Origin of the sequence: Flavobacterium geliluteum (genome assembly GCF_017948595.1) — a bacterium.
GTDB classification, from domain to species: Bacteria; Bacteroidota; Bacteroidia; order Flavobacteriales; family Flavobacteriaceae; genus Flavobacterium; species Flavobacterium flavipigmentatum.
Genome location: NZ_JAGFBV010000004.1, coordinates 115,344 through 208,425, shown reverse-complemented (window position 1 = coordinate 208,425; position 93,082 = coordinate 115,344). Strand labels below are relative to the sequence as shown.

74 protein-coding genes, 1 tRNA gene and 4 pseudogenes (1 of these 79 running past the window's edge) are annotated in these 93,082 nt (G+C 34.3%); 53 read left to right on the top strand and 26 right to left on the bottom strand.

Annotated features, from left to right (window positions below):
* The 8 genes and pseudogenes from J3495_RS04085 to J3495_RS04055 form a co-directional block, all read left to right on the top strand.
* A pseudogene (locus J3495_RS04085) lies at nucleotides 1–238 on the top strand (tyrosine-type recombinase/integrase); the annotation flags it as partial.
* A gap of 72 nt (nucleotides 239–310) precedes the next feature.
* A complete protein-coding gene (locus tag J3495_RS04080; RefSeq protein WP_210665296.1) occupies nucleotides 311–1,165 on the top strand; it encodes a hypothetical protein in 855 nt (284 codons plus the stop codon).
* Between the two features lie 17 nt (nucleotides 1,166–1,182).
* Nucleotides 1,183–2,874, top strand: coding sequence for a hypothetical protein (locus tag J3495_RS04075; protein WP_210665295.1), 1,692 nt, complete (start codon nucleotides 1,183–1,185; stop codon nucleotides 2,872–2,874).
* Between the two features lie 78 nt (nucleotides 2,875–2,952).
* Nucleotides 2,953–3,606 (top strand): zeta toxin family protein, encoded by a 654-nt coding sequence (locus J3495_RS04070; RefSeq protein ID WP_210665294.1) that lies wholly within the window; start codon nucleotides 2,953–2,955, stop codon nucleotides 3,604–3,606.
* A gap of 305 nt (nucleotides 3,607–3,911) precedes the next feature.
* Nucleotides 3,912–4,106: pseudogene (locus J3495_RS19420) on the top strand (RHS repeat domain-containing protein); the annotation flags it as partial.
* Nucleotides 4,104–4,739 (top strand): polymorphic toxin type 8 domain-containing protein, encoded by a 636-nt coding sequence (locus J3495_RS19170; protein ID WP_236025390.1) that lies wholly within the window; start codon nucleotides 4,104–4,106, stop codon nucleotides 4,737–4,739. The pseudogene J3495_RS19420 and the gene J3495_RS19170, both read left to right, overlap by 3 nt.
* 93 nt (nucleotides 4,740–4,832) lie before the next feature.
* Nucleotides 4,833–5,222: a DUF2750 domain-containing protein gene (locus J3495_RS04060; protein WP_210665293.1), complete on the top strand. Its 390-nt coding sequence runs from the start codon at nucleotides 4,833–4,835 to the stop codon at nucleotides 5,220–5,222.
* A 171-nt stretch (nucleotides 5,223–5,393) separates the two neighbouring features.
* Nucleotides 5,394–6,062: pseudogene (locus J3495_RS04055) on the top strand (IS1 family transposase); the annotation flags it as partial.
* Nucleotides 6,063–6,165: 103 nt separating this feature from the next.
* Here the strand turns inward: J3495_RS04055 and J3495_RS19415 are convergent.
* Entirely contained in the window at nucleotides 6,166–6,300 is a 135-nt protein-coding gene (locus J3495_RS19415; protein ID WP_210665302.1) for a T9SS type B sorting domain-containing protein, read from the bottom strand.
* Nucleotides 6,301–6,645: 345 nt separating this feature from the next.
* Here J3495_RS19415 and J3495_RS04045 point away from each other — a divergent pair, with 345 nt between their 5' ends.
* Entirely contained in the window at nucleotides 6,646–8,166 is a 1,521-nt protein-coding gene (locus tag J3495_RS04045) for a MauE/DoxX family redox-associated membrane protein (protein WP_210665291.1), read from the top strand.
* Between the two features lie 94 nt (nucleotides 8,167–8,260).
* Entirely contained in the window at nucleotides 8,261–8,536 is a 276-nt protein-coding gene (locus J3495_RS04040; protein WP_262898251.1) for a DUF6520 family protein, read from the top strand.
* Nucleotides 8,537–8,611: 75 nt separating this feature from the next.
* On the opposite strand, the gene J3495_RS04035 is transcribed toward J3495_RS04040, so the two are convergent.
* The 3 genes from J3495_RS04035 to J3495_RS04025 are packed head-to-tail and all read right to left on the bottom strand — an operon-like array spanning nucleotide 8,612 to nucleotide 15,722.
* Nucleotides 8,612–11,290, bottom strand: coding sequence for an alpha/beta hydrolase family protein (locus J3495_RS04035; RefSeq protein WP_210665289.1), 2,679 nt, complete (start codon nucleotides 11,288–11,290; stop codon nucleotides 8,612–8,614).
* An 11-nt stretch (nucleotides 11,291–11,301) separates the two neighbouring features.
* Nucleotides 11,302–12,690 (bottom strand): RagB/SusD family nutrient uptake outer membrane protein, encoded by a 1,389-nt coding sequence (locus J3495_RS04030; RefSeq protein ID WP_210665288.1) that lies wholly within the window; start codon nucleotides 12,688–12,690, stop codon nucleotides 11,302–11,304.
* 11 nt (nucleotides 12,691–12,701) lie between these two features.
* The gene (locus J3495_RS04025; protein ID WP_210665287.1) at nucleotides 12,702–15,722 is read right to left on the bottom strand and encodes a SusC/RagA family TonB-linked outer membrane protein; all 3,021 of its coding nucleotides are present in this window, start codon (nucleotides 15,720–15,722) and stop codon (nucleotides 12,702–12,704) included.
* Nucleotides 15,723–16,281: 559 nt separating this feature from the next.
* Here J3495_RS04025 and J3495_RS04020 point away from each other — a divergent pair.
* A complete protein-coding gene (locus J3495_RS04020; protein WP_210665286.1) occupies nucleotides 16,282–16,512 on the top strand; it encodes a helix-turn-helix transcriptional regulator in 231 nt (76 codons plus the stop codon).
* Between the two features lie 176 nt (nucleotides 16,513–16,688).
* On the opposite strand, the gene J3495_RS04015 is transcribed toward J3495_RS04020, so the two are convergent.
* Nucleotides 16,689–16,865, bottom strand: a complete 177-nt coding sequence (locus J3495_RS04015; RefSeq protein WP_210665285.1) for a histone H1 — start codon at nucleotides 16,863–16,865, stop codon at nucleotides 16,689–16,691.
* A gap of 69 nt (nucleotides 16,866–16,934) precedes the next feature.
* A complete protein-coding gene (locus tag J3495_RS04010; RefSeq protein ID WP_210665284.1) occupies nucleotides 16,935–18,605 on the bottom strand; it encodes an AraC family transcriptional regulator in 1,671 nt (556 codons plus the stop codon).
* A gap of 345 nt (nucleotides 18,606–18,950) precedes the next feature.
* Here J3495_RS04010 and J3495_RS04005 point away from each other — a divergent pair, with 345 nt between their 5' ends.
* The 7 genes from J3495_RS04005 (at nucleotide 18,951) to J3495_RS03975 (ending at nucleotide 26,919) form a co-directional block, all read left to right on the top strand.
* Nucleotides 18,951–19,685, top strand: coding sequence for a hypothetical protein (locus J3495_RS04005; protein ID WP_210665283.1), 735 nt, complete (start codon nucleotides 18,951–18,953; stop codon nucleotides 19,683–19,685).
* Between the two features lie 326 nt (nucleotides 19,686–20,011).
* The gene (locus J3495_RS04000; protein WP_210665282.1) at nucleotides 20,012–20,875 is read left to right on the top strand and encodes a helix-turn-helix domain-containing protein; all 864 of its coding nucleotides are present in this window, start codon (nucleotides 20,012–20,014) and stop codon (nucleotides 20,873–20,875) included.
* Nucleotides 20,876–21,000: 125 nt separating this feature from the next.
* The gene (locus J3495_RS03995) at nucleotides 21,001–21,849 is read left to right on the top strand and encodes an RteC domain-containing protein (protein WP_210665281.1); all 849 of its coding nucleotides are present in this window, start codon (nucleotides 21,001–21,003) and stop codon (nucleotides 21,847–21,849) included.
* Between the two features lie 244 nt (nucleotides 21,850–22,093).
* Nucleotides 22,094–22,417, top strand: coding sequence for a helix-turn-helix domain-containing protein (locus J3495_RS03990; RefSeq protein ID WP_210665280.1), 324 nt, complete (start codon nucleotides 22,094–22,096; stop codon nucleotides 22,415–22,417).
* 66 nt (nucleotides 22,418–22,483) lie between these two features.
* Nucleotides 22,484–23,947, top strand: a complete 1,464-nt coding sequence (locus J3495_RS03985) for a DUF3945 domain-containing protein (RefSeq protein ID WP_210665279.1) — start codon at nucleotides 22,484–22,486, stop codon at nucleotides 23,945–23,947.
* Nucleotides 23,948–23,953: 6 nt separating this feature from the next.
* Nucleotides 23,954–26,038 carry a type IA DNA topoisomerase gene (locus tag J3495_RS03980; protein ID WP_210665278.1) on the top strand — a complete coding sequence of 695 codons (2,085 nt, stop codon included), beginning with the start codon at nucleotides 23,954–23,956 and terminating at the stop codon, nucleotides 26,036–26,038.
* A complete protein-coding gene (locus J3495_RS03975; RefSeq protein ID WP_210665277.1) occupies nucleotides 26,038–26,919 on the top strand; it encodes an ORF6N domain-containing protein in 882 nt (293 codons plus the stop codon). The genes J3495_RS03980 and J3495_RS03975 overlap by 1 nt, the downstream gene beginning before the upstream one ends.
* A 67-nt stretch (nucleotides 26,920–26,986) precedes the next feature.
* On the opposite strand, the gene J3495_RS03970 is transcribed toward J3495_RS03975, so the two are convergent.
* Together J3495_RS03970 and J3495_RS03965 are read right to left on the bottom strand one after the other, a co-directional pair.
* Entirely contained in the window at nucleotides 26,987–27,901 is a 915-nt protein-coding gene (locus J3495_RS03970) for a helix-turn-helix domain-containing protein (protein ID WP_210665276.1), read from the bottom strand.
* A 55-nt stretch (nucleotides 27,902–27,956) separates the two neighbouring features.
* Nucleotides 27,957–28,922, bottom strand: a pseudogene (locus J3495_RS03965) (aldo/keto reductase).
* A gap of 2,072 nt (nucleotides 28,923–30,994) precedes the next feature.
* Here J3495_RS03965 and J3495_RS03960 point away from each other — a divergent pair.
* The 3 genes from J3495_RS03960 to J3495_RS03950 all read left to right on the top strand — a co-directional run bounded on the left by J3495_RS03960 (nucleotide 30,995) and on the right by J3495_RS03950 (nucleotide 35,127).
* Complete coding sequence (locus tag J3495_RS03960; RefSeq protein ID WP_210665275.1) at nucleotides 30,995–33,481, top strand: T9SS type A sorting domain-containing protein; 2,487 nt, start codon at nucleotides 30,995–30,997, stop codon at nucleotides 33,479–33,481.
* Nucleotides 33,482–33,848: 367 nt separating this feature from the next.
* Complete coding sequence (locus tag J3495_RS03955) at nucleotides 33,849–34,505, top strand: hypothetical protein (protein WP_210665274.1); 657 nt, start codon at nucleotides 33,849–33,851, stop codon at nucleotides 34,503–34,505.
* A complete protein-coding gene (locus tag J3495_RS03950) occupies nucleotides 34,477–35,127 on the top strand; it encodes a hypothetical protein (RefSeq protein ID WP_210665273.1) in 651 nt (216 codons plus the stop codon). Before J3495_RS03955 ends, J3495_RS03950 begins: the two co-directional genes overlap by 29 nt.
* A gap of 243 nt (nucleotides 35,128–35,370) precedes the next feature.
* Here the strand turns inward: J3495_RS03950 and J3495_RS03945 are convergent, their stop codons facing one another.
* On the bottom strand, nucleotides 35,371–36,777 hold the full coding sequence (locus tag J3495_RS03945) for a cyclodeaminase/cyclohydrolase family protein (RefSeq protein ID WP_210665272.1): 1,407 nt from the start codon (nucleotides 36,775–36,777) through the stop codon (nucleotides 35,371–35,373).
* 359 nt (nucleotides 36,778–37,136) lie between these two features.
* On the opposite strand from J3495_RS03945, the gene J3495_RS03940 reads away from it, so the two are divergent.
* Nucleotides 37,137–37,307, top strand: a complete 171-nt coding sequence (locus J3495_RS03940) for a hypothetical protein (RefSeq protein ID WP_210665271.1) — start codon at nucleotides 37,137–37,139, stop codon at nucleotides 37,305–37,307.
* The gene (locus J3495_RS03935) at nucleotides 37,304–38,854 is read left to right on the top strand and encodes a recombinase family protein (protein ID WP_210665270.1); all 1,551 of its coding nucleotides are present in this window, start codon (nucleotides 37,304–37,306) and stop codon (nucleotides 38,852–38,854) included. The genes J3495_RS03940 and J3495_RS03935 overlap by 4 nt, the downstream gene beginning before the upstream one ends.
* Here J3495_RS03935 and J3495_RS03930 read toward each other — a convergent pair.
* Nucleotides 38,820–38,893, bottom strand: a tRNA-Arg gene (locus tag J3495_RS03930). The genes J3495_RS03935 and J3495_RS03930 overlap by 35 nt on opposite strands.
* 112 nt (nucleotides 38,894–39,005) lie before the next feature.
* Between J3495_RS03930 and J3495_RS03925 the strand changes: the two genes are divergently transcribed.
* Nucleotides 39,006–39,518 (top strand): adenine phosphoribosyltransferase, encoded by a 513-nt coding sequence (locus tag J3495_RS03925; RefSeq protein ID WP_210665269.1) that lies wholly within the window; start codon nucleotides 39,006–39,008, stop codon nucleotides 39,516–39,518.
* A gap of 89 nt (nucleotides 39,519–39,607) precedes the next feature.
* Here the strand turns inward: J3495_RS03925 and pheT are convergent, their stop codons facing one another.
* The 6 genes from pheT to recG form a co-directional block, all read right to left on the bottom strand.
* Nucleotides 39,608–42,028 (bottom strand): phenylalanine--tRNA ligase subunit beta, encoded by a 2,421-nt coding sequence (pheT, locus tag J3495_RS03920; RefSeq protein WP_210665268.1) that lies wholly within the window; start codon nucleotides 42,026–42,028, stop codon nucleotides 39,608–39,610.
* A gap of 187 nt (nucleotides 42,029–42,215) precedes the next feature.
* Entirely contained in the window at nucleotides 42,216–43,079 is an 864-nt protein-coding gene (locus tag J3495_RS03915) for a bestrophin family protein (RefSeq protein ID WP_210665267.1), read from the bottom strand.
* 27 nt (nucleotides 43,080–43,106) lie between these two features.
* A complete protein-coding gene (locus J3495_RS03910; RefSeq protein WP_210665266.1) occupies nucleotides 43,107–44,417 on the bottom strand; it encodes a TolC family protein in 1,311 nt (436 codons plus the stop codon).
* Nucleotides 44,418–44,500: 83 nt separating this feature from the next.
* A complete protein-coding gene (locus tag J3495_RS03905) occupies nucleotides 44,501–47,599 on the bottom strand; it encodes an efflux RND transporter permease subunit (protein WP_210665265.1) in 3,099 nt (1,032 codons plus the stop codon).
* 84 nt (nucleotides 47,600–47,683) lie between these two features.
* Entirely contained in the window at nucleotides 47,684–48,742 is a 1,059-nt protein-coding gene (locus J3495_RS03900; protein ID WP_210665264.1) for an efflux RND transporter periplasmic adaptor subunit, read from the bottom strand.
* A gap of 285 nt (nucleotides 48,743–49,027) precedes the next feature.
* Entirely contained in the window at nucleotides 49,028–51,136 is a 2,109-nt protein-coding gene (gene recG / locus J3495_RS03895) for an ATP-dependent DNA helicase RecG (protein WP_210665263.1), read from the bottom strand.
* A gap of 332 nt (nucleotides 51,137–51,468) precedes the next feature.
* On the opposite strand from recG, the gene J3495_RS03890 reads away from it, so the two are divergent.
* The 5 genes from J3495_RS03890 (at nucleotide 51,469) to J3495_RS03870 (ending at nucleotide 54,499) form a co-directional block, all read left to right on the top strand.
* Entirely contained in the window at nucleotides 51,469–51,906 is a 438-nt protein-coding gene (locus J3495_RS03890) for a hypothetical protein (protein WP_210665262.1), read from the top strand.
* Nucleotides 51,907–52,163: 257 nt separating this feature from the next.
* On the top strand, nucleotides 52,164–52,763 hold the full coding sequence (locus tag J3495_RS03885; protein ID WP_210665261.1) for a hypothetical protein: 600 nt from the start codon (nucleotides 52,164–52,166) through the stop codon (nucleotides 52,761–52,763).
* A gap of 19 nt (nucleotides 52,764–52,782) precedes the next feature.
* On the top strand, nucleotides 52,783–53,415 hold the full coding sequence (locus J3495_RS03880) for a hypothetical protein (RefSeq protein ID WP_210665260.1): 633 nt from the start codon (nucleotides 52,783–52,785) through the stop codon (nucleotides 53,413–53,415).
* 140 nt (nucleotides 53,416–53,555) lie between these two features.
* Nucleotides 53,556–54,098 carry a DUF1697 domain-containing protein gene (locus J3495_RS03875; RefSeq protein WP_210665259.1) on the top strand — a complete coding sequence of 181 codons (543 nt, stop codon included), beginning with the start codon at nucleotides 53,556–53,558 and terminating at the stop codon, nucleotides 54,096–54,098.
* Nucleotides 54,098–54,499 (top strand): DUF4348 domain-containing protein, encoded by a 402-nt coding sequence (locus J3495_RS03870; protein ID WP_210665258.1) that lies wholly within the window; start codon nucleotides 54,098–54,100, stop codon nucleotides 54,497–54,499. Before J3495_RS03875 ends, J3495_RS03870 begins: the two co-directional genes overlap by 1 nt.
* Nucleotides 54,500–54,507: 8 nt before the next feature.
* Here the strand turns inward: J3495_RS03870 and J3495_RS03865 are convergent, their stop codons facing one another.
* Genes J3495_RS03865 through J3495_RS03855 form a run of 3 tightly spaced genes read right to left on the bottom strand, consistent with a single transcriptional unit; the run spans nucleotide 54,508 to nucleotide 56,228 of the window.
* On the bottom strand, nucleotides 54,508–55,014 hold the full coding sequence (locus J3495_RS03865) for a hypothetical protein (RefSeq protein WP_210665257.1): 507 nt from the start codon (nucleotides 55,012–55,014) through the stop codon (nucleotides 54,508–54,510).
* Nucleotides 55,015–55,056: 42 nt separating this feature from the next.
* Nucleotides 55,057–55,458 carry a hypothetical protein gene (locus J3495_RS03860; RefSeq protein WP_236025389.1) on the bottom strand — a complete coding sequence of 134 codons (402 nt, stop codon included), beginning with the start codon at nucleotides 55,456–55,458 and terminating at the stop codon, nucleotides 55,057–55,059.
* Complete coding sequence (locus tag J3495_RS03855) at nucleotides 55,455–56,228, bottom strand: Dph6-related ATP pyrophosphatase (protein WP_210665256.1); 774 nt, start codon at nucleotides 56,226–56,228, stop codon at nucleotides 55,455–55,457. Before J3495_RS03855 ends, J3495_RS03860 begins: the two co-directional genes overlap by 4 nt.
* A gap of 67 nt (nucleotides 56,229–56,295) precedes the next feature.
* Here J3495_RS03855 and J3495_RS03850 point away from each other — a divergent pair, with 67 nt between their 5' ends.
* Together J3495_RS03850 and J3495_RS03845 are read left to right on the top strand one after the other, a co-directional pair.
* Entirely contained in the window at nucleotides 56,296–58,356 is a 2,061-nt protein-coding gene (locus J3495_RS03850; RefSeq protein WP_210665255.1) for a M1 family aminopeptidase, read from the top strand.
* Nucleotides 58,357–58,409: 53 nt separating this feature from the next.
* On the top strand, nucleotides 58,410–59,312 hold the full coding sequence (locus J3495_RS03845; RefSeq protein WP_210665254.1) for a patatin-like phospholipase family protein: 903 nt from the start codon (nucleotides 58,410–58,412) through the stop codon (nucleotides 59,310–59,312).
* Nucleotides 59,313–59,386: 74 nt separating this feature from the next.
* On the opposite strand, the gene J3495_RS03840 is transcribed toward J3495_RS03845, so the two are convergent.
* Nucleotides 59,387–59,908, bottom strand: coding sequence for a DUF7935 family protein (locus J3495_RS03840; RefSeq protein ID WP_210665253.1), 522 nt, complete (start codon nucleotides 59,906–59,908; stop codon nucleotides 59,387–59,389).
* 124 nt (nucleotides 59,909–60,032) lie between these two features.
* Between J3495_RS03840 and J3495_RS03835 the strand changes: the two genes are divergently transcribed.
* The 3 genes from J3495_RS03835 to J3495_RS03825 all read left to right on the top strand — a co-directional run bounded on the left by J3495_RS03835 (nucleotide 60,033) and on the right by J3495_RS03825 (nucleotide 64,262).
* Nucleotides 60,033–60,800 (top strand): sulfite exporter TauE/SafE family protein, encoded by a 768-nt coding sequence (locus J3495_RS03835; protein WP_210665252.1) that lies wholly within the window; start codon nucleotides 60,033–60,035, stop codon nucleotides 60,798–60,800.
* A gap of 417 nt (nucleotides 60,801–61,217) precedes the next feature.
* A complete protein-coding gene (locus tag J3495_RS03830) occupies nucleotides 61,218–63,557 on the top strand; it encodes an ATP-dependent helicase (protein ID WP_210665300.1) in 2,340 nt (779 codons plus the stop codon).
* 84 nt (nucleotides 63,558–63,641) lie between these two features.
* Nucleotides 63,642–64,262: an L-threonylcarbamoyladenylate synthase gene (locus tag J3495_RS03825; RefSeq protein WP_210665251.1), complete on the top strand. Its 621-nt coding sequence runs from the start codon at nucleotides 63,642–63,644 to the stop codon at nucleotides 64,260–64,262.
* Nucleotides 64,263–64,454: 192 nt separating this feature from the next.
* On the opposite strand, the gene J3495_RS03820 is transcribed toward J3495_RS03825, so the two are convergent.
* From J3495_RS03820 to J3495_RS03810, 3 genes are read right to left on the bottom strand one after another with little or no spacing between them, the layout of a single operon-like run.
* On the bottom strand, nucleotides 64,455–65,288 hold the full coding sequence (locus tag J3495_RS03820; protein WP_210665250.1) for an OmpA/MotB family protein: 834 nt from the start codon (nucleotides 65,286–65,288) through the stop codon (nucleotides 64,455–64,457).
* A 32-nt stretch (nucleotides 65,289–65,320) separates the two neighbouring features.
* Nucleotides 65,321–66,340, bottom strand: coding sequence for a glycosyltransferase family 2 protein (locus J3495_RS03815; RefSeq protein WP_210665249.1), 1,020 nt, complete (start codon nucleotides 66,338–66,340; stop codon nucleotides 65,321–65,323).
* An 18-nt stretch (nucleotides 66,341–66,358) separates the two neighbouring features.
* Entirely contained in the window at nucleotides 66,359–66,811 is a 453-nt protein-coding gene (locus J3495_RS03810) for a type I restriction enzyme HsdR N-terminal domain-containing protein (RefSeq protein ID WP_210665248.1), read from the bottom strand.
* A gap of 72 nt (nucleotides 66,812–66,883) precedes the next feature.
* Between J3495_RS03810 and holA the strand changes: the two genes are divergently transcribed.
* From holA to ettA, 3 genes are all read left to right on the top strand, one after another.
* Nucleotides 66,884–67,888, top strand: a complete 1,005-nt coding sequence (holA, locus tag J3495_RS03805) for a DNA polymerase III subunit delta (protein ID WP_210665299.1) — start codon at nucleotides 66,884–66,886, stop codon at nucleotides 67,886–67,888.
* Between the two features lie 68 nt (nucleotides 67,889–67,956).
* Nucleotides 67,957–68,139, top strand: a complete 183-nt coding sequence (locus J3495_RS03800; protein WP_210665247.1) for a CAL67264 family membrane protein — start codon at nucleotides 67,957–67,959, stop codon at nucleotides 68,137–68,139.
* A 75-nt stretch (nucleotides 68,140–68,214) separates the two neighbouring features.
* Entirely contained in the window at nucleotides 68,215–69,909 is a 1,695-nt protein-coding gene (gene ettA, locus J3495_RS03795) for an energy-dependent translational throttle protein EttA (RefSeq protein WP_210665246.1), read from the top strand.
* A gap of 168 nt (nucleotides 69,910–70,077) precedes the next feature.
* On the opposite strand, the gene J3495_RS03790 is transcribed toward ettA, so the two are convergent.
* Nucleotides 70,078–72,168: an LTA synthase family protein gene (locus J3495_RS03790; protein WP_210665245.1), complete on the bottom strand. Its 2,091-nt coding sequence runs from the start codon at nucleotides 72,166–72,168 to the stop codon at nucleotides 70,078–70,080.
* Nucleotides 72,169–72,368: 200 nt separating this feature from the next.
* Here J3495_RS03790 and J3495_RS03785 point away from each other — a divergent pair, with 200 nt between their 5' ends.
* Nucleotides 72,369–73,031, top strand: coding sequence for a response regulator transcription factor (locus J3495_RS03785; RefSeq protein ID WP_210665244.1), 663 nt, complete (start codon nucleotides 72,369–72,371; stop codon nucleotides 73,029–73,031).
* Between the two features lie 4 nt (nucleotides 73,032–73,035).
* Entirely contained in the window at nucleotides 73,036–74,454 is a 1,419-nt protein-coding gene (locus J3495_RS03780) for a sensor histidine kinase (protein WP_210665243.1), read from the top strand.
* A gap of 41 nt (nucleotides 74,455–74,495) precedes the next feature.
* Here the strand turns inward: J3495_RS03780 and J3495_RS03775 are convergent, their stop codons facing one another.
* Nucleotides 74,496–74,654 (bottom strand): hypothetical protein, encoded by a 159-nt coding sequence (locus tag J3495_RS03775; RefSeq protein ID WP_210665242.1) that lies wholly within the window; start codon nucleotides 74,652–74,654, stop codon nucleotides 74,496–74,498.
* Nucleotides 74,655–74,742: 88 nt separating this feature from the next.
* On the opposite strand from J3495_RS03775, the gene hisG reads away from it, so the two are divergent.
* The 9 genes from hisG to J3495_RS03730 all read left to right on the top strand — a co-directional run bounded on the left by hisG (nucleotide 74,743) and on the right by J3495_RS03730 (nucleotide 84,759).
* The gene (gene hisG / locus J3495_RS03770; RefSeq protein WP_210665241.1) at nucleotides 74,743–75,600 is read left to right on the top strand and encodes an ATP phosphoribosyltransferase; all 858 of its coding nucleotides are present in this window, start codon (nucleotides 74,743–74,745) and stop codon (nucleotides 75,598–75,600) included.
* A 104-nt stretch (nucleotides 75,601–75,704) separates the two neighbouring features.
* The gene (hisD, locus tag J3495_RS03765) at nucleotides 75,705–76,997 is read left to right on the top strand and encodes a histidinol dehydrogenase (protein WP_210665240.1); all 1,293 of its coding nucleotides are present in this window, start codon (nucleotides 75,705–75,707) and stop codon (nucleotides 76,995–76,997) included.
* An 83-nt stretch (nucleotides 76,998–77,080) separates the two neighbouring features.
* Nucleotides 77,081–78,127, top strand: a complete 1,047-nt coding sequence (hisC, locus tag J3495_RS03760; protein ID WP_210665239.1) for a histidinol-phosphate transaminase — start codon at nucleotides 77,081–77,083, stop codon at nucleotides 78,125–78,127.
* Nucleotides 78,128–78,411: 284 nt separating this feature from the next.
* Entirely contained in the window at nucleotides 78,412–79,548 is a 1,137-nt protein-coding gene (gene hisB / locus J3495_RS03755) for a bifunctional histidinol-phosphatase/imidazoleglycerol-phosphate dehydratase HisB (protein ID WP_210665238.1), read from the top strand.
* Between the two features lie 69 nt (nucleotides 79,549–79,617).
* Nucleotides 79,618–80,199 (top strand): imidazole glycerol phosphate synthase subunit HisH, encoded by a 582-nt coding sequence (hisH, locus tag J3495_RS03750; protein ID WP_210665237.1) that lies wholly within the window; start codon nucleotides 79,618–79,620, stop codon nucleotides 80,197–80,199.
* A 124-nt stretch (nucleotides 80,200–80,323) separates the two neighbouring features.
* Nucleotides 80,324–81,049: a 1-(5-phosphoribosyl)-5-[(5-phosphoribosylamino)methylideneamino]imidazole-4-carboxamide isomerase gene (hisA, locus tag J3495_RS03745; RefSeq protein ID WP_210665236.1), complete on the top strand. Its 726-nt coding sequence runs from the start codon at nucleotides 80,324–80,326 to the stop codon at nucleotides 81,047–81,049.
* A 67-nt stretch (nucleotides 81,050–81,116) separates the two neighbouring features.
* Nucleotides 81,117–81,872 carry an imidazole glycerol phosphate synthase subunit HisF gene (gene hisF, locus J3495_RS03740; protein ID WP_210665235.1) on the top strand — a complete coding sequence of 252 codons (756 nt, stop codon included), beginning with the start codon at nucleotides 81,117–81,119 and terminating at the stop codon, nucleotides 81,870–81,872.
* Nucleotides 81,873–81,916: 44 nt separating this feature from the next.
* Entirely contained in the window at nucleotides 81,917–82,516 is a 600-nt protein-coding gene (gene hisIE, locus J3495_RS03735; protein ID WP_210665234.1) for a bifunctional phosphoribosyl-AMP cyclohydrolase/phosphoribosyl-ATP diphosphatase HisIE, read from the top strand.
* A gap of 587 nt (nucleotides 82,517–83,103) precedes the next feature.
* Nucleotides 83,104–84,759: a M1 family metallopeptidase gene (locus J3495_RS03730; protein WP_210665233.1), complete on the top strand. Its 1,656-nt coding sequence runs from the start codon at nucleotides 83,104–83,106 to the stop codon at nucleotides 84,757–84,759.
* Between the two features lie 243 nt (nucleotides 84,760–85,002).
* Here J3495_RS03730 and J3495_RS03725 read toward each other — a convergent pair whose 3' ends face one another.
* Nucleotides 85,003–86,547, bottom strand: a complete 1,545-nt coding sequence (locus J3495_RS03725; protein ID WP_210665232.1) for a hypothetical protein — start codon at nucleotides 86,545–86,547, stop codon at nucleotides 85,003–85,005.
* A 155-nt stretch (nucleotides 86,548–86,702) separates the two neighbouring features.
* Between J3495_RS03725 and J3495_RS03720 the strand changes: the two genes are divergently transcribed.
* The 5 genes from J3495_RS03720 to ilvN form a co-directional block, all read left to right on the top strand.
* The gene (locus tag J3495_RS03720) at nucleotides 86,703–87,878 is read left to right on the top strand and encodes a 2-isopropylmalate synthase (RefSeq protein WP_210665231.1); all 1,176 of its coding nucleotides are present in this window, start codon (nucleotides 86,703–86,705) and stop codon (nucleotides 87,876–87,878) included.
* A gap of 76 nt (nucleotides 87,879–87,954) precedes the next feature.
* Nucleotides 87,955–89,073, top strand: coding sequence for a 3-isopropylmalate dehydrogenase (gene leuB / locus J3495_RS03715; protein WP_210665230.1), 1,119 nt, complete (start codon nucleotides 87,955–87,957; stop codon nucleotides 89,071–89,073).
* A 268-nt stretch (nucleotides 89,074–89,341) separates the two neighbouring features.
* Nucleotides 89,342–91,015 (top strand): dihydroxy-acid dehydratase, encoded by a 1,674-nt coding sequence (gene ilvD, locus J3495_RS03710; RefSeq protein WP_210665229.1) that lies wholly within the window; start codon nucleotides 89,342–89,344, stop codon nucleotides 91,013–91,015.
* Between the two features lie 58 nt (nucleotides 91,016–91,073).
* Nucleotides 91,074–92,771, top strand: a complete 1,698-nt coding sequence (gene ilvB, locus J3495_RS03705; RefSeq protein ID WP_210665228.1) for a biosynthetic-type acetolactate synthase large subunit — start codon at nucleotides 91,074–91,076, stop codon at nucleotides 92,769–92,771.
* Nucleotides 92,772–92,855: 84 nt separating this feature from the next.
* Nucleotides 92,856–93,082: the 5' portion of an acetolactate synthase small subunit gene (gene ilvN / locus J3495_RS03700; protein WP_210665227.1), read on the top strand. 295 nt of this gene lie beyond the right edge of the window; only the first 227 of its 522 coding nucleotides appear in the window; it begins with the start codon at nucleotides 92,856–92,858; the stop codon falls past the right edge of the window.

Below are 93,082 nucleotides of genomic sequence, written 5' to 3'. Positions count from 1 at the left end.
AGTCGATAGCATTCATGCAATGATTGCGCCTTTAAGGGGATTGTTTCCAGATCGGAAACTCAATCCGCAGACCATCAGAATGAGCGTTATCTGCAACTGGCTCAATGAGAAAAATATTTCTTTGGAACGTGCTCAGGAACTGGCTGGGCATAAATGGCCGGGAACTACGGAAAAATATATTAAAGTTAACAGCTCGCATCAGAGAGAAATGATTAACCGTTACTTTCCTACAATTTGAGAAATTGTTTTAATGTAAATATTCTTGCTAAACTGACAATTATTCTTTACGTTTGATAAAAAGGATATCACAGTGACCGAACAACAAAATGGAAGAATTGTAAGTATTGAAAGACAGATTTCTAAAATTGATATTTTAATAACCAATTATAGAACTTTAGCTATATCTATTATTGTTATAGGATTTTTATTGATTTTTGTTTTTTATGGTATTTTATTAGGAGGTAATACAAATCAAAATGAAATAATTGATAAGCTTGGATCAATATCCGGAGGCGTCGTTTCATCATCATTTTCTCTCGCAGGATTATTTTTAGTATATGTTGCCTTTCTAGGTCAAAAACAGCAAATTTTATATCAGCAAATAGAGTTAATCCATAATAGATATGAACTTGAACTTACTAGAACTGAAATGTCCAATCAACAGCTTGAAATGAAAAAACAGAATGAAACTCTGGAAATTCAGAAGTTTGAAAATTTGTTTTTTCAACTGTTGAAGAATCATAATGATATAAAGAAAGCGTTTTACTATATAATGGATTTGAATCTTTTCGCTAAGTTTATCTTAGCTTTTTCAAATCATTTACCAAGTAGTGATGGCAGAGATTATGAAGAAGAAACTTTGCATCGCTCTTACAGGGAAACTTTGGATTCAGTTTCGACATTTGACTATGCATTTTTGTATCAAATTAATTCATTACTCAAATTTGTGAAATTAGACGGAAACCAAAATATCAATAAAGAACAGTATATTCAGTTTGTGATTCAATCATTATCATTGTCTGAAAGAAGATGTATGTTCCTAATTTGTAATTATTGCACTTCTATTAACTTTGAGGATAAAAAATATATTTTAGAATGTAATGTTTTAAATGATATTAATATTTCAAACTTTGAAGATTTTAGTGGAGGAGTTTTTTTTATGTAAATATGACGAACGAATATATGGAAGATACAATTTTTAGCAGTTCTTCGGATGAAGATTTTAAGTTCGAAAATCAGACTTTTGATAATATGCTGATTGAAAGGAAGCTTGATACTGAACGAGATATTTTATTTATAAATTGTACATTCAAGGAATTAGTAGCATTTGAAAATTTTACAGCGCGAGCTTTCGATTTTATGGATTGTCATTTTGATAAAGGACTGTCTATTGATAAATCAACGTTAAATTCATTATCTTTTTTCAATTGCGATGGGTGGGATATTGAAATTAGTGCTAATTCATCACATTCTCTATCATTGAGAAGCGTAAAAGCTAATATAATTGAAATAAATGGTGACTATACGGAACTTCAGATTGTTTCATCAACCATTAAAGAAATTAAGTTAAATAATGTAAACAGTACTTATTCGCATAGAGAGTCTAAAATAAATTTTTTAGAGGATAATAAAATTCAAAAAGTAAATTTAGAATGTTCGACTAATTTTTCAATAATATCTTTTAAAGCTGGGATTTATGATTCGGTTTTTTTTGATGGAGATTTTAAAAAAAGAATCTTGTTTAGTGGAAATTTTGAGATAAAAAATTTATATCTGGACGGTTCTGTATTTCAGAACAGAATAGATTTTGAATGTGGAATATTTGAACATGTAAGTTTTTATAGAAGTTTATTTAAAGGTTTAATTTTAATAAGTGATGTAAATTATTTTGAAAACAAACCGAGAGAATTAATAATAAAGTCTCTTACGTTCCATTCATGTAATTTTGAAAAAGACGTTACTGTACATATTAGAAAAATTCAAAGATTTGATACTTCAAATTGTAATTATCTTGAAATACTGAATGTGAATAATTTTGCCGTTGAAAAGAGTGATTTAGTAATGATTAGTTTAGCAGGAGTAAATAAGGGAACAATAATAATTGAAAAAACATATGCTGATATTTCATTATTAGGTATAAACCTTGGAAATATATTCTTTAAAGATTTAGATGTTTCTACTTTTTATCTCTCTGAGTTTCAAAATACAGGTTCAGTTTCATTTTTAAATGTAAAGTCAGGACTTTTCTTTGTCATTCAAGACAGTATATCAGGTAACCTAAATTTTTTAAATTCAGATATTAATGTTTTTAATGAAATAATTATAACTAACAGTAATATAGATGGAGCAAATTTTAATAGGTATCCTTTGAAAATTTTATCCTTTAGTAAATTTCCTAATGCCGGTTACGGTATAGAAAAGAAATCTCTGCGTAATCATAATTTAAAAAATGTTTACAATCAGCTTAAGAAAACGGCAAGACTGAAAGGTGATGTTGATAGCGCTAATAGATTTGAATCACTTGAACACAGGCAACTACTTTTAAGCAAAAAAATAAGTTTTGATAGTATACTTTTATTTTTAAATTTATTATCAAATAATAATGGAAGAAGTTGGTTTCAAGGAATTATTTTTACTTTACTAGTTGGATTACTCTTCTTTACTTTTTATCTAAAAACGATAGGAATCAATTTTGGAATGGATGATTGCTACCAAGATTATATTTTATTTATGACTTCTTTTCCAAAATTATCCCTTGCTAGTTACTATAACGATAGCTGGGAGACTCAATTTATTATTTGGTTATCTAGAATTTTCATAAGCTATGGTATTTATCAAACAATTGCGGCATTTAGAAAATATGGCAAAGGTTAAAAAGCATTAATTTTTTAATCATATAATTAAGAATGTAAATTAAATAACACTGAGTGTATAATTATTATCTTTGTATTGATGACTAAAAATCTATATATAATAGCAGGCTGTAACGGAGCTGGTAAGACTACAGCTTCATTTACAATTCTTCCTGAAATTTTACAGTGTAAAGAATTTGTGAATGCTGATGAAATAGCCAAAGGACTTTCGCCGTTTCAACCGGAAAAGGTAGCTTTTGAAGCGGGAAGAATAATGCTTCACAGAATAAATGAGCTATTAACGAATAACGAAGTGTTTGCCTTTGAAACTACTTTAGCCACAAAAAGCTATAAACAGAAAGTGATCACAGCTCAGGAAAAAGGTTATAAAGTTGTACTTTTGTTTTTCTGGCTGAATAATGTTGATCTGGCTATTGAGAGGGTTAAGCTCCGGGTTCAGGATGGCGGGCATAATATTGAAACCGATGTTGTAAGGCGACGGTATAAAAATGGAATTACAAATTTATTTGATATATATTTGCCGATAGTTAATGAAGCATTGATTTTCGATAATACATCTGTAGAAGCTGAATTAATAGCGCAAAAAACATTAGGTAACGATATTGAAGTTATAGATAAAATCAAGTTCGATAAACTCAAAAATCACGAATCATGGGAGAACACAAAACAACAACAACAACAACAACAACAACAACAACAACAACAACAACACCGACTCAAAAGAAGATTATAGAGGCAATGGCTAAAGTTGCTGAAAAGTTAATTGAATCTAAAAAGAAAAATGATAGCGATCTGGCTGTAATGCAGGATGGTAAAATCGTAAGAATTAAAGCCAGTTCTTTATAAAATATTATTTCAATGACAATCGAAAGCCCTCAGAAATGAGGGCTTTTTTTGTGAGATAAATTGGCTATGTTTTTATTAGGAAAATAACCGAACTAAATCTAATTTCGTATTATAGGAAAATGTAAATGGACGTTCTTTATATGGAGATTTTTTGCAAGGGGTTGTTTTATATAAAAAAGGTTTACAGAACCCTATAAGTATAAGTATAACAATAAAGAGCTTCAAGACGAGCTATCACTGAACTTGTACGATTATGGTGCACGTAATTATGACCCTGCACTTGGTCGATGGATGAATGTTGACCCGCTTGCAGAAAAAATGCGTAGACACAGTCCTTACAATTATGCGTTTGATAATCCAATTTATTTTGTTGATCCCGATGGAATGGCACCTGAAGGCCCCGGAGATCCTGTAAAAAAGATAATAAAGAATGTAGCTAAAAGTATTGGAAGAACTGGAAAACAATTAAGGTTAAAGAAATTAGTTAATGATAAAAACATTAGTAGTGCGGATAAAGGTTGGATAAAGTCTGAAATAAACCAAATAGCAAAAGGTAAAAGAAAAACTATAAGAAATCCACCTGGAAAAGATTTAGCTCATGAAAGAGGTCGTGAGGCGGCTAAAGGATATGATTATGAACACTCTAATTTGCAAGATAGAGATTTACATCGATTACAGCATAAATATGATAATTTTGGGAAAGCTAATAAAGAAAGAGTAGTTGAATCTGCTGCAGCGGTAACGGCGACAAAAGGATCTGTAGGTTCAACTGAAGACTCTATGAGTTCATCAGAAAATCAACAAAAACTAGAAAAAACTGCAGGAGATATCGTTGGTTTTGGTACTATTTTAACTGATAATGTTGAAAACATCGGAAATAAAGTTTTTGGAAATAATGATTTAGGTACATTTGTAGATGAAATGAACCCTATTAATTTGGGCATTTCGGATTTATTTAAATCTATGAATGAAGTTTTAAATGAAAATAAAACTACTAAGAATAAATCAAAAAAAAATTGAGCTATTAAAAAATATAACTTCTTTATCAGATTAGGGTTAGAACTTATATATAGCTAATGATATAAAATATTTTGTAAAAAAAAGAATAATAAAATGAATTTAAATGCAATTGAAATTGAGAATATTTCAAAATTAGAACCTTTTAAGAGATATAAATATTTTATAAAAAAAATTGCTGATTTTGAAGAATTATGGACGCTTATGGATAAAAATGGTCATATAGCATTGTCTGAAGTTGACAATAATATTTTAGTATCTTTTTGGACTGCTGAAGCATTTATTACAAGCAGTTTAGATGAAAATTGGAAAGAGTGTGTTCCGTTAAAAATAAGTTTAGATGATTTTGAAGAAATTTTTATACCTATAATTATTGAGAATGAGTATTTAATAAATGTTTTTCCTGTTCAGGGTAAATCAGGTTTTGTAGTTAATATAAGTGAGTTCATAAGAGATTTAAATGAAGAACTAGAAAATTATGAATAAAAGATACCCTGCTCTTCGAAGTCGGTAATGTATCAGATGTGTTGGTGGTTAATTATTACATAAAATATTTATAGATTATCAATGATTTATATTAATATCGCATAAAAATTAAAACAGTCTTCGGGCTGTTTTTTTATTTTATAATGTCTTAAATCGAAAAAAATGGAGTAAAACCAGACTAGGTGTTACAGATGTGTTGGTGAAATTACAAACATGATAAAATATGGAAAAACAAAATCTGGCGTTCAGAGATATATTTGCAGAGTATGCGGGAAAACCAGAGTTGAAAATTATGTATATCTTGCTTATAAAGGAGATATAAACCAGAATATTATTCAATTAACTAAAGAAGGTTTGGGAATAAGAAGCACTGCGAGAATATTAAAAATTTCAACCACAACCTTGTTAAAAAGAATTGTATCAATTGCCAAAACTATTAATCAGCCGATTATCAGTAAAGGCAAAACTTATGAAGTTGATGAGCTGTGCACTTATATCAGACACAAGAAAAATTATATCTGGCTGGTTTATGCATTGGAAAAGAATTCTAAAACAGTTGTGAGTTTTAATGTTGGGAAACGAACCAATAAAACGCTGAATCGTGTTCTGGAAACTCTAAAATTGTCAGAAGCAAAAAAGATATTTACAGACAGACTTAAAAACTACAGGTATCTGATTGACGAGAAACAGCATTCAGTTAAACGCTTTGGGACAAACCATATTGAACGGAAAAATTTGACATTCAGAACTCATCTCAAAAGACTAAATCGACGGACAATCTGCTTCAGTAAAAGTTTAGTGATTTTTATAGCCGTTTTAAAGATTTACTTTTGGTTTTGAGTTAGGTCTTTAATGGTCTATTTCAGGAGCTAAACGAGACAATTTTCGAACGATTTTATTGATGATTTGAATAAGTTGCTAAAAAGTAAGATTAAATCGAAAATTATCTTTTTAAGCTAAAATAGCTTTTGAATACTGCTTCATTCAAACGATTAACCACAAACCAATAATCTGATGAAGGCTTTTTTTGATTAAAATAAGTTTCATCCCAATTAGTATTACTAGTTAATTCCTTGATTAATTAGCTATAACGATCAAAAATTCTAATAGAAGAGTTTGAGACTAAATATTTCGGCTTCTTAATTATTTTTTTATAAAAAAAGTCTAATTTTTATTATGCTATCTAAAATGGCAGGATTTTATAAACTTTTAGCGGGATTTTCGCAATAGTTTACAAAACAGGGTATTGTAGTTTTGTTTTAACTTCAATCCAAGACAATTAAAACATTTTTTTTTTAAGTGGAGCAGGATTTGAATTATGATTCTGAAATTTAGTTACCTGATTAACAGCAAGATTTAAATCAGGAACAAAAATTTCTAAACGAATGAGATTTCACAATTGTATTAATTTAAATATCAAAAAATGAGATTAAGTATAACTGTTAAAAAACGAATTCTCTATGCTATATCCCTTCTGTACATACTTCTTTTTGTGTATGCCGCAGTTAGTAAGCTACTTGACTATGACAACTTCCGTATACAACTTGGTCAGTCGCCTCTTTTAAGTGCTTTTGCTTCATGGATTTTCTGGATTGTCCCCTTGGCTGAACTCTTCATTGTAGTATTGCTGGCAACTCCAAGATTCAGAAACTGGGGACTATTTGCCTCAGTGTGTATGATGACTATGTTTACAGCTTATATTTTTATTGTACTCCATTACAGTTCTTTTGTTCCTTGTTCTTGCGGTGGTCTATTGGAAAAAATGAGCTGGGATATACATTTCATTTTTAATATTGTTTTTGTTTTGTTAGGATTATTGGGACTTATCTTAGAGCATAACATCAGTAGGAAAAGTAAATCGTTTAGAAAACCTGCTATTGGGATAAAAATAACCATAGTTTCAGTTGCTGTGAGCATACTAGCAGTTGTTGTTTTATTTTTAGCATCAGAACAGATTATGCACCATGAAAATCCTTTTATCAGAAGGTATCCTCAGCATCCTATTATGCTGCAAAAAACAGTAAATCTAAAATTCAATTCGTACTATTTTGCAGGAAGTAGTGAGAACCGAATATACCTTGGGAATTACACAGATCCTTTGCATATTATTGCTTTTGATTCTGCTTTAAAGATTAAACAGACATTTAAAATCTCTTTTAACCCAAAAGAGATACCATTTAAAAGGATAAAAGTTTTAGTAAAAGGAGCTTATTTTTATTTGATGGATGGAACTGTTCCTTGCATTTTTTGGGGAAGGACAAATAATTGGAAAGTTACTAGGGAAATAAAAGGGCTTCATTATTTTACAATCGCTGAGCCTTTAGACAGTACCTCGGTACTATTCAGGTCTAATAACGGCAAGAATGCAGCACATATTTTTAGCACTTTTAAGGCAGAAAGGTCCCCAAAGATTATCTATAACGACTCACTTTTACAGCAACAGATAGATGGAGTTTTTGATACGGACGGCATGCTGGTTTACGATGAAAAAATTAGACGGATGATCTATGTCTATTATTACAGAAATGAATTTATGGTTGCAGATGATAATGTAAAACTCTCCTACAGAGGTCATACAATTGATACAATTTCTCGTGCTCAAATTAAGGTAGCTTACCTCAAAGATAATACTGAGAGAAGAATGGCAACACCACCGATGACTGTTAATGCAAATGTTGCTGTTCATGCCAATCTTCTTTTTGTAAATTCCAAAATTCAGGGGCGTTTTGAAGACATGAAACTATGGAAGCAGGCTTCGATAATTGATGTATATGACCTGAAGAAAAAAGCTTATTTAATGAGTTTTGCCATCTATCATATTGAGGATAAAAAACTCCAATCTTTTAGAGTGACAGACACCCATTTGTATGCTTTGATAGGTGATGAATTGGCTGTTTATGAGCTTAGAGATATACTAAAAAAAGAAATAAAAATGCTCGAATAAAGTATAGCATTAAAATACATTGGCCGATGTCAGGAAGCCAGATCGAAAACCTGTAGAAAAGAGTAGATCCTATATTTAATTTAATAGTATTATTATGAAAACGTTATTTTTAAAAAATGTAATGCCAGTGGTAGTTATTACGCTGGGAATTACGGGAGCATTTGCCACCATGTCCATGCAAAGTACTGAAAAAAGCTCTGCGCCAAAAATTGGATATGCTCTCAATGCCCAAGGGGCTTGTAACATTCCGGTAAACTGTGACACAAGTGGATCACAAACGTGTCGTCTTAACGGCGTATCTGGGCCACAGGCATTTGGTAAAAATGCTCAAGGCAACTGTAATGAAGTATTGTATCGACCAGCAAACTAAATGTTTGAGGTTTTTGTAAATTGTAATGCAGTTCCACTCTGGAACTGCATTGCTTTTTTTAACTTATTTTAAAATTTATTTCACACCTTGAGTTATCCATTCTGCCGATAAATCATCTTTTAAATAGTAGGCAAACCATTGCTGAATCCTGTGAGTCATATCTTTTTGATTAATTGGTTTTGAGATACCATGCCCTTCATCGGGATAAAGCAGCATAATGCATTTTTTACGCAGACTTCTAAGGGCAAAATAAAATTCCATAGTCTGATGAGGATCAATATTATAATCTTCTTTTCCCGTCCATAACAAGAGTGGCGTATTTACTTTATTGGCATACGTTATGGGAGAATTTCGCCAATAGATTTCAGGATCTTCAAATGGGGTCTGGGTTATTTTCCATTGTCCATTTGCAAAGCGATACATGTTAGGGTAAGAAAAGTTTTTGGCCAGAGTAAAATAAAAACTTGTTAGATCGGTACTTGATGCGCTTGCTATGGCGGCGGCAAAAAGGTTTGTTTGCGTAATTATAAAAGAAGTCTCATAGCCTCCGAAGGAATGTCCCATCAGTCCAATTTTCTCTGGATTTATAATTTCTTTAGCAAGCACTTCTTTGACAGCTGCCAAAACACAATCTAAGGCTGAATAGCCTAGTGTATCATACTCTACAATGATATCGGGAAGAAGAACAAAATATCCTTGTGTGGACCATAGAGTATCATTATCTTCATCCTCCATGTATAATGTAGGATTTACATATTTATGATGCTGATCGTACTGCCTTTGGTAGACATGTACAATCATGGGGTACTTTTTTTTGGCGTCATAATTTGCTGGGTAACGAAGAACACCTTTCATTTTTATCCCTGTAGCGTTCTGGTAATCGATAAGTTCAGATCTTCCCCAATGGTATTTTTTTTGCTGTGGATTACTTTGGAAAATGCAAATAGGATTGGAATCTTTTTTAAGTACCATCAGCTGGGGTGATAGGTCAAATTTTTGTTCCCTGTAAAATAAATTTTGTTTCTCAGACGTATAAGTAAGCTGGTCTATGTAACTCTCGTTAAAACTAATTGTTTTTTCTCCCGAATCCTTATTCCATTTAAAATAACCCGTTTTTCCATCATCGCCTTGCCCATGCAAAATCAATTCTTTCTCCAGATCAAAACTGTCCAATTTTAGCGCATCGTAAATAAAAATATAAGGCTGTCTGCCGGGTATATTTGCCAGCCTGTATTTTATTTTTAATTCACGTCCATGGGTGAGTCTCCTAAAAGAAGTTCCATCGGGCTTAATCGCCCACAAATCGAACTCGTCATACAGTAGCATTTCTTTATCTCCCAAACTCCAGCCTGCATTTGAGTTTTTTGCTGCGATGGAATAAGATAAATCTTCCGGCGTAAATTTAACGTTCATTCCAGCTGTAATGTTACGATGTGTATTATCTGCAATAGTATACACCCACCAATGGCCATCTTTAAAATAAGAAATATAGTTTCCTGTCGGGGAGGGTATTAGTTCTAAAAAATGAGCGGAATGCTTTTTTAAAAACAGTTGTTTTTCGAATGTTTTTAGGTTGACAATATAAATATCACTTGGCCCCGGTTTTATTACAAATTGAGGTTCATAATCCTTTGGATTAAATAAAAGAGCATACTGCTGATTACCAGAAAGCATTAACTTGGGGAGTTCGCTCGTGGTTAGTTCAGTGGCCATATCGGAAAAAGGTAGCCAAATCCCAACTGAGGGAACGGTTGATGACGGACCGTCTTTTTCTCTTTCGACAAAAAGAGATTTATCATTGGAGTTCCAAATTTCAACATTGGAAGTATTTCTATTTTCAGTTAATGGATTATTATTTTTTGTTGTAAAAAACACCTTTTGCATATCATCAGAAATGGAAATTTTAAAGGTAAAGTCTGCCGGTATAAAGGTATTCTTGGAGAAATTTGACAATATTGCCAGATCTAGATGGTATAACTTATCGTTTTCAAGTGTGTAATAAAACAATGCAGTTTTGGTTATCTCAGTAGACCGTGTTACAAAAGCAACCGTTTTTCCATCTTTATGCCAAGTAAAGCCAAAACTTACATCCTCCACATTTGATGGAATTAGCTTTTGCTTTGCGGTATCTTTTAGATTCAGAAGGATAACTGTATGTCTACCTTTTATAATAGTTCCATAAATCAGGTGTTGCTGGTTGGGACTTAAAGAAAAATCAGTAACATCGGCTATTTTCTTCACAACCTTGCCATTTGGAGTTTGTAGGATGAGTCTTTTTTTATCTCTTGGCAGATTGATTGTCAGGAGCAAAAGATCGGCCGGTGCTGAATAGTCGAATTGATTAATTGATGGCATATACTGCTGTTTCCCTGTATTGAGATCTGTAATTTGCAATCCCTCATTATTTTGACAAACAAAAACGTTTTTTTTAGTGAATAAAGAATGCTCAATTGCCACAAAGGAGAAGGTTTTGAGACTTACAGCATTGCGAACAAATAAGGTATCAACATTATTCTGGTACGTCATTGTATAGCTGATCCAATTCTGGTCAGGAGATATTTTCTCCAGACTCAGAGTACCCCACAAGGGATAGTCTGCAGCGGTGAGATCTTTTTTTTGCACAGCCTGTCCCCATAAGGAACAGGCTACTAATGGCAAAATTAAAAATAAAATTAAAAAAAAGTGTAAACGCGCATTTAGCAATAAAGAAGAGCTTAGAGGGCTGAAATGCTTTCTGGTGCCGAAGTGTATCATCTTAAACGACTTTAATATCCTGGGTTTTGAGCACCAAGATTAGGATTCGAACTCAATTCACTCTGAGGCATGGGAAATAAATGATCCGTAGTATTCCATCCCGGTTTACTATTTGAGAGCACCTTATTTATTTGATTGAATCGTTTTAGATCAAAAAAACGGTGTCCCAATTCGGTAAAGAATTCCCATCGTCTCTCATTTAGTATGGCATCCAAAATTTCTTCTTTAGTGATTGCTTTAGTATCATCAAGACCTGCACGATTTCGGATTTGGTTTAAATCTTCTTTAGCACCGATTAAATCGCCCTGATGTGCTCTTGCTTCGGCTCTAATTAGGTATTGTTCTGCGAGTCTGAAAACAATGGAATATTCTTTGGATATTGAAGTAAAGTTTTTCTCTTTATACTTATATGCGTGGTGCCACGTTGCTGTACCATCACCGACTGCTTTAATCCAGTTCGAGCCTCGCAGGTCAGTTACTGAAAAGGAACCTACAAGATCATTATTCAAAGCCACCAGAGCTGGCGGACCCAAAAGAAAAATAAAAGTGGATGCTTCCTGCGTATTTTGACCGGCTTCTGCCGACTGTAGCTGCCAAATGGTTTCTTTGGAATTCACTAAAAAAACCTGATTTATATTTTCTAGAGTAAACAGATTGGTTTGGTTAAGAATTGCAGAAGCTTCGTTGGCCGCCTCAGGATAAGATTCATTGTAGAGATAAACCCGTGCTAAAAGCGCACGGGCAACATATTTGTCTGCACGGATTCGTTCCAAGGCACTATAATCCTTTTGTAATAGAGTAATAGCGCTTTGCAGATCACCTATAATATTCTGATATACCTCACTGCTAGGCATTCTGCTGACTTTACTGTTTTTTTTATAATCGGTAATGGTGATATAGGGAACGTCTCCAAAGATATTCACCAGATAAAAATGTACAAGGGCACGAATAAAAAGAGCCTCTCCTTTAAGCTGTTTTTTATTTTGATCTGAAAGCTTAGTACTGGCTTCTATACCTTCTATTAAAGAATTAGCAGCATAAATCTGATTATACGAGTCATTCCAGTACTGAGCAACATCAGGATTTTCAGCTAAAAGACTATTATTATAGAAGGTCAAACTAGGATTTGAAGGTGTACCATAAGGAATTATCTCATCTGTGTAATTACCGAGTTGATTCGATAGTCCTATATTGTTACCAGTGAGTAGGCCCTTGTCCCTGATTTTTGCATATATGCTTGTAAGGGCTGCATTTGCAGTAGCATAATCCTCAAATACCGTTACGGTGGTAAGCTGTGATTTGGGAAGGTCTACCTCGAGAAAAGAATCACAGCTATTGATAAAAAAAGACAGTATTGCTAACCACAACATTTGCTTTGCTATATCATAAAATGTTTTCATACTATATTGTTTTAAAATGTTAATTGGGCTCCTAGAGTGATGATTTTAAGAGGTGGCAAGAATCCTGAGGAAGTAAACTCAGGATCCCCGTCTTTGTATTTGGTAAAAGTCAAAAGATTTTGGCTCTGCAACATAATTTTACATTGCATCGCCTTTGTAGGCATGGGCAATTGATAAGACAGTGAGATATTTTTAAGTCTTACAAAAGAAGCATCTGTTATGGAGGCGTCGCTTCTGTCGTATAAATAATCGGCTGTTACAGCCTTACTATTATAACCGGTTGTATACAATTGATAAGCAGTAATGTCTCCGGCCTTTTGCCAGCGATCTGTTTTGGATACCGGTTGATTAGACATCTGTCCTGCAAAACCCATTGGATTTATTTTGTTTTTTTGTTTGACAAATTGAAATAAAAAGTCAAGATTCCACTTTTTGAAACGCAATTGATTTTGCAGACCGCCATAATATTTTGGATTAAGATCAATAGTTTTTTGTTTGTCCTCGGGAAAAGTAATCTTGCCGTCTTTGTTGATGTCTTCAAATTCATAAATACCAGTTTGTGGATTAACTCCTTTATATTGGTAAACAAGCTCAATGTTTAAAGGCTCATTAAGTCGGTATTTCTGGCTGTAGGGAGAATTTTCTAATCCGGGAAAACTAAGGAGTTTGTTCTTGGCAAAGGTAAGGTTCACGCTGGTTGTCCAGCTAAAATTTTCACGGTCTAGGTTATTGGTTCTGATGGTCATCTCAAGTCCTCTGTTCTGAACCACAGCATTCAAATTGGATTGAAGATTGGTAAAGCCAGTAGTCCCCGGAAGTGGCACTCCCACCAGTTGATTGGATGATTTGTTCTGATACCAGGAAACTGTTGTAAATATTTTGTCTTGAAAAAAACCTAATTCAAGTGCGGCTTCAAGTTTTTTGTTGGTTTCCCAACCAAAATCAGCATTGTAAAGTCTGGTTGGCTCAAGTCCAACGGTGCCATCATAATTTATTCCTGTGGTTGAGTAGGTATTTAAGAACTGATAGTCCCCAATTTGGTCACTGCCGGTAGTACCATAACTGGATCTTAGTTTTCCATAACTGATCCATGAGCTGTTTTTTAGAAAATTTTCATTTGAGAACAGCCATGCCACACCTACGGCTCCGAAAGTGGCAAATTGATTGCCAGGTCCAAAACGACTTGAACCATCGCGCCTGCCTGTAAGGTTAATGATGTAGCGCTTATCGAAATTATAGTTAACACGTCCGAAAAATGCCAGATACTTATATATAGTTTCATCATTAAGCAGTACATTAACGTACTTCGCAGAGGCCAGATTATATATGAGGCTGTTAGAACTATATCCGGTCCCTGACTGAAATAACCTTGTGGTAGTCTGACTTTGAAAAGTAGCCCCTGCAAGCAAATCCAGTTTTCCAAGTCCTAATTGCTTTACCCAGCTCACCTGTGGTTCTATAATCCATGAAAATCGATCCGTATTATTTACGTACAATGATGAATTGGCACTACTAACATTATAAGCTGGATTGTATATTGAGGAAGGAGAGATGCGGGTTTCGAGAGTATTTAAATCGGTATATCCTATATTACTTTTGATTATTAGTCCTGAAAACAGTTCATATGACAGTACGCAATTGGCAATAAAGTTATTTGTTTTGGATTCAAATTTAGCATTAAGATTACGCAAGGGATTATCCCAAGTACCATTTTCCCAGTTAAGGTTACCATTTGAATCATAAAGTTTAGGTGCATTAGGAGTTAGTGAACGGGCATCATAGGTAAAGTCAAAGGCGGGCTGATTATTATTTTGACTATTATATCCTGTTGAGAACGTTAGCCTGAATTTATTGTCTTGGGATCGGTGGTTGAGATTGAATTGGGAACCGCCTTTTCTATAGATAAAATCACCCGGAAATACGCTGGATTCCGAATGATAAGAACCGCTAATCAGGAATTGTGTCTTTTCTGATCCTCCTGAAATGGTTGTTTGAAGATCCATTATGCTATCAGTTCCACCGATCAGTTCCTTCTGCCAATCGGTATATCTGTTTTGATCCCATGTTCCATTTACATCATAATCTGACGAGCTGTATGGAATGTTATCATTTTTAAAAGCCTCTTTTCGCATAGCAAGATATTGCTCGGTATTCATAAGTTTCATGAATTTGGTAACAGTTCCAGATCCCATTGAGGGGGTAACAGTAAAAGTTGTTTTTCCCGCTTTTCCTTTTTTAGTGGTGATAAGTACCACACCGTTGGCTCCTCTGGAACCATAGATAGCCGTGGCATCTGCATCTTTTAGTATTTCAATACTTTCTATGGTATCCGGATTTATACTGTTTAAAGGACTTGTAGTGGATGGATAGATAGTGGAAGTCTGATTATATCCTATAGTTTCGGAAGCATAGGGTACGCCATCTATTATATAAAGAGGCGCATTACCTTCTGAGCGAATGCTATTTTGTCCTCTAATTTTAATATCAAAATTACCTCCTGGAACTCCTGTGGTCTGTATGATATTTACACCTGCCATACGACCTTGCATCGTAGCAAGTACATTAGTTACGGGTTGTATTTCGATATCTTTGGACGTAATGCGGGCGATACTTCCAGTACGTTCGCTTTCTTTTACCGAATAGTATCCTGCATTGATTTTTATTTCTTGAAGAGTTGTTGTATCAAACAATAACTCAACGTTAACTACAGACCGACCATTTATAGGAATCAAGGCCCTTTTAAAACCAACAAAGGAAACTATCAAAGTATCCTGAGTAGAAGCAGAAATAGTATATTGTCCACTGTAATCTGAAATAGTTGTAGAATTAGATTTACTTTTAACACTAATAGTTACACCAGCTAAAGGATTAATGCCATCGGTGATAGTACCCTGAATTTGATACTCTGGTAAAAAAAAGGTATCATAACAATCATAAGATTTAGCAAAAAGTGATGAGAAAGACAAGCAAAGCCAAATAAAAAAAAGACAATAAAGAGCTTTCCCATCCTTGTAAAATGAAAAAATATTCATAATATTGAATTGGTTAGTTAAACGATGATTTGATTAGCTACGGTCCTCTATACTAGTTTGGTCGCTGCGTAGAGGGCCATTTTTTATGCATTAAGTAAACGGCTTAATGATCATAAAGGATTGATTTCTTTTCTACATGAATAGTATCAGTTTTAAAATTAAACTTGTCATACTGCGAATTCATGTAAGTAATAAAGTATCGCTAAGAATTTAGAAGAGATTAGGAACCTAATAAAAAGGCGCGGAACTCAGCTTATCGTTTTCAAGGCACTGGCGGCGCCCTACCACAAATAAGTGAGCCCACGCCATAAGACGTGAGCATCTTACTTATCTTCTCGTGGTATATAAAACGCCAGTTTTTGAAAACGAGATTCTAAGCGAATGCTTCAATTATTTTTTATGAAGAATCGCAAAATTATTTAATTATATGCATAAAGCAAATAATATTAAATGTTAATTCAAATAATATCCAAATATAACAAAAAATATTTATTTGTTATAAGTTCTTATAACATTTTTATAAAGAATTATCACGCCTTTTGTTTAAAAGCTAATAAATATGGAGAAACATAAGGAAGAAAAATTAAAAAAATTTGGCTTACATATCAAAAAACTTAGAACTGAACTTGATTTAAGCCAAGATAATGTAGCATTAAATAGTGATAAACTTATCAAGGCTACCATAAGTGATATAGAAAATGGAAAAAGAAATTTATCATTTACCACTCTTTTAGATCTTGCTAAGGGATTGGGTAAACATCCTAAAGAATTGTTAGATTTAGATCTTTGAAGTAAAATGAATATAATATTAATTAAATTTTCCTATATCTAAATTAAGGAATGATATAAAATTATTATTTGTAATAATGGTCTTTATATGCAGGAAAAGTCAAAATTTAAATATAAATTTTGTTAAAAAAAGGCTGTCTTTTGATGACAGCCTTTAATAAGTAAAATAAGAAAAAATTATTTCTTCGATTCCTCAATAGAAACTTTTCTAAACTCTTTTAAGAGTTTTTCTAATTCTAACGTTGATTTACGAGCTCTGGCTCCAGCTGCTTTTACTCCTTTGTCGATTAGAGATTCTGATTCTGTTTTAAATGTTTCGATTTCGGCGTTTATTTTTGCTACTAAATCTTTCATGATATATTTTTTTATTAGGGCGTAAAAATAGAAGTTTACTTTTTAGGTATAAAGAAAAAATTGTTAAAACTACTCTTTTCGAAGTTCTTTAATAAAAAAAGAAACAGGCATTCCTGTTCGGGAAAAGAAAGCTTTGGCAAAACGTTCTGTGGTACTAAAACCGGCCTCCTTAGCAAGAGCTATGTTGTTATAAAGCTGAAATTTTTTATCCTCTTTTAATAGAGAAATTAAATAGTCCACTTTTAGATCATTGATATACTTTACAAATTTCTTTCCTCTGTGATGTGCTATTACTTTTGAAACATATTTTATATTTGAATCAAATGATATGGCTAGTTTTGTTTCCGTTAAGTTATCTCTAAGGAACATTTTATCCTTTTCAAACTTCTCTAATTGTTTAAGTATAGAAGCTACAGTGTCTGGATTTATGTTTTTAATTCCATAATTGATACTTTTAGATTCGATTTTAGATTCAGTATGATTTTTTTTCATAAGATCTTCAAATCTTTGTCTATAGATTTTTCTGTTTCTGTTGTGTTTGTAAATAAGGAAGGCTACCGATAAAGTTAAAAAGATTATGATGGTTTTATGAATAAAATCATCACGTTCTTTTCTATGGAGTAACTTCTCAATTTTGTTTTTTTGTAAGAGCAATTGTTTTGTGTCATACTCCTTATGAATTTTTTCCGATAAGTATTTATACTTTATCGTTAAGGTACTATCCACTTTGAGCAGCTTTTGAATATAGTGAAGCTGTAGCTCAGGATTTTTATTGAATTTATAGTACTTGATCAATAATTCATAATTATTACGAAGATCATGACGAATATAACCTTTAGCATTAAAAATGGCGTCTACTTTTTTGAAATACGGTATTGCCTTTTGATAATTTTTAAGGTTCCAATAACTTTTTCCTATATAAAAATACCCAACCGTCTCATTTGCGAAATCCTTGTTTTTTTGAAAAAAAGGAAGCGCATAATTTATTTTATTTATAGCTAGAGTATAATTGCTCAGAAAATATTGATTGACCCCCTCCGAGATGATGAAGTATTCCCGCATTTCGGTATCAGCCAGTCTCTTGCCTTCAAGCAATCCTATGCGGTTTATTTGTGTGCATAAGCCATAATTGCCAATACGATTATAACACAGTCCAAGAGAATGAAGTGAGTTTAGATATCCTCCATTGTTATTGTTTTCCTTGAAATAAGCGATACATTCTTTAAGTAAGGAAATCGTCTCATCATAAAAGCCAAGATAGTATTTTATCAGGGCAATATTATATTTGGTTTTGTAGGTTAAATACTGGTCATCAGTTTTGGAAATATAACTATTGGCAATGAGATAATTATCCAAGGCATAATCATGACTTTTTAAGGAATAGTAGACAATTCCTTTTGAAAGATAGGCAGATCCAATCAAAGCATTATCCTTGGACTTTTTGGCTGTATAAATCATACTGTCCGTATAAATGAGTTTCATTTTTTCCGGAGAGTGGTGAACATAATTTTTATAGCTGTTTACTTCCTCTTTCCAATTTTTTTCTAATTTAGATTTTGCCAGATAGAATTTCAGATATAGCGACTGTTTAATCCTGTCATTTTCGGATTCTTCAATCCGATTAAAAAGATACTCATAACTCTTATTTCGAAGTGTGTCAGGAATTTTAAAATGTATTTCCTGCCCATAGATTTGATCTCCCAAACAAATAGAGAGCAAAAAAAGATACTTTCTAATCATAATTTAAATTAAAGTGAGACATTATTTTCTTTGGAAAACCATTTTAAGATTAAGGAAATCGGCTTATAAGTTGACTCAGGAATATTAAAAAAAATGTTTAAAATATAACGTAAACTATTGTTAATTAGTGTTTTTATAAAGAAAAAAAAGTGTTAGGGTTTCTCGAAAATCCATACTGCTTTTCTCGGAAACCCGTATACAATGTTTTGCAGGATTGGAAAAAGCCTCCTAGATTTGTCTCGAATTCAAAAGCAAAAATATTTGGCATCGTGCTGAATTAAAGTTCTGCTTACCCGGGTGAAATGAACTGACTAGAAGTAGTCGGTCACATTTAACACTTTAATCATGAAAAACATTTCATTTCCATTAGTGATTTTATCATTACTACTCTTTTGCTGCACCACAGAGACTATCGATCCCCTCAAGAGTGTTGGGAGTAAAGTCAGCAATCAAAAATTAACACTATCGGAACGCTTAGTGCCGGAAGGAAGTCCTGAAAACCTGGCAAATATTTATGACTTTGCCGGTAAAATCCATAATGATATTCTGGATATTTATTTATCAAGTAATGATCAGGATACAACAATTGCACAAATATCCCAGCAAATCGAAAAGATTGCGGTTCAGAACAACGAGTTTATGCTTTTAAACTCAGGAACCAATATTTCAGTTAATTTTATTGTGATACAAGAGATTATAAACAGTCCCCAGACGCTAAAAGACCAGACTATTGCGAATTCTACCATGACAAGCGGGGCAAAAAAAAGCCTTTCCGATTTTATGAATGTTATTGCTTTATGGCATGATGATTCCTTCGCGGAAATCTATGAATTCATTATTTCCTATGAGACAGCAGTCATGACCAATGAAGTGTTTAATAGCGAGGATAAAAGAATTATCCTCACCACATGTTCTATCATCAGGTATTCGGTCTATTATGATAAAGAAAATAAAGACAAAGATTGGAATACATCCAGAGGTCACGGTGTGGGAGCGCTTAGCGGTGCTATGGAACATACAGGTGTTGCAATAAAACGATCACTTGTAACAGGAATTAGATTAAATAATCTGAAGAGATAATGCATAATTTTCTCTATCGTTATGAAAAAGAAATTGTCTGCACCTTTACTGTGTTTATGATTCTTTTCAACCTCGTCAGTCTTTATTTTATAGAAGATCTTTTCTGTTATGATCAAATAACTCACTACTTGATAAAAGACAAGATAAAAAATGATAACTCGTATAGCTTGTTTTACCTGCTTTTTTTAAATGGGATGTCCAATTTGTTTTTTGTTACGGTTCTTATAGTGGACAAACTGGTTTCTAAGTATGGATGATTGACTCGTGAAATAAGTGAGACATAAAGATATCTAATGATTCTACAGCTAAAATAATAAACATAAGCTTTGTTAAATAAAAAAATAATTAGCCCGCAATTAGGTTTAAAAATCCATTTGCTTGAAAATTTTGCATCAAAAGCTTCTGCTAATGGATTGTTTAAAGAGAGTTATTTTTCCATAATAATGGTAAACTCCGGTTCGGTTTGTATACAGGTAAATGATAATAAAGAAACTTGCTTGTCTGTAAATGATCTTATAGTAGTCCCAATAAAAGCATATTGCTGCATTACAGGAATGAATGATCCGTTGCAGCTTTCTGTAGTTTCTTTCACTTCAGAGTTTGCCTATAAAAACAGTTTAAGAAGGCCACATATTGGATACTTTGAGCTCTACATTGAAAAATATCACGCTAAAGTGTCCCTTAAAAAGAAAGACGTTAGGTATTTAATGTATTTACTTCAATTGTTGTATAATAAAGCACAATGTACTGACAAGGCGATTTTTAAAAAAGAAAGACTGTTACTCAGTTTTAATCTGATGCTCTATGAATTGGCAACAAGATATAACAAATATCATAAAAAGTTTTATATCGAACATACAGTAAAAGAAAAGATGGTTATTGAGTTTTTCAGAATCTTAGAAGCAAATTATAAAAATCAGCATAGTGTAAAATACTATGCTGATGTATTATGCATGACATCCGATCATCTTACAAAAATTGTTAAGGAAGGAACCCAAAAAAGTGCCAAGCAATTTATTGTGGAAGCAATTATCATGGAATCAAAACAATTATTGCAAAACGAGGATATAAATATTAGCACTATAGCGGAAGAACTGCAGTTTGGAAGTTCTTCCCTGTTCAGCAATTTTTTCAAAAAGCATACCGCTTTATCTCCTAGTGCATACCGAACCAGTCTAAATTTAGAATGATATTATAAAATTGGGATGTAGACCAAATAAAAGCAATCTCAATTAAGTATTACATTATCCTACTGAATAAATGAAAAATAGATAATCCGATTATTGTGTACAGTATATCTTTAAAAGTTATTAGTATGATGCATTCCAATTATAAAGAAGCTCTTTACAGTATCCTGAAAAAAGAACAAGAAATTAGTTTAGAATCGGCTCAGGCAATTGATGAATCCTACCGTATGATTATTTTTCTTCAGGAATTATTAGCAAATATGAAAAGACAGATCATCGATCACCAGTTTACCAATGAAAGTGAGGAAATTGAATTCTTCAAGATAATTAAACCTCAGATAATGGGAAAGCTGATTTATTATAATAAAGTTTATAGAATAGAGACTTCCTGTCCTGTCAATGGAGGGAAAATATATTATAAATATTTTTCCGCTGAGTTGCAGCACTTAAAATGTGAATATAAAGAACATATTTGTAATTCTGATTTTTACCGTTATTACCGATCAGGAAGGACTGACAAAGATCATGATTTTTTCAAATTAGGAAAAATAAATCTTAACACAGGACTTAACAGTTTTATTTTTGAGGCTGATACACAATTTTCTACTTATTATGATTATAAAATCTCCCGTATTATAGCCAATGAACTGCTGTATAATTATTTAATTTTTAAAATAAATCATTTCGACAAACCAGAAATGGCTTCAGGAAATGGCGAATCAGCCGAAAAAATATTCTGGACAGAATCCCAAAATGCATTAATAGAACTGATTTATGCACTACATATTTCAGGTGCCATTTCTCATGGTAAAATCGGGATTCGTAAGATCAGTATGGCTTTTCAAATGCTTTTCAGAACCCAGTTAGGTGATATACATCATGCTTTTCATCGCATGAAAGACCGAGCAGGTAATCGGACTCGGTTTTTAGATCAGCTCAAATCATCAGTAGAGCAGTATATGGATAAGGATTTGTGAAATTTCATTTCGTATTTATTTACCTATAAAGCAGTGCAGATAGGATTGCTTTTTTTGTCCCTATATGGCAATGGGTAAAAATTGAATTTCTATACAAGTCTTATACTTATTCTATTGTGAACCTAGTAATGTACTAGTCTATTGGTATTTCCGTAAAAAAATATTGTTTGCCAATGGGCAGAACTTGGCAGAAAATTCTTTTTTCATGTGTCAATTTTGTGGTGTTGAACCTAAAAGTTGGATTATGAATATCGACAGAATGGAATTTATGGCTTGGATGGAACGGATCATGGAGCGATTCGACATTCTAATGGAAGTGGCAGGCAGTGCTAAAAATCAACACACCAATATTGATGGAGAAGAACTGCTGGACAATCAGGATATTTTGCAGATGCTAAAGATAAGTACGCGATCCTTACAGCGTTACCGTTCCTCCGGGAAGCTGCCGTATTATACCATAAGCGGGAAAATTTATTATAAGAAGTCAGACGTACACCAATTCGTCAGAGAAAGCTTTACCTCTGCTACTATCCAAAAAAGACAACGAGGGACAAATAGTGACAACTGATGCCGTTTTGTGCGAGACAGCGAAAGCTTCTTTTACTTTCGGGGCTGAACTTAAAAATTTAAAACTATGAACGGACAAACTTTAAATAAACCAAAATCTCCCGAACAATTATCCGAGATTCTATTAGTACTGGATAAAGAGAAAAAGAAAATCCAAGCCGTAAAGAGCATTGATGAAAACGGAAAACTGGAAACCGTTGATCCTACTAAGAAAAACCAGAACCAGTTTATGCGTGTGGACAAGCACGGTGATTTACTTTCCAACTTTTTCTCCAATTTTTTCAGCCAGCTAAAGAACCCTACCAATTTTTCATTGTTCAAAGTTCCTGCACTCCTGGCAGTAGATATGGCAAAAGAGATGCAAAAGCAGGTAGACAATCCAACTCCGGAGGGCGAAAAATTGATGAAGAAGCACGAAGTAAAGCCGGAACCTAATCAGAATAATAAACTAGAAAATCAAAAGAATATGGAAACAACACAGACAACAGCGGAAACAAACGAATACCGCTACAAACCGGAACAGATCGATTGGGAAACCATGAACAATCTCGGCTTGAGTAAAGAGAAATTAGAAAAAATGAACCTTCTGGAGCCTTTATTGAAGGGTTACAAGACCAATGAGCTCGTACCAGTAAGCCTTAATCTTGGAACTGCTGTTACAAGAATGGATGCCCGCTTATCCTTACAGTCCAATGATGAAGGACAGGTGGTGGTTGCCATCCACGGAATTCGCAAAGAGCCCAACTTAAATTTTGAGTTTTTTGGACACAAGTTTACCGATGATGACAAAAAGAACTTACTCGCTTCAGGAAATATGGGCCGTGTGATTGACCTAAAAAATCACAAGACAGGCGAAATCATTCCTTCAATTATTAGTGTGGACAGGCTTACCAATGAGCTGGTTGCACTAAAAACAGAATTCATAAAAATACCTGATGAAATAAAAGGTATAAAACTAAACGATGAGCAAAAGCAGACTTTAACCGAGGGTAAACCGCTTCATTTGGATGGGATGATTTCTAAAAAAGGAACTGAATTTGAAGCAACGGTTCAGTTCAATGCGGATAAACGCTATGTAGAATTCCTGTTTGACAGGGGCAATTCCAATCAGCAAATACAAAGAAACGGGCAGAATAATCAACCAAGCCAGTCGCAGGAAGTGTCAAAAACCTTTAGGGGAAAGGAATTGGATGATGAGCAATACAATAAACTCAAAGCGGGTCAGACCATTTATGTTGATGGATTGGTGGACAAGAAAGGTCAAAACTATCAAGGATATATTACGCTCAACAAAGAAACCAATAAAACCGATTTTTCTTTTCAAAATCCTGATAAGCTTGAAGAGCAGGCGAAACCTGCTGAAGCACACAAAACACAAACTGCAGTCAATTCGGAGGGAAAAACCAATGAAGCGACAAAGAATATCAAAGAGCCTCTAAAATCGCAACAGCAAACGCCAAAAGATGAAAAGCAACAAGAACAACAGGAAAACGCTCAGGCACCTGCTAAATCCAAAGGCAGAAAAATGTAATATAGTATGAAAACAATACTAGCAGAGAAACCAAGCGTGGCAAGAGAAATAGCCCGTCTGTTGGGTGCTTCCGAAAAAAAGAACGGTTACCTGACGGGCAACGGCTATTTTGTCACGTGGGCATTGGGTCATTTGATAGGATTGGGAATGCCTGAAGATTATGGGATTTCGGGATTTGACAAAGCATCATTGCCGATACTTCCCAATCCTTTTATACTGACCGTCCGAAAAGTTAAAAAAGACAAAGGCTATACCGCTGATACAGGAGTCTTAAAGCAACTGAAAATAATAAAAGATCTATTTGATAAAAGCGATAGCATTATCGTAGCAACCGATGCAGGTCGTGAGGGCGAACTCATTTTCAGGTACATTTATGAATACCTCAAATGCAACAAGCCCTTTGAACGGCTTTGGATCAGTTCGCTTACCGAAAAAGCCATCAAGCAGGGGTTTGACAGCCTGAAAAACGGGGCAGTATTTGACGGATTGTATCAGGCAGCACAAGGGAGAAGCCATGCCGATTGGCTGGTGGGTATCAATGCCACACAGGCACTTTCTATTGCCGCAGGCGATGGGGTCTACTCACTCGGAAGGGTGCAGACGCCAACACTCGCTTTGATATGCAAACGTTATCTGGAAAACAAAAATTTCCTGGTAAAGCACTATTGGCAGATACAGTTATCGCACAGCAGAGAGTTTATCGATTTTAAAAGCATTTCCAAAACCAGATGGGAAGATAAAAAGCTTGCCGATGATACGCTGAAAGCCATTCAGCGAAGCGAAACGGTAACCGTTACATTGGTAGAAATCAAAAATGTTACAGAGCAACCCCCTTTGCTTTTTGACCTTACGGGTCTACAAAAAGAAGCCAACAAAAAGCTCAACCTTTCTGCCGAAGAGACCCTGAACATAGCTCAAAGCCTTTACGAAAAGAAGTTTATCACCTATCCACGTACCGGAAGCAAATATATTCCTGAAGATATGTGGGCAGAAATCCCAAACCTTGTAAGGGCTTTGCAGGACAGGGAAACCTGCAAACAAGCCGTGTCAAAAATGAAGTGGGGACGGTTCAATAAACGCATCGTGAACGATTTGTGTGTTACCGACCATCACGGCTTGTTAGTTACAGATAAAATACCATCTGCCCTGAAAGCGAAGGAAAACGCCATCTATGACATGATTGCCTTTCGCCTGCTCGAAGCGATTTCACAAGCCTGTGTCAAAGAGCTGACCGATGTGGTTTTACAGGCATTGCATTACGATTTTACCGCAAAAGGCTGTAAGATTATGGAAGATGGCTGGCGTTCCATAAGGGGCAGTTTCTCCGATGATGATATGGAACCCGTACAGGATTTGCCCGAAATGAAAAAGGGCGATGAAATCAAAATCAAAGGTGCCACAGTTTTGGAAAAGCAAGCCAAACCTCCTGTGCTCTACACCGAAGCAGGGCTTTTATCGGCGATGGAAACAGCCGGAAAGGAAATTGAAAATGAAGAAGAACGAAAAGCCCTGAGAAATATCGGTATTGGTACACCTGCAACGAGAGCGTCAATTATTGAAACGCTGTTCACCCGCAATTATATTGGTCGGGAAAAGAAATCCCTAATCCCGACTGAAAAAGGACTTCAGGTTTATGAATTGGTAAAAGACCAAAAAATTGCAGATGTGGCAATGACTGCCGAATGGGAACTGGCTTTGGAGAAGATAGAAAACAATGAAGCGGATGCCGGAGCATTCCAAAAGAAAATGGAAAAGTACGCTTCAACTATTATCAATGAACTGCTGCAAACCTCCATTGCCAACGAAAACCTACCTAAATTGGTTTGCCCGAAATGTAAAAGCCACGGGCTCATTATCCGTGATAAGATTGTCAAATGTCCTGATGAAGTTTGTAGCTGGGTACAGTTCCGCAACGTGTGTGGCGTACAAATCAGTATAGCTGATATTGAAAGCCTTGTAAATAAAAAGAAAACTTCACTGATCAAGGGAATGAAAAGCAAGGCAGGAAAGCAGTTCGATGCCTATATCGTGCTCAATGAAGATCACAAAACCTTTTTTGAATTTGATACAACCAAAAACTACAAAAAGTGATGGATAATAAACCTTTTATTTCTTCCGAAGAACTCAAGAATCTGATCTATACCATACGTGGCAAGCAAGTAATGCTGGATAGCGACCTCGCTTCCTTATACCAGGTGGAAACGAAGAACCTCAACAAAGCCGTAAAAAGAAATATGGAGAGGTTTCCCAAATCGTTCTGTTTTCAACTGACAGAAGAGGAAACCCATAACTTGAGGTTCCAATTTGGAACCTCAAGTTTAAATTACGGCGGAAGACGTTATTTACCCCATGTTTTTACCGAACAAGGGGTCGCAATGGCTTCTGCAATACTCCGCTCGGATATTGCCGTTAAAGTCAGTGTTGAAATTATGGAAGCTTTTGTAGAAATGCGACGTATCCTTATTAGCAATGCTTCTTTGTTTCATCGGCTGGACAAAATTGAAATTAAACAGTTAGAAGCGGAACAAAAATTTGAGGAGATTTTTAAGGCATTGGAAAGCGATAAGCTCCACTCTGAAAAAGGCATCTTCTATAATGGACAAATTTTCGATTCCTACACTTTTGTTTCGGACATTATCCGAAGCGCCAAAAGTTCCATTATCCTGCTAGATAATTATGTGGATGATACGGTGCTGACCGTGTTAGGAAAACGGAATAATAACGTAAGTGCCACTATTTATACCAAAAAAATCAGCAATCAATTACGTTTGGATTTGCTAAGATACAACAGCCAATATCCTTCAATTGAAATTGAGATTTTCACCGATGCTCACGACCGATTTTTGATTATTGACAAGACTGAACTTTACCACATTGGTGCATCATTAAAAGATTTGGGTAAAAAATGGTTTGCTTTCTCGAGAATGGATATTGAGCTTGGCAGGATGCTTCAAATTTTGAACGGAAAATGATCTTTCCTAATCCGCATTCAATACATGTTAGTCTATTGAAAAACAATAATATTGCCTTTAAGTTTTATCAATTGAAGGCATGTCTAAACTCCAATGGAGTCTGGTTCGTTTTGTTTTTAAATACCTTACTGAATGATTGCGGATATTCAAAACCCAATCGATATGCGATTTCACTTACGGATAATTTTGTTGTTGATAAAAGTTCTTTGGCTTTTTCCAAAAGCTGGTTTTGAATATGTTGTTGTGTGGTCTGTCCTGTCAAATTTTTTAGCATATCATTTAAATAGTGAGGGGATACAAATAACTTTTCAGCGAAATATTGAACGGTGGGCAATCCTGAAACATTTAAATCATCATTTTGATAATACGAATTTAGTAAGTCTTCAAACTTTAAAAATAAATCGTTGGATGCTTTTTTTCGTGTGATGAATTGACGATTGTAAAAGCGGTTGCAATAATTGAGCAATAAATCAATATGAGAAACAACTACATCTTGGGTATAATTATCTATCATTGTTTCGATTTCTTGTTGCAGATTTTGCATTAATCCTGCAATAATGTTTTCTTCTTTGTCTGAAAGATGTAATGCTTCGTTGTTGGCATAAGAAAAAAATCCGTATTCTTTAATCCGCTTTGCTAAAGAATAACTTTGAATGAAATCTGGATGAAAAACAAGCATCCAACCTTCAACTTTTACAGAGCTGTTTGCTTCCATCGAAAACATTTGTTTGGGTGCAAAAAAAGTCATTATTCCATCGTCATAATCGTAATACTGTTGTCCATATTTTATTTTTCCATCAAAATTCTTTTTTAAATAAATGGTGTAGAAATTATAGACAATTGTATTCATTTCTTCACAAACATTGACAGCAATATCATTGAGATTTACAACACTTACCAAAGGATGTGCTGATTTTTTGATATTCAGAAAATGATGAAATTCTGAAACCGATTTAAAAAAATAAGTCTTGTTATTTTTCATTTGATAAAATTAAAAAAACAAGAGATAATATTTAATTTATCCCTCGTTTTCAATGTTACAAATTTACACCTTTCATTGATGCTTCGTCATATCTTGCTCCTGTAATTGTTCCCAAAGGAATAATGTTTTCCAATCGGTTTAGGTCTTCTTGCGTTAGCGAAATGCTTGCTGATGCGATATTCTCTTCCAAATATTTCACACGTTTTGTACCTGGAATTGGCGTGTACCCTTTTGCAATAACCCAAGCAATTGCTAATTGTGCAGAACTGATATTTTTTTCAACTGCAACTTTTTTTATTTCATTTACCAATTCTACATTTTTGTAAAATTGTTTGCCTTGATATTTGGGCAGAAATTTTCTCCAATCATTCTCGCCAAAATCTTCTGGCTTTTGAATGGTGCCGTTTAAAAATCCTCTTCCAACCGGTTAATAAGCAATCAGACCGATGCCTAATTCTTGTAGCGTATCCAAAATGCCCAGTTCTTCAATTTGTCTTTCAAACAAGGAGTATTCGGACTGTACTGCCGTAAGGGGATGAATTTTGTGTGCTTTTCTGATGGTTTCAGAACCTACTTCCGAAAGACCAATATATTTTACTTTTCCTTCTTTAACTAATTCGCCCATAGCCTCGACGGTCTCTTCAATGGGTGTATTGGTATCCAATCGATGCAGGTAATACAAGTCAATATAATCTGTACCAAGGTTTTTTAACGAACGCTCCACGGCTTTTTTTACATAATTTTTACTACCATTGAATGCTCCTGTAGCTTGTCCGTTATCGCCAATTTCAAAGCCTAATTTTGTGGCTATAATGTATTTTTCTCTATTCCCCTGAATGGCTTTTGCAATTAATTGTTCGTTTAAAAAAGGGCCATATATATCTGCTGTATCCAAAAAACTACCGCCTAACTCTAATGAACGTTGTATCGTTGCAAGTGCTTCTTTTTCATCGGCTTTTCCATAAATATTTCCACCGAACCCAGTTGTCATACCCATACAACCAAGACCTAAACTAGGAATTACTAACCCTTGACTTCATAATTTCACTTCTTTGATATTAGTCATAATCTTTATATTTAATTATTTATTGCAAAGTTCAACTTATAGTTTCTTAAAAAAGTATCTAAATAGGATCAGGTTGTATCCAAATGAGAGGTAACTTATTCTTGGTTTGGTTGGTCATTACCACAAGCTCCAAAATAAAAGCAATGTGTACTTTGTATCTTACCACCATTCGCATTTAAAATGTTCTTTGTTTGTGTGAGCCTGCTTTCTCATCTCTTATTATACTTATTAATTTTTAACAAATGTAATATGGGAACTCATTTAGAGAGGAGAAAAAACTGTTTTTTTAAGGCTTCCTTTTAAGTTTTCAAATCAGAATTTCCAGTCTTGATATACAACAAGAAAGTGTTCAATTATTTATGCCAAAAATTAAAACTAAGTTGTATTTTTTATGTTACAAAAGAATTATAACATTTTTTAAAACACAAGAAGTTTCATGCATGAGCTTTTTTTAAGATATTGTAAAGAAATGATAATTGTGGCAGATTCATTGCGCAGCTATTTTCTAAAAATAAAAAGGCATTATTAATGCGGTTTAAGCAGAAAAAGTTCTGAACCCTCATAGTTCACTTTTAATTTAGAAATTTATCATTAAATGTTCTAAACCCTTATAAAACCTGTAAAATTAACGTTTGTAGTTTTTTTATTACTGCTTTAAACCACTAAAATTTTCAGAAATGCACAAAACTTTAGTGCAAATTCGGGGCAATTTAACCGGTGAAAAAAAACTGCCACGAAAAGCAGCTTAATTTGTTTATGGTCAAAATGTAAAGCTGGTTTATGTCTTGATTTACTGATGTTATAATTCGATCTTTATTAACTTTAAAATTATTGAATTATTTTAGAAAGGAGTATCGGAATTATCTTCTTTTTGAAAAGTTCTACAAGTGGCAGTAGTGAAAGATTTATTTATCTAAGAATCAGCGTAAATGGCATTCTTAAAGAAACCTCTACTAAACGAAAGTGGACCGTAAACCGATGGGAGAAAAAAACTGGAAGAGCAATTGGAAATAAATAAGATGCCAAATCGTTAAATTTCTTTTTGTACTCACTTGAAATGAAAATTAGAAAATTTGCTGACCAGCTTGCAGAGAAGCGAGAATCTGTTAAGAGCGTAAAGCTTATTAATTTTATTTTAGGGTAAAACCAAAGCGAGAACTACTGTTCTTCAGGAATTTCAATTACATAATGATCAGATGCTAGCTTTGGTGGATAAAAAAGAATTTGCAACAGGAAAACATGTTCGTTACAAAATTTTAAAAAGTCATGTTCAAGAATTTAACCGCTTTAATTTACCAGACATTAGTTGAAATGGTTCAAATCCTATTAAAATTACTCGAACCTAATTCGATCGTACGTGTTAATGTTTTTTTCTTAGTTTACAACAGAACCCTTCAACAATAGAAGCAGTCATCACAATCATTTCATAATCCATATTGAAAATAAAAAGCTTCATGAGCAGATTGTAACTTATATTCAGCAGTACTTCAACTACTACAGAACCGATGTAAGTATATATGACCATACAAAGCTTGATTGTTCTACATAATCAAATAAAAGCTAAACTGAGAAGACTGGGATTTATTAGTAACATCACCAGTACCAAAGAAGATGAGAGTCAAGATTAATTTTTCCCAGTTCAAACGGATTTTGGTGCCGGAACCACTCAAACTACCTTTCAGTTTGGTAGTGTTTAAGTAGTGATACTATAAATTGTACAGAATGTAAATAGAAAAAAGGGTATTAAAAAAGGAGAACATTAAAATAATAAAGCAGGATGTCTGATTGTTGTTTTTTTTGTAATTTTTTTTTTTTTTTAAACAGGCTTGGATGTGGGGCTTGAAATTTTAACTGTACTGAATTTGTGGATATCCAATTGTTTATAGCTCTTTAACCTGTAGGTATTTTAAAATAAGAAAACGATCTACTATATTGATTTAATAAAGGGATGAGTTTCTTTTTTTTAATAGTAAAGATTGTATATTTGAATCTTAATTAAAATTTCCAAACCAAAAAATAATAAGCCTATGAAAAAAATACTACTATTATTAATACTTAGTGTAACTATATCGGGATTTGCGCAGGATGGATCTTTAGACACCAGCTTCAACCAGCCGACAGGAGCCCGCAACGGGGATGTGACTGCAGCAGTCCTGCAATCAGACGGGAAAATAATCGTTGGCGGCACCTTCACAATTTTAAATAATTTAGTGGCCAATAAATTAGCACGACTCAATACAGACGGAACCATTGATATAACATTCAATTCAGGTTCAGGATTTAATAATACTGTTAACGACATAACTGTACAACCCGATGGAAAAATAATAGTTGTTGGTAATTTTACAACCTATAATGGAATTTCAAAAAACAGAATTGTCAGGTTAAATACGGACGGAACTGTTGATTCGACATTTAATGCTGGGACGGGAGCAAGTGGTATCGTTTATACTGTCGCTGTACAGACAGACGGGAAAATAATCGTTGCAGGTCAATTTTTTTCATTTAATGGAATTTCAAAAAATAAAATTGTTAGGTTAAATGCAGATGGAACATTCGATTCAACATTTAACGTGACAACCGGAGCAAATAATGTCATTAATTCCTGTGTTATACAACCTGATGGCAAAATTGTAATATCGGGCGATTTTTCATCATTTAACAGTTTGGCAAGATACAGAATTGCAAGGTTAAATACAGACGGAACAACGGACACTACGTTTGCCCCTACCATTGGGGCTAACAACACTATAAAAACAGTTTGTTTACAAACAGACGGAAAAATAATAATCGGTGGTACTTTTACCTCCTATAATGGTACATTGGTTAATTGTATAGCAAGATTAAATGCCGATAGTACCCTGGATAACACATTTAATACTGGTACAGGTTTTAACTCTTCTGTAAATTCCGTAATTATTCAGGATGATGGGAAAGTAGTGGTCGGTGGAATTTTTTTTACATACAACAGCACGTATTGTGAGCGAATAGCGAGATTAAATGATGACGGTTCAATAGATGCCGCTTTTAGCTCGAGTCCCAATTCAGGAACTGACGGCGATGTTAATACTCTTGTCATTCAGTCTAATGGTAAAATAATGCTGGGCGGGGCTTTTTCATCTTGCAATTATATCTCACGAAACAAAATAGCAAGTATTAATACGAACGGAAGTATCGATACCGATTTTTATCCATTCTTAGAAAATGGTCTTTCCGCAAATGGAGACATAAGGGCAGTTGCCTTACAAGCGGATGGAAAAATACTGATCGGAGGTGGGTTTACTACCTATAGTGGTATACCCTCTAAAAGGATTGCAAGATTAAACGCTGACGGAACACTCGATGCAACTTTTAATGTGGGAACAGGAACAGATGCTGTGGTAAAAAACATAGCAGTTACCTCCAATCATAAAGTTATTATTACAGGAGATTTTAAAACATACAATGGTGCAACGGCTAACGGTATTGTGCAGTTAAATGCTGATGGGACTTTAGATACTGCCTTTAATTCGGGTGGCTCAGGTACTAACGCTATGGTGAATTCCCTTGCGTTGCAAAGCGATGGGAAAATCATTATCGGAGGGGTTTTTAGTACAGTTAACGGATCTCCAAGAAACCTTTTGGCTCGATTAAATTTCAATGGTACAGTAGATACTTCTTTTCTCCCTAAATTAAATGCGGGAAATATCTGGACCATTTCCATACAACCGGACGGTAAAATAATCATAGCGGGACTTTTGCTAGAATATAATTATGCAAATAATGGACAAGTTCTCAGATTAAATGCCAATGGAAGTTTAGATACAACCTTTAGCCCTGGTGGTGAAGGGCCAAATTACTTTGTTTATTCCAGTGCTGTACAAAAGGATGGTAAAATTGTTCTCGCCGGTGCGTTTAATACTTTTAATAAAATTCCTTCAAAAGGAGTTGTTCGTATGAATGCGGACGGAAGCCTAGACACCTCGTTTAAAATCCCTGTATTATATGGAAATGTATCTCTTGCCAGCAGTGTAATCCAGAAGGATGGTAAAATTATTGTAGGAGGATTTTTTCCTGCAGCTAATAATGGAGGCAGTAATATAATGCGATTGAATACGGATGGTACATTAGATACGGATTTCCTGGCCGGAACAGGATTTAATGGGTCGGTTGGGGCCTTAATTTTTCAAAATGACGGAAAGCTTCTTGCTGGAGGGAATTTTGGTTCCTATAATGAAACACATATAAAAACTATAGCCCGTATGAATATGTCCAATACTTTAAGTACAGACCAATTTAAACAGGATAGTATAATTTACGTATATCCAAATCCAGCAATCGATGATCTAAAAATAAGCCTTCCAGAGGGTATCGGTATATCAGGTTATGAAGTCTTTGATATAACCGGAAGAAAAGTAGATTCAAATACTTTAAATTCAAATTTTATAAAGGTTACCCAATACATGCAAGGTATTTACTTCTTGCGATTAAAGACAGATAAAGGCGTTATGAATGCTAAGTTTATTAAAAATTAATCAGATTGAATCATGATATGTAGGGTCTCTGATCATTTCAGGTAATGTATCAGATGTGTTGGTAGTTAATTATTGCATCTAAATATTTGCAGAAAATCAGATATTTATAGTAATATCGCATAAAAATTAAGACAGCCTTCGGGCTGTTTTTTTATTTTATAATGCTTTAAATCAAAAAAAATGAGCTTAAACCTGACTAGGTGTCACAGATGTGTTGATGATATTCGAAAGATGATAAAGTATGGAAGACAAAGTCTGCCAGTCAAAGATATATTTGCAGAGTATGCATGAAAACTAGAGTTGAAAATTATATTTATCAAGCTTATAAGTCAGATATGGATAAAAAAATGATCCATTTTACTAAAGTATGGAAGTAAATTTAGAAACAGTCCAAGCTTTAATCGATTATTTATTATTACGCAATAAGGACAAATTACTTCTTGGCTTTTATGGAGATTCTCATCAAAAAATTTATGATATTGGAATTGGAAGTCTACAAGATTATGTAAAAGAAGAAAAAAATGTGCTAACATTAATCAAAAAAGAAGAAAATTATAGATCATCAAAAGCTATTGTTAATCTACTAAATAACTTTAGAACAAATATTCAACAGGAGCCAAAAAAAGATATTCTTGGATCTACAAGATTTATTTACTGGGCAAATCACCCAAATATAGCTCCAAAGCAAAAAGTTAGAGATTTTGAAGATTCATTAAAAGCAAATAAAAATGAATTTTACAATCAGCTTCTTGAAAAACTAGTTAAATCTGATTGGAATTTTACGAGTGATAGTGAAGATAAAATTCTAGTTTTAGCAAATAGTAGAATAGCCGAAAGGGCTGGGTTTCTAAATTTATATAAAATCTATTCTCAAAGATATGGACAATCAACCAAAGAAAGACTTTTAGATAGAAATCATTTTCTTATAAAGATTTTTAGCGGATATATTGATAAAAAAAAACACTCAAGAAAGAGCAATTGGTTTAGAACATCTTATGGCATACTGGTCAGAAAACAATCATAATAAAACAATTAGATTCTTAAGGAAAAACGGAAATATTATACATGAGTTCAAGCATTCAAAGAAAAAAGAAGTATCTGACATATTGGATGATTTATATAAAACCAGAAGTAAACGAACAGTAAAGGAAGTATTGGAAATTATTCTGCAAAAAGAAATTATTGTTTCTAAAAATCTGGAAGATTTTATTATTAGAATTAATCAAGATCCAACAGAACTAGATCCAGAAGTCCAAGAAAGAATTGTAAAAGATAAATCTTTTTACGAATCATTCATAAGTCTTTCATATAATGAAATTCTAAATTTTTGGAAACATATTCAAAATGAAACTGTTTTTTCTACTAAACATGGAACAAAGGGGGATGAATACAGGAATGTTTTGACTGTAATTGATGATACTGAGTGGAAGCAGGAGTATAATTTTAATAATTTTTTTAGTAATTCCGATGAAAAACCTGAAAGAGCACTAAGAACTCGTAATCTTTTTTATGTTGAATGTTCAAGAGCGAAAGAAAATTTAGTAGTTTTTATGTTATCAAAAATTGATGATAAAGCTTTGGTCAATATTAAGAAATGGTTTGGAGAGGATCATGTTATTGATATTGAAAGTTTTTTACTTATTTAAACAATATTTTTGCACGAAAAATTAATTACATCTAATCAAATATTTAAATTTTTAATTGACATTTTTATTTTAATAAATGTGACAAATTAATTTTTAAGAAAAATTGGATGATAGATAATGGTTTTACAAAAGAGAATTGACTAAAGTAAAAAGTGAATTCACTTCAGGGTAGTGAAAAAGCAATAATATGTGTTTTAAGTCCCTATGTGGCAAATCCGAATAATGAGCTTAATTTTATATTTATTAGTAGTCCACTAATCCTAATTCTTCTATTCGAATTGCCATTGCGGTTGCCGATACACCGAAAGTTTTGGATAGTGAAATAAAAAACTTCCCATTGTATAGTTCTAAAGCGGCCAGTTTTTTAGCCAGCTCCCTTTTATTTCTGCATTCGTCGTATAAATTTCGGGCTGTTTTACCTCCAAATTTAAAAGCAGTATTGTCATCTATCTTGAAAGATAAAGTGTCAAATATTCTAAAAAAAGCTTCTTCCACTATTTTTTTTGGCATCAGAAAATAAGCTGCAAATTTGTCTGCTTCGTATTCCGTTGGATCCCCATCTGCTTTTTGTCTTGGACGGTCAAAGGGGTTGTCCCTGTGTAATATAGGATGCTGGTGAAGTATCGCATGAGCGAGTTCGTGCGCCGCAGTAAAATTCTGGACTTCTTTCGGGTAAACAGTCGAAATTGCTACAAGTTTGTTGGGCTGATCAATTACCCCCGCCACTTCAATTATACCGTCGTCCCCTGTAGGGACACCGTATTGTTCTGAAAAGAAGCAGTCATAACCCAGGACCTGCTTTAAGATTGCTTCAGGTTTTAAAATTTCCAGTGCATTCTGCGGAGTATTTTTCTTCCAGATTAAACTACGGTTGTTCCAGATTAAATTCTGCAGATCACGTGTGCATTGTTCTATATTACAGTTTTTAATTCCTCTGTATTTAGCAAGAAGCACCGTGACTCCTTCGAATAATGGTATTTTAGCCTGGAATTCATCGTGTAGAATTTTTATTTTTAAATCTGCAACGGTACTTAATTCCTGATATAGTTTTTCGACGTTATTAACCTCGTCCACGACGGCTTTTGTGTAATTATACTCGTCGCTATTAAAGGATAGTACATTTAACCTTATTATTGAAATACAACCTGCCAAGGCGGATAATGCACCGCTTAAAGCAACTTGTGAGTCGCCGCGGGCTTTTTTAACGCAGTTATCAAATACAAAACATGCGATTTCCGCTAGCTCTGCAGATAATTCTGCAATATCAAAAGGAATAATTATACAGACTTTCAGCTCTTCTAAAGCCCTTCTTCTAAGATAATTGACATCTGCGTCTTCAGTCGCCTCATCTCGTTCTTTTCTGGTAGCTATTGTGATTTCGAACTGATCTGAATCCTTTTGGAATAATTCAGCCAGAGCCGGATAAATCTTATTTTCTATATGTTCCTGATAATCCAGAATTTCTTTAATGCAGTGTGCGTAAAGATGAGGACTTTTTGAGTTGGCAGTTAAGCTAAGCACAGTAGAGATCATTTTTGCAGATACCATTCCTTGAAATGCTGCGGCACTTCCAGAACCAGGATGTGCATTTCCTGCGCCAAGCCTATTCATTAAATCATTAACTGATCTTTCTAAAAAATCAATTTCCATAATTACTTTTTTTTGTAAATATAATAAATTAACAAATAAATTATGTAATTGAGGTTATATTGTTAAATATTAATGAGTTTGTTATAATTTGTCGTTGGTTAGAAGTATAGCTACGAAAATCCACTTGAGTTGTTCGAGATTTTAAACGAGACAAATTTGAAGGTTAAAAACTAGCCGGATTTTCGATATCTTCTAGAAGAATATTAGTGTACAATATTAAAAAGTCTTGAGTTCTTCTAAATGATTTAAAATATCAAGCCGGAAAAAGGCTTCCTTGTAAGGACAAGTAATGTTGAAAAATAAATTTGAAGCATTTTTACATTTAAATTACAGTTTTATGAATTTTAAAAAGTGTGATTATGGAAAAAGATATTGACTACAGTAATTCAAAATTGACCATGGAAAAAGCTTTACAAATGCTTAGGTCTGAGGGATTAGATGTTACCATCGAACAAGCAGAGGAAATCTTGTATTTCTTAAGAATAATTGCTAATATCGCTGTGTTGAAACATATAAATAAAACAAAATGAGCAAGATAGCAGATTTGTATATTCGAGTAAGTACTGACGAGCAGGCAGAGAAAGGGTTCTCCCAGCGTAATCAGGAAGAAATGCTTAGGAAATATTGCAGCATAAACCAAATACAGATACGTAACGTAATCTATGAAGATCATTCAGCAAAGACTTTCAACAGGCCTCAATGGAAAAAATTCCTAGCTGATGTGAAGAAATATAAAAATAAAATTAATCTGGTACTTTTTATGAAGTGGGACAGGTTCAGCCGGAATGCGGGTGATGCTTACCAAATGATCAATGTTTTAAGAAAACTGGGTGTAGAGCCGCAGGCTATAGAACAGCCGCTTGATTTGAGTGTTCCTGAAAACAAGATGATGCTCGCATTTTATCTTGCGGCACCTGAAGTTGAGAATGATCGCAGAGCGCTAAATACATTTCAAGGACTTAGACGTGGCAAAAAAGAGGGGAGGCATATGGGTATGGCTCCTTATGGATACGCCAATAAAATAACTGAGGATGGGAAGAAGTATATTGCTATTGTACCGGATAAAGCTGTAAAGGTTATTTGGATCTTTGAACAGATTGCTAAAAATATTTTCAGTACTGAATCTATTTATCAAATGGCAAAAGAGAAAGGCTTTGCTATCTCTAAGAATAACTTATGGCTTATCATAAGAAATCCTCTTTATTGCGGAAAGATAGTTGTTCCTAAGTATAGAGATGAAGAGGAGAGATGGGTCAATGGACAGCATGAGCCAATTATAAGTGAGGGATTATTTTATCGGGTTCAAGACGTTCTTGATAGTAAGGCAAGAACCTACCGGCCAAAAATTAAAACTATTGAGAATTTTCCTTTGCGAGGTTTTTTTCTCTGCCCCAAGTGCGGTCAGAAATTAACAGGAAGTAAATGTAAAGGAAGGAATAAATATTACTACTATTATCACTGTGATAAAGTATGTAAATGGAGAGTGAATTCTGAAATAGCTAACAAGATTTTTAAAGAACATTTAAATAAATTTAAACCTTTGGAGGAAGTTAAAAAGCTATATACCGCGGTTCTGCTTGAAGGTTATAGAGAGCATACTGGAGTAATAGCCGGTGAAAAAAAGAAATCTCTTGAGCAGATTGCAGTTTATGAAAAGAAATTATCTGTGGCCAGAAATTTATTAGTTACCGAGAAAATCGATGCTGAAGATTACAATCTTATGAAAATGGAGTACAATGCAATTATCAGTAAGTTGGAAAAAGGCATTGGAAGTGTAGAGGACGACAAGGCCAGTATAGAGCATTTAACGACGACTGGATTGGAAAACCTTTTAAAGCTAGGTGAAGCCTTTGATGGCGGGACTTTAGCTGATTCAAGAGAATTAATTGGTTTAATTTTTCCCGAAAATTTCACATTTCAAGAACAGAAAATCCGCACCGCCCGAGTCAATGAAATGGTTAATTGTATCTATCTGGTAAACAATAGATTACGGGCAAAAAAAAACGGAACAAAAGATGATATTTTTCTTTTGTCCCGAGTAGTGACCTCGACTGGATTCAAACCAGTAACCTTCTGAGCCGTAATCAGATGCGCTATTCAGTTGCGCCACGAGGCCTATTTTTTTACTAAACTAATTTTTTGTAGTTTTGGTAAAAGCTGTTAGCGGGTGCAAAGATAGGCATAAAAGTGACATATACAAGCGAAAATTTACATAAAAATAAAAAAAAATGCAGTTAGAAAATTATATACGTGATATTCAGGGTTTTCCTAAAGAAGGAATTTTGTTCAAAGATATAACACCTTTGCTTATTGACCCACTTGCCAGAAAAAAATGCCTCAATATTTTATTAGATTCATTAAAAGGACAACAAATTGATAAAGTAGTAGGAGCGGAGAGCAGAGGTTTTTTCTTCGGAATACTTTTGGCTCAAGAGCTCGATGCAGGGTTTATTCCGGTTCGTAAGCCTAAAAAACTACCTTTTAAGACGTTATCTGCTTCCTATGACCTTGAATATGGTTCTGCCAGTCTTGAAATACATACTGATGCCATTCAAAGAGGAGATCGAATTTTAATTCACGATGATGTTTTGGCAACTGGCGGGACCGCGAAAGCAGTTTGCGATTTGGTCGAGAAACTTGGGGGAGAGATTGTACAATGCAACTTTTTGATGGAACTGACTTTCTTAAATGGAAGAGAAAAAATAAAAAACAATCCCATTTTTGCAGCTCTTACGTATTAATTTAAAAAAATGAATAGCATCTAACCAAAAAATAGAACCCGACAAAATTTAAAAAAATTGTCGGGTTTACTTTTGCTATAAGAACTGTTCTATCTTAAACTAGCTCCAAGTTCTGTCTCAAACGTTTGTTGTAATTTCGACATGATTTTATCAATCTGAACATCGGTTAACGTCTTTGTATTGTCTTGAATAGTAAAACTTAATGCGTAAGATTTCTTTCCTTCCGGCAAGTTATTCCCTTCGTAAACGTCAAATAAATTAACGTCTTTTAAAAGTCCTTTTTCGGTTTGTTTTGCTAGGTTATAAATACTTTCATAAGTCGTCTTCTGGTCTATCAACAAAGCTAAATCTCTTCGAACTTCCGGATATTTTGGAATCTCACTGTATTTAATTTTTCCTGTGATGATTTTTAGAATTAAATCCCAATTAAAATCAGCAAAATAGACTTCTTGTTTGATTCCGAAATGTTTTAAAATGGATTTTTTTACCACACCCATTTCCACTAATGTATCATTGTTGTAGCAAATCGAAGTTCCTTCAGAAAAAACATCAGATGCAACAGGAGCATTTGTGATCTTTTCTATCCCTAAACGCGTTAAAATGGCCGTTACATAACCTTTCAATAAAAAGAAATCGGTAGATTTTTGAACTGCAATCCAACTTTCTTTGTTTCTGTTTCCAGAGATTGACAAGGTAAGGTGTTTGTGCTCCTCGTATCCGTTGAGATATTTATGATATGTTTTTCCAAATTCAAATAATTTCAAATCAGAATTTCTTCTATTGATGTTATAAGAAATGGCTTCTAAAGCCGAAAATAACAGCGATTGACGCATAGTAGCCAAATCATTACTCAAAGGATTCAGCATTGTTACGTTATGTTCTTCTTTTAAAGTTGTTGATAATTTAGTGTAAGCAGCTGTTGTCAAAGAGTTGGCCATCATCTCGTGAAAACCTTGCGAGTTTAGCTGAGAAGCTATTACATTTTGAACTTTATAATCTTCTGTTCTTGGCGAATTTGAAACGGTCGCATTGAATTTTTTCGAAAAATCGATATTATTATACCCGTAAACTCTTAAAATTTCTTCAATAACATCGATCTCACGTTGCACATCTACGCGGTATGCAGGAATCGTCAGGCCTAAACCAGAATCAGAAACACTATTTACTTTGATGTCCAGCGAAACCAATATTTTTTTTATAGTGTCTTTTGGAATCTCCTGACCAATAATTTTATAAACATTGTTAAAATTTAGTAAAACCGAAAAATCTTCAATTTTTTTAGGATATACTTCTACCACATCACATGTAATTTTTCCTCCCGCAACCTCCTGAATCAAAAGTGCTGCACGTTTTAGGGCATATTCTGTAATAGTGGGATCAATACCTCTCTCGAATCTAAAAGAAGCATCTGTGTTTAACTGATGTCTTTTGGCAGTTTTACGAATACTAACAGGATCAAAATAAGCGCTTTCTAAGAAAATAGCTGTAGTTCCTTCTGTAACACCCGATTTTTTTCCGCCAAAAATACCTGCGATACAAAGAGGGCCTTTTTCGTCGCAAATCATCAAATCTTCTTTATGTAATGTTCTTTCAACATCATCCAAAGTGACAAATTTTGTACCTTCCGGAAGTGTTTTTACAATAACTTTTCCGTTTATTTTACTGGCATCAAAAGCGTGTAAAGGCTGTCCCAGTTCGTGTAAAACATAATTGGTGACATCGACAATGTTATTTTTCGGAGTTAATCCGATAGCTTTTAATCGGTCTTGTAACCAGGCTGGAGACGGCTCAACAGAAATCCCGGAAATGGTTAAGCCACAGTATCTAGGGGCTAGAAGAGGTTCTTCTACGCTTACATCAATTTTTAAAGTACGCATTTCTACTCTAAAATTACTCACAGAAGGGGTGATCAATTCTACGTTTACGCCTCTTTGCAACATTCCAGCTCTCAGGTCACGTGCTGTACCGTAATGACTCATGGCATCGGCACGATTTGGCGTTAAGCCAATTTCAAAAACTTCATCGTCTGCAAGTTTAAAAACACTCGCAGCAGGAGTACCAGGCTCTAATGTTTCATCCAAAATCATGATACCATCATGACTTGTACCAAGACCTAATTCGTCTTCTGCACAAATCATTCCGTGACTTTCCTGTCCTCGAATTTTTCCTTTCTTTATAGTAAAAGCAGCTCCTTCTTTATCATACAAAACTGTACCCACAGTTGCTACAGGTACTTTTTGCCCTGCTGCAACATTTGTCGCGCCACAAACTACTTGTATAGGTGCTTCAAGACCAATGTTTACGGTAGTTATTTTTAGTCGATCTGCATCAGGATGTTTCTCGCAAGTTAATACATGTCCTACAACCACTCCTGCTAAACCACCTTTTATCGATTCGTATTTTTCGACAACTTCTACTTCCAGGCCTAAATCGGTTAGTAATTCTGAAGTTTGCTCAGATGTCCAATCTGTTTTAATGAATTGTTTTAACCAGTTGTAAGATATTTTCATGATAATTTTTTATTCTTAAATAAGAATACAAATATAAGGATTGAGAGTTCTAGAAAGAAAGATTTTATTTGGTTTTTTAGTCCGGTCTTTATTTTATTAAAAAGAAGACGAAACAGACATTTGATAACGTCCTGTGTGCTTTGGTTAAATTTGAATCTAAACACAAAATTTAGATTGTATTTTTTTACTAAATCAACTCTTCAACATGTTTTTTGATGTTTTCGGATATTTTTTGAGTCGGTAAGTCATTAGCATCTGTTCCAAAAGGATCTTCAATTTCTTCGGCAATTAATTCTAAACTTGCCAAAACATAAAAAATAAAAACCACTACCGGAATCACATAATAACCTAACAAGAAAACATAACCAAACGGAAGCGTCAACACAAAAATAAAAATAAATTTTTTGATAAAAGCACTGTAAGAATAGGGTATGGGCGTGTTTTTGATACGTTCGCAGGCACCACAAATATCTGTAAAAGTAATCACTTCGTTATTTAAAATAATCAGTTGATCGCCTGTAATTTTATTGCTTTTGTAAAGATCATGTATTTTTGTAAAAATAATTTTTGCAACCTGATTGGGCCTGTGTTTATGGTGATCTATTACTAAATCTACGTCATCAAAAAGTTGCTTGCCCGTTTCTTCGTCTTTCAGATGTTTGTTTAACAGAGAAGCATAAGCAGGAATTATTTTTCTAAAAAAGGCTCTGTCTTTCTCGTCTGTCAAAATCACCGATAGTTTTAAAGCAAAATTACGGCTGTTATTAACCAGACTTCCCCACATTCTACGGCCTTCCCACCAACGATCATAAGCTGTATTGGTTCTATATGCTAATAATAACGAAATGACAAAACCCAGCATGCTGTGCATGACCGAGATGTTTTTTACATGGCTATCATCGGGTAAATCCCAAAATTCTATTTCGAGATAAGCAATTGTTGCCGAGTAAATTCCGATGAAAATCATTATCGGAAGTAATTTACGAAAGGTATCTGCTTTGCTAAAATGAAAAATAAAACTAAACCAATCTTTTGGGTTATAGGATGTCATTTACCGTTTTTTTGAAGCAAAAATAAATTAAAAATTAATATTTCCCGCTAATTCTTTCAAAGCAATTTCAGATAATTTTGCCTGATATTGTGCGTTGCTGTATCGCACTTTTGCATTTACATAGTTTAACTGAGCTGTTCTGAATTCTATAGTAGTGATTGTTCCAATTTTAAATTTATCCAGAGTAATCGAAAGGTTTTGCTTTGCAATTTCTTCATTATCTTCTTCTAGACCAATTAATTCAAGGTTGGTTAAGTAGGTTTGAAAAGCAGTACTCACTTGGGTATTCAATATATTATTTTGTTGTTCTATTGCAATTTGAGTATTTTCAATATCTAATTTTGCAATTTTTTCGTTACGATGTTGATTGAATCCGTCAAAAATATTCAGAGAAGCATTAAAACCATAATTTAAACCTTTTGAGGAAGCTTCGGTCGTAAATCCTAAACTCGACTGGCTCTCAGAAAAGTTATACCCAGATGTTAGCTGTACAGTAGGGTATCGGTCTGCTTTTACCTGCTTGAGCTGTAATTCGGCAATTCTTTTGTTAATGATTTGAGCTTCCAGTACTGGATTTTGTTTTTGTGCTAAAGCTAATAAATCGGCCAAAATCAATTTTTCATCAACTGTTACAACATCCATTACTTTAAAGTCAACTTTTGAATCACGTGCCAAATACTGATTCAATAAAATTTTGGCATTTGCATAGGCTTCTTTTTGGCGTAAAAGTGCTACCTGATCTGAATTTAAATCGACTTGTGCATTCAAAACCTCTAGTTTTGAGGCTTTTCCGATGCTAAAACGGTTTTTTGCCAAGTCTAATCTTTGCGTAGAGATGACAATGGTCGTATCTAAAGCGGCCAACTGTTGCTGTTGCTGCACCAAATCATAATAAGCAGAATTTACCTGACTAATTTTAGACAAAATAGTTCTTTTAAGTTCGGTGTCGCCTAGTTTTTCTAACTCTTTTAGCTGGTCTAATCGGGCAAACATTTTCATTCCGTCAAAAATAGTCCAACCTAAACTTACACCATACGTCAAGCTATTGTTTTTGGCATTATTTAAAGAAGTAGATGTGCCATCCTGACGGGTCTGCGAGGAATTCTGAATGCTATTATTATCTACAACCGAAGCAGTAGCTGTGGGCAACATGCCTGCATTTCCAAGAGTGACGTTGGTTTCGCTGATTTTAGAAGTATTTTTTGCAATTCTAATTTCAAAATTATTTTCTAAAGCAATTTTTATAGCACTTTCGATAGTAAGTACTTCTTGAGCGTTACTTTTTGCAATACAAAACAAAAACAAAATTAGTGTTTTTAATATATTTTTAGTTTTCATAGGATAAATGTTGTCTACGAATTTATTTTTGAATCCTAACAAATTTTTAAAAACGGTCAGGATTAATTTATGTTAATTTAAATCTACGATTTGCTTTCTTTCTCGTATTCTTCGATATGATCAAATTCAGGATAATGTTTTCTGGCTTTCGACCACATCAAATAAATAGCTGGAATAACAAAAAGGGTTAATGCCAGAGAGAAAATAGTTCCTCCAACGATTACAACTCCCATCCCGATTCTACTCGTAGAGGCCGCTCCAAGCGACATTGCAATAGGTAATGCTCCTAAAGCAATAGCCAAACTGGTCATCAAAATTGGTCGTAAACGTGCCTCTGACGCTTCTAAAATTGCTTCCAGTTTTGGTTTTCCCTGTTCTCGCAACTGATTGGCAAATTCAACAATTAAAATACCATTTTTGGTTACCAAACCAATCAACATTACGGTTCCGATTTGACTAAAGATATTCCAAGTCTGATTGAATAACCAAAGTGAAAATAACGCTCCGGCTACCGCCATTGGTACTGTTAGGATGATAATCAACGGGTCTATAAAACTTTCAAACTGAGCTGCCAAAATCAGGAAGATCAATAAAAGCGCTAATCCAAATGCAAAAGAAGTATTGGAACTACTTTCCACAAAATCACGAGATTCTCCACTTAAATCGGTTGTAAAACTCTCATCCAGCACTTTTGCTTTTATCTGATCCATTGCCTGAATACCATCGCTGATGCTTTTTCCTGGCGCCAAACCAGCAGAAACTGTAGCAGACATGTATCGGTTGTTGTGATACAATTGCGGAGGATTACTTTGCTCTTCTACATTGACCACATTATCCATCTGAATCAATTGCCCTTTATTATTTTTGACAAACATCGACGTTAAATCAAGTGGTTTCGAACGATCTTTTTGATCAAACTGACCAATAACCTGATATTGTTTTCCGTTTCTGATAAAATAACCAAAACGCTGACCACTTAACGAAAGTTGCAAAGTTTGTGCAATATCGATAATCGAGATGCCTAAACTTTCGGCTTTTTCTCGGTCGATACTCACATTAATTTCGGGTTTATTAAATTTCAAATTGACATCCGAAATCGAAAAAACATCACTTTTACCCACCGCATCCATAAAAACAGGTATTTTTTCTCTTAATTTTTCAAAATTAGGAGCCTGAATGATATATTGAATAGGCAAACCTCCACGTCTGTTAACAGCGATGGTTGGTTGCTGAATAACTGATGTTTTAGCATCCGGATATTTTTTTGTCCATTTGGTTAATTTATCCGCAATTTCTTTTTGAGATGCTTTTCTTTCGTCAGATTCTTTTAGTGACAGCCTGATAAAACCAGTATTAGTCGCCGAAGCTCCAAAACCTGGGGCAGTGATCACCAAACTTACTTTTTTCTCAGGAACAGAATCATCAACCAATTTTGAAATTTCCTGCATAAAGCGATCGGTATATTCGTAAGAAGAACCTTCCGGGGTTGTCATACGCATCGTTACCGAGCTACGATCATCGTAGGGTGCAGTTTCTTTTGGAAGTATCGTAAAAAATAAATAAATCAATCCGAAACACGCAATTAGAATAGGAAAGCTAATCCATTTTTTAGTCATGAATTTTTGCAACGATTCGGCGTAACCACTATTTAATCTTTCGAAAAAGGGCTCTGTTTTAATGTAAAATTTAGATTTTTTCTGTTCGCCGCCTTTCATCAAATATGCGTTCAGCATCGGTGTTAGAGTAAGGGACACAAAAGCCGAAATTAAAACGGCGGCACCAATCACAACTCCAAATTCCCGAAAGAGTCGGCCCACAAAACCTTCTAAGAAAATCACGGGCAAAAATACTGCGGCCAATGTTACCGAAATCGAAATTACGGCATAAAATATTTCGTTTGATCCTTTGATAGCAGCCTCGATCGGCGACATTCCTTCTTCTACTTTTTTGAAAATATTCTCGGTTACTACGATTCCGTCATCTACGACCAGTCCCGTAGCGAGTACAATTGCCAATAAAGTCAGTACGTTTATCGAAAAACCAAAAAGCCACATAATAAAAAATGTAGCAATTAACGACACCGGAATATCGATTAAAGGTCTGAAAGCAATTGCCCAGTCTCTAAAAAACAAGTAAATAATGATGATTACCAAAATAATAGAAATCCCTAATGTTTCGGCTACTTCAAGCACTGATTTTTTTACGAAAATAGTATTATCAAGGGCAATATTTAACTTAATATCTTTAGGTAAATCTTTCTTTAAGGCTTCATATTTTTTATAAAATTCTGATGAAATATCAAGATAATTGGCACCGGGCATCGGAACAATTGCCAAACCAATCATAGGAAGACCGGACTGACTCAATTTTGTTTCGATATTTTCCGGACCTAATTCGGCACCACCAACATCGCTAAAACGCACAATTTTATCACCATCTGTACGAATAATGATATTGTTGAATTCTTCTGGTTTGGATAAGTTTCCGATTGTTTTTACAGTAAGTTCGGTATTATTACCCGTAAGTTTTCCAGATGGTAATTCTACGTTTTGAGCATTCAAAGCATCACGAACTTCTGCAACGGTACAACCATAGGCTGCCAGTTTTACAGGATCGATCCACAAACGCATGGCGTAACGTTTTTGTCCCCAAATCTGAACTCCACTCACACCGGGAATGGTCTCTAATCGTTGCGAAATAACATTCTCTGCATAATCACTCAATTCTAATGAACTACGACTATCACTCTGAACCGTCATCGATATAATCGCGTCACTATCGGCATCAGCCTTAGAAACAACTGGCGGAGCATCAATATCCTGCGGTAAGCTTCTAATCGCTTGCGAAACTTTGTCACGCACATCATTTGCAGCTTCTTCTAAGTCTTTATCAAGGTTAAATTCTATCGTAATATTACTGCTTCCCTGATTGCTCGACGACGTTATATTTCTAATTCCGTCAATAGCATTTACAGCTTTCTCAAGAGGTTCTGTAATTTGAGATTCGATAATATCTGCGTTGGCTCCGGTGTAATTGGTTCTAATGGAAACCTGCGCAGGATCAATTGAGGGAAATTCCCGAACGCCCAAAAACGTATAACCAATAAAACCGAATAAAATAATCAGAAGATTCAGTACGATGGTTAAAACAGGTCTTTTTATACTTGTGGTGGATAAACTCATTATAATTTGGGATTTTAGATTTTAGGTATTCAATTTCAGATTTAAATGCTTAAACCTTTCTAATTTAATGCTAAAAAACTATAATTATTTTATTTTTAATTGTATCGGAGAGTCATTTTTTAATGACATTACACCGCTGGTTATCAGTGTATCACCCGCTTTTAGCCCAGAAAGAATCAAAATAGAAGCATCTGTTCTTGTTGTTGCTTCTACCATTATTTCTTTGGCTTTACCCATATTTGATATAAATACTTTTTTACCGTCTTTTACAGGTATTATAGCTTCCGAAGGTACTACGATGGCATCTTTTATGATGTCTAAAGGTAATTTTACATCTGCAAAAGTTCCCGGTAAAAGTTTTCCGTCTGTGTTTTCTGCAATGGCGCGAATTTGTAAGGTACGCGTAGCAACTTCTACTTCTGGTTCAATGGCGTAAATCTTTGCTTTGTATATTTTTGTCGATCCCGAAACCGTAAAGTCGATTACAGAACCAGATCGTACCTGAGTGGCATATTTTTCTGGGATCGAAAAAGTAATTTTCAATTTTCCGGTATTAACCAATTTCGCAACCAATATAGTAGGAGTGATGTAAGTTCCTGGCGAAATAGAACGCAAACCAATTTTTCCCGAAAAAGGAGCTTTTACAGCTGTTTTGGCAATTTGAGCTTTTATCAACTGAGTTTGGGCTTGCGCCGAAGCGTGGTCTGCTCGAGCAACGTCAAATTCTTCTTGGCTGATTGCTTCTTTCTGAAGTAATAATTTTGCTCTTCTTTCATTCTCAGCCGTCAGACCTTCTTTTGTAGAAGCTTGTCTCAATTGCGCTTTCAATTCAATATCATTTACCTTAAAAAGTACCTGACCTTTGTTTACATAAGTGCCTTCAGTAAAATAAATTCCTTCAACAATTCCGGAAACTTCGCTTCTTATCTCAATTTGTTCATTGGCATCAATAGAACCGGATAATGATAAGTTATTATCAAATGTTGCCGTTTTTAGCACAATTCCTGTTACTATTGTTGGAGAATCCTTATCGCCAAATTTTTTAGATTCTTCATTTTTACTTTTGTTTGATAGAACTCGGTAGCCAATAAATCCTACAATTGCGATGATGAGTAAGGCGTAGATTAGGTTTTTTACTTTCATAAAATTGGGTAATGTTTTTTTTCTTTTTTGGTGTTTTTCTAGCAGCGACAAATTTAGTTTTTTGTTACCAAATCAAAAGGTCTTTACTATTATTTAACGTTTGTATGTACAAATATTTTCTTTTTTTGCTCGATGCTAATGTATTTAGACATCGTTTGTGAAGAAAGGTTTAATCGTAATTTGATTTTTTTTATAAAAAAGGGCAAAGTTAAAGCCCTAGAGTGCTTTAAAGGTTTTCAAATTGTAAAGAAATCACCGTAAATTTCGGTATTTTATATTTTAAAACTAAGAAATATAGTTCCAAATACTTTTCTTTTTCGTCAATTCGATAAAAACGGCTTTCAAAACAGCATGTTCAGGCTTTTGAAGTGGTGCATCTTCCTTTAATATTTTCATCGCATAATTTCTGGCAAGTGCCAAAATATCACGATCACGCACAATATCGGCAATTTGAAGGTTTAAAACACCACTTTGTTGTGTTCCCATTAAATCTCCGGGGCCACGCAATTTCAGATCGACTTCGGCAATTTCAAAACCGTCGTTGGTTTGCACCATCGTTTCCATCCTTGTTTTACTATCACTTGATAATTTATGACTGGTCATCAGGATACAATAGCTTTGTTCGGCGCCACGACCTACACGCCCGCGAAGTTGATGGAGTTGCGACAGGCCAAAACGTTCGGCACTTTCGATAATCATAACACTTGCATTGGGTACGTTTACCCCAACCTCAATAACCGTTGTGGCTACCATAATATTGGTTTTTCCCTCAGAAAAACGTTTCATTTCTGCATCTTTATCGGCTGGTTTCATTTTTCCGTGCAAAATCGAAATAGCATATTGCGGTAGCGGAAAGTCACGGGAAATACTTTCGTAACCGTCCATCAGATCTTTAAAATCCATTTTTTCAGACTCTTGAATAAGCGGATAAACAATATAAATTTGTCTTCCGAGGGCAATTTCGTCGCGCAAAAACTTCCATACTTTTAGACGGTTACTGTCGTATCGATGTACCGTTTGAATGGGTTTTCTTCCGGGAGGCAATTCATCGATCACCGAAATATCCAGATCGCCGTACAAACTCATCGCCAAAGTTCGCGGAATAGGAGTGGCGGTCATCACCAAAACGTGAGGCGGAATTTCATTTTTTTTCCACAGTTTAGAACGTTGTTCCACTCCAAAACGATGTTGCTCATCAATTACGGCTAATCCTAGATTGTAAAATTTTACTTTGTCCTCAAGTAAAGCGTGCGTCCCGATCAAGATTTGTAAAGTGCCATTTTCTAATTCTTCGTGGAGAATTTTTCGTGCAGCGGTTTTGGTCGAGCCAGTCAGTATTTTTATGTTGATGTTTAAGGTTGCAGCAAATTCAGATAAGCCAATAAAGTGCTGATTGGCCAGAATTTCGGTGGGAGCCATCAAACAGGCCTGAAATCCATTATCCAGTGCCAAAAGCATACTCATAAAGGCAACAATGGTTTTTCCCGAACCCACATCTCCTTGCAGCAATCGGTTCATTTGAGCATTACTTCCCATGTCTGCACGGATTTCTTTGACCACTCTTTTTTGTGCATTGGTCAACTCAAAAGGCAAGTGATTTTGATAAAATTCATTAAAAAATTCGCCTACTTTCGTAAATGGATGTCCTTTTATTTTATGTTTTCGAATTAAGTTTTTGGTGATTAATTGTAACTGAATAAAGAACAATTCCTCAAATTTTAATCTAAATTGCGCTTTCGCTAAAGCTTCGGTGCTTTTTGGAAAATGAATATTGAATAAAGCTGCTTTTTTCGAAATTAATTTCAGTTCTTCTATTAAATAAGAAGGAAAAGTTTCGGTAAATAAAGCCTGTATTTCAATAAATAATTGTTGCATTAATTTGTTGATCGTCCGATTTGAAATACCTCTGTTGGTCAGGGTTTCTGTCGAAGGATAAACAGGCTGCATCGCAGATCGAAGACTTTTTTCGTGCTCAGTCAGTAACTCAATTTCCGGATGGGCCATACTAAATTGGCTTCCATACAAGGAACATTTTCCAAAAATCACGCAAACTTCGTTAAGTTTAAGACTTTCCCGAATCCATTTATGTCCTTGAAACCAATTGAGGTCTATCTGCCCGGTATCATCCACGAAAGTGGCAACCAAACGCTTTTTGTTCTTAGCAAATTCGACCGTTTTTATATTGATTATTTTTCCGATAATCTGCACTTCAGAACCTGTATTTTGCAGTTCGTTGATCTTGTAATAACGAGTTCTGTCAATGTATCGATTCGGAAAAAAATTGATCAAGTCTCCGTATTTATGAATCCCCAATTCCTTACGAAGCAGCTGGCCACGACTGGGACCAACGCCTTTTAAGTATTCTATTGGAGTCTCCAGGAGATTATTAGACATTACTAATTTTAGAGTTTAGATTATTGATTTTAGATTGTAAAAAGAGCTTGAATCTAGAGGATTGATTTTTGTATTTTTATACGTTTTATTTTCTTTTCTCTTTCAAAAAGCGAAGATAGATTTTAATTAGGAAATTTGAAAGTGTAATCGGATTTCAAAATTAAGCACAAAAAAAGATATCTTTACGTTAGAAAGTAGTTTTTATCTTTAAATTTAAAAAATAACAGCCTGAATTATTACTTAAATTCTTAGGTTATTAAATTGTAAATTGAAAAAATAGTTAGCTAAAATAAGTATCTTGTGAGGGTATAAAATCTTAAAAACCAAAGTAAATGAAAAAAATCGGAATCATTTTTATTCTTGTGTTAAGTCTTTTTTCCTGTTCAAATGAAACGAAAGAAATCAGTGATTCTTTTACATCTGATTTTCATGGCAAATGGACATTAATTAAGATGTCAGGCACTTTTCCAGACTCTGAAACCACCGGAAATCAGATGGAATGGCAGGAGTTTTATATTTTTAAAGCCGATGGAACTTTTGTAAAAACCAGAGTAAGAAATACTACTACGACCACCGAATCGGGTACATTTGAAACCAAAGATATCAATGGCATAACATATTTTGAATTGACTTTTTTAGGCAATAGCACTCTTGCTGGAAATTGTTATGGCAATTCGAAAGAATCACTATTTATAGATGCAGATGGTTTGTTAACAGGTACTTGGAGAACATGTGATGGCCCGGGTTTGGTGTACAAAAAATCGCAATAAAAAGCTGTAACTTTGCAGCGATAAAAGAGTGTTTCATTTTAATTTTTGAAGGGCTCTCTATATTTTATTTTAAATTAAAAAAATGACAACACATTTAGCACTTCTACGAGGTATAATATAAATACACTTTGATTTTAATTCATTGATTTTTAATTATTTATGAATTTGAAAAAAAATAAAAAAATTTAAACTTTAACATTTGTCTTCAACTGCTAAGAAAATTCTTAACTTTAATGCCGATATAAACAATTAATCAAATGGAAGAATACAGTAATGGTTTAATAATTTTTATTAGTGCATTAATACCAACTTTAATAACACTTTGGTTGAATGAGAGGGTTAAAGGTAGTGTGAAAAATTCCTTTGATGAAAAACTTGCTCAATTCCAAATAGAGCTTAATCATTTAAAAACGAAAGAGAATTTCAAGTTTACGAAACTACACGAAAAACGACTTGTAGTTTTGGAAAAGACTTATCATTTCATTTATGAAAGTTTAGAGCTTTTGAAGGATTATGTGCAACCTTTCAAATTTATACCTGAAGGTACAACCTTTGAAGAGGGTGAAAGAATTTTGAGTGATAAATTTACTGATAAACACTTAGAATTTCACAAATATTTTAATTACAATATAATCTATTTTGATGATAGTATTGAAAATCTTTTGAACAGTTATTTTGACCAAATGGCAGAGATTTATATAACATATGATACTGACCAATCTAATTTAATGGAGAATCCACAACCTGAACAAGGTATTAGTTTAAATAGTAAACAGGCACATACACTTATTCACGAAAAACTTAAACCACTTAAGCGACAAATTGAAATTAATTTTCGAAAACTTTTAGGTGAATAACAATTTTAAATTGAGCATTATGAATTATCCAGATTACATTTATCAAATATTGGGATTTGTGGGTTTACCAGCATTATTTACATTGTATTTAACTGAAAGACTTAAAGGCAATATCAAAAGCACATACGACCAGAAACTTGAAGAAGTAAAAAAAGAACATTCAAAAGAATTAGCACAATTTCAATCAGAATTAAATTATTTGAAATCTAAGGAAAACTTCAAGTTTACTAAACTACACGAAAGGAGATTTGAAGGTTTAGCTGAAATTTATAGTTATCTTTCACAACTATTAGAACTTTTGCATTTGTACAGTGTATCCGTAAAGAATCAAGATACCAACAATTCAGATATTGATGAAACTGAAGAAATTGAAAATAATTTTAGATATACGTATTCTGAATCTACAAAATATATATCCCGAAATATGTTATTCTTTGATGATAAAACGGAACAGTTGTTAGTAAATTATATGATACATTGTGGTAATTTTTTTAGTACATATGACCAACTTAAGTATATGCAAAAAAAGAATATCGAAGATAATTTAGGTTTTAAATTTAAATTTGATTCAGAATATCAAAAACTGGAAAAATTAATATTTCCTCTTAAAAAAGAAATTGAAAAAGAGTTTCGTAAATTTTTAGGTGAGTAAAATGTAAATTCTAATTTATTATTTATATTAATATTTATTTTAAAATATTATTTTCTGTTTACGTAATTTTTTCCTTTAAGTGGTTTAGTGCGAATTTAAAGATTAGAAAATAATATCTTTGAAGGATAAAATTTTAAAAAATGACAACACATTTAGCACTTTTACGAGGCATCAACGTTTCGGGACACAATATGATGAAAATGGAGCCTTTGAAAACTATGTTGGAAAGTATTGGTTTTAAAAACGTCAGAACTTATTTGCAATCGGGAAATGTTTTTGTAGATACAGACGAAGAGAGCGCTTCGAAAGTGGCTTTTATGATCAAACAGGAAATTTTTAAGGTTTTTGGTCATGAAGTTCCTACCATTGTGATCACTAAAGAAGATTTGGAATTGTGTTTTAAAAATAATCCATATTTGATGGAAAAAGATGTTGATACCAAAAAACTTTACGTCGCTTTTGTTTCAATTTCTTTGAAAAAAGAAAATATAAACGATCTTAAAATCAGTCAGTTTAAACCTGATGAAGCCAGTATAGACGGCAATCGAATTTTTATAAAATATGCAACCGGAGCAGGGAAAACCAGATTTGACCAAAAATATATTGAGAAAAAACTAAATGTGACAGCAACTATTAGAAACTGGAATACAGTGACTAATTTATTAAATATCTATTCTGAATAATGAAAAATAAACTATTTATCGTAGTACTATTAGTGAGCGTATTTTCTACTACCACTATTCTGGCTCAACAAAATAATAAAGCGGAAGATTTTACTACTTTTTTTGAAAAGTTCAACAAAAATAAGACTTTTCAAATGAGCCGAATCCATTTTCCGTTAACTGTAAAATTAAATAATGATGATTTTGAACTGGTTGATTACGAAATTATAAAGGAAGAATATACTATAATCAACCTCAATAAAAATAAAGAAGAAAGAGATTATAATCAAAAAACAATTTTAAAAAAAGACAAGGTTATTATTCAGCAACGGGGTGTGAATAATGGAATTTTTATAGATTATATATTTGAAAAAAGAAAAGGTTTGTGGTTTTTAAAAACATGGATCGATGAATCTACCTAAAAAAGCGCTTAATCTCTCAACCATTTTTGCATTACAGGAAAAGATTCTTTTTTTTCTTCTAATGCTTTTTCCTCTCCCAACGTTAATCCAATCCATTGAAGGAAAGGCAATCCGATGTAATTTTTACTACTAAAGTTAGAAATAAACCAATCTGATGCATTTTTATAGCCATTAGGATGAAATACAAATTCGAGTGGTAATTTTAGATGATTTGCTGCCGCAAATGACCAGAGAATTGCGCCAATCTCTTCACTCTGTGGAGGCCATTCTTGCGACATTTCGTGAGTACCTGCCAATTTTCTTTCTTCGGAGGTTGCAACGGCCATGTGTCCTGCTTCATGCAAAATATCGCCAGGATACAATAATTTTTCAAAATCGATATAAAGACAATCTGGACCTAAACTAAGTCCCGGTAAAAATGTGTTTTCTAGTTTTTTTTCAATGGTTTGCAGTCCTATTTCATCTAAAAATAATAGTATTTTTTTTATTTCTGGACTTTTCTCTTTTAATGGCATAACACTTTAGTTTTTAGATTTGTATTACTATAAAATATTAAATCACTTAAAATCAGGTATTATTTCTGATTTACTCAAAAAAATAGTATCAGCGTTATGCAAAGCGCCTTTTTTTATCCCACCACCAAAAGGGTTGAATAATTCTATAGCTTTTTTTTGGTAACCTTCTTTATTAACAGGCTCATTTACCATTAATGATGGGGCTTCAAAACCTGCAAATGTAAATTGTGAATATCGCAATTCTTTCAGTTGAAAATAACCGTTCTGGTCCGTTAGACCTTCTCCAACTTTACAATTTTCAATGGGTTTTCGAGTAATAGAATCATAAATGTACCCTACTATTTTAGGCCTTTTACATCTGCTAACCCAACAACTTTGAAAAAGAAATGCAATGCCAATTACTAAAATAAAATTACAAAATGTTTTAAATCTTAATGTCATCATTTTAACTCAATTAAATCGCAATACCAAAATCCAAAATCAAAAGCATCGCTGGCATTTGTATCGCAAGCCGTATTGGACGAGTCTTCGTTTTTCGGTTTTTCATATTTTCGATACACGATTTCTCCAATTTCAAATTTAATGGGTTCTGAAAAAATAGGACCATCAAACGTAAAGGTATGAAATTCGCCGTTTTCGCCGCAAACATCTACATTTTCGGGTAGATCATTAATAAAATCCTGATCAATTATTCTACCCACAAAACTTTTGTCCAGATATCGCTCATTAACACAAACTACAATGGTTTTAAATCCTAACGAAATAAATTCCTGAATCAAATGATTAGTAGGGATCTTCCAAAGAGGAAAAACGCCTTCAAAACCTAATGTGGCTAATTTATCTTCGCGGTATTTGCGCAAATCTTCCAAAAAAATATCTCCAAAAACCGAATGTGTAATTCCTTGTGTCTTCAATTCTGTCAAAGTTTCGGTCATGACATTCTCATAAACTTCCATAGTTGGCATTTCGGGAATTTGCATGATTTTTAGCGGTAAACCGATACTTTTGGCTTGTGCTTTTAATAGTTCAACACGAACGCCGTGCATCGAAATTCGCTGATACTGCTGATTCACACTCGTCAATAAATATTCGATTTTAAAATCTGAATTCTGTAAAATTTTGTACAATGTAAGAGCAGAATCTTTTCCGCTACTCCAGTTAAATAATGCTTTTTTGGGTGTTGACACGCTGATATAATTTTCTATTGTAAACATACAAATTTCATTCGATTTGTTGGTAAAACCTTTGTAACTTTGGAAAATTGGCACTAATTTATTTTCAATGAAATACCTTTTTCTTTTTATTACGAGTTTTGCATTTTCGCAGCAAACCCAATTTGTTGATTTCAAGTCTGTTTCAGGACAACTACAAATAAATCCCAGAGAAAAACAGGTTTCAGGTAGTATAGATTATGAATTTGAAGTGTTAAAAGCCCTTGACACCATCAAAATTGATGCGCAGAATATGGAGTTTACCGATGTTCAGCTGGATCATAAGGATATTCCATTCATCAATACAGGCAAACAATTGCTGCTCGTTTCATCTTTTGATAAAGGTAAAAATCATTTGACTTTTAGCTACAGCGTAAAACCAAAACAGGCTTTGTATTTTGTTACTATAGAAAACGATGATGTTCAGATCTGGACGCAGGGACAAGGCAGGTACACGAGCAATTGGTTTCCTAGTTTTGATGATGTGAAAGAAAAAGTGATTTTTAATTTGAGAATTATTTTCGACAAAAATTATGAGGTTATTTCAAACGGAATTTTAAAAAATAGAGTTGAAAACGGCAATCAAATACAGTGGCAATATGTGATGGAAAATCCGATGAGCTCTTATTTGTTAATGCTTGCGATCGGCAAATTTGATAAAAAAGAGTTCAAATCAAACTCTAAAATTCCTTTAGAATATTATTTAGAAAATAAAGATACAACTCGTTTTGAATCAACTTATCGGTATTCAAAACGTATTTTTGATTTCCTCGAAAAAGAAATAGGGGTTAAATATCCGTGGCAAATTAACAGACAAATTCCGGTTCGGGATTTTTTGTATGCGGGAATGGAAAATACGACAACTACACTTTTCGCAACCCGATATGTAGTAGATTCGATAGGTTTTGCAGATCGAAACTACACCAATGTTGATGCTCATGAATTGGCGCATCACTGGTTTGGCGATTTGATAACAGCCGAAAGCAGTACGCATCATTGGCTTCAGGAAGGTTTTGCAACCTATTTTGCTTTGCTTGCCGAACGTGATATTTATGGCGATGATTATTTTTATTCGAAATTATATGAAACGGCACAGCAGTTAAAATTTGCTTCGCGTACCGATACTGTTCCCGTTTTGAATGCAAAGGCAAGTTCGCTTACATTTTATGAAAAAGGCGCCTGGACTTTATTTGTCTTACACGAATCTATTGGTGACAAGGCTTTTAAAAAAGCAATAAAAAGTTACTTAAAAAAATACGCTTATCAAACGGTAAATACTTCTAATTTTTTTGATGAAATAAAAAAAGTCTCTGATTTTGATGTCGATAAATTTCAAAAAACATGGCTCGAATCTACCGTTTTTGATACTGCGACAGCCAACGCTTTGCTAAGCAAAAACAAATCGATTCAGGTACGCCTTGAAGTCGATAAATTAAAGAAAACTCCTCTGAATGAGAAGCAAGATTTTTTTATAAAAACTTTAAAATCGGCTGTTTATCAGTCAGTAAAAGAAGCTATTGTCGATCAATTAGAGAGCGAGAAATATGACGCAAAAAAATCATTGTTACAACTGGCTTTGCAGACTAATAATATTCAAATTCGTCAAACTGTTGCCGCAACATTAACAAAAATTCCGGAAGATTTTAGAGCCGAATACGAAACCTTGCTTGAGGATAAATCCTATCAAACGCAAGAAGTTGCTTTGTACTGGCTATGGAAAAACTTCCCGAATCATCAAAAAGAATATTTGGATAAATCTCAAAACTGGATTGGTTTTAATGATTACAATCTGAGAACTTTATGGCTTTCTCTGGCATTATCAACGTCCAATTATTCTGAAAATCCAAAATCATTGGCAGATGAACTGATTGGGTTTTCATCGACAAAGTATGAGGCCACTACACGACAAAATGCTCTTGAAAAATTAATTGCTTTTAAAATAATAAACGATCAGGTTTTATCAAATTTAGTGAGTGCCACCACGCATCACATGTGGCAATTTTCTAAATTTGGCCGAGATACTATTCGCCTTTTATTGAAAAATTCAGATAATCGTGTTTCATTTGAAAGAATTTTGACTAATTTGAACCCCGATGAACAATTTCAGCTGAATCGTTTATTGAAAGAGTAAAAAATTAATAAAAAATCTATCTCTAATTTTCTATAAAAACCTACTATACATTTATGAGAGCATTGGTTATTTCTGGTGGTGGCAGCAAAGGTGCGTTCGCAGGTGGTGTTGCACAATATTTGATTGAAGAAAAAAAACACGAATACGACTTATTTTTGGGAACCTCTACAGGAAGTTTACTTATTCCGCATTTGGCGCTTGGCCAGATTACCAAAATCCATTGGGTGTACACCAATGTCAGCATGAGTAAAATCTTTAATATCTGCCCGTTTGTAGTCAAAAACAAAGACGGAGTTGATATTGTAACGATCAATCACTTTAACGTTTTACGACAATTTTTTAAGGGAAAACGAACTTTTGGAGAAAGCAAAGGATTACGAAATTACATAAAAGACAATTTTTCTTTATCTGATTTTAATAAGCTAAAAAAAACAAACAAAGATGTCGTAATTACGGTCACGAATTTTACCAAAAACGAATCAGAATACAAATCCATAAAAGATTGTACATACGAAGAATTTTGCGAATGGTCCTGGATCTCCAGCAATTATGTTCCCTTTATGAGTTTGGTAACCAAAGACAACTTCGAATACGGAGATGGAGGATTTTCTAGTTTGGTACCTATTCGAGAAGCAATCAATCGCGGAGCCACTGAAATAGACGTAATTATCTTAGAAACAGAGGTCAATATGGACAAAACAGTTATTGGTAGAAACCCGTTTTCTCTCATGATTGATTTATTTCGAATTGCCCTAGATCAGGTCGAAAAACACGACATTGCTATAGGAAAACTTATAGCAAACAACAAAAATGTAAAATTAAATTTATATTACACACCTACAAAACTAACCAATAATGCATTAATTTTTAACAAAGAAGTAATGAAAAAATGGTGGGATCAAGGGTATGAATATGCTCAGAATAAATCTGAAATCATGAGTGATAATAAAGTTTAATTTTAGATTTTAGAGTAAATTGATACGTAGTTTTTAAATCTAAAATCGACATTCTAAAATTTATATAGTCACGGCTACCATAAATCAGAAACCTCATTCTTAATATACGCCAGAGCCGCATTGCTTGGTGATTGTTTTTCTAATAAATCATTCAAAATCACTTCGCGTAGTTTGTCTGCGCTGTCAACTCGATCACTCATAGCAGCTTTGCGGATGATCTGTATTGTCGAATTTTTAGCAGTTGTAATGATCGTCCAGCATTCATCAGACATATAGATTTGCTGTGTCAGATTGTGTTCAAATTCTTGTTCTATTTGGTCAATTACAAAGTTTTCGTAATCGTGTTTTTCAGTAGAAATTGGCGTGATTCTAATCAATAATTTAGTTAGGTTGATACGCTCAAGATACAGTGTCATGCGCTCGTAGGCCTGCAAACGTATGGGTAATGATTCTGAATGCGATTGCTTGTTTAAAAGAAACGCACGTTTTTTATCGTTGTTTTTAATGTGTAATTCAAAAAAACTATACGCTACAAATCCGGTGACGATGGCGGGTAAAGTGTAGCTGGCCAATTCTATAATTCTTGTAAAATCCATTTTCTAAATATTTTCAACAAAAATATACTTTTTGACGACAAATCCACATTAAATTTATTGTAATAAACAAATTGTAAACCTACTTTTGTACACGACTTTCAAAACCTCCTGATAACCAATAGAAATGGAAACCTATATCATATTTTTGCTTTGTTTAGCTGCTTTTGCAGCAGGATTTATTGATGCGATTGTGGGTGGCGGAGGATTGATTCAGACACCAATGGGACTGATTTTATTGCCAAATTTACCCGTTTCTACCGTAATTGGTTCATTAAAGATACCTGCTTTTAGCGGAACCGCTTTTGCGGCCTTTCAATATTTAAAAAAAGTCGTTATCCAGTGGAAAATATTGTTAATTATGATGCTTTTGGCCGTTCCATCTGCTTTTTTGGGTTCTACTTTACTAACTCATGTGAGCAATGATTTTATGAAACCGCTTTTATTAGTCGTATTATCACTTTTACTTGTCTATACGTATGCTAAGAAAAATTTTGGACAACATGAAGCAAAAGACATGTCGCCTGCAACACAAATTTTATATGCTGTTCTTATCAGTATCGTTATTGGTTTTTATGACGGATTTATTGGCCCTGGAACCGGAAGTTTTTTAGTAGTCGCTTTTATCGCTTTAATGGGTTTTGACTTTTTACACGCTTCCGCGAATGCTAAAATGGTCAACTTGGCTACCAATTTTGGTTCGATTTGTTTGTTTCTCTCTAAAGGAAAAATTATTTGGGCCATTGCTATACCCATGGCCGCAAGTAATGCTTTTGGAGGCTGGCTAGGCGCTAAGTTGGCGATAAACAAAGGAAACGGTTTTATCAGAATCTTCTTTTTGGTGGTGGTAATCGGGACATTGATTCGTTTTGCTTATGATATTTTTTATAAATAAAGATGCTAAGTTACTAAGGTAATAAGATTCTAAGTTTTTTTTAGGATTGTGTTGAATTTGATGTGAAATATACTTATTCGCTAAAGCGAAAACGCAGATAAAAGCGGATTTTTATTTAGGTTTTAGCCTCTAATTTTTTCTTTAATGAATCTTAGAATCTTAGCCACTTTTTCAAAAGAAGCCTTTTGTTTGTTTTCTAGCCCAGATAGAGGCGGTATCCTCGAAGTGTAACGGAGAGATAAAGCCGAAAGCGGGAACTTTGCCTGAAAAAATGCCTTTTGTTTGGCTTCAAAATAAATGAAAGTCAACAATTTAGAGCGTTTAATACTTCAGGATAAAAACTTAGAATCTCAGTGCCTTAGTATCTTAGGAACTTTCTTTTTAAATTCTTATTTTTGCATAAACAGAAAAAATTTCATGCACAAATATATTGACCAGCTCAACGAGGCACAGCGCGAACCCGTTTTACAAAAAGATGGGCCGATGATTATTATTGCGGGTGCAGGTTCGGGAAAAACACGTGTTTTAACCATTAGAATTGCTTATTTGATGAGTCAGGGCGTAGATGCATTTAGCATTTTATCGCTTACATTTACCAACAAAGCAGCCCGCGAAATGAAGCATAGGATTTCGGATATTGTGGGAGCAAGCGAGGCAAAAAATCTTTGGATGGGTACTTTTCACTCTATTTTTGCACGTATTCTGCGTTCAGAATCAGAGCATTTGGGTTATCCTTCTAATTTTACCATTTATGATTCGCAGGATTCACAGCGACTTATTTCTTCCATTATAAAAGAAATGCAGCTCGATCGTGATATTTATAAACCCAAACAGATTTTAGGTCGTATTTCGAGTTACAAAAATAGCTTGATTACGGTTAAAGCTTATTTTAATAATCCAGAATTGCAAGAGGCAGATGCGATGGCCAAAAAGCCACGTTTGGGCGAGATTTATCAGCAATATGTAGAACGCTGTTTTAAAGCCGGAGCCATGGATTTTGATGATTTATTATTGAAAACCAACGAATTACTTACTCGTTTTCCAGAAGTTTTGGCTAAATATCAAAACCGTTTCAGGTATATTCTGGTAGATGAGTACCAGGATACCAATCACTCTCAATATTTGATTGTGAGGGCTTTATCAGACAAATTTCAGAATATTTGTGTCGTAGGTGATGATGCGCAAAGTATTTATGCGTTTCGTGGTGCCAATATCAATAACATTCTAAACTTTCAGAAGGATTATGAAGGGGTGAAAACCTTTCGATTAGAACAAAATTACCGCTCTACACGAAATATTGTTGAAGCAGCCAATACCATTATTGATCATAATAAAACCAAACTTGATAAAATCGTATGGACGGCAAATGATTTTGGTCCGAAAATAAAAATTCATCGCAGTTTGACCGATGCCGAAGAAGGTCGTTTTGTAGCCAGTACTATTTTCGAACAAAAAATGCAAAATCAATTGCACAATGGCTCTTTTGCTATTTTATACCGTACCAATGCACAATCTCGTGCGATGGAGGACGCTTTGAGAAAACGTGATATTCCGTACCGAATTTATGGCGGATTGTCTTTTTATCAGCGTAAAGAAATTAAGGATGTTTTGTGTTATTTGCGTTTGGTCATCAATCCGAAAGATGAGGAAGCTTTGATTCGTGTGATCAATTATCCAGCACGTGGAATTGGAGATACAACTGTTGAAAAACTAACAATTGCTGCCAATCATTACAAACGTTCGATTTGGGAAGTTATGGTCAATATTGATAAAATTGACTTAAAACTGAATTCAGGAACGAAGCAAAAGTTGAATGATTTTGTAACCATGATTCAGAGTTTTCAGGTTATCGATCAAAATCAGGATGCTTTTTATATCACCGATTATGTGGCCAAAAAAACAGGATTGGTTCAGGAATTAAAAAAAGATGCCACACCAGAAGGAATGGCGAAAATTCAGAATATTGAGGAGTTATTAAATGGTATAAAAGATTTTACTGAAGGGCAAAAAGAAATTGACGGTGCCAGAGGAGCATTATCAGAATTTATGGAAGATGTAGCGCTTGCGACAGATTTAGATAAAGATACATCTGATGAAGATCGTGTGGCGTTAATGACCATTCACCTTGCAAAAGGACTAGAATTTCCTCATGTTTTTGTGGTGGGTATGGAAGAAGATTTGTTTCCGAGTGCCATGAGTATGAGCACCAGAAGCGAATTGGAAGAAGAACGTCGTTTATTTTACGTAGCTTTGACTCGCGCTGAGCACCAAGCGTATTTAACGTATGCACAATCACGCTATCGTTGGGGAAAACTTACAGATAGCGAACCTTCTCGCTTCATCGAAGAAATCGATGGGCAATATTTAGAATATTTAACGCCTACAGAAAGTAATTATCGTTACAAACCCATGATTGACAGTGATATTTTTGGCGATATCGACAAATCAAAGTTGCGACTGGCAAAACCGGTAGGAGGAACTCCACCAGTAAAATATAGTGCAGATAGCGAATCGAAGTCTGATCTTAGCGTTCGAAAGTTAAAACCTGTTGCAGGAAATGTGCCTAGTTCCTCAAACGCTAATTTATTTGACAGTAAATTAACCATAGGAAATGTGGTGATGCACGAACGTTTCGGAAAAGGCGAAGTAATAAATTTGGAAGGAGTTGGAGCCGATAAAAAGGCCGAAATAAAATTTGAAGTTGGCGGAATTAAAAAACTATTGCTTCGATTTGCGAAATTGGATGTTATAGGTTAAAAAATGTTTCAGGTTTCAGGTTTCAAGTTACCGAACATCAACTTGAAACCTGAAAAAAATTAAACTTTAAACTAAAAATAAAAAATGGCCGAATTTATAAAAATATATCCTGACAAACCCAGTGAAGCGGCTATTGCAAAAGTTGTAAAAGTGCTTCAAAACGGAGGTTTAGTTATTTATCCAACAGACACTGTTTACGGATTGGGCTGTGATATTACCAATTCGCGTGCTTTAGAAAGAATTGCAAAAATTAAAGGAGTTAAATTAGAAAAAGCAAACTTTTCGTTTATCTGCCATGATTTGAGCAATTTATCAGATTATGTGCGTCAGATTGATACCGCTACTTTTAAGATTTTAAAAAGAGCTTTACCGGGCCCTTATACGTTTATTTTGCCGGGAAATAATAATTTACCAAAAGAATTTAAAAAGAAAACCACGGTGGGTATTCGTGTTCCCGATAATGCAATTGCGCTCGAAATTGTGCGCCAGTTAGGAAATCCTATTGTTTCGACTTCTATTCGGGACGAAGATGATGTAATAGAATATACCACAGATCCGGAATTGATTTTTGAAAAATGGCAAAATCTAGTAGATATGATTATTGACGGGGGTTACGGAGATAATATTGGTTCTACAATCATTGATTTATCAGAGCATGAGCCCGTTATTGTAAGGGAAGGAAAAGGAGATATCGGAATTTTGTAAAAATAAACCTAAATTATGTAAAAGTTTAGATTTATTTAACTAACTTTATTAAAGTTAAAATTTAGTTAGTTAATTTAAAAAAAATGTACTTCTGATTTCTGTTTAATTGGTTATTAAAAAAATGAAGAATACATAAAAAGCAGGTCGTAAGACCTGCTTTTTGTTTATAACAAAGGATTTTAAAAGCGTGAATTATTGTTGTTGCTTTTTCATTTCTTTTTCAATCATATCATAGAATTGATCGATTTTTGGCATAACCACAATACGAGTTCTTCTATTGCGAGCTTTATTATCTGGTGTATCATTTTCTACTAATGGAATGTAAGAACTTCTACCAGCAGCAATTAATTTAGCCGGATTCACTCCTAAATCATTGGTAAGAACGCGAACGATAGAAGTAGAACGTTTTACAGATAAATCCCAGTTGTCAAGCAAAACACCGTTGCTTCTGTAAGGAACATTGTCAGTATGACCTTCAACCATACATTCAAAATCAGGTTTGTCGTTTACTACTTTTGCAACCTTAGCCAGAACACTTTTTGCTTTATCAGTTACATCATAACTTCCGCTTTTAAACAATAATTTGTCAGCGATAGAGATAAAAACAACTCCTTTTTCTACGTTAATTTCGATATCTGGATCAGAGATTCCAACAGAGCTTTTCAAACTGGTAACCAAAGCCAGTGTTACACTGTCTTTTTTAGTCAAAGCATCTTGAAGTCTTGATATTTTTAAATCTTTTTCTTTTAAGCTTTCTAAAGATTTTTCAAGGTTTTCAGCACCTTTTGTAGTCAAAACTGTCAAATCTTTTGAGGTACTGATCAAGTCTTGATTGTGCTCCTTATAACTTTGTGCGGTAGCCGCTAATCCTGCTTTTTCTTCTAAACAAGTATTTAGTTTTACGGTACAAGAATTTAATAAATCTTGAGTCTCTTTGTTTTTAGCTTCTAAGTCAGCATATTTCTTTTTAGAAACACACGACGTTAATGCCATTAATACGGATAGTGTAATTACTACTTTTCTCATATATGTAAAATTTAATTATGTTGATTACAAATTTAGTTTTTAAAATTTTGATTAATGTTAAAGATTTCTTTAAAAAGAGTCAAATTTTTGATATAATAAAGGAAAACGATACTTCTTACCGAATAGTATTGCTTCATTTGAAAATCTTTTCTCTTTCTAAGGTAAACCAATGATACACAGTAAAAAGAAAAATGCGCATGTAGAACTGCTGCTGAATGTTTGAATTTTCCTTGTGTTAAAAATCTGACCGCTGCTATTCCATCCAGAATCATTCGTGCAAAAATTATAAAAAATAATCCTTTTTTCGGAAGGTTTTTAACCAGCATCAGCAACGAATTTCTAAAGTTCAGATAGGTTTTTTTTGGATTTGCCTGTTGCAAAGTTGCTCCACCCACATGATAGACTACCGATTGAGAGTTGTATTTGATCCTGTGTCCGTCGTTTATGGCGCGCCAGCATAAATCGATTTCTTCCTGATGAGCAAAAAAAGATTCGTCAAAACCTTTTAATTCGTTATAAATTTCACTTCGAATAAAAAAGCAAGCTCCAGAAGCCCAAAAAATCTCGGCATTATCATCATACTGGCCATTGTCTTTTTCTAAAGTATCAAAAATACGACCACGACAATAAGGAAAACCAAATTTATCAATAAAACCGCCTGCTGCACCTGCATATTCAAAGTATTCTTTGTTCTTAAAATCTAAAATTTTAGGTTGAATAATAGAGGTCTGTTTCTCTGCATCAAAGGTAGCTATAATAGGTTGCAGCCAGTTTGCTGTTACTTCTACATCAGAATTGACTAACGCATAAATCTCGGCATTGACTTTTTTTAAGGCTTCATTGTAGCCTTTTGCAAAACCATGATTTCCGGAGTTTTTTATGATTTTAATGGTTGGAAAATGTTCTCGTACAAAAGCTATAGAATTATCTGTAGAGGCATTATCTGCAACATAAATGGTGGCTTCTGCCGAATATTGAATAACAGATGGCAAAAATTTTTCTAACAATTTTGCTCCGTTCCAGTTTAAAATTACAACTGCTATTTTATCCAAAAGTATCTTATATTTAGGTTATTCTCTATCTTTATAATTCGGCAAATCTCGTAAAAAATCATATTTTTCGTTTTCAAAATCCATTTTACAAAAAAAATGCTGGAGACCGTTGGTGACGTTCAAAAACCGTGCCTGCATTGTCATATTATAACGTGCAATTTGATCAAAAGTAGCTTGCGAAATTTTAACTTCCGGAGCTTTACATTCTACTAATATATGAATGGTTCCGTCAGTATCAAAAACGACAACATCATAGCGTTTTCGTAATCCGTTGACTTTTAATACTTTTTCTACGTTTATGAGTGATTTCGGATATTTTTTTTCATTCATTAAAAAATGAACAACATGCTGACGAACCCATTCTTCGGGGGTGAGAATGATAAATTTTTTCCTTATTTCATCAAAAATAGACACTTTATTTTCGCTATTTTTGAATCGGAAACTATAAGAAGGAAAATTTAATTGCTGCATAGCGCAAAAATATAAAATAGTTTTAGGTTTCGGGTAAAACTTGAAATTTAAAAATTGAAACAAAAGAATGGAATGGATGAAGTTGTAAAAATTGTTAATGATATAAAAGCGGGAAACATCAAACCTATTTATTTTTTAATGGGTGAAGAGCCTTATTATATTGATAAATTATCAGAATACATAGAGCAAAATGTGCTTTCTGAGGAAGAAAAAGGGTTTAATCAAACGGTTTTGTATGGTCGTGATGTTTCAATTGAAGATATCGTTTCAACGGCTAAACGTTATCCCATGATGGCGGATCGACAAGTGGTTATTGTAAAAGAAGCACAGGATTTGTCCAGAACGATTGATAAAATAGAATCATACGTCAATAATCCAATGGAAACAACGGTGCTTGTTTTTTGCTACAAGTACAAAACGCTTGATAAGCGTAAAAAAGTAACCAAATTATTGGCACAAAATGGGGTGGTTTACGAAAGCAAAAAATTATACGAAAACCAAGTAGGCGACTGGATAAAGCGTGTACTGGCTGGAAAAAAATACACGATTGATCCAAAAGCTAATGCGATGTTGGTCGAATTTTTAGGAACAGATTTGAGTAAAATCAATAACGAACTCGAAAAATTACAGATTATTTTGCCTCAGGGAACTGTTATTACACCACAACATATTGAGGAAAACATTGGCTTTAGCAAAGACTATAATGTTTTTGAACTCCGCAAAGCTATTGGGGAACGCAACCAACTAAAAGCGTATAAAATTGCCGAAAATTTTGCTCATAATCCTAAAGAATATCCTTTAGTAATGACAACGGGATTGGTTTTTGGATTTTTTGTGCAGCTTTTAAAATACCACGGATTAAAAGATAAAAATCCCAAAAATGTCGCTTCTGTGATAGGGGTAAATCCTTATTTTTTAAAGGAATACGATTTGGCGATCAAAAATTATCCGATGCGAAAAGTGAGTCAGATTGTAGGTGCTTTACGCGATGTCGACGTTAAAAGTAAGGGAGTAGGCGCCAATGCTTTGCCCCAATCTGATTTGTTAAAAGAAATGCTGTATAAAATATTTAATTAAACCGTGAAAATTCACGATATTTGCACTTCAAAAAAATAAAGCCACATTAAAATTATATTAACAAAGTTATGGGAATGAATAAAAATACCATTTTAGGATGGGCCACTTTTATAATGATACTAATGGGATTGTTACTTATAGCTCTCGGAGCCTTTAGATACAGAGATGTTTCGGGCTGGGGATTTGTAGCTGTAGGTGTTGGTTTTTTTGCCAATGCATGGGTTTTTAATGCCTTAAAAGGAAGAGTTTAAAATTCATATTGAATTGAAAAATCAATTGAATTATGAATACTGTTATACAATTAAAACAATAAAAAATAAATAGAAATGTCAGACGATAAGAAAGTAATTTTCTCGATGTCAAAACTGAGTAAAACTTACTCAAGCAGCGACAAACAGGTATTGAAGAACATATATTTAAGCTTTTTTTACGGAGCTAAAATTGGTATTTTGGGTTTAAACGGTTCTGGAAAATCTTCGCTTTTGAAGATTATCGCCGGTGTTGACAAAAATTATCAGGGAGATGTTGTTTTTGCTCCGGGGTATACTGTGGGGTATTTAGAGCAAGAGCCTCAGTTGGATGATGATAAAACAGTAATCGAAATTGTACGTGAAGGTGTTGCCGAAACTATGGCTGTCTTAGACGAATTTAATAAAATAAACGATAGTTTTGGTTTGCCAGAAGTGTATGAAGATGCCGAAAAAATGGACAAGCTAATGGAGCGTCAGGCGCTTTTGCAAGACAAAATTGATGCAATGGGAGCTTGGGAAATCGATACCAAACTAGAAATTGCTATGGATGCTTTGCGTACGCCAGACGGAGATACGCCAATTAAAAACCTTTCTGGTGGTGAGCGTCGTCGCGTTGCTTTGTGCCGTTTGTTGTTGCAACAGCCAGATGTATTGTTGCTAGATGAGCCTACCAACCACTTAGATGCAGAATCGGTGCTTTGGTTAGAGCAGCACTTGGCGCAATATGCCGGAACTGTAATCGCTGTAACACACGATAGATATTTCTTGGATAACGTTGCAGGTTGGATTCTAGAGTTGGATAGAGGAGAAGGTATTCCTTGGAAAGGGAATTATTCTTCTTGGTTAGACCAAAAATCAAGCAGAATGGCTCTTGAAGAAAAAGTAGCTTCAAAACGTCGTAAAAACTTAGAACGTGAGTTAGACTGGGTTCGTCAAGGAGCAAAAGGTCGTCAAACCAAACAAAAAGCACGTTTGCAGAATTACGACAAGTTATTAAACGAAGATCAAAAACAACTGGATGAAAATCTGGAAATCTATATTCCGAACGGACCACGTTTAGGAACCAACGTTATCGAAGCCAAAAATGTAGCCAAAGCTTTTGGCGATAAATTATTGTACGATAATTTAAACTTTACTTTGCCACAAGCTGGTATTGTGGGTGTTATTGGGCCAAACGGTGCCGGTAAATCTACAATTTTCAGAATGATTATGGGCGAGCAAGAAACAGATTCAGGCGAGTTTTCTGTGGGAGAAACTGTAAAAATTGCGTATGTAGATCAGTCGCATTCTAATATTGATCCTAACAAATCGATCTGGGAAAATTTTGCAGACGGTCAGGAATTAATCATGATGGGCGGTCGTCAGGTAAATTCCCGCGCTTATTTAAGCCGTTTTAACTTTGGCGGAAGCGATCAAAACAAAAAAGTTTCCATGCTTTCGGGTGGTGAGCGTAACCGTTTGCACCTTGCCATGACGCTTAAAGAAGAAGGAAACGTACTTTTATTAGATGAGCCAACCAATGATTTAGATGTAAATACCCTTCGTGCACTCGAGGAAGGTCTTGAGAATTTTGCAGGTTGTGCCGTAGTTATTTCACACGACAGATGGTTCCTCGACAGAATTTGTACACATATTCTAGCGTTCGAAGGCGATTCTGAAGTGTATTACTTCGAAGGTGGTTTCTCAGAATACGAAGAGAACAAAAAGAAACGTTTAGGTGGTGATTTAACTCCGAAACGTTTGAAATACAAAAAGTTAATTAGAAATTAATCCTGATTTCTTAATAAAGCAAAGCCTCAAATTATAACGATTTGAGGCTTTTTTTTAGAAGCTATTTCCTGCTGTCCGCTGTATCTTTTTATTTTTAAAGAAAAAATAAAAAGGATGCCGCTCCCATCAGGGCTATTGCACTCATTTTCAGAGGCACTTTCGCAGTTGCTATTTCTCGTATTTCTTCTCTTTCAGCAAATAGGAAGCCGCTTGGTAAAACGAAATCGTTTCATTGACCAAATCGGTTCTTTCTTTTTTCATACATTTTTCATCATAATAGATTTGATATTCCGGTGCAACGCCTTCTTGCATATTTTGATGTAAACTAAATTGTCTAACACGTTGCTTAGGCGATAAAACAGTCAGAACATTGTCTTTTATCAAACCCAAATCCTGATAAGTTGCAATAAAAGCTCTCGGCTGATAATTTGATTGTAAAACATTTTGACCAAAAAATTTGCTTTCATAACTAAAATGCAGCAAACCAAAAAGAGTTGGCATAATATCAATCTGAGATGCCAATTTATTGATTTTTTGAGGTTTAATATCAGTACCAAAAATAAAACAAGGAATTCTGTATTTATCCAGCGGTAATTCTGTTTTTCCAGCACTCGAAGCGCAATGGTCTGCAACAATCACAAAAATGGTATTCTTAAACCAAGGCTGTTTACGAGCCATGGTAAAGAATTTTCGCAATGCGTAATCGGTATATTTTACGCCTCCATCGCGCGATTTTATGTCTCCCGGAATATCAATTTTATTGTTAGGATAGGTAAAAGGTCGATGATTACTCACAGTCATTATATGATTGAAGAACGGCTTGTTTTGTTTCGCTTCAAGATTCATAACTTTTATTGCTTTGTTGTACATGTCTTCGTCGCAAACTCCCCAAACATTAGAAAATGTAATTTCTTCTGGAGAAAAACTTGATTTATCTACAATTTCGTAGCCATTCCCAGAGTAAAAATCTTGCATATTATCAAAGAATGCATCGCCCCCATACATAAAGTTTAAGTTGTATCCTTTTTGCTTAAAAATGGCTCCAGTAGAAAATTTATTTTTGTTGTCTTCTCGTTTTACAACGCTTTCTCCCGCTGTTGGAGGCAAACAGAGCGTTACGGCTTCAAGTCCTCTAACGGTGCGGTTTCCCGCCGCATATAAGTTGGTAAATTGCAAACTTTTTTGAGCCAAACTATCCAGAAAAGGCGTTATATTTTGCTCATTTCCATAAGCTTTCATAAAGTTGGCACTGTAACTTTCTATGGTAATTAGCACAACATTTTTATGAATTTCTGCTGAATCACTTTCTATTTTTCGAATAGTAGTTGTTCCCGAAATACCTAGAAATTGGAGCTTTAGCAACGCAAATGCTTTTTCTTCTGGTAAGGTTTTGTAAAACTTAAAATAATCTAATTTATTATTCTGAAAAGCCAAATAAAACTTGTATAAACCACTAGATTGTAACTCGTTAACAAATACATTGCGGGAGTTTTCGGCTTTTGCCAAAGTTGGAACAGCAAACAACGAAACGACAAAAAGCCCCAAATAAAGAACACTTATTTTTATTTTTTCGGTAAAATTTGGAATTTCTTCAATATAATTTTTTACTTTTTTTAGAATAAAGTAAGTAACACAGCCAGTGATCAAAAATAAAGCGCTAAATATTGGAATCACAGGATAGGATTGCATTATGTTTCCGATTACTTCATTGGTGTAAATAAGGTAATTGACTGCGATAAAGTTGTATTTTACACCAAATTCATTCCAAAAGAAGTACTCACTAATCCCGTTTTGTAAAATCAGTAAAACATACAAAAACAGCACAAAGGCAAAAAGCCAAAATCTAATTTTTGCTCTCCATTTAGGAAAAAATAGTAAAAGGGCGAATAAAATGGTTTTTAGTCCGATAAAAATTAAAATAATTTTGGGTAAAGCACCACCATATTCGGTCACGATACTTTTGCCGGAGGCTACGTATAAAAACAAAGTAGTAAGAACTCCTAAAATGATATATCCATACGGTTTATTGTATTTAGAATTCGATATAAAAATCAAATACAACCATAAAAATAAACTTGCAATTACAAAGACAAAAAGATCAGAAAATAATCCCAGACTAAAGATTTTTAAACTTTGGAAAACAGTAAAAGTACTCTGCGTGATAGGATGAAATAGTAAAATAATTCTAAGAAAAAAACTGATAATCAGGTAAAATAATGCAAGATAATATAGAGGTGCAAATTTTTTCAAAAACTTCATGTGATATTTTTTAGCAAAATTAAGAGCAATCGCTTTTACAAGTGCTCGGTTATGCTTTTACCTTACTTAACGTTAACTTAAGAATTGCTTAAATTGACTATAATCATGATTTTGAAACTTTTTTGCGCTCAAAATAAGTATCTTTGATATTTAAAAACACCTTATAAAAATTAAATTATTAGCCAAATAAAAAAATCAAAATGCATATTTTAATAGTGGAAGACGAGCTTGGTATTGTTCAGTTTTTGCAACAAGGATTGCAAGAGGAGGGATATGAGATAACGACTGCCAGCGATGGTTCAAAAGGTTTTGAACTCACTCAGCACAAAAAGTTCGATTTGATTATATTAGATTGGATGTTGCCAAAAATTAATGGCTTGGACTTATGCAAAGCCATTAGGCTTAAAGACGAAATAACTCCTATTATTTTTTTAACGGCAAGAGATACTGTTCAGGAAACGGTAGAAGGACTTAGGGCTGGTGCCAATGATTATATAAAAAAACCTTTTAGTTTTGATGAATTATTGGCGCGCATAAAAATTCATTTTAGAACCCACAAAAAGGAAGATATCCTGACTTTGGGCGGTATAAAAATAGATTTGACAAAACATATCATAACCAATAATGATCTTGAAGTTGCTCTTACGCAGCGAGAATTTGCATTGTTGACATATTTGGTAAAAAATAAAGGTAAAGTTTGTACTCGTAATCAAATTTTAAAAGATGTTTGGGAAATTAATTTTGAATACGATACTGGGGTTATTGATGTTTTTATGAATGCCATTCGTAAAAAGCTAAACTTAAAAATAGAGGAAGATTATATAAAAACGATTCGGGGTATAGGATACATTGCAAATGATTAAGAACATGATTCAAATTTCTTTTAAAAGCCGAATAGCTTTAAATTATATCGTAATCACGGGATTACTCATTTTTGCCGTTTTTTTTTCGATTTATTACATTGTAAAACATTCTGTTTACCAACATATTGATGAAAATATTACGATTGAAGTCAAAAATCATTTAAATGAAATTACAGTAAAAGACAATCAAATAATTTTAACGGACAAGGAAGAATGGAATGAGCGTGAACACAGAGCAGTTGATGTAAATCCAGTTTTTGTAATGTTTTTAGATGCAAATAAAAAGGTTTTAGAAAAATCTCCTAATCTTAAAACACAGAGTCTTATTTTTCACGATTCTGTAGAAAATTTTGAATTGTTTGACACAAAAATCAGTAATAATATTTTACGACAGGTTCAGGTTCCTATTATAATGAATTCTAAAAAAGTCGGATACTTGATTATTGCCATGTCGCTTACTTATTCTCGAGTACTTTTAGATAATTTGTTCGATATTTTGGTATTTACTTTTCCGTTAATTTTAGTTTTGTTATTTTTTATTGCCCGTTTTTTTGCTGGACGGAGTATAAAACCCATCAATTCTATCATAAATACTTCCCGAACCATAACAAGAAACAATTTAAAAACAAGAATTACGCTTCCGACAACAAAAGACGAGTTATATATTCTTTCTCAAACGATTAACAATTTATTAGACCGAGTTGAAGATGCACTTGAAAGAGAAAAACAATTTGCCTCTGATGCATCACACGAATTAAGAACGCCTCTCACAGTTATTAAAGGAACACTTGAAGTATTGATTCGTAAATCTCGTGATAAAAAAGAATATGAAGACAAAATAAATTTTTGCGTTAGAGAAGTTGATAATTTGAATATATTGGTTGATCAACTATTGTTACTGGCGCGTTTTGAGAATCAGAGGAAGAATATTTTATCTGAGTCGGTTTATTTGAATGGGCTAATTTTGGATGTTCTTACGTTAAATTCATCTAAAATTAAAAGCAAAAAAATCGCTGTAAAAGTGGATGCAGAGGAAGCTTACTTTATTAACTCGGATAATTATTTGATTGTTACTATTTTTAGAAACGTGATTTCAAATGCCATCAAATACAGTCATAATAATGGGCAGGTATCGATTTTGCTTTACAAAGAGAATGGTAAAACTATCTGCAAGATTTTGGATAATGGAATCGGAATAGACAAAGAAGATCTAGATGTAATTTTTAATCCATTTTTTAGGTCAAAAGCATCTGATCATCCAGAAATAAAAGGAATTGGACTAGGATTATCTATAGTAAAACGTCTTTCAGAACTCCTTCATATTGACTTTAAAATTGATAGTAAAATTGGAGAAGAAACTACGGTAACTCTCACTTTTGTTGATGATCTGGAAGTCCCGACTTACTTAAATGAAGCAAACTAAAAACCAAAATATTTTTTTCTTAACAAAAAAATACATTTAAGTTAAATAAAAACATCGTTTTTTATTAAATAATCTATTATATTTGCATCCGAATCAAAGAAATAAAATTCAAGAAAAAATGTTTTTAAATCAATTACATCATCATCATTTTCATTATTGCTCTCAGGCGATGTGTTAATGGTATGCATGTAAATCATCATATTTTAAAACCCGTTTGAGTACATCAAACGGGTTTTTTTATTCCTAATTCTTTGTACTCAAACTATTAATCTTAACTAAAACTAAAAAATGAGTACATTAAAAATTGCAATTCAAAAATCAGGTCGTTTAAACGAAGACAGCATTCAAATTCTTAGAGATTGTGGTATTTCTATCAACAATGGAAACGATCAGTTAAAAGCAGAAGCTTCCAATTTTCCACTTGAAGTTTTATATCTGAGAAATTCTGATATTCCACAGTATTTAATCGATGGAGTAGTGGATTTGGCTATCGTTGGCGACAATCTATTAGTGGAAAAAGCAAAACATATCGAGGTGATTCAAAAACTTGGGTTTTCAAAATGCAAAGTTTCTGTAGCGGTTCCTAAGACCTTCGAATACAATTCTATTCAGGATTTAGCCGGACTTCGAATAGCCACTTCATATCCGAATACCGTTACCGAATATTTTAATTCTTTTGGCTTGACCGTTGATATTCACCAAATTTCAGGTTCTGTTGAAATTGCTCCTAATATTGGTCTAGCCGATGCTATTGTCGATATCGTGTCAAGTGGCAGCACGTTATTCAAAAACAATTTAAAAGAAGTAGAAGTAATTTTAAAAAGTGAAGCTGTCTTGGCCGTTTCACCAAAGGTTTCTCCTGAAATTCAGAAACACATCGATACTTTAAAGTTCAGAATCCAGTCGGTTTTGAGAGCTCGAAATTCAAAATACATTTTGATGAACGTTCCGAATGATAAAATAGAAGCTATTGGCAAAATATTACCAGTTTTACGAAGTTTAACAGTTTTACCATTAGCACAGGAAGGCTGGAGCAGCGTACATTCTGTAATTGATAAAGATACTTTTTGGGATGTAATCGATCAATTGAAAGAGGCTGGAGCCGAAGGAATTTTAGTGTGTCCGATTGAGAAAATGGTTCTTTAAGGGCTTCGCCCGCTCTAGGCTTTAGGCAATAAGCTTTAAGCCAAAAAAAACATAAGATAATAAAGCTTAAAGCCTACAGCCTTAAGCTTAAAGCAAAAAAAGAAATGAATAAAATAGACAATCCAAAACCAAACACGTGGTCTGAAATACTAAAAAGACCCACCAAAACGGTAGATGATATTGAAGTTACTGTAAAAGAAATTTTCAAGGAAGTTCAGAAAAAAGGAGATGAAGCTGTGGCTAAATATACTTCTATTTTTGACGGAGTTACTATAGAAAACTATGAGGTAACCTCAGAAGAAATTCAGGAAGCAGTAGGTTTAATTTCTGCTGAATTAAAAGAGGCTATTCAATTAGCAAAAAGTAATATCTATAAATTTCACGCCGCTCAAAAGACAGAAAAAGTCGCTGTAGAAACGATTGAAGGCGTTAATTGTTGGCAGGAAAAACGTCCGATTCAAAAAATTGGCTTGTATATTCCGGGCGGCACAGCGCCTTTATTCTCGACTGTTTTGATGCTGGCAGTTCCAGCTGAAATTGCGGGTTGCAAACAAATTGTTTTATGTTCGCCACCCGATAAAAACGGAAAAATAAATCCCGCAATTTTATACGCTGCGCAGTTGTGTGGTGTAACCAAAATAGTAAAAGTTGGCGGAATTCAGGCGATTGCCGGAATGACTTTCGGTACACAATCTATCCCAAAAGTATATAAAATTTTTGGTCCGGGTAACCAATTTGTAACCGTTGCAAAACAATTGGCAACTCAATTTGGAGTCGCAATCGATATGCCGGCGGGACCTTCAGAATTGTTGATCGTGGCCGATGATACTGCTGTTCCAGCATTTGTGGCATCTGATTTACTATCACAAGCAGAACATGGTACAGACAGTCAGGTGATTTTGGTTTCGACCTCAAGAAAGCTGATAAATGCTATCGAAAAAGAAGTTCAAATTCAGATAGAAGCACTACCCAGAAAAGCAATCGCAGCAAAAGCCATTGAAAATTCAAAATTGATTTTGGTCGAAAACGACACTATCGCTTTAGATTTGATCAACGAATACGGGCCAGAACACTTTATTATCTGCTCAGAATTTGATGATTTTTATTCGAATGGGGTTTGCAACGCTGGTTCGGTTTTTATTGGGAATTACACACCCGAAAGTGCCGGAGATTATGCTTCCGGAACCAATCATACCTTGCCGACAAACGGATATGCAAAAAATTATAGCGGAGTAAATTTGGATAGTTTTATGAAGTCGATGACGTTCCAGAAAATCTCCGAAAAAGGTATTCAAAACATTGGAAAAGCGATTGAAATTATGGCTGAAGCCGAAGGTTTACAGGCGCATAAAAATGCCGTGACATTAAGATTGAAGAGTATAGAACAAAGAAAATAGAAACAAGAAGCAAGATGAAAGAGTTAAAGGATAGATCTGAATCTTTATTCTTGATTCTTTTCTCTTCTCAAAAAATAAAAAAAATGGAGTTCGATATAAATACAATAACACGTGAAAACGTTAAAATACTAAAACCATATTCATCTGCTCGTGATGAGTTTGAAGATTTTGATACTGCAGAAATGATTTTTTTGGATGCGAATGAAAATCCGTTTCAAAATGGTGTAAATCGTTATCCTGATCCGCAGCAAAACTCGGTAAAAGCAATTTTAGCTAAAAATAATAAGGTAAAACAAAGTCAGATTTTGTTGGGGAACGGGAGTGATGAAGTGCTGGATTTGTTATTTAGAGCTTTTTGTGAGCCGAAGACAGATAATATTATTTCGCTGCCGCCAACGTACGGCATGTACGGAGTTTTGGCCAACATCAATGCGGTAGAAAATAGAGAGATTTTACTTTCTGATGATTTTCAGCCGCAAGTCGAGAAAATATTAGATGCAGTTGATCAAAATACTAAAATTATCTTTTTATGTTCGCCAAATAATCCAACAGGAAATTCCTTTTCGGATGAAAGTGTGGTAAAATTGCTTCAGAATTTTAAAGGCTTGGTAGTGATTGACGAAGCGTATATTGATTTTTCTGAGAAAGAAAGCTGGCTGACCGAAATCGATGAATATCCTAACTTGGTGATAACACAAACACTTTCTAAAGCATATGGTCTGGCTGGAATTCGTCTGGGAATTTGTTATGGTTCAGAAGTAGTAATTTCGGTTTTGAATAAAATAAAACCACCTTATAATATCAACGAATTAACGCAACAAAGAGCTATCTCGCGCTTAAATGAAGTGAATAAAATAAAAAATGAAATAGCCTCTATAATTGAGCAAAGAGAAGAGTTACTTAAAGTTTTACTTGACATTAATTTTGTAGAAAAAGTATATCCAACAGAAGCCAATTTTGTGTTGATAAAAGTAGATGATGCCAATAAAAGATACAAAGAGTTGATCGTAAAAGGAATTGTAATTCGCAACAGAACTACACAGCCCTTATGTGAAAATTGCCTACGTTTGACGATTGGAATTCCAGAAGAAAATGCAGTTTTGATTAAGGAATTGAAGTTGTTAAGCTAAAATAGAGTCACAAATTAAATGATTAAAATGATTTTTCTCTTTGATTGTGTGTAATTTTTAGCCACGAATTCCACAAATTAGCACGAATTAAATTAGTAAAAATTAGTACAATTCGTGGCGAAAAAAAACTTTTAATCTGCATAATCTGTGGCAAAACAAAAAAATATTATCGAAAACCGTTTTGCGTGAGGGATAGAGGTGATATCCTTTTGTGAAGAGAAGCGGAACAAAAGATAAAGCCGAAAGCCCGACCCAGAGGGACACGCCCAAAATATAATGTAAATATGAAAAAAGTACTTTTTATCGATCGTGACGGAACGATTGTTTTAGAACCTGAAAATTATCAGTTGGATGCTTTGGAGAAAGTAGAATTTTACCCAAAAGCGTTTCAATATTTGGCTAAAATTGCCAATGAATTGGATTACGAATTGGCAATGGTGACCAACCAAGACGGCCTTGGAACCGATAGCTTTCCTGAAGATACGTTTTGGCCTACTCAGAATTTTATTTTAAGAGCTTTTGAAAACGAAGGTGTTTTGTTTGATGATATTTTTATCGATCGCTCTTTTCCAGAAGATAATGCGCCAACGCGCAAGCCAAGAACCGGAATGTTGACCAAATATATTGATAATCCCGAGTATGATTTAGAAAATTCTTTTGTGCTAGGAGATCGTTTGACCGATGTAGAGTTGGCTAAAAATTTGGGTGCAAAAGCCATTTTCATCAACGATAATGATGGAATTGGAAGTAACGAAATATCCTCGAAACGCGAAGAATTAGACCAAACGATTATTCTTCAAACGATGAGTTGGAAAGCCATTTATGAGTTTTTGAAGTTAGAAGCGCGTTCGGCTTCTATTACACGTAAAACCAACGAAACAGACATCTTTATCAACCTAAATCTTGATGGAACTGGTAAAAGTAAAATCGAAACTGGGATTGCGTTTTTTGATCACATGTTAGACCAAATCGCGCGCCACGGTCAAATGGATCTTGAAATTTTGGTAAAAGGAGATCTGGAAGTTGATGAACATCACACGATTGAAGATACTGCGATTGCTTTAGGAGAAGTTTTTGCAAAAGCGTTAGGCAATAAATTAGGCATCGAACGTTATGGTTTCTGTTTACCGATGGACGATTGTTTGTCTCAGGTAGCGATTGATTTTGGTGGTAGAAACTGGTTGGTTTGGGAAACCGAATTTAAGCGTGAAATGGTGGGTAAAATGCCAACAGAGATGTTTTATCATTTCTTTAAATCCTTCTCAGACGGTGCCAAAGCTAATATTAACATTAAAGCTGAAGGAACCAATGAGCACCATAAAATTGAAGCTATTTTTAAAGCTTTTGCAAAAGCCATAAAAGTAGCGGTGAAAAGAGATACGGAAAAAATGATTTTGCCTTCTACGAAAGGAATGTTGTAAAACGCTATAAGCAATAGGCTATAGGCATTAGGCCTAAAGCGTAAGGCTTAAAGCTTAAAGCTTTTTTTAATGAAAATAGTAATCATAAATTACGGAGCAGGAAATATTCAGAGCATTATGTTTGCTATTGAAAGGCTTGGTTTTAAAGCCGTTTTGAGTAATAATCCAGAAGAAATTCTGGCGGCAGACAAAGTCATTTTTCCTGGTGTTGGCGAAGCAAGCTCGGCCATGAAAAAACTGAAAGAAAGCGGTTTGGATCGTTTGATTCCGAATCTGAAACAGCCCGTTTTAGGAATTTGTCTGGGTATGCAATTGATGTGCAAATCGTCTGAAGAGGGCGCTACAAAAGGTCTTGGGATTTTTGATGTTGACGTAATAAAATTTACACCAAAAGTCAAAGTACCACAAATGGGTTGGAATCAGATTTACGATTTAAAATCGGATTTGTTCAAAGGAATTCCGGAGAACGAATTCATGTATTTGGTGCATAGTTTTTACGCACCGTATTGTGAGGCAGCAATTGCAACGACAAATTATGAGTTAGAATATGCATCGGCATTGCAAAAAGACAATTTTTACGGAACACAATTTCACCCAGAAAAAAGCGGTGCTGTTGGAGAGAAGATTTTGGAGAATTTTTTAAAAATTTAATCAATATCAATTTCAAAAATCAATTACAATATCAATTTAGAAAATCTGAAATCAAAAATCGTTAATCGACAATCAAAAATAATACTTTGCGACTTTAGACTTTCAAACTTTAAGACATCAATAAATGAGAATAATACCAGCCATAGACATCATTGACGGGAAATGTGTTCGCTTATCAAAAGGGGATTACGATACCAAAATTATTTACAACGAAAATCCGCTTGAAGTAGCGAAATCATTCGAAGCGCACGGTATCGAATACCTGCATTTGGTAGATTTAGACGGAGCAAAATCAAGCAAAATTGTCAATTATAAAATTTTGGAACAAATTGCTTCTAAAACAAGTTTGAAAGTTGATTTTGGTGGTGGTTTAAAAGCAGATTCTGATTTGAGAATTGCGTTTGAAAGCGGTGCAAACCAAATAACGGGCGGAAGCATTGCGGTAAAAAATAGAGCAATTTTCGAAAAATGGATTGCAGAATACGGTTCGGATAAAATTATTTTAGGAGCCGATGCCAAAGACGAAAAAATTGCAGTTTCAGGCTGGTTAGAAGATTCTGATGAAGAGTTGATTCCGTTTATTCAGGAGTATCAAACTAAAGGAATTCAGTACGTAATCTGTACCGATATTGCTAAAGACGGCATGCTCGAAGGCCCAAGTTTTGACTTGTATGCGAAAATTTTAGCGGAAGCGAAAGGGGTAAAACTAATCGCTTCTGGCGGTATTTCAACTTTTGATGAGCTGCCAAAATTAGCCGAATTAGGTTGTGAAGGAACCATCATCGGAAAAGCGATTTACGAAGGCAGAATTTCGTTGAAACAACTGGAAAACTATATAATAGGTAAATAATTGTTGGTTGTCGTTTGATCGTTTATTGACCAGCAACTCACAACCACTAACCAACAACTAAAAAAAAATGTTAGCAAAAAGAATCATTCCCTGTCTGGATATAAAAAACGGAAGAACTGTGAAAGGCGTTAATTTTGTAGATTTACGCGATGCTGGTGATCCTGTAGAATTAGCCAAAATTTACTCTGATGAAGGAGCTGATGAATTGGTTTTTTTGGATATTTCAGCAACGGAAGAACGCAGAAAAACGTTGGTTAATATGGTACGAAGTGTCGCCGAAAAAATCAATATTCCGTTTACGGTGGGTGGTGGAATTTCATCTGTTGAAGACGTTGAAATTTTACTCAATAACGGAGCCGACAAAGTTTCGATCAATTCTTCGGCAGTAAAAAATCCGCAATTAATCAATGATTTGGCGCAGAAATTTGGCAGCCAATGTGTTGTAGTTGCGATAGATGCCAAACAAATTGACGGGCAATGGATCGTGCATTTAGTGGGCGGAAAAGTGCCAACAGCATTAAATCTATTCGATTGGGCGGTTGAAGTAGCCCAACGTGGCGCAGGCGAAATTTTATTTACCTCTATGGATAATGACGGTACTAAAAACGGCTTTGCCAACGAGGCTTTGGCCAAATTATCGACGCTCATCAATATTCCGATTATTGCTTCGGGCGGTGCTGGTAATATCCAACATTTTATCGATGCTTTTAAGACAGGAAAAGCAGATGCGGCTTTGGCCGCGAGTGTTTTTCACTTTAAAGAAATCGAAATTAAAACATTGAAACAAGAATTAAAAAATAACAATATAGAAGTTCGAATTTAGTTTTACCTTTAAAACTTTCGACTTTACAACTTTAGACTAAAAAAATGAAAGTAGATTTCACAAAAAGCGCACACGGATTGATTCCGGCAATTATTCAAGACTCCGAAACTAAAAATGTTCTGATGTTGGGGTACATGAACGAAGAATCCCTTCAAAAAACAATAGAAACTCAAAAAGTAACTTTTTTCAGCCGTTCCAAACAAAGACTTTGGACAAAAGGCGAGGAGAGTGGCAACTTTTTAGAGTTGGTAGACATCAAAAATGATTGCGATGGCGACACGCTTCTCATTCAGGCAAAACCAGTGGGGCCAACGTGTCACACAGGTGCAGATACGTGTTGGCAGGAGCCCAATGCGGCAAATTATGGTTTTATTTCAGATTTAGAAAATACAATCAAAATTCGTCGTGAAAATGCAGACTCAGAAAAAAGTTATGTAGCATCTTTGTTCGAAAAAGGCATCAATAAAATAGCGCAAAAAGTAGGCGAAGAAGCTGTAGAAGTAGTCATCGAAGCCAAAGACGATAATGATGATTTATTCCTTAGCGAGAGCGCAGATTTATTATTTCATTACCTGATTCTGTTGCAGGCCAAAGGCTTTCAGTTAAATGACGTTGTTGATGTTTTAAAGAAACGCCAGAAGTAAAATGGTGGCTTAAGTTTACGAGCTCAGTTCAATAATTAGAAGCTATTTCCTGCTGTACACTGTATCTTTTGTGCTGAACCCCAGCACAAAAGGATGCCGTTTCCATCAGGGCTAAGGCTTTAGGTTTTAGAGGGGAATTTTAGTAAATAAAGAACTTGAATGCTATATTTTAAAATATTAAAATAGGTTATAAGCTAAATGATCACAGAGTAGATAAACCCATCTTGTCATTCTGACGAAGGAAGAATCTCCGTCTGAAATTTACTCAAGATAAAAAAAGTTTTTGTTAGCTTCTAGCGAGGATTCTACCTTCACTAGAAAAAAAGCGAAAATAAAATCAGTATAAAAACTTTTTAATTTCTAGTACCAATACATTCGGTTTTCACGACAGTGAAAGAAAACTATTCTTAAACGAATTTCATCAATTTTAGAATGTTCTTAAAAGTTAAAAAAGAGAATAGTAATCAATTTTAAAACTACTTTTTTAGAATAGCTATCGTTAAAACAGTAAAAACTTAATCGTAATGTTTACTTTTGTTATGGATTAATTTCGCATCTGTAACTTTATTTATACCAAATTTCTAAAAATGAAAAAATATTTTGGTGGCGTTTTTTTCGCCTTTCTGGTTGGTTCTTCAGCCAATGCACAAGGACTTCTTAACAAGTCTGAAACCGTTTTTACACATCAGGATACCTTGCGCGGAAGCATCACAAAAGAAAGAGCTTGGTGGGATTTGAAATACTATCATTTGGATATAAAAGTAAATCCTGGAGACAAAACAATCAAAGGTTCCAACACGATACGTTATACAGTTTTAAGTGATTACAAAAAAATGCAGATCGATTTGCAGGAACCTATGCAGATTTATAAAGTAATGCAGGACGGAAAAGAATTGAAATTTGAAAGAGAAGGAAATGTCTTTTCTATCGAATTGACCGCTGCTCAAAAAATAGGTGCAACCAAAGAAATTGTTATTTCATTTGGAGGAAAACCCAAAGAAGCGATAAAACCACCTTGGGACGGAGGAATTACTTGGAAAAAAGACAAAAACGGAAAAGATTTTATTGCGTCTTCCTGTCAGGGATTGGGTGCGAGCGTTTGGTGGCCGAACAAAGATCACATGTATGATGAAGTAGAAAATATGCTCATTAGCGTGAATGTTCCGGGAGATTTAACCGATGTTTCAAACGGAAGATTGCAAAGCGTTAAAAAAGAAAAAGACGGCACTAAGACATTCAATTGGTATGTTTCGAACCCTATTAATAACTACGGAGTAAATATAAATATTGGCGATTACGTTAATTTTTCTGAGAAATATAAAGGAGAAAAAGGAGATTTAGATTGTAATTATTATGTTTTAAGAGACAATTTAGAGATTGCCAAAGAACAATTTAAAGATGCGCCAAGAATGTTAAAAGCATTTGAAAACTGGTTTGGTCCGTATCCTTTTTATGAAGACAGTTACAAATTGGTAGAGGCACCTTATTTAGGGATGGAGCATCAAAGTAGTGTGACGTATGGCAATGGGTACAAGAACGGTTATTTGGGTCGTGATTTAAGCGGAACAGGCTGGGGATTAAAATTTGATTTTATCATCATCCATGAGTCTGGGCACGAATGGTTTGCTAATAATATCACTTACAAAGATATTGCAGATATGTGGATTCACGAGAGTTTTACCAATTATTCGGAGAGTCTTTTTGTAGAATATTATTATGGTAAAGAAGCGGGAGCAGAGTATGTAATAGGTTGTAGAAGAGGGATTCAGAATGATAAACCCATTATAGGGCATTACGATGTCAACAACGAAGGTTCTGGGGATATGTATCCAAAAGGAGCCAATATGCTGCACACCATTCGCCAAATTATTAATGATGATGCCAAATGGAAATCGATTTTAAGAGCTTTAAACAGTACCTTTTACCACCAAACGGTAACTTCTAAGCAAATTCAGGATTACATCAATACGCAATCCGGAATTAATTTCAGCAACGTTTTTGCACAATATTTGACAACAACTCAAATTCCGGTTTTAGAATATATTTTTAAAGACGGACAATTGGGTTACCATTGGACAAACTGTGTACCCAACTTTGATATGCCTGTAAGAGTGACTGTAAATGGTGTTGAAACTTGGTTGAAACCTACTACAAGCTGGAAATCAGAGAAAGTAACAAACGAAAATCGAATTTTAGAAGTTGATAAGAATTTTTATGTAACTAGTGCTAATATTGTGGAATAAGCCAATTATAATTGATACAACAAACTCGATAGATTTTTAAAGTCTGTCGGGTTTGTTGTTTAGTTAAAATTTGTCATTTCGACAAAGGAGAAATTTTCGCAAGTGGCTCGACAAAGATTTGCAATTTTATGCACGTTTTTTTTAAAATTTTCCATTCGGTAATGACAAAAAACGGTGTCAACGCTTTTAATCTTTCCCCCATTTTTATTAGAATTTGGATTTTAAAATATTGGATTTTAAACCCTATCGACTATTCAATTTTGCCTTTTCCTTAATAATATCGGCTATTTTTCGATTTTCGATTTTGCTTTCAAGCCAGGAAATAATATCCAGATATAAAAAAGCTCTTTTTTCGTAAGTATTCTTTTCAAGTTCTACAAAACGAACATGCATTTTTTTGAATTCTTTTTTAATATCAGCAGGATAAAAATTATTCAGATTTTTTAAAAACTTGATAATTTCTTTTTGAACTTCATGCAAGTCGTTCATTTTCAATAAGAATTTATACGTGTTTTTAAGATGATTTTCTAGGTAATAATCTTTTCCTAACTCATAATGCGCAATTAAAGACAAGAGCCTTGCAAAACACATTAAATCTTCCCGCATCGTTAAGTTCTTATTATTAATGATTTTATCTAAATAATAAATACATTCTGTATACTTTTCATTTCCAAAATAAATAGAGGCAATTTTATAGAAAAATAACATTTCGTGATGTTCGTCAAGATGTTCGCTGTGTAATTTTATCTTATCTAAAATTTCAGGAATCAGATATTCACTTTCGGCAAAAGTTCCTTCCAGAATATGAAGATTCAGCTTATTATTATAGATATATAAAAATGATAGCGATGCAATGTTATCATTTGCAGGAAATTTATCATCAGTAATAGTTTGTTCTAAAAGCGATAAGTATTTCTTAAAATTAGACGTATACTTAAGCATATAAAGCGATTCCAGAAAGTAATGATTCCCTTTTAGAAAAAATACCGGATTTTGATAGATCATATTTGGGTTATCATAAAATAAAGTAACCCATTTATAAGCATATTTATAACTCGCTAAAAAGTCCTGAACCAAGAAACTGCGCCATAAATTGGCATTATAAAACCAATATTTTTCACGAAAACCAAATTTAGTTTCGTCTAATTTGGCAATATGTTTATTAAAATAATCGTCGATGTATTTGTACTCTTCGTCACTTTTTACGTAACCCGTTTTTAGCATGATTCCGTACAATTGAAGCGATAAATTTGATAATTTGCTTGAGATTGTATTTCTGTAATTCAATTCTTTGGCCTGAATAACCAATTCATCGGCACGCCCCTGAATACTTCGGGTGATGTATTGTGATTCGATCAATTTTTCGAATTCTACAATTTCATACGCAATTAATTTTTCGTCATTTTCAAGTGCAATAATTTTCGTTTTGTCCAGAATTTTCAAACTCTGTTTGTATAAACCTTTATTGTACAAAATAACCGCAAAATCGATTTGTTCACGCAGTTGATAACGAATATTTTGGCTGGGAATATTCAATCGTATGCTGACCAAAATTTGCTTGTACAAATATGATTTTAAGTTAGAAAGCTGTACTTTTTTGATAATACCACTCTTTAGAATGAGCTTCTCATCGTAGGTTTCGGATTTATCTAAAATGTTAAATAATTCAATAAATTTCGTATTAGAACTGGTTTCGAGTCGGCTCGCAAAAATTTTAAACTGCCTTTTTTCCGACTTTGAAAGAGATTTAATCAGTACAAATAAGAAATCTTTTTGATGGTTAGCCATTGTAAAATATAATAATATAAATTATTGATTTTCAGTTGTTTAATTCGTTATAAATTGTTTTATGAACAGTATAATTTCGTTAAAATGAATTTTGTACTTGAGAACTACAATATATATTTGTTATCAAGATGTGAAATTACATTAAATAAATGAATATGAATAGAGAGAAAGTTCAAATTTTTGACACCACTTTGCGCGATGGTGAACAAGTTCCAGGATGTAAGTTAGATACTAAGCAAAAATTAGTTATCGCAGAACGACTTGATAAAATGGGAGTTGACGTAATCGAAGCAGGTTTTCCGGTGTCAAGCCCGGGCGATTTTTTATCGGTCTCTGAGATTTGTAAAATTGTAGAAAATGCAACCGTCTGCGGACTTACAAGAGCCGTAAAAAATGACATTGATGTTGCTGCAGCTGCATTAAAGCATGCTAAAAGACCCAGAATCCATACCGGGATCGGAACTTCAGAATCTCACATCCTTCATAAATTAAATACCACAAGAGAAGATATTATTGCAAGAGCAAAATTTGCAGTATCTCACGCGAAATCCTACGTTGAAGACGTAGAATTTTATGCCGAAGATGCAGGAAGAACAGATAATGCTTTCCTGGCAAAAGTTTGCGAAGAAGTAATTAAATCTGGCGCAACTGTACTCAATATTCCGGATACCACAGGATATTGCTTGCCGGAAGAATACGGAGCAAAAATTAAATACTTGAAAGAAAACGTAAAAGGAATCGAAAACGTGATTCTTTCCTGTCACTGTCATAATGATTTAGGAATGGCAACCGCTAACTCGATCGCAGGAGCTATAAATGGTGCCAGACAAATAGAGTGTACTATAAATGGTATTGGAGAAAGAGCAGGAAATACTGCACTTGAAGAAGTTGTAATGATTTTCAAACAACATCCCTACTTAAATTTAGACACCAATATCAATACCAGAGAATTAAACGAAATGAGCCGTTTGGTTTCTGAAAGTATGGGAATGATTGTACAGCCCAATAAAGCTATTGTTGGCGCAAATGCGTTCGCACACAGCTCCGGAATTCATCAGGACGGGGTGATCAAAAACAGAGCTACTTATGAAATTATGGATCCGCTGGATGTTGGTGTAAACGAATCTTCGATTATTCTAACAGCAAGAAGTGGCAGAGCAGCGTTGGCTTACCGTGCAAAAAAAGTAGGTTACGAGCTTACAAAAGTACAATTGGATATCGTATACACTGAGTTTTTGAAATTTGCAGATATCAAAAAAGAGGTTTTAGATGCTGATATTCATCAAATTATAGAAGCTTCAAAAATTGAAGGCGATTTAATAAGAAGCTAGTTGAAAAAGAGAATAGAGTAAAGAGCATAGAAGAAAGAGAAAAATAAAGATTTAAATACATAAAGAACGAGACGTTATGAATTTGAAAATAGCTGTGTTACCAGGAGACGGAATAGGTCCAGAGGTCATTTTACAAGCCAAAAAAACATTGTATGCGATTGGCGAGGTTTACAATCATGAATTTGTTTTTGAAGAAGCGCTCATGGGCGCAATCGCCATTGACAAGACAGGAAATCCATTGCCAGAACAAACGCTAAATCTTTGTTTGAATACAGACGCCGTTTTATTTGGGGCTATTGGCGATCCAAAATATGATAATAATCCAAATGCAAAAGTTCGTCCAGAGCAAGGATTATTAAAATTGCGAAAAGAATTAGGTTTGTTTGCAAATATTCGACCAATAAAACCTTATAAAGCCTTAATTGACGCTTCTCCGTTAAAGAGAGAAATAATAGAAGGAGCAGATTTTACTATTTTTAGAGAACTGACAGGAGGCGCTTATTTTGGAGCCAAAACCCTCAATGATGAAGGGACATACGCTTCGGATTTATGTGAATATTCAGAGGAGGAAATTACCAGAATTACACATTTAGCTTTTAAATCGGCACAAAACCGACGTAAAAAGTTAACAATGGTAGACAAAGCGAATGTTTTGGAAACCTCGAGATTATGGAGAAAAGTGGTGCAGAAAATAGGCGAAGAGTATCCGGATGTGCTTCTGGACTTTTTGTTTGTTGATAATGCTGCAATGCAAATCATTCTGAATCCAAAACAGTTTGACGTGATTTTGACAGAGAATCTTTTTGGAGATATTTTATCAGATGAAGCAAGTGTGATTACAGGCTCTATAGGACTTTTGGCTTCGGCTTCATTGGGCGAAAAAAATGCTCTTTTTGAACCCATTCACGGATCATATCCGCAGGCTAAAGGAAAAAATATTGCCAATCCTATTGCTTCTATTTTATCTGCGGCGATGTTGCTGGAACATTTTGGTTTGTTTAAAGAGGCCAATGTGGTCTATCAAGCGGTTGAAAAAGCAATAGAATTTCAAGTTGTAACCACAGATTTAAAACCCGATTCAAAATTTGGGACTAATGAAGTAGGAGAGTTTGTCTCAAACTTTATTTTTAGTAAAGACGATTTGTTGTATTTTAATAATGATAATGTTCATATTGGTCAATCAACAATAGTTTAAATTTTTTATTAAAATTATAAAATAAACAACAAAAAGTATTTAAAAAGTTGAGAATTTATTTTTTTAGTCCTTATAGTTTTTATACTTTTACAGAGCTAAAAAAACTAATAATGCAAATCTCAATTATTATTACTACTGTCTTTGTTGTCAATGTGATTCACACATCTGCATCGGGAATGTTATAAATATAATTGAAAAAATATATTATAAACCTTCCAGATATTGGGAGGTTTTTTTTTGAATAAAAATTAAAATACAATTTAACATAATGGAATTAAATAAGTACAGCAAAACCATCACTCAAGATCAAACACAACCTGCAGCGCAAGCCATGTTGTATGGTATTGGTTTAACTGAAGAAGATTTGAAAAAAGCACAAGTAGGCATTGTCAGCATGGGTTACGAGGGAAATACCTGCAACATGCATTTGAACGATTTGGCAAAAGATGTTAAAAAAGGGGTATGGGATGCAGATTTAGTCGGACTTATTTTTAATACTATTGGAGTGAGTGATGGGATTTCAAACGGTACAGATGGAATGCGTTTTTCATTGGTTTCCCGTGATGTTATTGCCGATTCTATTGAGACTGTTATGGGCGCACAATGGTATGATAGCTTGATTGCTATTCCGGGTTGCGATAAAAATATGCCAGGAGCTTTGATGGCAATGGGAAGAGTAAACAGACCCGCTATAATGGTTTACGGAGGATCTATTCATTCTGGAACATGGAAAGGAGAATCGTTAAATATTGTTTCTGCTTTTGAAGCTTTGGGGAAAAAATTTAAAAACGAAATCTCACCGGAAGATTTTAAAGGGGTAATACAAAATGCTTGCCCAGGAGCAGGTGCCTGTGGCGGAATGTACACAGCCAATACCATGTCTTCTGCAATTGAAGCGTTGGGAATGAGTTTACCATATAGTTCTTCAAATCCTGCTTTGAGTGACGAAAAAAAGCAAGAATGTTTTGATGCAGGAAAAGCGATCAGAATATTATTAGAAAAAGATATTAAACCAAAAGATATCATGACACGCAAAGCCTTTGAAAACGCAATCACTTTGGTGGCGGTTTTAGGAGGTTCTACCAATGCTGTCATGCACCTTATAGCAATGGCTCATGCTGTAGATGTGGATATTACAATTGATGATTTTCAAAGAATTAGTGATAAAACACCTGTTCTTGCCGACTTAAAACCTAGTGGTAAATACATGATGGAAGATATTCACGCTGTTGGAGGAGTTCCTGCCGTGATGAAATATTTGCTAAAAGAAGGTTTGATTCATGGAGATTGTTTGACTGTAACAGGAAAAACAGTAGCCGAAAATTTATCTGGAATTCCAGATTTACAGGATGGTCAGCAAGTAATTCATGAAATTCAGAAGGCCTTAAAACCAACCGGAAATATTCAGATTTTATACGGTAACCTTGCTTCTGAAGGGGCTGTAGCTAAAATTAGCGGAAAAGAAGGAGAATATTTTGAAGGGCCGGCTGTAATTTTTGAAGGTGAATTTGATGTTATTCCCGGTATTCAGGCCGGAAAAGTAAAACCAGGTGATGTCGTCGTCATCAGGAATTGTGGACCAAAAGGTGGTCCGGGAATGCCCGAAATGCTAAAACCGACTTCTGCCATTATAGGAGCAGGACTAGGAAGTAGCGTTGCTCTGATTACAGATGGTAGGTTTTCAGGAGGTTCACATGGTTTTGTGGTAGGTCACATAACACCTGAAGCGTATGATGGAGGCGGTATTGCATTAGTTCAGGAAGGCGATTTAATTGCCATCGACGCTGTAAAAAACACCATCGACCTTAAAATATCCGATGAAGAATTTGCTAAAAGAAAAGCTAACTGGGTTCAGCCCGCTTTGAAGGCGACAAAAGGAGTTTTGCTTAAATATGCAAGGTCTGTTTCTAGCGCTTCTACCGGTTGCGTAACCGATAAATAATCGACAAAAAACGAATTTGAAATGTATTTTTTCAAATTCTAAACAATAAAATTACCAAATGGGAAAGATAAAAATATCAGGCGCCGAAGCCGTTATTAGATGTTTGCTGGCAGAAGGAGTAGACTTGGTTTATGGTTATCCGGGAGGAGCTATAATGCCGGTTTATGACGAATTATATAAATTTCAAGATCAATTACACCATGTTTTAGTACGTCACGAACAAGGGGCAACACACGCAGCTCAAGGATATGCGAGAGCTACAGGAAAAGTAGGGATCGCAATTGCTACCTCTGGGCCAGGTGCTACAAATTTAGTTACAGGAATTGCAGATGCACAAATAGATTCGACTCCGATGGTCTGTATCACGGGGCAGGTGGGAAAACATCTATTGGGTTCTGATGCTTTTCAGGAAACTGATATTATCGGAATTTCAACCCCGGTTACCAAATGGAATTATCAGATTACAGAGGCTTCTGAGATTCCTGAAATTATTGCAAAAGCATTTTATATTGCCCGTTCCGGCCGTCCAGGTCCTGTATTGATTGATATTACCAAAAATGCTCAATTTGATGAACTTGAGTTTAGTTACGAAAAATGTACTTCGATCAGAAGTTATGTTCCGGTTCCTAAATTAAAATTAGATCAAGTAGCTGCGGCCGCAGAATTAATTAATACTGCTAAAAAACCCTTTATCGTTTTTGGGCAAGGAATTATCTTAGGCCAAGCCGAAGCTGAATTTAAAGCTTTGGTTGAAAAATCTGGAATTCCTGCCGCCTGGACGATTCTTGGACTTTCGGCTTTGCCAACGGATCATCCTTTAAATGTTGGAATGTTGGGAATGCACGGAAATTACGGACCTAATTTACTAACCAACGAATGTGATGTTTTAATAGCTTTCGGAATGCGTTTTGATGACCGTGTAACGGGAGATTTGAAGACTTATGCCAAACAGGCAAAAGTGATTCATTTTGAAATAGATCCGTCAGAAATTGATAAAAATGTAAAAACCGAAGTAGCAGTTTTAGGTGATGTAAAAGAAGCTTTGACTGCCTTATTGCCTCTAATTGACCAGAAATCGCATGAATCTTGGCACAACGAGTTCAAAGAAAAACAAAAAATTGAGTTTGAATCGGTAATAAAAGAAGAATTAAATCCGACAAATGATAAAGGTATTTCGATGGGAGAAACCATCGAAATGATCAATAAACATTCAAAAGGTGATGCTATTATGGTTTCGGATGTGGGCCAGCATCAGATGTTCGCTTGTCGGTATGCAAAATTCAATTCGACCAAAAGTAATATTACTTCCGGAGGTTTAGGAACTATGGGATTTGCGTTGCCAGCTGCAATTGGAGCTAAAATGGGAAGACCGGATCGTGAAGTAGTCGCTATTATCGGTGATGGAGGTTTTCAGATGACGATTCAGGAATTGGGCACCATTTTTCAGACCAAAGTTCCTGTAAAAATTGTTATTCTAAACAATGAATTCCTCGGAATGGTACGTCAGTGGCAACAATTGTTTTTTGATAATCGGTATGCTTCTACAAAAATGATCAATCCCAATTTTGTAGCCATTGCTGAAGGTTATCATATCAAAGCAAAAAAAGTCACCAAACGTGAGGATTTAGATGCTGCTGTAGCAGAAATGATGGCTTCAAAAGATTCTTATTTCTTAGAAGTAATGGTCGAAAAAGAGAACAATGTATTTCCAATGATTCCTACAGGAGCCAGTGTTTCTGATATTAGATTGAGCTAGAGAAAAAAAGTTTCAAGTTTCAGGTTGAAAGTTTCAAGTTAAGATGTGGACTTGAAACCTGAAACAAAAATAAACTAAAAAAAGATGGAAGATAAAATATTTACCATATCGGTATATTCAGAAAATAACGTTGGATTGTTAAACAGGATATCTGGAATATTCTTAAAGCGACACATTAATATATTAAGTCTAAACGTTTCAGAGTCAGAAATCGAGAATGTTTCTCGGTTTATTATTGTAGTTAGCACAACCGAAAAATGGGTTCAGAATATTGTGGGTCAGATTGAAAAGCAAATTGAAGTGATAAAAGC

Excerpts from the sequence above, each read along its gene's own strand:
- J3495_RS04075 (WP_210665295.1), top strand. The coding sequence starts at position 1,183 with ATGGAAGATACAATTTTTAGCAGTTCTTCGGATGAAGATTTTAAGTTC.
- J3495_RS04070 (WP_210665294.1), top strand. The coding sequence starts at position 2,953 with ATGACTAAAAATCTATATATAATAGCAGGCTGTAACGGAGCTGGTAAG.
- J3495_RS19170 (WP_236025390.1), top strand. The coding sequence starts at position 4,104 with ATGGCACCTGAAGGCCCCGGAGATCCTGTAAAAAAGATAATAAAGAAT.
- J3495_RS04060 (WP_210665293.1), top strand. The coding sequence starts at position 4,833 with ATGAATTTAAATGCAATTGAAATTGAGAATATTTCAAAATTAGAACCT.
- J3495_RS04045 (WP_210665291.1), top strand. The coding sequence starts at position 6,646 with ATGAGATTAAGTATAACTGTTAAAAAACGAATTCTCTATGCTATATCC.
- J3495_RS04040 (WP_262898251.1), top strand. The coding sequence starts at position 8,261 with ATGAAAACGTTATTTTTAAAAAATGTAATGCCAGTGGTAGTTATTACG.
- J3495_RS04035 (WP_210665289.1), bottom strand. The coding sequence starts at position 11,290 with ATGATACACTTCGGCACCAGAAAGCATTTCAGCCCTCTAAGCTCTTCT.
- J3495_RS04030 (WP_210665288.1), bottom strand. The coding sequence starts at position 12,690 with ATGAAAACATTTTATGATATAGCAAAGCAAATGTTGTGGTTAGCAATA.
- J3495_RS04025 (WP_210665287.1), bottom strand. The coding sequence starts at position 15,722 with ATGAATATTTTTTCATTTTACAAGGATGGGAAAGCTCTTTATTGTCTT.
- J3495_RS04020 (WP_210665286.1), top strand. The coding sequence starts at position 16,282 with ATGGAGAAACATAAGGAAGAAAAATTAAAAAAATTTGGCTTACATATC.
- J3495_RS04015 (WP_210665285.1), bottom strand. The coding sequence starts at position 16,865 with ATGAAAGATTTAGTAGCAAAAATAAACGCCGAAATCGAAACATTTAAA.
- J3495_RS04010 (WP_210665284.1), bottom strand. The coding sequence starts at position 18,605 with ATGATTAGAAAGTATCTTTTTTTGCTCTCTATTTGTTTGGGAGATCAA.
- J3495_RS04005 (WP_210665283.1), top strand. The coding sequence starts at position 18,951 with ATGAAAAACATTTCATTTCCATTAGTGATTTTATCATTACTACTCTTT.
- J3495_RS03995 (WP_210665281.1), top strand. The coding sequence starts at position 21,001 with ATGATGCATTCCAATTATAAAGAAGCTCTTTACAGTATCCTGAAAAAA.
- J3495_RS03990 (WP_210665280.1), top strand. The coding sequence starts at position 22,094 with ATGAATATCGACAGAATGGAATTTATGGCTTGGATGGAACGGATCATG.
- J3495_RS03985 (WP_210665279.1), top strand. The coding sequence starts at position 22,484 with ATGAACGGACAAACTTTAAATAAACCAAAATCTCCCGAACAATTATCC.
- J3495_RS03980 (WP_210665278.1), top strand. The coding sequence starts at position 23,954 with ATGAAAACAATACTAGCAGAGAAACCAAGCGTGGCAAGAGAAATAGCC.
- J3495_RS03975 (WP_210665277.1), top strand. The coding sequence starts at position 26,038 with ATGGATAATAAACCTTTTATTTCTTCCGAAGAACTCAAGAATCTGATC.
- J3495_RS03970 (WP_210665276.1), bottom strand. The coding sequence starts at position 27,901 with ATGAAAAATAACAAGACTTATTTTTTTAAATCGGTTTCAGAATTTCAT.
- J3495_RS03960 (WP_210665275.1), top strand. The coding sequence starts at position 30,995 with ATGAAAAAAATACTACTATTATTAATACTTAGTGTAACTATATCGGGA.
- J3495_RS03955 (WP_210665274.1), top strand. The coding sequence starts at position 33,849 with ATGGAAGTAAATTTAGAAACAGTCCAAGCTTTAATCGATTATTTATTA.
- J3495_RS03950 (WP_210665273.1), top strand. The coding sequence starts at position 34,477 with ATGGCATACTGGTCAGAAAACAATCATAATAAAACAATTAGATTCTTA.
- J3495_RS03945 (WP_210665272.1), bottom strand. The coding sequence starts at position 36,777 with ATGGAAATTGATTTTTTAGAAAGATCAGTTAATGATTTAATGAATAGG.
- J3495_RS03940 (WP_210665271.1), top strand. The coding sequence starts at position 37,137 with ATGGAAAAAGATATTGACTACAGTAATTCAAAATTGACCATGGAAAAA.
- J3495_RS03935 (WP_210665270.1), top strand. The coding sequence starts at position 37,304 with ATGAGCAAGATAGCAGATTTGTATATTCGAGTAAGTACTGACGAGCAG.
- J3495_RS03925 (WP_210665269.1), top strand. The coding sequence starts at position 39,006 with ATGCAGTTAGAAAATTATATACGTGATATTCAGGGTTTTCCTAAAGAA.
- pheT (WP_210665268.1), bottom strand. The coding sequence starts at position 42,028 with ATGAAAATATCTTACAACTGGTTAAAACAATTCATTAAAACAGATTGG.
- J3495_RS03915 (WP_210665267.1), bottom strand. The coding sequence starts at position 43,079 with ATGACATCCTATAACCCAAAAGATTGGTTTAGTTTTATTTTTCATTTT.
- J3495_RS03910 (WP_210665266.1), bottom strand. The coding sequence starts at position 44,417 with ATGAAAACTAAAAATATATTAAAAACACTAATTTTGTTTTTGTTTTGT.
- J3495_RS03905 (WP_210665265.1), bottom strand. The coding sequence starts at position 47,599 with ATGAGTTTATCCACCACAAGTATAAAAAGACCTGTTTTAACCATCGTA.
- J3495_RS03900 (WP_210665264.1), bottom strand. The coding sequence starts at position 48,742 with ATGAAAGTAAAAAACCTAATCTACGCCTTACTCATCATCGCAATTGTA.
- recG (WP_210665263.1), bottom strand. The coding sequence starts at position 51,136 with ATGTCTAATAATCTCCTGGAGACTCCAATAGAATACTTAAAAGGCGTT.
- J3495_RS03890 (WP_210665262.1), top strand. The coding sequence starts at position 51,469 with ATGAAAAAAATCGGAATCATTTTTATTCTTGTGTTAAGTCTTTTTTCC.
- J3495_RS03885 (WP_210665261.1), top strand. The coding sequence starts at position 52,164 with ATGGAAGAATACAGTAATGGTTTAATAATTTTTATTAGTGCATTAATA.
- J3495_RS03880 (WP_210665260.1), top strand. The coding sequence starts at position 52,783 with ATGAATTATCCAGATTACATTTATCAAATATTGGGATTTGTGGGTTTA.
- J3495_RS03875 (WP_210665259.1), top strand. The coding sequence starts at position 53,556 with ATGACAACACATTTAGCACTTTTACGAGGCATCAACGTTTCGGGACAC.
- J3495_RS03870 (WP_210665258.1), top strand. The coding sequence starts at position 54,098 with ATGAAAAATAAACTATTTATCGTAGTACTATTAGTGAGCGTATTTTCT.
- J3495_RS03865 (WP_210665257.1), bottom strand. The coding sequence starts at position 55,014 with ATGCCATTAAAAGAGAAAAGTCCAGAAATAAAAAAAATACTATTATTT.
- J3495_RS03860 (WP_236025389.1), bottom strand. The coding sequence starts at position 55,458 with ATGATGACATTAAGATTTAAAACATTTTGTAATTTTATTTTAGTAATT.
- J3495_RS03855 (WP_210665256.1), bottom strand. The coding sequence starts at position 56,228 with ATGTTTACAATAGAAAATTATATCAGCGTGTCAACACCCAAAAAAGCA.
- J3495_RS03850 (WP_210665255.1), top strand. The coding sequence starts at position 56,296 with ATGAAATACCTTTTTCTTTTTATTACGAGTTTTGCATTTTCGCAGCAA.
- J3495_RS03845 (WP_210665254.1), top strand. The coding sequence starts at position 58,410 with ATGAGAGCATTGGTTATTTCTGGTGGTGGCAGCAAAGGTGCGTTCGCA.
- J3495_RS03840 (WP_210665253.1), bottom strand. The coding sequence starts at position 59,908 with ATGGATTTTACAAGAATTATAGAATTGGCCAGCTACACTTTACCCGCC.
- J3495_RS03835 (WP_210665252.1), top strand. The coding sequence starts at position 60,033 with ATGGAAACCTATATCATATTTTTGCTTTGTTTAGCTGCTTTTGCAGCA.
- J3495_RS03830 (WP_210665300.1), top strand. The coding sequence starts at position 61,218 with ATGCACAAATATATTGACCAGCTCAACGAGGCACAGCGCGAACCCGTT.
- J3495_RS03825 (WP_210665251.1), top strand. The coding sequence starts at position 63,642 with ATGGCCGAATTTATAAAAATATATCCTGACAAACCCAGTGAAGCGGCT.
- J3495_RS03820 (WP_210665250.1), bottom strand. The coding sequence starts at position 65,288 with ATGAGAAAAGTAGTAATTACACTATCCGTATTAATGGCATTAACGTCG.
- J3495_RS03810 (WP_210665248.1), bottom strand. The coding sequence starts at position 66,811 with ATGCAGCAATTAAATTTTCCTTCTTATAGTTTCCGATTCAAAAATAGC.
- holA (WP_210665299.1), top strand. The coding sequence starts at position 66,884 with ATGGATGAAGTTGTAAAAATTGTTAATGATATAAAAGCGGGAAACATC.
- J3495_RS03800 (WP_210665247.1), top strand. The coding sequence starts at position 67,957 with ATGGGAATGAATAAAAATACCATTTTAGGATGGGCCACTTTTATAATG.
- ettA (WP_210665246.1), top strand. The coding sequence starts at position 68,215 with ATGTCAGACGATAAGAAAGTAATTTTCTCGATGTCAAAACTGAGTAAA.
- J3495_RS03790 (WP_210665245.1), bottom strand. The coding sequence starts at position 72,168 with ATGAAGTTTTTGAAAAAATTTGCACCTCTATATTATCTTGCATTATTT.
- J3495_RS03785 (WP_210665244.1), top strand. The coding sequence starts at position 72,369 with ATGCATATTTTAATAGTGGAAGACGAGCTTGGTATTGTTCAGTTTTTG.
- J3495_RS03780 (WP_210665243.1), top strand. The coding sequence starts at position 73,036 with ATGATTCAAATTTCTTTTAAAAGCCGAATAGCTTTAAATTATATCGTA.
- J3495_RS03775 (WP_210665242.1), bottom strand. The coding sequence starts at position 74,654 with ATGATGATTTACATGCATACCATTAACACATCGCCTGAGAGCAATAAT.
- hisG (WP_210665241.1), top strand. The coding sequence starts at position 74,743 with ATGAGTACATTAAAAATTGCAATTCAAAAATCAGGTCGTTTAAACGAA.
- hisD (WP_210665240.1), top strand. The coding sequence starts at position 75,705 with ATGAATAAAATAGACAATCCAAAACCAAACACGTGGTCTGAAATACTA.
- hisC (WP_210665239.1), top strand. The coding sequence starts at position 77,081 with ATGGAGTTCGATATAAATACAATAACACGTGAAAACGTTAAAATACTA.
- hisB (WP_210665238.1), top strand. The coding sequence starts at position 78,412 with ATGAAAAAAGTACTTTTTATCGATCGTGACGGAACGATTGTTTTAGAA.
- hisH (WP_210665237.1), top strand. The coding sequence starts at position 79,618 with ATGAAAATAGTAATCATAAATTACGGAGCAGGAAATATTCAGAGCATT.
- hisA (WP_210665236.1), top strand. The coding sequence starts at position 80,324 with ATGAGAATAATACCAGCCATAGACATCATTGACGGGAAATGTGTTCGC.
- hisF (WP_210665235.1), top strand. The coding sequence starts at position 81,117 with ATGTTAGCAAAAAGAATCATTCCCTGTCTGGATATAAAAAACGGAAGA.
- hisIE (WP_210665234.1), top strand. The coding sequence starts at position 81,917 with ATGAAAGTAGATTTCACAAAAAGCGCACACGGATTGATTCCGGCAATT.
- J3495_RS03730 (WP_210665233.1), top strand. The coding sequence starts at position 83,104 with ATGAAAAAATATTTTGGTGGCGTTTTTTTCGCCTTTCTGGTTGGTTCT.
- J3495_RS03725 (WP_210665232.1), bottom strand. The coding sequence starts at position 86,547 with ATGGCTAACCATCAAAAAGATTTCTTATTTGTACTGATTAAATCTCTT.
- J3495_RS03720 (WP_210665231.1), top strand. The coding sequence starts at position 86,703 with ATGAATAGAGAGAAAGTTCAAATTTTTGACACCACTTTGCGCGATGGT.
- leuB (WP_210665230.1), top strand. The coding sequence starts at position 87,955 with ATGAATTTGAAAATAGCTGTGTTACCAGGAGACGGAATAGGTCCAGAG.
- ilvD (WP_210665229.1), top strand. The coding sequence starts at position 89,342 with ATGGAATTAAATAAGTACAGCAAAACCATCACTCAAGATCAAACACAA.
- ilvB (WP_210665228.1), top strand. The coding sequence starts at position 91,074 with ATGGGAAAGATAAAAATATCAGGCGCCGAAGCCGTTATTAGATGTTTG.